Raw genomic sequence first — 115,343 nt, 5'->3', positions numbered from 1 at the left:
AGATTGTTGCATTAGCTCAGATAACCAACGTGACGAGTTCTCGTCAGCCAATTGAAGCTGTCATAGAAAAAGCACACAAGATGGATGCGATTGTTGTGGTCGATGGCGCACAGGGCATCGTACACGAGCCCGTTGATGTTGCTGCTTTAGGTGCGGATTTCTACGTATTCTCAGGGCACAAGCTCTACGCCCCTGCGGGTATCGGTGTACTTTACGGCAAGCTTGAATTGCTCGAAGCGATGCCACCTTGGCACGGCGGTGGCAAAATGGTTGAGCGTGTCTCTTTCTCTGGCACTACTTTTTCAGAACTGCCTGGCAAATTCGAAGCGGGCACGCCAAATGTGGCGGGAGCGATAGCATTAAGCACTGCAATAGAATGGTTAAGTGGTTTTGCACAGCAAGATGTCGAAAATCATATCCACCAGCTTCAGCACGAAACCTACCGTGCACTCAGTAAACTGGATGATATTCAGGTTTTGGGGTATCAGCCCAACGCAAGCGTGATTACTTTTGTGATGGAAGGTGTTCACCATCAAGACATTGCGACACTGTTGGATCAGCAAGGGATCGCGGTACGTGCAGGGCATCATTGTGCTCACCCATTGATGGATGCGCTTAATGTAAAAGGAACGGTTCGAATTTCATTTGGTATTTACAACAACATGAATGATGTTGAAAAGCTCGTAGCGGCGATAGAAAAAGCCGTTGATATGCTGTAGCGAGTAGCGAGTAGCGAGTAGCGAGTAGCGAGTAGCGAGTAGCGAGTAGCGAGTAGCGAGTAGCGAGTAGCGAGATTATTTAGGGTTGGCGTTTAGCGTCAACCCTTTTTGTTTCTGTGTATCTAAGAGATATTAAGCACTTAGCTCTTGGATTTGAGCAACAATCGCTTTTAAACCATTACCGCGAGATGGGCTCAAGTGTGTGATTAGACCGATTTTTTCAAAGTAGTCGTCAATATCGAACGCTTGAATCTGCTCTGATGTTTTGCCGTCATACGCAGCCATCACTAATGCAATCAGACCGCGCACGATACGAGCATCAGAATCAGCACAAAAATACCAAACACCGTCGATGTTCTGAGAAACTAGCCAGACTTGGCTTTCACAACCAGAAACTACAACCTGCTCACTCTTCAGCTCATCAGGCATGCTAGGTGATTTCTTACCCCATTGAATCACTTGGCGATAACGGTCTTCCCAACCGCTGAATGTCTGCATTTTTGCGACAATATCATCACTGGTAATTTCAGTACCAAATGGAGAGCTTGGGAATGACATCATTTTAATATCCAATAGATTATGACTAAATGTACAGGTGACAATGGTTTAGTGTTGTTAAGCAAATAATAGAGAACTACTTAGAGTGCTTTAGAATGATCTTTTCTACGATACGAGAAACAGCCACAAAGCCAAAAGTCGCGGTTACAACCGTTGCTGCACCGAAACCCGTCGCACAGTCCATGCGTTTTGGCCCTTCTGCAGTCGCTTTCGCAGCACATACGCTACCGTCAGCTTGAGGGTATTTAAGTTGCTCAGTAGAGAACACACAATCAATACCAAATTTACGATCTGGGTTCTTAGGAAAATTGTGGTGACGACGTAAAGTATCTTTAAGCTTCTTCGCTAGCGGATCTTGAATTGTCTTAGTCAGATCGGCGACTTTAATTTGAGTTGGGTCGACTTGCCCACCCGCGCCACCCGTGGTGATCACTTTGATTTTGTTACTACGACAATATGCCAACAGTGAAGCCTTAGCTTTCATGCTATCAATCGCATCTAACACAAAATCGAACTCTTTCGATAGGTATTCAGCCTGGTTATCAGGACCAATAAAGTCGTCAATCAGGTTCACTTTACACTCAGGGTTAATCAGTTTGACGCGCTCTGCCATCACTTCGATTTTGCTCTTGCCAACCGTACCCGACATAGCGTGGATTTGACGGTTGATGTTAGTTACACACACGTCATCCATATCGATCAACGTCAGCTCACCTAAACCAGTACGAGCAAGCGCTTCAACAGCCCATGAACCTACGCCACCAATACCGATCACGCACACGTGCGCTGCTCTAAGTATGTCGACTTCACTATTGCCATATAGGCGGCGAGTACCACCAAATCGTTGGTCATAGTTTTCTGAAGCTGGTGTGGTCAATTCACGCATTATTGCCGCCAATTTATTTCTGAGAAAAAGAAAAGAGTGCGTTTTATACGCACTCTTGAATTAAAAGTCTAGGGGATTAGCGATTCGCTTTCAATGCCCTATTTTATTGTTGTTTACTCGACCTTTTCTGGAGGCAAAGCCCAAGGCGCTTCGGTTGCACTGCCATCTAAGCCAAGCTTCCATACACGACCAAAATGCTTGTAATGACCCGCTTCAGTTCCCGCTCTTGGCCCCATTCCGTGGTAGAGATCCAAATGGTTCTGCTTAACTGCGCCACCAGTATCCAAAACCAGTAACAGTCTTAGTTGGTGCGCACCGCTCCAAGTACCGTCTACATTCAGTAATGGAACCTCAGCTAGGATTGGCGTCCCCATAGGCAATATAGAGCGATCACCCGCGACTGCCGCCATAGGTAATAGGGGGATGCCCGCGCTACCCATTACTGATAGGTCATCTCTCGCTTCAAAAAACACGAAAGATGGGTTTTGCTCAAGCAGCTCTTTGACTACTTCAGGATCGTTTGCCAATACCCACTCTTTGATTGCTTTCAGTGACATTTTTTCGCGTGGAACTAAGCCTCGCTCGATCAAAACACGGCCAATGCTCACGTAAGCTTTATTGTTCTTACCCGCGTATGCGAAATACTGCAACGTATCGTCATCACCGAAATGCACGAATCCACTGCCCTGCACTTCCATCATAAATGGATCGATGCGGTTCGCCGAGTAACCTAACTCAAGGCCCTGGCCTTCTAATGCACCGTTGTAGATCTCTTCGCGGGTTGGACACTCTTTATCGCACTTTGGAAGTCCATAAACAGGGAAACGGTATTCTTCACTCGCTTCGTGGCGTAGCTCCATTACGGGAGAAAAGTACCCCGTGAACAAAACGTTGCCTTGCTTATCACCACCACCCAATTGAGCAGTTTGAACGCCAAAGTTAGCGAGCTCGCTTGGATCTCCACTTTGCATCGCCCACTCATTGAGTTGCTGATAAAGCGGCTCATAGATTTTAGCCATCGAAGGGGATTTAGAAACCACCATTTCAGCTTGCTCTGCAAATGCGGTGTAATCTCTTGGTTTATTGGATTCAACCTGATCGACCTTATTTAAGGTGCGGGGAAATTCGTCATCAAGGTGTTGTTGAGCAAGATCAGTCGGTTGAGCACAGCCAAATAAGAAAGAGGCAGCGACAAGGGGAAGCCATTTTTTAATCACAAGAGTCATCCTAAAAATTCTATGCATCGAGGATGACAAAAACAGTCAGATAACACAATCGTAGATTGTAAGAGTTTACAATAAGATAACCTATCGGACTGAGTTCTCGATATGACCTTTAAGGCGGAAGACGGGATTGTAGTGATTATCAGAATCGAGCACCATTTCTGTGTTGTCAGAATTGGTCATGCGGAAGCGATAGGTTTTATCACCCGCTTTATATTCGAAGTAGTGACCATCAAAGTCAAAACTCGTCGAAACAACAGACCCACGCACTGACACGCCATTAGCGTTTAGTCGAAACTCGTCCGTCGCATAATGTGCAACGTCCTGCTCTACCCAAGTACCGTATATCAGATTGTCGGGCGTCGCCGCATCTTGTACTCGGGAAAGCACATCACCGAACAAGGAAACCACAGCAAACGATCCCACCAAAGCTAAAACCATTAAACAGCGTTCAATAATCTTACGCTTCAACTTAGATTGATTACGTTGCTCAGCTTCACTGTAGAGGCCTTGGGTAATCTCATCGATCTTGTTCTTTGTTGCTGGAGCTTGTTGCATTCGGTTACGACTCATAAAGATGCTATGTGCATTCTACACTGAGACAGTTTATATAATGAACCCTAGATGAGAATAGTTTGCGCTTTATTCCAAAAAAGGTGTTGTTTACACTTGAATTTAAATGCTAAATTAACGAATAAATAAACATAAATGGACTTGTTCTGTGAAATTAAGAAGTACAGCGCTAGTAAAAGGTTTCAGACAATCAACCCCTTACGTGAATGCTCACCGTGGCAAAACCATGGTTATTATGCTTGGTGGCGAAGCCGTTGCCGATAGAAACTTTGGCAACATAATTAGCGATATAGCCTTACTCCACAGCCTTGGGGTAAAGATTGTTCTCGTTCACGGAGCAAGACCACAGATCAACCAACTATTAGCAAGGCAAGATTGCCACACGCCTTACCATAAGAATATTAGAGTTACTGACGAATATTCTTTAGGTGTCGCGATGCAGGCTGCTGGTCAACTACAACTAGCCATAACAGCTCGACTTTCAATGAGCCTAAACAACACCCCGATGGCAGGCACTCAACTCAATGTGATGAGTGGTAACTTCATTACCGCTCAGCCGCTAGGTGTCGATGATGGTACGGATTATTGCCACAGCGGACGTATTCGTCGAATAGACATCGAAGGGATTAATCGCACACTTGACCAAGGTTCCATCGTTCTTCTTGGGCCTATTGCTAGCTCCGTGACTGGCGAAAGCTTTAACCTGCTTTCTGAAGAGGTCGCAACCCAAGTTGCTATTCGTTTAAAGGCCGACAAGCTGATTGGTTTTTGCTCAGAGCAAGGGGTAACCGATGAAAGCGGTAACGTGCTCGCTGAACTCTTCCCTAAAGACGCTAAACAAATTCTAGAACGCTTAACGGAATCTCAGAACCCTAAAGAAGATATGAGCACTGGTACATTACGCTTCTTAAAAGGTGCTATCTCTGCTTGTCGTGCTGGAGTGCCTCGTTGTCATCTAATCAGCTACAAAGTGGATGGCGCATTAATCCAAGAGCTATTCTCTTTTGATGGTATTGGCACCCAAGTGGTCATGGCAAGTGCCGAGCAAGTAAGACAAGCTCAGATTGATGATATCGGTGGCATCTTTGACCTCATTCGTCCACTGGAAGAACAAGGCATCTTAGTCCGCCGTTCAAGAGAGCAGTTAGAGCAAGAGATCCATCGCTTTACCATTATCGAAAAAGACGGCCTAATTATTGGTTGCGCTGCGCTATACGCGTATCCAGAAGACCACATGGCAGAGATGGCCTGTGTTGCTATCCACCCAGACTATCGCGATGGAAACCGTGGCCAGTTACTGCTGGATTACATGCGCCACCAATCAAAATCTCGTGATATCGACCAGATCTTTGTCCTTACTACGCACAGCCTTCACTGGTTCCGTGAGCAGGGGTTTTACGAGATAGGCGTGGACGAGTTACCGATGGAAAAACAAGGGCTATACAACTATCAGAGAAACTCAAAAATCTTAGCGCTAAACGTATAAATAAAGTTTTGGAGCGGAATCTCAATTTGATAGAAAAATAATTGCAAATGTAATCGTTTACTATATGAGATTTATCAAATATGCACTTTCACTCACACGAATAATTGTATAGAATTTAGGCGCTTTATAATATTAACAAAAGTTTTTATTGGAATTGCCATCTCGATAGTCATATCGAACTCATTGGGATGGTCACTGCACGGATTGCTATACCCGTTGACGGTCAGCACGCTAGAAGCCGTTCTGACCGTTGATATAAACAGCAAAAAGAGCAACATTGATATGAGAACCATTGTTTGTAACTCGCTGCAAAGTTTTTGGGATATGGCTGATAACCAATTCTTAGAAGGGCTAGACGTACACTGCGTGTTCCCTGTTAGCGAGAATCTAAAAGAGTTTATTTTGAATTGCCAAGCAAAGTACAAGATAAACCATATATCGTTTACTCGAGCGTTTTTAAGCAAAGAGTCTTAATAACGTTCAAAGCAACCAGGGATGGTTGCTTTGTGTTTATCTAGCTCTAAGTTCAAGCCCTTTTCTAGCGGCCATTAACGACTAATTCGTTAAGCGACTGCCTAAACCACTCACTCGCTCTGTTTTCACCTTAATCCCACGCTTCAACACATTTGTGTCGCTGAACATCATCAGTCGTTTCTTAGCACGCGTAACCCCTGTATAGATAAGCTCGCGCGTTAAAATGGGGCTGAAATCTGGCGGTAAGATCATTAAGATCAAATCAAATTCACTGCCTTGAGATTTGTGTATCGTCATCGCATAAGCGGTCTCATGATCGGGGACTCGGCTTGGAAGCACGGCTTTCACACTGCCATCGGGCAACTCAAAATACACCTTCAGTCTAGGTGTGGAATTCGCACTATTTGACTCTAAAGTCGTTGAATCGGCTTCGAGCATACAGATACCAATATCACCATTGTACAAACCTAAACCATGATCATTACGCGTCACCATGACTGGTCGCCCGTGATACCACAATTCATCGTTGTGCGGATTCACCAAACGTCTTGCGGCAAGCGCCCTTTCGATTCTGTGGTTGAGGCCTTTAACACCAAAATCCCCTTCACGAATAGAACACAGTAATCGGCACTGGCTAAACAGGTCGAGAACCGATTTTGCGCGTGATTCTTGAGTCTCTAGCTCTTCAAGCGATACATTCATTCTATTGAGATATCCACCATATTCATTGACCAACGTTCGCAGCATCAAGTTATAGCTGTCACTCGACAGGGGATGGTTTTCGATATCCTCAAATCCTTTGGCAAACACTTGGTCGACCTGATTTGCAGAGCCGTTATTGATTGCTTTTGCCAATTGCCCGATACCAGAACGCGCATCGAAACGATAACTCTTCTGCAGCATACACAAGCTATCCGCAATCGCAGGCGGATTCACCGCTCTAGCTTTGTCTTGTCTTGGTTTAGCTATCGCATCAAAGCCTGTCATCTCCGCAATCAAATTGCCTTGTGCTGTGCTGTAGCCTGTTGAATTAAACGAGCAGATATCACCCAACACGGCACCAGCTTCTACTGAAGCGAGTTGGTCTTTATCACCCAATAAGATAAGCCTTGCGTGCTCAGGAAGCGCATCCACCAGCTTATACATCATAGATAGATCGACCATCGATGCCTCATCCACCACCAAGATATCAAGGTGAAGTGGATTACGTCGGTTATGTCTAAATTCCGCTCGATTAGGAATCGCGCCGAGTAACCTATGTAAAGTACTGGATTCAGTCGGTATGTTGGCCTTTACTTCAGGCGCTAAAGGCAATTGCTCAATCGCTTTACCAATCGACTCAGTTAAGCGTGCCGCCGCTTTACCTGTCGGTGCCACTAGCTTGATCGTCGGTGTTTTACCTTGACTTAACGATTGCTCGACCATAGCCGACAGTAATTTGGTTACCGTGGTCGTTTTACCAGTACCCGGCCCACCAGAAATCACAGCAAAACGACGACTTAACGCCACCGCTGCCGCCACTTTTTGCCAGTTCAAACATGCAGATAACGGCACCAAACCGTCTAGAACATCTAAGTCCGTTACCTGCTTAGCTTGGACAATCGCTTGGTCGATTGCACCCCAATTCAGAGATTGCTCATCGACGATATCAAGATGATCACACACCAGCTGTTGGCGTAATACCTGAGACGTTTGTTGGTTTGCTTCAGCCTTGGCTAAGGCATTAAACAGAAAATGGTAACTGCGTGCGAATAACTGATTCAACGTTTCGGTTAGCGCTTTTTTCTGTTCAATATTGAACTCTACCGGCTTACTTAAACGGTTTAACGTTTCAGCCAACACAACTTCGTAGTTCCAATAGCGCTGTAAGTAGACACGCTGTCCATCAAACATCAGCGGCTTAACGCAATCATTAGTTGTGCCAACTAGGTTAGATGATTGCAGAACAGTCGCCCAATCAATACCTAACAATTTCTGGTTCAGTTGCAGTGCCGTTTCACCATACAAACCAAGCAACTGAGCAAGGTCTGCCGTTTGCTCAAGGTCTACCGCATGTAGCTGTATAAGCTGAGTACAGATATGCCCCTTGCCTAATTCATGACTCACCACCCCGGCTAGAAAGCCGAGCTCTTGAGAGTGATTCGTGGCTTGCTGAGCAATAAAACGGGCAAATTGATAATCCAACTGACGAATCGAGCCCTTATCCGCAAGAAACTTGAGTACATCCATAAGTTGCTCAGGAATAAGTGAAACTGGCTTTACAGTATTTGCAGCCTCTATGCTGCTATTAGTGGTCGTTGTCATTATAGAAGCCCCATCTGTCCAGTTTCATTGTCATTCAATTGTGCTGAACGTCTGTCTATCACTTTACCGTCAATCAATTGATCCATTTCATCGAGCAAAGCCAGTGTTGGTTTCGCCGAGAAAATACCTTGTTGAGATTGGCCGTCCATTCCTCTTAAGAACAAGTAATAAACCCCACCAAAATGTTGTTCGTAGCTGTAATCCGCAACGCGGCTACGTAGGAAGCGATGTAAGGCCAATGCATAGATTTGATATTGCAGATCGTAGCGGTGGTCTGCCATCGCCGATTTCAATGCTTCACCATGGTAGACGGCAACGTCATCACCTAGATGGTTCGATTTCCAGTCGAGTACATAGTATTTACCTTGATGCTCAAACACTAAATCGATGAAGCCTTTCAGCATGCCTTGTACTGTTTGGAAGCCTAGATCACCCGCTTTTGCCGATAAGGGATCATGATACTGAATGGTTTGATTGAGCTCCGACGCGGCCAACACTTCGATCGGCAACAAGAACTCCATTTCGACCAATCGTTGTGTTGAGTCTTTCTCACTGAGCTTTAGGTTTTTACCATCTAATGCGGTGTTAAGCACCGTATCGACAAGCTGTTGAAGCACAGGTAACCACTCTAGTTCGTATTGCTCCGACTCTAATAAGTGAGTGATTACTTGCGTGTTATGTTCGCTGGTTGCTGGCTCAGTAAACTCAACATCCTCAAACAAGGTGTGCAAGAAGGTACCTGGACGAGCACCACGAGGGAACGTGAATATAGAACGTTCAGGTTCAATCAGTTCAGACTCATCGTGTTCATCAGCCGAATCAATATCGAATCCAGATACCTCGATGGTAGCGTCATGGCTCGCGCCGTGACTGCCTTGTTTTACAAGCCCCGAGTAACTGGTGATTCGCCAAGCTCGGTCAATTGAAGCCTTCAATTCACTAGCATGTAAGTCTTCACTCACTTGCTCCGTTTGTACAAACACTTGCTCATGAGCGGTTGGTGTTTGGGCTAACAGCACACTTGAATTTTTGCCTTCAATTGCCGCTAGAGCTTGATGCAATTCGGCAATACCCTGCTCTTGTCCGTTTTGAACCAAATAGCCCATGGCACTTAAGTGAACACCGGTCGGCTCTTTGGTTGAGCGGCCTTTGCGCAGTGGCGCCATGCCAATGAAACAACCGTAAACGGCACGAGTCAGCGCTACATAAATCAAGCGTAAGTCTTCCGCCAGTCGCTCTTTATCCGCTTGTGCTAAAGCACTATCACTACCCGTAATATCAAGTACCGTGGTATCTGAATCGTGATCGTAGAACTTACCTTCACTCGCTTCACGATAGCTTGCAACGAACGGCAGGAATACTAGATCATATTCCAAGCCTTTCGATTTATGAATAGTGACGATTTGAACTAAGTTTCTTTCTGATTCAAGGCGTTGAATGTCGTCTTCACTGCCACCTAAACCATTTTGTGCGTCTGATATCGCTTCTGCTAACCAGCGCAGCAAGCCATAATCACTGTCGAGTTCCTGCCTTGCTTGTTGTAGCAATTCGCCAATGTGCATCAAATCAGTGAGTGAGCGCTCACCATTTTCTTCTTCCAGTAAACGTTCCGCGAGATGTCGTTTACTGATCACGCTGCGAAGCATTGGTAGCACGCCACGTTGCAACCACAACTTACGATATTCTCGAAATTCGTTAACGACATTTTCCCAAACCACTTCATCGTTGTTGAGTTCATCCAATGAGGCGGCATCCAGAGCAAACAACTCCGACGCTAAACTCGCACGCAATGCACGGTCATTTTCTGGCGTCAGCACCGCTTGCAGTAAGCGTTGAATATCTTGGGCGACCAAACTGGTGAACACGCTATCTCGGTTAGATAAGTACACGCTCGCAATGCCTTGCTCAGACAGCGCATTCTTAATCAGACGACCTTCACTACCGGTTCGAACCAAGACAGCAATATCACCCGCATTCACGGCATGTTGTTTTTTGCCGTTATCAAAATAGGCTTGTTCGTTTTGAGAAGCCGTCAGAATAGTTTGAACTTGACTCGCCGTCGCCTCGGCCATGGCTTTGTGATATTCGCCTTTTGGTAAGGGCTTATCTTCAGCATCTTGCAGCCAAAAGGTAAGTGCGTGCTGAGTTTCTCCGTTCATTACCCATTGGCGTTTATCAGCCGATGGGCTGGCTGCGACAGGCAAAAATGGAATGTCTTGGTCGTAGATAAACGGGCTATCCGAATTCATAAACACTTGGTTTACCGCGCTGACCATATCAGCACTCGAACGCCAGTTAGTCCCTAAAGTGTAGTGAGCACTAACTTGGTTTCTCGCCTTGATATAGGTAAAGATATCCGCGCCACGGAAGCCATAAATAGCCTGCTTCGGGTCACCGATCATAAACAGACCACACTGCGGGTTATCGAGATAAATTCGGCTGAAAATACTGTACTGCAGCGGATCGGTATCTTGGAATTCATCGATCATCGCCACTGGGTATAAGGTACGAATTCTTTCCACCAGCAGTGATTGCTCATCCACATCAATCGATGCAGATAACTGAGTCAGCAAGTCATCAAACGATAGCCACTGTTTCTGCTGTTTAGCCTTGGCTAACATGGTTCGACAATGAGTAATCGCATGTGCCAACAATGGGGCTTTCAGATCTGCTGGAGAATTTAAGAAGTCCTCAATCGCTTCGAAAACTGCGTGCTGAGGTGCAGTACCTTTCGGCGTTTTTTCAATTAGAGTGGCTTGTGAGAACTTCTCTAGTTTATCTGGAAACTGGTAATCATGAGTGTCGCTCTGCGCCCATGCTGTGACGGCTTCTAACCAAGTAGGCAGAGACTTCTTGGTGTAGCTGCGTTTGTTCACATCTGAACCTGAAATCAAAGCCAAAAAGTCCGCTTCGGATTCGCACCACAACGTCTTAAGTTGCTTCACTTTATCTAGGTTTTGGTTGTGTAGCGTTTGTAAGTCGCCCGACATCGCATCTACGGTCAACTTCAGCGGAGATCCTGTCAGGTAGCGATTTACGTCAGCCAATAACGAAGCGGGAGAGCCCCAAATATTTCGCACTTCACCAGCCAGTTGAATTGGCTGCGGGTAGAACTGCTTACGCCAATAGTCGGCAACCACTTGTGCTTTCAGATGGCTTTCATCGGTCACAAATTCATTATCAAAACGGCTTCCAGACTCGAAGGCATTCTGAGTCAACATTCTCTGACAGAAACCGTGAATGGTGTAAACCGCAGCCTCATCCATTTGCCTTTCAGCATTGAGCAGAGTTTTCGCAGCGCCAGCATGATCATCGATAGCTTGTAATAAAGGAGCAATCACTGGGTCGTCACTTTGTCCACGAGCAAACGCAATACGTGCATCATGGATTCGAGCGCGGATACGATCGCGTAGCTCTGCCGTTGCGGCTTCAGTAAAGGTCACCACCAGAATTTGGTCTACAGTAAGCTCCTCATGGTGTCGAGTAGCTTCAGTCAGATCACCTTGCGGCGCAGCGGTACCGTGCCCAAGCAGTAGGCGCAAATACAAGCCAGCGATGGTAAATGTTTTACCCGTACCCGCTGATGCTTCAATTAAACGCGCGCCATGAAGTGGAAACGTCATGGTATCAAGTGTTTGTGGAACGATTACCTGAGCACTGCTTGTGGTCGTCATGCCTTACTGCCTTCTGATAAATTAGTCTGTTACAAATGTGACCTAGCGTAGAAAACGTCATGCAATTTACGTCCTACGCCAATTTGTTAATAGTTAGTGCGATCTCTCTCACGGATCAATTCAGATCGCCTCGCTACTATGCGCCCACGAGTTCAGGAGCGCCTACGAGTTTTATACTCATGCGTTACTTTGAACCACTGAATAATGGTCCCTCTGACCTGTGGCCGTACAGCGAACGCCCTACACTAATAATGATTTACTGGCGGCCACTTTATTTCCTGTACCCTGACTTTCCGCAAATCACTATCTATCGCTTTTACTAAGCTTATACCTCGATTACCTCTAACCTTTTGATAAGCCCTGCACTCCAAATTTACATCTAACTCTTTATTTTCCATGCCTTTATTCAAACGCATCTCTTTGACGTTAGTATCGTTGGCGATCTTGCTGATCACTGCTGATTATTCCTGATCTTCAAGATCGGCAGCGGCAAGTCTTGCGGCCTGTAACACAAGCGTTGAATACATACGCGACTCAGCAGCCAGTTCATCATCCCACTTAGGCCAAATTCGTGAGATATAGGTGTCTCTGCCCTCGCCCGTAAAGGCGAAGCTGTCATTAAAAGTATCGGCCATTTTCTTAAGTGACTTTTCTTCGTCATCGACCCATTTACCACGGCTAAAGCCAGCCTCAACGCCAGCCAATGCGGTTTTCGGGAAGTAAGGCAGTGGTGCTGTCATGCCTTGATAAAACAGTCGTACTAACTCAGCCAGCAAACTCTTCGCCTGAAGCGCATCGCCGATAGGTTGTAGCGTTTGGTGAACAACGCCCTCTTTTCTGTCGTAGCCAATAATATGGGTCGTTTTTCCGTGCCCCATAACAGCGCAAGATAGATGATCAATCCACGCAGCCAAGTAATCTTGAGAGCGTATTTTTCCACTACGAAAACGAACTAGCCCTGATTGATAGTTTTGAGTTAACCAGCCCATCAAGCGAACAGGCTTACCTTCGCCCAACACATCAAATTCGATATTCACTTCGAGATCTTGTTGCGGTGATCCGCTCACAAATCGAATCTCTTTGGCTAAGTCTTCCGCTTGAACACGGTTGGTTTCAAATTCGATATCACCAAAGGCGCCAACCGGTAATCGGCCCTGTGCTTTTTGCTCAGAGACAAACAATCGAACCGCCTCGTCTGCGCCTTCAGGGTGGTCCAGTAACACTTGCAGCAAAGCATCTTTAAGCTGGAAACTCTCTAGTCCATTGAGTACGAACGGCTCATCGTCTTCCATCACAGGAAGTGGCGGTTCAAACACCACTTTTAGGCGACGATTAAAGAAGTACTGTACTGGTAAACGCCAGAAACGTTGCAGTTCAACCAGATCCAACTCCAACGGGTACGTTGCACCCAACAAATAGTCATCCAAAGCACGATTGAATTCACCACTACGTTCACCGGAACGGTTAGCCGCAGGAAGCCATTCTTTGGCGTAACTCAGTACATGGCTTGCGTCACCTTGAGTAAAGGCTGCAGGGCTGAACGGTGTCATGGTGTGTTCAAAGCTGATCGCTTGAGTCAGGTTGATGCCTGAATCATCACTTGGTAGCGCTTGGTCTTCGCTTAAACAGTAGTTCTGTTGGCAGTACTCTATCAGCTCTGAAACGAGCACCGATGGCACTCGCTCAGTATTATCTTGAATCGAACGGCCGACATAACTGATGTATAAACATTCTTGCGCCGACAACATCGCCTCTAAGAATAGATAGCGGTCATCATCACGACGAGAACGGTCTCCTGGACGAGTGCGTCCGTTCATTAAATCAAAACCTTCTGGCGGCATTGAGCGAGGGTAAACACCATCATTCATGCCTAACAAACAGACGGTTTTGAACGGAATAGAACGCATCGGCATCAAGGTACAAAAGTTAACTTGGCCAGCTAAGAAACGTTGGCTAATACGAGCGCCAGATAGCTTATTATTGAGGTACTGGTAGATAATGCTTGGCGACAGTTCTTGTTCATATAAAGCATCATCAAGCTGTTCATTCAGTTGCGAAAGCGCATCACGAATCGACTTAAGCACCACCTCGCCTTCCAGCTCGACCGCAAAGAAATCATCAATCATTTGCAGCAAGGTTTCACGCCACATATCGATAGATTGTGTTTCAGTTAAACGCTGGCGGTAATGGGCAATACGATCGATAAAGTGCGCTAACTTACCAGCAAGTTCGGCGTTAATACCTTGAACTTCGTTATAAGCGGCAATCGGAGAGTGTTCAGTTTCAAATAAACCCGCAGAGTCCGACATCGCATAGCCTAAGAGCATGCGCTGAATACCGAATAGCCAAGTATTTTGCTCGGTCGCAGGTAGATCAAATTCTGTTGCAGTAGAAGAATCAACGCCCCAACGGATACCCGCTTCTTCAACCCATTGCTTGGCTTGCTCAAATTGAAACTCATCAATACCAAAGCGTGCCATCATCGCTGGGATTTCTAACAGCTCTAGTAACTCAGAGGCCAAGCAACGCGTATTCGGTAGCGCGACCAACTGCATGAAGGCGGTCAGAATTGGGCTTTCTTGGTCTGCGGTTCTATCAGAGATCGAGTAAGGGATATAACGCTCACCCGGCGCATTACCAAATACCGCCTGAATGGCTGGGCTATAAGCATTAATGTCAGACACCATCACGATGATATCGCGTGGTTTTAATGTCGGATTGGCATCAAACATCGCCAACAGCTGATCATGAAGGACTTCAACCTCACGCATTGGGCTGTGACACGCATGTACGGTCAGAGATCGGTCGCCCAGTTCAACCACCTGTTTATGGTTACTGGAATCTAAGATGTGGTCGTCTTGATGCTCTTCTAACTGGAGAATATCGGCTTGCAGTTGATGCAGCAGGTTATCCCTCTCAACATCAATAAAGAACTCGTGCTCTTCGCTATCTGACTGAGACAGTAAGAGCAGGTTATCTCGGCCTAATTTTCCCATAGACGCAAGCAGGCTGTTACCTACGGCTTGGCTGATATGCAGTTCATCTTCAACATTGGCTTCAATGCCATCTTTCAATGGTGAAGCTTCGCCCTCTAATTGAGGTAAGCCATCGACCAGAGCAAACTGCTTACGGCGCTGGGCCTCGACTCTCGCCAAATATTTACGGTCACGAATATCACCCCAGTAATGCTGACAAGGGTTGGTAAACATTAAGTGAACATCAATCTGCTCACCGAGTGCTTTCAACGCATCCATGTAACGAGGTGGCAGCGACGAAATACCAAATACAAATAAGCGTTTCGGCAGATGCTGCAGTCGACCTTGTTGATTGGCTAACGCTTCAATGAAGTCGTGATACAAGTTGCCACGGTGGTATTTTGATTGGCCTTGAGACAGGGTCTGGTCATAAAGTGCTTGCCACAAAATTGGCTGCCAAGGGTGATCTTGTTGTCCTTCATCATCGACTAATTCAGCAACGGGTTCTCCTGCTTCCCACATCGCCATCCATTCAGGTCGATACACCAAGTATCCATCGAAGATATCGGCAATTTTCTCTGCCAATTGATACAGCTTCGAATCATCTTCGTCGTTTTCAAGATAGCGTTGCAAGGGTAAGAAATCAGGGTGGTCAAGCTTAGCAGGTAGCAAACTCATCAACTTCCACGTCATCGCTTCTTTGTTAAAAGCACTGCGTTTAGGTACATCAGGAAGCACTTGGGTAAACATATCCCAAATGAAGGTTGCAGGAAGGGGAAAGTCTATATTTGCTGCTACACCAAACTCTTTGGCGAGTTCCATCTTAAGCCATTGAGACATACCTGGGCTCTGAACCAAGATCTGCTCTTTTTCGAAAGGATTGGCTAAAGGATCACTTTTGATTAAGTGAACGAGAAGGATTTTTAAAGTATCGACTTTATTGGAATGGTAAACAGTAAACAAAGTGCACTCACGCTAATCTTGCCACAATATAAAGCCAGATTAGCATAAGTGCCGAGTTTGGATTAGGAATATAAGCTTATGAAATACTGAAAACTTAAGGTCCGTTTATCTTTTGAACTATTGCTTCTTACAATCTACTGCCTACCGCGCTTAGTACACGATGAGGTTTGTAATTCATGTAATAACGAACCGCAACATAACCCACTACAAACGTTGCCACAATCAATTCTAGATACGCTAGGTTGAAGACTTGATCCACATAGTGAGTTTCCACACCAACAGTTTGCATCCAAGCCGCCAATTTAAATAACGCCGTTGCACCAATCACGATTGGGAAGGTAAACGCCGCATAACCTGGGCTAAATGGCAGACGAAGTAGTTTGAAAAACGCAATGTAGATAATAAAGGTCATTAACACTGCAATGCCAAAGAGTAACCCAATGATCACTGGCGAAGGGTTTGCCGTCACCGTTAGGTAGCCTGCTAAAGATAAACTGGCTGGTGCCGCCATAATCGCAATCGTTGGTTTTGCTGCGTCAGGCACTTCATGAGAGAAGATCAAACGGTAGATCATGAGAGGTAGCATTACAGCATAAACCAATAAGCCAAAGACTAAAGTCGCGTGAGCAACGGGTTCTAAGATCGGGTTACCTGAAAAAGAAACGTCTGCCACGATAATACCGATTGGTGGTACAAACCAGCTTGGCACCATATGGTGGATCTCAAAGTTTTTAGCTCTGTGGTATAAGAAGCTCACCAAGAACACGACATGTAACGCTACCGAAGCCAACCACATTGCTTCTTGAAGAAACGGAGATATTGGAGCCAACGAAGCAGACACCACCATACAACCCATCGCGAATGTGGGTACAACACTGCCGACAACAGGGTGAGCAAGGTCTTCACGTAATAAGTGGCCGTGAATCAAAAATTTCACAGCTAAAACAAGAAGTAATACCGCCGCAATACCCGCACTGATCCACTGCACCAAACCCGGAGTGTGTAAAGTACCTTGTGCGACTAAAACACCATCCCAACACCAGCCTAAGCTTGCAATTGCGAGTGCTAACCCTGCCATGGGTGTTGGAGCTCCTGTTAATCTATATTTAATACGTTGAATCATGTCAGCCTCTCTTAAACTTAATTCACTAAACTTGTGAACTCATCAGCTTGTTGAAGCCATAATACGCTTGCGCTTCGTTAAACAATATCCAATTATATATAACAAGTGTTCATTAATACTGAACGATAACTTTCCACCAGCAGCGTAAAACTAGGAACCTGATGGCTAATATTTCAATCAAACAACTCAAAGTGTTTGTCACCATTACCCAACATTCGACGCTTACCGCCGCATCGGAAGCACTGTTTTTGTCTAAGGCTGCTGTCAGCATGGCGCTGGGCGAAATGGAGAAACAATTGGGCCACTCTCTATTTGACCGGGTCAACAACCGATTAATTCTCAATCAAGAAGGACAAAAGCTACTTCCTTTGGCTGACGAGATTCTTCACAGAGCCGCAGGCATCGATGTTTTGTTCCACAATGACCAACCATTAAGTGGCAATTTAAAGGTTGGCGCGAGTGACACGATTGGTAATCAGGTCGCACCGTTTATTCTGTCTGGCTTTAGAGAGCGTACTCAGCATCAAGATCAGAGCTTGTTTATTTCAAACAGTGCGCTGATATGCCAAAAGTTGGTGGATTATGAACTGGATATCGCGTTAATTGAAGGAAAAACACTCCATCCGGAGTTGATCTCTAGCCAGTTCAGTAGCGATGAAATGTGTATTATCGTTAGTAATCAACACCCTCTCCTTTCTCAAGACAAAGTTGCATTGCAAGATTTAGAAGGCAGCCATTGGATACTGAGAGAGTCAGGTTCAGGAACTCGCGAGTTTTTCCTGCGTGCTGTCGCACCTCGTATTGAGCATTGGTATGAGTCCTTTGAACTCAACACCACCGAGGCCATCATCAATTCAGTTTCTGCAGGGCTTGGGCTCGCTTGTTTATCGAGGTTAGCCGCACAACGAGCGATTGATTCCGGCCGAGTAAAAGCACTCGATGTCCCGCTCGACATGAAACGCCGATTCTGGATGCTGGTGCACAAAGACAAATATCAGAGCCCGCTGCTGAAATCTTTCATGGGTTATTGTGAAGACTGGGCTACACATCAAGATTGAGGCCGCATAGTTAGGTCATCAACTGGACTTTTTGCATCAGAAACTGTATAAAAAGCCAGTAAAATTTATCAAACTTAGAGGATTAACCATGGCTGTTATCGTCAAGTACGTGGTCGAACGCAACGGAGAAGAGAAAATGACTTTTACCTCTAAAGCCGAAGCTGACGCATACGACAAAATGCTGGATATGGCTGATGAGCTTTTTGAACTGTTAAGCAAAAGTGATTTAGTTGAAGATGAAGGCAAGCAAGAAGAACTTGCAATGTACCTAGCGAAGAATAAAGAAGAAGTTCTTTACGCACTAGGTGCTAAGCGCAAACCAGCTCCGAAAAAAGAAAAGAAACTTGAAGCTGTTGAAGACGCAGAAGAAGATGCAGCATAACTAGCTGATACCTTTCTAAAAAACGTCAATAATGCCTCTAATAAGAGTCCGTTATTGGCGTTTTTTTATACTTATTGAAATATAATGAAGCTTGTTTATAGTCGAAATTGCTCTAAACATTCGCTTGCACAAAAGTGTGATAAAGATCTAATCTATAGTCATCAGGTGATGGGGTTCCACCTAAGCTTTTGCTTCAACCGCCCGTTCTTTTCGAACAGTGCTAATGACTCCTACAGAATCGAAAACAGGTAATACTGTTGGATGTATCGCTATTCCTCCATTTTGAAATGGACTTAGTCTATTAAGACCGAGCTTCATGACACCTTTGGATTACCGATACTCAAGATCTGTAGTGAATTAGCCGCACCTCTTCCAACACGTCCTGTTTTCTCAACGCCCTAGGTCTTAAATGGCTCTAACAGTGAGAAAACATTATGCACTACTCTTCAGAAATTCAATCAATGTGCCCTATTCAAAGGGGTGATCTGCACACTTCAGCGCCAATTCCAGTTGAAGGCGCTATGGTTAGCCCAAAAGATGTCATCGCTATTTCTGGCTTAAGCCATGGCGTAGGCACTTGTGCACCACAACAAGGTGCTGCCAAACTGACACTAAACGTAAAAAACGGCATCATCGAAGAAGCACTAATCGAAACGATTGGTTGTTCAGGCATGACTCAATCAGCCGCGATGGCAGCCGAAATCCTCACAGGAAGAACCATTCTTGAAGCTCTGAATACTGACTTGGTGTGTGACGCTATTAACGTAGCCATGCGTGAAATCTTCCTGCAATTTGTTTACGGTCGAACTCAGTCTGCATTCTCTGAAGGCGGCTTAGAAATTGGCGCTGCATTAGAAGATTTAGGTCAAACACAGCGCAGCCAAGTGGGTACTAGCTACTCAACCGCAGCAAAAGGTGTTCGTTACCTGGAGCTTGCAGAAGGTTACGTGACCAAGCTTGCACTTGATGACCATAGCGAAGTAATTGGCTACGAATATCTCAACCTCGGCAAAATGATGAAGGCGATTAATCAAGGTATGTCAGCCAATGAAGCAGCAGACCTTGCTATGGGAACCTACGGTCGCTTCGATGAAGCCGTCACCACCATTAATCCACGCCAACAATAATTTTTGCCAATTTAGAGGAAAGATATGATGAACACTCAATTTAATGAATCAGTAACTCGCGTATTGGCAGAAATGAACTTCGACTCTTTAGAGCAAGCGAACCAATACTGTCTATCACACAATGTCGACCCAAAAGCGTTAGTGATGGATACCCAACCTATTGCTTTTGAAAGCGCTGCCGATGCTTATATCCTTGGTTCAGCACTATCGCTATTCCGCAAAGCAAGCAACGCTGAACAAGCTGCGAATATCATTGGCGAAGGCCTTCAAGCATTCACCAAACCTGGCAGTGTTGCTGAGCAACGTCAAGTAGGGATCGGCCACGGTGCGCTAGCTGCGCGTCTTCTAAATGAAGAAAGCCACTGCTTTGCTTTCCTTGCGGGCCATGAATCTTTTGCTGCTGCAGAAGGTGCGATTAAAATCGCACTCAACGTCAACAAATCACGTCACAACCCATTAAAGGTAATACTCAATGGTCTAGGTAAAGATGCAGCTTACTTAATTTCTCGCATCAATGGTTTTACCTATGTTCGCACTCAATACGATTACCAAACAGGCGAGCTTGTTGAAACAGAACGTCGCCGCTTCTCACAAGGCCCTCGCGGAGAGATCTTGTGTTACGGCGCTGATGATGTACGTGAAGGCGTGGCAATCATGCACAGAGAAGAAGTGGACGTAAGTATTACAGGTAACTCGACTAACCCTACTCGTTTTCAGCACCCAGTTGCGGGTATCTACAAAGCGGAACGTACTCGTCAAAGTCTACCTTACTTCTCAGTGGCTTCAGGCGGCGGTACTGGCCGAACATTGCATCCAGATAACGTGGCAGCAGGCCCTGCGTCTTACGGCATGACTGATACCATGGGCAGAATGCACGCTGACGCTCAGTTCGCAGGTAGCTCTTCCGTTCCAGCACACGTCGCAATGATGGGCTTTATAGGTATGGGCAACAACCCTATGGTCGGCGCGACTGTGGCACTAGCGGTTGCCGTTAGCGAATCTCAAAACGCCTAACAGTAGAGCGGCGTGAGTCGAACGTGAGGAACCAAAAGAAATCCGTTAATTAAGAAACCGACAATAACGTACGAATGAATCTTTACACCTACTACTAAAACTAAACAGCCAGTATTAACCTGGCTGTTTTTTATCCATATTTGCTCTACGATCTATTCCTAATAGTTATTTATCTATAAGATTAAATACACCAGTCGCTAAGTATTTAACCCTATATTTTTAAAGGAATAATATGAAAGAGTTGATCATTCATACCATCACCGTGTTCATGGGCTTTTTTGCCATAATGAATCCCATCGCCAATACGCCGATCTTTTTAGGTTTAACGGCTGATAGCAATAGAGAGATGGTTAAGTCGATCGCTTTTCGCTCAGTGCTCATCGCCTTTATCATCGTGAGTACCTTTGCAATTTCCGGCAAGCTCATCTTTGATCTGTTTGGCATCACGCTTTACGCACTGCGCATAACCGGCGGTATTCTTGTATTTCTTATTGGTTTTCACATGCTGCAAGGTGACTCGACACACGCCAAAGCAAAAGAGAAGGTCAATTCAGACGCGCAGCAAGATGCAGCATTGAGTATCGCGGTATCACCTTTAGCCATGCCAATACTGGCTGGCCCGGGCACCATTGCCACTGCGATGAATTTTGCCAGTACTGAAGGGATTTACGAGACCATCATTACCATTGTGGCATTTGGCCTCCTCTGCACCCTAACCTACGTCTTGTTTGTATTCGGTGAACGCTTCGTTAAAGCGGTTGGACCAAGTGCACTAAACGTGATTACTCGAATGATGGGTCTAATACTCGCAGTTATCGGTATGCAGATGTTGATTGAAGGGATTGAACAGGCTTACAAGGCGCTGTTTATTTAACGTCTAATTCCACTAAGTTTTATACAAATATAGCCAGCAACTTGCTGGCTATATTTATTTTATTGTTAATCTATGACCTTGTATTTGAAGGCTTTCATTAACAATACATGACGCTCCTATAAGAGCGTATCAATACTATTTATATTCCATCGTTGTTGTTTCAAATCCTAGTGGCTCTAATACTTTCTTATGCTCAGCCCAAGAAATAAATGATTCGGCATCAGTATTACATACGTCACCTGAGCTTTCCGCACATGGTTTAGTACCACCATCATAGTTGACGCTATATTTCTCGGTACTTCCATCGTATGTCAGGTTATTAACTTTGTAAGTTTTAAAACCATTGCCTGAAATGACAATGTCTTGACGATCTGTTGATGTTAATTGAGCATCGCCTAATACATTCCAACCATCACTACCACTTGCATTATAGTTATTAACGATAACAGTGTAGTTATCAACATCGTTCATTGTCGTCCACACTGGATTGTCTTCTGTTCCAGTATTTACCTCAAGAGCCGTCACTGTGCCAGATACACCTTTCACATCTTCTGTAAACGTGTAACGCATGCCCGAGACGTACGGAAACTTACCAGCATGAGCACCTTCCGCAAGCGTAGGCTCAATTGTGCTGTCGATTAGATTTCGAATCACTTCGCCTTTAACGGTTAAAATCGACAAGTAGTTCGAGAATGGTAATAATTCTAATGTCGCATTGCCTTCCCTGAAATCACCTGACGCAATATCCGTTCGAACACCACCAGCTCCCACCAAACCAATCTGAACATTTTTACCGGTAACCGCTGTTACCGACGGTTGATTTGCCCAATAAATCATACCTTGAGCAATCATCGGAGCAACATCTGAACCGTGCTTATCAGTTCCAGCATCACCAGGACGGCGCTCATGACCGATTTCAGTCGGTGCAGCTGCAACAACATCACCATACGCAGCATCGAGAGCTGGCTTATAAGTTGCGTCGATACGGGTTCTTAAATCAATATCTTCATCTTTTATCGTGATTTTTTCATTATTATCAATAAACGACGTTACATCATCTTTATCAGTGCTAATCATTTGATGTTCTCGATGAGAATCATGATAGAACTCATCATTTGATAATAAAGTATTGTTCCCAACGCATGACATGAGATTGCCATTTATGTCAAATGATACATCAACGTCTCCAATAGCTTCCGCATATTGGCCTGCTTGAACCACACAAGTATTTTGTGTTTTGTCTTTTTGTGGAATCATTTCGGCGTAAATACCATTATTACCTTGATCAAGATCGGTAAAATCACCAAGTAAAGTATGAGAATGACCGCCAACAATGATATCGATACCCGTTGTATTGGCAGCAAGCTCCTTATCGGCAGCATTACCTATGTGTGATAGAACGATGATTTTATTCACACCCTTGGTTTTTAAATCATTTATAGTGGCTTGAGTTGCTGTAATTTGGTCACTAAATGTCACATCACCAGTGCCGGTAGCAATCGTTGGCATATCCCCCAAAACAACACCGATTACGGCAACAACTTTCTCATCATCACTTGCATCAGAAACAGAGGTAATTGCTCTTTTTTCTGAGCCTTCAAATGCAAATAGTTGATACGGATATAAATTATCTACATTACTTAAAGACTGATCTTTTGATGCATCCATATTATTTGCTAATACAGGAAAACTAACTGTATTGATGAACGATGCGAGCTTGTCGGTATCTAAGTCGAATTCATGGTTCCCAAGTACCATTGCATCTAACCCCATCTGGGACAATAAGTCTGCGTTTGCAGCACCTTCATTTAGCTTAAAGTAAGCGGTACCTTGCCATGCATCACCACCATGCAAGAATAACAAAGGTTCTTTGTCTGCTTTAGCCCCCGCTTTGATATCGTCAGCGGCTTTCAATAGGCGAGGATAACCGCCAAATTCGTTATAAACCTTCTTGCCATCAGCACCCATAGTAAAACTGGATTTTACAGGATCAAAATTTGAGTGGGTGTCATTCACATGTGCTATGCGCAATGTCATATCGGGGGCAATAATATTGTCGTCATTGTCCGAGCCACAACCAACCATCGCTACGCCGATAGAGAGCACCAGTAAAGACTTAGTAAAATTCATAGAAGATCCTTTATTAATCGTTTTAATGTCGTTATGGCAGGCAATATACTGACATCTTGCAGGGTTTTAGTGATCGTTCTCTTAATTACACGTCTGGGAAATTGAGTATTTACCCTAACTGTAGGCACAAGCGATTAATCAACAGAAGTCGAATAATTCTGATAATAAACATTAATTTATAAAGAAAGTGTGACTCACTCTATTGATACTGCTAACAAGAGGATGGGCTAAAGATAAGTGTCAGGTGTGGAAATGAAATGGCACCGCGCTACTTAAGTAAGCACGCCCATATTTAAGAGCGAGGTATAATATCCGGATAATGAAAACTATCGCTAAAAAGACAAGCAATATCATTTTACAGACTTTATCCCGATACGCCCTTTCATAACGAGGGCGCTCTCTTTATGATGAACGCAATTAAATTAACTTTGCTAACGGCAGCACTCATTATTCGAGTCACTGCTATGAATAGCAAAATCAAGACTCAACACATGGAGATTCAACATGGCTTACTTTTCACTAGCCTTCGGTACGGCAACCAAAAACCGCGACAATAAAATCATTGAAGCGTTCTTCCCTAACCCACTTCTAAACCCAAGCGACGTTCTTGTAGCAGCTGTGGCTGAAGTGTCAGATTACGCTGAAGGCAACCAAGCTATAGAAATCTCTGCTGCACAAAGCGCAGAACTAGCGAAAGCATTCGCAGCAAACGACGATGCAGCAAACGCATCTTTCGCAGAAAAAGCGGCAGCGTCTGAACAGCCACTTGTTCTTGTTGTTCTTGCAACTGACGAGAAGCCAGCATCTGTTGCTGAAGGCTTCCTAAAGCTACAACTTATCTCTAACCGCCTAGTACAACCACATGGTACGGTACTAGACGGTATCTTCGGTCTACTGCACAACATCGCATGGACAAACGAAGGTCCTATCGACCTTCCTGAACTAGCTGAGCGTCAAATCGAAGCTCGCCTTGCGGGTCGTGCTCTGTCTGTAGATTGCGTAGACAAGTTCCCTAAAATGGTAGATTACGTAGTACCAACAGGTATTCGTATTGCTGACACTTCTCGTGTTCGTCTTGGTGCACACGTAGGCGAAGGCACAACAGTAATGCACGAAGGTTTCATCAACTTCAATGCAGGTACTACTGGCGTAAGCATGGTTGAAGGTCGTATCTCTGCGGGTGTTGTTGTGGGTAACGGTTCTGATATCGGCGGCGGCGCTTCTATTATGGGCACTCTGTCTGGTGGCGGTACGATGGTTATCTCTATCGGCGAAAACTGTCTACTAGGTGCAAACGCAGGTCTTGGTTTCCCAATGGGCGACCGTTGTACGGTTGAGTCTGGTCTTTACGTGACTGCGGGTACTAAGGTTCGCATGTTAGATAAAGAAGGTAACGAAGTAGAAATCATCAAAGCTCGCGACCTAGCTGGCGTTTCTGATCTTCTGTTCCGTCGCAACTCGATCACAGGTCAAATTGAATGTCTAGCGAACAAGTCTGCTGTTGAACTAAACAGCGAGCTACACAGCAACAACTAATCTAAGCGCTAGATGCTAAATTACTAGATATTAAAAAATACGAAGCCGCTGGGGTTAAATCCAGCGGCTTTTCTTTTTATAGCGGTAAAGCTGAGAAGATTATGCTTTTTCTGCTGCTAACTGCTCAAGGGCTTGAATTGAAGTTTCTGAAACAAGCGCTCCATCCATGTAGTAACTAACTTTGTCGCCATCACGAACACCCATCAGTACAGCTTTTTGGCCATCATTGTAGGTAATGTCCATGCGTATGGTGTTTTCATCGATTTGTTGCATTTCGCCTTGTTCGATATGGCGATTGTTGAAGCCAAGTGGGGCTTCTTTCAATGAATCATCTAGGCTGTCGTTCACATCAATCATGGTATCGACTTTGCTATCAAAGATGTGAGGCGCGCCAGTGAGTGGGTTTTTACCTGCCCAGAATTCGATCGAGTTAAATACGATGTAATCGGCTGCGAATGTTAAAGCGTAAACTGGAGCAAGCAAGAAGTTGACCCCAGCACGAGCGTAACGGTTATCTACAACTTCAACGTTGAACTTCATTAATTTACCAGTAACGGCATTACTACCGACACACCCTGCTAACGACATGACAATCGCTGCCACTGCAACTGCTTTTGTGATTGTTGTTTTCATAGATCCCTCTTATGCCACGATGATTGATTCAGTTTTTGAACGGCCAAATTGAATTGTTCTTGTGTGAATACAAGAAATGATGGCCTAACAAATTGATTCCATAACATTTAGCGTAGTGGAGATTTTTAGAACAGCAAACTGCAAACCTAATTTGTTTCGCGTTGGTTCCTAAAATTTGTGTAATAAAAAAGCGCAGACCTTTCGATCTGCGCTTTTAGCTTTTAGTTTTTAGTTAATCCAATCTAGATTAACGCAGCATGTAGGTAAGTGATTAACCCACATTCTTACGTGCGTTTTGGAACATACGCATCCAAGCACCATTCTCGCCCCAACCTTCTGGAGACCAAGAGTTAGCAACCGTACGGAATACACGCTCTGGGTGCGGCATCATGATAGTCACGCGGCCATCTGTAGTCGTTAAACCAGTGATAGCGTTTGGTGAACCATTCGGGTTGTTCGGGTATTGCTGCGTTTGGTTACCGTTGTTATCAACGTAACGTAGAGCAACTGTACCTGAGTTTTCAATCGCGTTTAGGTGGTCGTTATCACGCACTTCTACGCGGCCTTCACCGTGAGAAACAGCAATTGGCATACGAGAACCTTCCATGCCGTTGAAGAATACAGAATCAGACTTCTGAACTTCAACTAGGCTGAAACGAGCTTCAAAACGTTCTGATTCGTTACGAACGAAACGTGGCCAGTACTCTGCGCCCGGGATAAGTTCACGCAGGTTAGACAACATCTGACAACCGTTACACACACCTAGAGAGAAAGTATCTTCACGCTTGAAGAAGTTTTCAAATTGGTCGCGAGTAGAATCATTAAACAGAACTGATTTAGCCCAACCTTCACCAGCGCCCAATACATCACCGTAAGAGAAGCCACCACATGCCACAAGGCCGTTGTACTCTTCTAGTACCGCTTGACCCGTTAGGATGTCGCTCATGTGAATATCAGTCGCTTCAAAGCCTGCGCGGTCAAATGCTGCTGCCATTTCAACGTGAGAGTTAACACCCTGCTCACGTAGAATCGCCATCTTAGGTTTAGCGCCCGTGTTGATGTAAGGAGCTGCAATGTCTTCATTTACGTCGAAGCTTAGTTTCACGTTCAGACCTGGGTCTGAGTTGTCTTTCTTCGCTTCGTGCTCTTGGTCTGCACACACTGGGTTATCACGCAGACCTTGCATCTTGTGCGTGGTTTCAGCCCAGATAGTACGTAGTTCAGTACGGTTACGTTGGATTACAACGTCTGCGCCTGACTTAATCACTACTTCGTCTGATGCTTCAACAGAACCAATTATGTGTGAACACGCTTCTAGGCCATTTGCTGCAAGAGTAGAAAGCACTGCGTCTAGGTCATCGTTACGAACTTGGATTACCGCACCTAGCTCTTCGTTAAAGAGTGCTGCTAGCGTGTCTTCGCCTAGCGCTGCAATATCAGCATTCACACCACAGTGACCTGCGAACGCCATTTCAGCTAGCGTTACGAATAGACCGCCATCGCCTTTATCGTGGTAAGCCACAACTTGGTCGTTTGCTACAAGTGCTTGAACGCCTTCGTAGAAGCCTTTTAGCTGTGCCGCGTTGTCTACGTCTGCTGGCTTATCACCAAGCTGCTTGTAAACCTGAGCAAGTGCTGTTGCGCCCATGCGGTTTTGGCCGTTACCAAGGTCGATAAGAACTAGGCTTGTATTACCCTTGTCAGTACGAAGCTGAGGAGTAATCGTCTTACGAACATCTTCAACACGTGCAAACGCAGTGATAACAAGAGATAACGGAGATGTGACTTCTTTCTGCTCACCGTTCTCTTCCCACTTGGTCTTCATAGACATTGAGTCTTTACCTACCGGGATAGTAAGACCCAGTGCCGGACATAGTTCTTCACCCACGGCTTTAACCGCTTCGTAAAGACCAGCATCTTCACCTGGGTGACCCGCTGGAGACATCCAGTTAGCTGACAATTTAATGTGTTTGATATCGCCGATGTTGGTCGCTGCGATGTTAGTGATTGCTTCACCAACCGCTAGACGAGCTGACGCACCAAAGTCTAGAAGTGCCACTGGCGTACGTTCACCAAGAGACATTGCCTCACCGTGGTAAGAGTCGTAACTTGCAGCTGTTACTGCGCAGTTAGCAACAGGAACCTGCCATGGGCCAACCATTTGGTCACGAGCTACAAGGCCTGTAACTGAGCGGTCACCGATAGTAATAAGGAATGTTTTCTCTGCCACTGTTGGTAGACGAAGAATACGGTCAACCGCTTCGTTTAGTTCGATACCAGAACGGTCAATCGCAGGGTTGTTCGCTTTTAGCGTCTTCGCGTCACGGTGCATCTTAGGCGTTTTACCTAATAGGATGTCCATTGGCATGTCGATTGGCGTGTTGTCGAAGTGAGAATCTTCTAATTTAAGATCACGCTCTTCTGTTGCTTTACCAACTACCGCGTATGGAGCACGCTCACGCTTACAAATCGCGTCGAATGTTGCCATGTCTTTATCAGCAACCGCCATTACGTAACGCTCTTGAGATTCGTTACACCAGATCTCAAGTGGGCTCATGCCCGGCTCATCGTTTGGCACGTCACGTAAGTTAAAGATACCGCCACGCTCGCCATCGTCTACTAGCTCAGGAAGTGCATTCGAGATACCGCCCGCGCCCACATCGTGGATGAATGCGATTGGGTTCGCATCACCAAGCTGCCAACAACGGTCGATCACTTCCTGACAACGACGTTCCATCTCTGGGTTTTCACGTTGTACAGATGCAAAATCTAAGTCTTCAGAAGAAGAACCCGAATCCATTGAAGATGCAGCACCGCCACCAAGGCCGATGTTCATTGCTGGACCGCCAAGAACGATTAGGCTTGCACCTACTGGGATCTCTTTCTTCTGAACATGATCATCACGAATGTTACCTAGACCACCAGCCAGCATGATTGGCTTGTGGTAACCACGTACTTCTTCACCTGCGTGAGAGTTTACTTTCTCTTCGTAAGTACGGAAGTAACCTAGTAGGTTTGGACGACCAAATTCGTTGTTGAATGCTGCGCCACCAAGAGGGCCTTCAAGCATGATATCAAGCGCAGTCACGATACGGCTTGGCTTACCAAAGTCCGTTTCCCACGGTTGAACAAAATTAGGAATTTTTAAGTTAGATACAGAGAAAGCAACCAGACCCGCTTTTGGCTTACCACCAATACCTGTCGCGCCTTCATCGCGGATTTCGCCGCCTGAACCTGTTGACGCGCCCGGCCATGGAGAGATTGCCGTTGGGTGGTTGTGCGTTTCAACTTTCATCAAGATGTGTGTTTTCTCTTGGTGATAGTTGTACTGACGAGTTTCTGGATCTGGGAAGAAACGACCGACTTCAGAACCTGTCATTACCGCTGCGTTATCTTTATAAGCAGACAGAACGTGTTCTGGTGTCGTTTCAAAGGTGTTCTTAATCATCTTGAACAATGATTTTTCTTGCTTAACGCCATCGATAGTCCAATCAGCGTTAAAGATCTTGTGACGACAGTGCTCTGAGTTCGCTTGTGCAAACATCATTAGCTCGATGTCAGTCGGGTTACGACCTAGCTTCTCAGTGAAGCTTTCAAGAAGGTAATCAATCTCATCTTCTGCAAGAGCTAGACCTAGGGTAACGTTTGCTTTTTCAAGCGCTTTACGTCCGCCAGTTAGTAGGTCAACTTCCGCATAAGGAGCAGGCTCAGCAACAGTGAACAGTGCCGCTGCTGATTCGAAGTCAGTGAAAACCACTTCCATCATACGGTCGTGCAGAATTGCTTTCAGCTCAACAAGTTGAAGCTCAGAAAGTTCAGAAGAGGTTTCAATGTAGAAAGCAGTACCGCGCTCTAGACGTGACACTTTAGCCAGTCCGCAGTTGTGTGCGATATCTGTTGATTTTGAAGACCAAGGCGAGATAGTGCCTGGACGTGGCGTTGCAAGCAGCAATAAACCTTCAGGTTCATGCTCTTCAATCGTTGGACCGTAAGTCAGTAGCTTTTCTAGCTTCTCAACTTCAGACTCATCTAGGTCTGCCGTTAGATCAGCAAAGTGGGCAAACTCAGCGTAAATACCTGTTACAGGTAAGCTTAATTCACGACAAAGCTCTAAAAGCTTGTTAACACGAAACTCAGATAGAGCTGGGGAGCCACGCAAAATTCTCATGTGCTTACGTCTCTTATGCAGTTGATTAAGGTAGTATTGGAATAAATTCAGTGGGTTATAGGAACAACCTAACTGTTTTCTTCGAAGCTATTCCCGAAGGTTGCCAAACCTATGCCGATTCCACCTCTTCAATGCGAGCGCATTATAAAGCATTTCTTTTTGTGACGTAACACCAAAAGCAACCGTTTGCGTTATTTTTTTTATCTTTCTGTGTAAATGGTACTTTTGCTGCATTTATCACCACTTTTACAACTGTTTAAATAAACCTGCTTTGCCAGCCTTGCGGGGTTTGGTATAAAGGGGCTTCCACTTTTCGAGATTTCATTTTGATGCCTAAATTTACGCTCATCTTTTCGTCTAAGTTTCTTCTGCTCGCTATTGCCCTATTTGGGTTGGCTGGATGCCAGATTGAATCTGAACCTAAAAGTGTCCTTGAGCAGATACGAGAGCGTGGCGTTCTTCGTGTCGGCACCCTGAATAACCAACTCTCTTATTACATCGGTCCAGATGGTCCTGCTGGCTTGGATTACGAGTTAGCTCGCGAGTTTGCAGAAGAACTTGGTGTAAAGCTTGAGGTTAAACCCGCTTACCGTCTATCCGGCCTATTTCCGGCGTTAAAGAAAGGCGAGATCGATCTTATCGCAACGGGGTTAACACAAAACAGCAACCTGACACGTGCCTATCGCGCTGCGCCTGCTTATTACTATGTAAGCCAACAAGTCGTGTACAAAAAAGGTCAGTGGCGACCAAGAAACCTTGAGCAACTGATCAGGTTTGAGAATGAGCGTCAGGCTGATTTCGTAAAAGCACAAACTGAACCAGAAGAGGTAGCGTCTACTGACACATTGACGCCATCTTTGGTTGTAGTGAAAGACTCACACTTTGAGCCAACACTCAAACAACTACAGAGCACTCACGATGACTTTATCTACGATGCGATCGGCAATGCTGACATCAACGACCTGCTAAAAGAAGTCTCTACAGGGGAACGCTTGTTTACTGTGGCGGATTCGATTGAGCTGTCACTCGCACAACGTTTATACCCAGACGTGGCTTTGGCTTTTGAACTTACAGAAGACCAACCGATCTCTTGGTATTTACAGAAGTCTGAAGATGAAAGCCTTTATGCGCTGCTGATTGAGTTTTTCGGTAACCTAAAGCAGTCTGGTGAGCTCGCTTCACTGGAAGAGAAATATATTGGCCATATCGGCACCTTCGATTATGTCGATACTCGTGCCTTTATCCGCGCTCTAGACAGCAAGCTACCAAAATGGTCGCCACTATTTCAGAAATACTCGCAAGAATTTGATTGGCGCTTAATCGCAGCTTTGGCATACCAAGAGTCACACTGGAACCCAGTCGCGCGTTCTCCTACAGGTGTTCGTGGCATGATGATGTTGACGTTGCCAACCGCGAAGAGCGTAGGTGTAACCAATCGTCTTGACCCAAAACAGTCGGTACAAGGTGGCGTGGAATATTTACGTCGTATCGTGAATCGAGTTCCTGACTCAATTACTCAACATGAAAAGATCTGGTTTGCCCTCGCCTCATATAACGTAGGTTACGGTCACATGATGGATGCACGTCGCTTAACCAAAGCACAGGGCGGCAACCCTGACGCTTGGGGTGATGTAAAAGATCGACTTCCTCTATTGAAACAAAAGAAGTACTACAGCCAAACTCGATACGGCTATGCGCGTGGTGATGAAGCAAGGAATTACGTTGAGAATATTCGCCGTTATTACCAAAGCATTATTGGTCATGTGAACAAGCGAAATAAAGAAGAAGAAGCGAGCCTCGAAGGTTTGGTGGTTATCCCACCTTTAGAGATCTCGGGCGCTGAATCGACAATCAGTGCGGCTGAATCCGCTGTCGACGAAGCTGAGTCTTCCAAATAAATAAAAAGAGCAATGCTATATAGCGTTGCTCTTTTTTTTATACATGAGCCACTGGTTCGTATTGGCTAGTTCGCATTGAGAAACTAAACCAACAAAGTGACCGTTAAATTTTAGGTGTCATATTGCAGTAACAATCGAACTTTATAACGACACACCATAAGCGCCATGATGTTCTGTTGTATTCAGACACTGACAATCGCGATGGTTACTCAAAAAGTATCGCTAAGTTCGCGGCAGAGATCATAAACAAGTAACCACTATAATTAAAACTGAAGTCATAATTACAAAGCCAGACGACAAATAGGAAATCGTTGAAATGATGAAGAGTAAACTGAAATCGAAGCGCCTTGATAAGACCGTTGCTGCAAACCGTCGTAAGCGTATGCTTTCAAATAATAAGAAGAAAATCATTTGGCGCAACCGTGCTTTCATGCAGATACTTTCTGAGTAAATATACCGAGTAAGTTTTCTGCGGCACTCTTGCGATAGAGAGTGCCGAAAGCTTGCTGCTATTTTTTGTTACAGACCTTGTTCTTGTTACTGACCTTATTCTTATTACTTGCCTTGTCAGATTCTAAACACTGCTCTTCCAACAGACGGTCTTGCTTCCGTTTTTCTTTTATCTCTTTTCTACGACGCTTGAAAAACGCCTGCAACTGCTCACGACATTCTGCTTCTAATAAGCCATGCTCAACATCGGCATAGTGGTATGAGGCTTGGCTTTCAAAGAGATTCAATACCGTACCCGCAGCACCCGCTTTTAAGTCAGGTGCACCAAAGACAATCCGCTTCACTCGGCTGTGTAACAAGGCACCAGCACACATTGGGCAAGGCTCAAGCGTGACGTATAAGGTGGTATCAAGTAAGCGATAGTTTTCCAAGGCTTGGCCAGCTTTACGCAAGGTTTCGATTTCTGCGTGTGCCGTGGCATCGTGGCTGCCAATCGAACGGTTCCAACCTTCAGAAATAATCTCCCCCTCTTTCACCAACACAGCACCAACGGGAACCTCTCCCTCTTTCTCTGCTTGCTTAGCAACCTCAATGGCGCGTCGCATGAAGATTTCATCTTGAGGGGTGAATTGATGGTCTGACAAAGGGAACTCCAGAAAACAAAGGATAAGAACAAAAAAAGGTATGCGGAGAAGCATACCTAATCTTAGTAATAATGAACAATAAAGAGATAATGAACAACAAGCGTTGGCTTGTTCGTTTAATCTCTCGCTAGCGGCTTATCTAATTAACATCATCGCCTAGCTCATTGACTAATCTTGTCGCTTTAACACTCACGATACGGTTGTTCTCAACCGAGATGATTTCAAACTGCCATTGCTGACACTGAACCACTTCTCCCGTATCGGGTAAACGCCCAATCAGCCAAGTGACAAGGCCATTCAATGTTTGGAAGCCTTCGCTTTCCCCTTCTAACTCTGACAGCTCTAAGCGGTTCTTGAGCTCACTGATAGGGATTAATCCATCCACCAGCAATCCGTCTTCCACTTGTTCTGTCCATAGGTCATTGGGGTTATTGGATAACTCACCTGCAATCGCTTCAAGAATATCATAATGAGTCACAAGGCCTTGCACATCGCCATACTCGTCGACAATGAATGCCATCTCGGTACCCGACTCTTTAAAGTAGCCAAGTAGCCGCAGTGCCTTCATCGATTCTGGAACATAGATCGGCGACTTAGACAGCCCCATGATGACTTGAATACTTAAATTGCCTGCCTGATTCAGCAAGGCTTTGGACGACACCGTACCGACCACTTTATTGAGGTGATCTTGGCACAATGGAAATACACTGTGCTTTGAAGAGCGCAGTTTCTTAAATATCTGCTCTACAGGTTGCTCAATATCTAGAAAGTCGACATCTCGACGTGGCGTCATCAAAGAGCTTACAAGGCGATCATCAAGCTGCAAGATATTACGAATCATCTCTTGCTCGCCGCGCTCAATCACTCCAGATTCTGAGCCCTCTTTCACCAGTGCATGGATATCGTCTTCAGTGACACTATCTTCTTCACCGCCACGCCCCATCAGCTTTAAGATGCCTTCGGTTGACGCAGACAACGCAAACACAAACGGCGTTGCGATTTTAGATAACCAGAAGATTGGTAGCGCGACTAACACAGCAATGTTTTCAGCTTGAGACTGAGCAAAACGCTTTGGTACCAACTCACCCACAACAATCGCGAAGTAAGTAATACCGACAACGACTACCGCAGTAGACAAAATATTCGCTTGTGTTGGGTCGAATCCCCACAGTTCAAGTTGAACCGCAAGTGGAGCTGATAGCGTAGCCTCGCCCACGATACCGCTGAGTAGGCCGATTACCGTAATACCGATTTGAATGGTTGAAAGGAAGCGGGTTGGGTTTTCTTTGAGCTCAAGAGCAATCTGAGCGGAGCGATGTTTTTCGGCCAAGCGTTTCAACCGACTATTTTTTGCTGCTACCAGTGCAATCTCAGACATGGCAAACAGACCATTTAAAACAATTAACCCTACTAAAAGCAGAATCTTCATGTGGCTTGGATTTCCTAATTTTACCGGCCAACAATTAGCCGTAATCCGGAGTATAAGCTGAGTGCGTTTCTTTTGGATATAGAAAGTCTTAGCTATAAACATCTTGGATAAAAAAAACGGAAAAAAATAACGAAAAAAAGCCCGTACATTTCGGTGCGGGCTTCGATGATTTTATCTTACTAACTTTTGCTTTTATTACTTAGCGTTACTTATCTTACATTGTGTAAGTGTAAGGAGCTTGGATACCTAGTGGGATACCAAGAGCCCAGTAAGCTAGCAAGAAGATTGACCAACCGATTAGCATAGCAATCGAGAATGGCATCATTAGAGAAGCTAGAGTACCGATACCTGTCGACTTAACGTAACGTTGACAGTAAACAACAACCAATGGGAAGAACACCATCAGTGGAGAGATGATGTTAGAAACTGAATCACCTACACGGTAAGCCGCTTGAGATAGCTCTGGAGAGATACCCACAACCATCAGCATAGGAACTAGGATAGGACCAATCAGTGCCCACTTAGCTGAAGCAGAACCTACAAGAAGGTTAACTGCAGCCGTTAGTAGAATCATACCAACAACCGTTGCTTCACCAGGAAGATCCATCGCTTTCAAGCCTTCAGCACCGTAAAGCGCCAGCATAGTACCGATGTTTGATTGAGCGAATGCAGAAAGGAACTGAGCACAGAAGAACGACATTACAATGTATGCGCCCATCGTTGCCATTGTCTCAGACATCGCTTTGATAACATCGTTGCTATTCTTAAATGTACCCGCTACACGGCCGTAGACGATACCCGGAATGATAAACAGGATGAAGATCAGAGGAACAATAGACTTCATTACTGGCGCTGAGAACGCTGTTAGCTCACCTTCAGGCGAACGAAGTGCTGAGTTTTCAGGAACTAAAGCTGCGATAAGCAGACCAATACCCGCAACCATTGCCCAACCAGCAAATTTGAATGCTTTAGATTCAATCGCCGTGAACGTACCTAGATCCGGTGCTTGTTCAGCATCTTCATCTACAGGTGTTTTTGCAAGACGAGGTTCAATGATCTTCTCTGTCACATACCAACCGATACCAACAATGAGAACTGAAGACAAACCAGTAAAGAAAATGTTCGCTAGAGGGTTAACCACGTATGCAGGGTCAAGAACGTTTGCCGCTGTTTGAGTGAAGCCTGCTAGTAGCGGGTCAATACCTGAAGGAATGAAGTTCGCTGAGAAACCACCTGATACACCAGCAAACGCTGCTGCAATACCCGCTAGAGGGTGACGACCCGCTGCGTGGAAGATAATACCGCCAAGAGGGATGACTAGAACGTAACCTGCATCTGCTGCTGTGTGAGACACGATAGCAACAAGGATTAGCATTGGCGTTAATAGCTTAGCTGGCGTGAAGTTCAGCATCTTCTTAAGGCCAGTCGTAATGAAGCCTGAAGAGTCAGCAACGCCAACACCTAACATAGCAACAAGTACGATGCCTAACGGTGCGAAGCCTGTGAATGTGGTTACCATATTCGCTAGGAAGCTAGCAAGCGCTTCACCAGTAAGTAGGTTGTTAACTTCTAGAGCAGCACCCGTTTGAGGGTTGATTAGGTCGAATGAAAGGTTCGACAAAAGTGCAGATGCTACCCATACGATAACTAGAGCCCAGAAGAACAGAATTGCTGGGTCTGGAATTTTGTTGCCGGCGCGTTCAATGAAGTTTAGAAAGCGGTCCATCCCACTGATCTTCTCAGTCGATGGTGCTTTTTTTACAGCTTGGTTACTCATTGTAACTCCATATGTGATGTTGTTTGTTTAGGCCTAATAAAAGTTTTGACCATGGCCTATTGGTACAGCACATATTCTATTAAAGTCGCTGTTAAAAAGCACAAGGTTCCACATCATTTTCCATAAATGGAGACATATTTTGCAAAAATACTGTACAACAGCAACAATATAAAAACACAAAAAACACCATTCCATATACAGAGTTTTAACTGGCACGCAAACAATGTCCGAGGAGTGAAAACTATCAGTAAAGGGGATTCGTAGGCCTTGGCATGCAGTAAACGTTTGCTTAATAGATCAATCAAACTCACTGTATTTGGAAATCATAGTATGTAATTCGATAACTCGATTACTACCAAACCGGTCTTCCCATGAACTTGTTATCTGAACGGTCTTCAGCGCTCCAGATAAACTATTCGTCACTGTCCAATCAAGTTGATATTTAACATGCGAGTGATCCATACCATCAACAATATCCGTAGCAAAATCCGCAGGCGTTATACTCGATAAAGCGGCAGATGCACCACGAGTTCTAAACCATTCCAGCTTATTTTCAGCCAAATGCAGAGCTTCTACACTATGAATAGCAAAGTCAGATTTTTGCTCAACATACGTTTGTAATTTAATTAGCCCTAGAGAACCAACACCGATCAACAAAAACGAAATAAGCACTTCGATTAGGCTAAAACCTTCCTGTTTACAAATCATTCCATGAACCTTTTTGCCATTGAATTTGCATAAATTCTTTTCTTGAATTATCTATCACATCTTTATTAAATCTAAAATCCAGTGAATCAAAGAACACAGCGGCTTGGTTCGGTGCATCAAAGTACTGTCCGCCAGATACCGTAAATGCACCGTGTTGATAGTAAGAGGTGATAGTTCGATAGCTTTCTTCAATAACACTCGGGACATGATTCAGATGATTATTGGCATCATAAGACGCCCAATCGGCAGGTGTAGGTGAATAATCAACATTAAGGTGAAATAGTACACCTTTAAGATGATTTGAAGTCGCCCCTGTAGAAGGTTTTCCCATAAAAGACATCAGCCCATCATGAATTAAAATTGTAACTCCATTAGTTGAGGCTGTAGCATTAACTAAATCATTGTATTGCTCTTTAGTGATTTCACAGCCTCCTTCAACCCATAAATGATGATTACCTGCATTAATCAGTGTTGCCAGAACTTGCCCACAATTAGCTAGTATTTTGGGTGTCCCACTCCCATTGATCACAGAAAATGTCCCTTCATCTCTTATATCGTTATGCTTTTCAACCGGAACACCGAAAAAAGACTCAAAAGGTTGTACGCTTGAATCTAAGACAAAATCATTGCCATCCCCATTAGACAAATGATTATTACCTGTAACATTAGAGCAATCAGCCCCTGATGGATTTTGAAAAGCGGCATATGGAGGTACACCATGTACCACCCCTTTATTATCGATAGATGAATAGTGATAGCGGTTACGATATCGTAGCGCAACACACTCCCAACCATCACTACTTAAAACACCAGGATCTGGTGTTGAAAATGTGGTACTTGAATGAAAATAAACATCGGCACTCGACTGTATAGCACCAGAACTAAGTGAACCTCCAAATACGATATTTTTCTTCAAATGAGAATGCCCACTCGCAGACGATATTTGATAACCTGTTAGAGTAACATTAAAAACAGGGGTGATTTGATTCTTCATTGAGCACACTGAAATTGTAGGAGGAAGATTCCCTTCATTTTTAAACTGAGTAAACCCACACTCTAGACCACCTTCAGCCTCCCATTGCTGCTTACGTGCTTCGACCTCATTTTGAGATCTTTTTATTTGATAAAAAACTGAACGATAACTACCAAAAGTCAACATTAACGCCGTAACTAGTAATACACTTGTTGTAAGTAAAACAACCGCACCTTGTTGATTTTTATTCATCGCCAATTCCTATTTTTTACAATCACGCTTGATGAATAATTAACGGACGTATCTCCTACTAATTCAGCCGAAATCGTAATGGTTGCCATGCCTGAACTAACACCTTGAGCTTCAATGCTTGATTGATTGACATTGAAATCAATCACTCGTATTTGGTTCGGCTCAAAAATTGAAGAACATCCACTAGTAGCCGCTGATACCGTTTTTACGATACTGGAGGGACTATCACAAACTTTGACTAAGCCGGAATCAAATACAAAAGCAACATTTCGAATCTCTGATTGATGAGCATATGCAAATGCGACAATTTTGGAGTCTGGTGAGATATATAAGGTATTTGTGGCTCCTGATAATTTTAGAGACACACCTGTCCCTCCATCGTAGCCTGCTCGCTGGATATCCTCTTTAAAGTATTGAAGAGTGCCTGAAACTTGTTGTAATAATAGTAATTCTTTACTTCTCTCGGATGCGATGTTTTGTCCCGATATAAATACCGACCCCACACTTCCAATAACTACAATTCCCAAAATAGAAGAGATCATTAATTCGACTAATGTTGCACCGAATTGCTGCCTCTTAAGTGCAGGTCTGATAACCATAAAAGTCTCCTCCCACACCACAGATTCTCATTCTTCCAGAAGTACTATATGTTATAAGCTTTAAAGGCTTAGAGTTCATATCAAATAAGAGATGCCCATCTTTAGCTTTACCGTTTACTCCACTAAATTTAATTTGTTCAGAACTGTAGTTAACGGTGAAATCTATGTTTCGAAATGAAACTCCTTCCATTGTAAGGATTGCGGTACCGGTATTCGGAACATCGAATTCAGTCAATTCAATTTTCCAATCACCGGTGTCATTTGAGTTACCATTCATTAGAAAATGAGCCCAAAGATCGGTATTTCTCATAACTGCCTCAGATTTCGCCTGCATCATAAAACCATTCAGCTCGGTAGCTAGCCGTTGCATTTTCACTGTTTCCGAGACCGAACTAAAACTTGGAGCGGCAACTGCCAATAATATAGAGAGCACTGATATGGTTATGAGTAGCTCTAAGAAGGTAAACCCGCGAGACATTTCCCAAATTCCTATGTAAACCGATACGTAACCGTATTTAATCTTGCAAGGATGCTACCACCGAAGAAAAATAGGCTGAATATAGAGAAGGAACTACTCGTGATGATTCGAAAAAATAAATGTAACAACAACAACTTAAGTAACAAAGGGATGACATTGATCGAACTATTGATCGCAGTGGCTCTTATTGGAGTGCTAACCGCTATTGCCTACCCAAGCTATACCGAGCATGTAATAAAATCCCATAGAACAGCAGCATTAGCTGATATGGCAAAAATACAACTCACGCTTGAGCAGTCTTACAATGGTGTATATAGCTGGGGAAGTATTGTTTCAGGAGGGGCTTGTACTATGTGTGAATCACCAAGTGATCGCTATGTATTTTCTGTCGCAAGTTCAAGCAGCATGGCATATATAATAACTGCCACGGCACAGTCAACTAAGGGGCAAAGTGGTGACTCTTGCTTAGGCACTCCCAAAACAATGACGCTAAAATCTTCAGGTGAAGAATCCCCTGTAGATTGCTGGAACCAGTAGAAATTAATGCCCTTGGTTTGATTAAAGAATGACTAAGCATATACATGGCCGCATTTTTTAACTAAACGAGATGATCAAAAAAGCCTGCACACTGGCAGGCTTTAAGATTTTCAAATCACTATCAATTACTTAGTTAGGTCATCGAAGAAGTTTTTAACGCCGCTGAAGAAACCTTCAGACTTTGGCTTGTGCTTGCTTGCCGCTTCACCACAACATGTCTCTTCGAATTCACGTAATAGTTCTTTCTGACGAGAGCTTAGCTTAACCGGAGTTTCAACTACTAGCTTAACGATTAGGTCACCCACACCGCCGCCACGAACGCCTTTCACGCCTTTGCCACGCATACGGAACATACGGCCCGTTTGTGTTTCTTCTGGCACTTTAAGGTTTACACGACCATCGAGTGTTGGAACTTCAACTTCACCACCTAAAGCTGCCATAGAGAAGCTTACTGGCACTTCACAGTAAAGGTTGTTGCCGTCACGCTCAAAGATGTTGTGCTCTTTTACGTGTACTTGTACGTACAAGTCGCCAGCTGGAGCGCCGTGCTCTCCTGCTTCGCCTTCGCCAGATAGACGAATGCGATCACCAGTATCAACACCTGCAGGGATCTTAACGTTAAGCGTTTTCGTCTTCTGTTTGCGACCTTGACCATGACATGAGTTACATGGGTCTTTGATGATCTTGCCTTTACCGTTACAAGTAGGACAAGTCTGTTGAACCGCAAAGAAACCTTGGCGCATTTGTACCTGGCCGTGGCCATGACAAGTACCACACGTTTGTGCAGAAGAACCCGCTTTAGCGCCACTACCATCACAAATGTCACACTCTACAAGAGTTGGTACTTCAATCTCTTTAGATACACCACGAACGGCTTCTTCTAGAGAAAGCTCCATGTTGTAACGTAAATCAGAACCACGTTGTGCACGCGCTTGACCGCCGCCACGACGACCGCCGCCAAAGATATCGCCAAACACATCACCGAAGATATCGCCAAAGTCACCTTGGCCACCGCCGCCGTAACCGCCGCCGCCACCCATGCCACCTTGTTCAAAAGCTGCGTGGCCGTATTGGTCGTAAGCTGCTTTCTTTTGAGCATCGGTTAGGATCTCATACGCTACTTTTACTTCTTTAAATTTGTCTGCTGCGCTGTCATCACCCTGATTACGGTCCGGGTGGAATTTCATCGCTAAGCGTTTGTACGCTTTTTTAATATCGCGCTCTGATGCATCGCGGCTTACGCCTAATACTTCGTAAAAATCACGTTTTGACATGTTCTAGGTCACCAAATAATTGCTACTACCGAATGATCACTTCAGTAGTCTATGTATCAATCTAGATAAAAGTTCTGCCGGCTGAAACGCCGAATAAAGCTATTATCTAGATCGACAAGTCTAAATACAAATTTACGGGCGTGAGAGTTACCTCTGACGCCCGTATCTTTAGAAATCGAAAAACGACTTTTTCTAAGCTAAAACACGTTAGTTCAAGGAGAAGGCACGGAGCTTACAAGTGTAAGTGAGTACCTTCGACGCAGAAATCACGTGTTATAGCGACGAAAAATTATTTTTTGTCTTCTTTAACTTCTTCAAACTCTGCATCAACAACGTCGTCATCTTGCTTAGGTTGTTCACCAGCGTCAGCACCAGCTTGTTCAGCTTGAGCTTTCTGTTGAGCAATTTCCATTAGCTTTTGAGCTGCTTGCATAAGTTCTTGAACTTTAGCGTCGATAGCTTCTTTGTCATCACCAGACTTAACTGATTCTAGAGCTTCGATAGCTGCTTCGATTTTAGCTTTCTCGTCTGCAGGTAGAGCTTCACCAGCTTCTTCTACTTGCTTCTTAGTGCCGTGAATCATTTGGTCAGCTTGGTTACGTGCAGTTACTAGCTCTTCGAACTTCTTGTCAGCTTCTTTGTTAGCTTCTGCTTCTTGAACCATTGCTTCGATCTCTTCCTCAGACAAACCGCCTGATGCTTGGATAGTGATCTTCTGCTCTTTACCCGTTGCTTTATCTTTAGCAGATACGTTCAGGATACCATCAGCATCTAGGTCGAATGTTACTTCAACTTGTGGCATGCCACGTGGTGCTGGTTGGATACCTTCTAGGTTGAACTGACCAAGAGACTTGTTGTAAGTCGCTTGCTTACGTTCACCTTGAAGAACGTGGATAGTTACTGCGCTTTGGTTGTCTTCAGCTGTAGAGAACACTTGATCCGCTTTAGTAGGGATAGTTGTGTTTTTCTCGATAAGCTTAGTCATTACGCCACCCATCGTTTCGATACCGAAAGATAGAGGAGTAACGTCTAGAAGAAGAACGTCTTTAACTTCACCAGCTAGTACACCACCTTGAACAGCAGCACCCATTGCAACAGCTTCGTCAGGGTTCACGTCTTTACGTGGCTCTTTACCGAAGAATTCAGTTACTTTAGCTTGAACCATAGGCATACGAGTTTGACCACCAACTAGGATAACGTCAGTGATTTCGCCTACAGATAGATCAGCATCTGCTAGAGCAACTTTTAGTGGCTCAAGAGAACGTTGAACTAGGTCTTCAACTAGAGACTCAAGCTTCGCACGAGTCACTTTGATGTTCATGTGCTTAGGACCAGTCGCATCAGCAGTAACGTAAGGTAGGTTTACGTCAGTTTGAGTAGTAGAAGAAAGCTCGATTTTCGCTTTTTCTGCTGCTTCTTTAACACGCTGCATTGCTAGTGGATCAGATTTAAGGTTGATACCTTGCTCTTTCTTGAACTCATCTACTAGGTAGTTGATCATGCGGTTATCGAAATCTTCACCACCAAGGTGAGTGTCACCGTTAGTTGAAAGAACTTCGAAAGTCTTCTCGCCTTCTACTTCATCGATCTCGATGATAGAGATATCGAATGTACCACCACCAAGATCGTATACAGCGATAGTGCGATCACCACCTTGCTTGTCTAGGCCGTAAGCCAGAGCAGCAGCAGTTGGTTCGTTGATGATACGTTTAACATCTAGACCAGCGATACGGCCAGCATCTTTCGTTGCTTGACGTTGAGCATCGTTGAAGTAAGCAGGAACAGTAACAACTGCGCCAGTTACTTCTTCGCCTAGGAAGTCTTCAGCTGTTTTCTTCATTTTCTTAAGAACTTCAGCAGATACTTGAGGAGCAGCCATTTTTTGGCCTTGCGCTTCAACCCATGCATCACCGTTATCAGCTTTAACAATGTTAAAAGGCATGATTTCGATATCGCGTTGAACTTCTTCATCTTCAAAACGACGACCGATTAGACGCTTAATCGCGTATAGCGTGTTTTGAGGGTTAGTAACTGCTTGACGTTTCGCAGGTTGACCAACTAGCGTCTCGCCTTCAGTGTATGCGATTACCGATGCTGTTGTGCGTTCGCCTTCAGCATTTTCTAATACGCGTGGTTTGTCACCGTCAAGAACAGCAACACAAGAGTTAGTAGTACCTAAATCAATACCAATGATTCGACCCATCAGGCTTTCTCCGAATAAATTCTATTTAGTTTTTTGCTATACCCACTATGTGGGGGGTAGTAATCAGGGATTCAACCCTAATACACAAAATTTAAATGCAAATGTATTTTGCTTTCGTATGCACCATAGATAAGGGCTGCAAACTAATTTTCAAGGGAAATAGGTAAAAAAAATCTGTTTTTCCCTCTATCTTTCTACTTAAAGGTAAAAAGTGGCTTACCCCTTACTGCTTAAGGCTCGAAAGTTGACATATTCACGTGTTCATCTTCATAAATAAAATGTCTCCCTATTCTATCTCGCATAAAAAAAGACCTTCATATGGAAGGTCTTTTTTCAACTAACAGCGCGTCGAACCGTTATTGATTCGGCAATATTTTTGATTAGGCAATATTATTGATTAAGAACTAACTGGTAGAAGCTTGCTTGGGTGTAGTCACCCGCTTCCATACCACGCCACTCACAGGCGGAACTCGACTTCTTAGTATTACACTGGTTATACGCACCCGCTTTGAAGTACATCCAATCTTGACCATAGCCAAGATCGATATCGTGCCCCTGATATTTACCCTTTGCCAAGTCAACATCATACGTCTTCACAATAGGGTCGGCTGAGTTTGGATTTTTAATAAAGGTTAAATGCATGATGTTATCTTTGATATTCACATCATATGAGAACACTTCACCTAACTTGATACCATCAGTAGGATCAGAGCTGCCTTTTTTCAGGTTGTATTGGCCAAATACATCATGACGAATGTCTTTACGAAGCTTCTTACCATTTTCATCCTTCGCATTTTTCATCTCTGTTGGCGGATTTAATTCATAGTTCCACGTTAACGAACCATGCTCGTGCTCTGGCAATTTACGGTAAACAATTTTCAGAGGTTCATTATCCGAGCCGTGGATTTGACCAATAACCACAGAGAATGCACCAGTTTTCTTATAGTTACCGCTGGTACTCACCTGATCAACAGAAAGTGTCGCCGTCATCTGCCCACCGATAGAACCAAACTCTTCAGCGTTCTCGTGGCTTGAAATAGCGAAATTGTTACTCGGCGCAGAGTAGCTATCCGCTAGCATCGCTCTTAGCTCACTACGCGTGTTTTTACTGTTTGGCGTCGTTGGTGCTGTATTCGGAGCCACAAACACCATCGCACCAGACTCGGCATCCGTGTAAAACCATTTAGGGTGAACGTAAGGCGTGTCTACATTCGACAGTTCCTTTGTACCAATCTCCAGCGTTTTACCTTTTCTAGACCCTTCAGTCGTCAGCTCCGGTAAGTTAATTTTCCATTTAGATAAATCGAAGTTTTGTGCTGGTGCTTTTGCAGGGTCAAGATTGAACTGTTGACCAATATCGTGATTAGAAGCAAGAGCGGGAGCGGCTAAAAGGCTGGCAGTCAGTAGGCTAAGGTAAGACAGCTTCATTATTGGGTTTCCTTTATGTCGTCATAATGTAGGTTGCCAGAACAATAAAATAATATTGTATTATTATATGTGATCTATATTAAAGATTGAAAACTGATGGCCAATTCGGCACGAGTAAAAAGAAAAAATGAGACTTAGCACCAACCAACGATTTTTTGACCAAGTAATCAGATAACCCAAAGCACTTATCATCAGAAACAAAAAAGCCCCGCTCTCATTGAGCGGGGCTTCTAGTTATCGAATCTTAATTAAGAATTATGCTTCTGCTTTCTTTAGCTCAGCTTCTTCGTTAGCTTCAACGCCGATTTCGTTTTCAGATTTCGCTACGATAGTGTTAACCGCAGTATCACCAACAACGTTAGAAGAAGTACAGAACATGTCACAGATACGGTCAACAGCAGCAACAATCGCTAGACCTTCTGGTGGCAAACCTAGTTGGTGCAATAGAACACCGACCATAACCACACCGCCACCAGGAACACCACCAGCACCGATAGACAGTAGCAAGATAGTTAGACCTAGAGTAAAGATATCAGCAGTGTTGATTGGCTGACCGAATGCGTTTGCTACGAACATAGTTGCTAGTGCGATGTAGATAGACACACCAGACATGTTCATTGTTGCACCTAGTGGTACACCGAAACCTGCCACTGACTTAGATACGTTCAGTTTGTCCGTCAGAGTACGCATTGTTACTGGAATCGTCGCGTTCGAACTTGCAGTCGATAGTGAGAAAAGGATTTGCTCACGAGTTGCACGTAAGAACTGCTTTGGAGAAATACCAGTGAATGAACCAACCATCATTGGGTAGAAGAAGAAGATCCAGAACACAAGCATTGCTACAACAAGCGCTACATAGCCAGCAACTGACATTAGCGTGTTTGCATCAAGTGTTGCACCTAATTGAATCATCAGAGCAAATACACCGTATGGCGCAAGGCTCATTACTAGGCCGATAAGCTTCATCATGATTTCGTTAGCCATCTTGAATGTCTTGATAGCTGGGCCACCACGAGAATCAAGAGCTTGGATAGCAAGACCAGTCAGAATAGCCATGAAGATGATTTGTAGCATGTCGCCACTTGCAAACGCTTCTACAGGGTTGCTAGGAACGATGTTTACAACAAGAGAGAAGATATCTGGCGTTTCAGTTGTTGTAAGCGCAATTGTCTCAGAAACTGTACCCGCTAGATTCGCACCAGCACCCGGTTGGAAAATAAGACCAATCGTTAGCGCTGCAGAAATCGCGATGATGGTGTTAATAATGTAAAGACCAAAGGTTTTACCACCAAGACGACCGAATGAACGAATATCTTTTAGCTCAACGATACCGCAAACAATAGATACGTATACAAGAGGTACTACAAGCAACTTGATAAGTGATACGAACATACCACCAGCACCTTCAGCAGCGCCGAGTAGGTACGTATCAAAAATAGCAATGCCGCTGAATAGGTACTGAATAGCAGTACCAATAATAAGGCCGGCAAACAAGCCTACAAAAATCTTACTTGAGAGCGATTTGTCCATCGTTCTTCTCCAGTTTGTTGTGTTTAAAAATTGTACTTTTATAGTTATATATGCGACCCAAATCGCTATATTGCAGTGGATTTTACATACAAAGGTAACAATTAAAAGCATTTATTTACAAAAACATTACAAGTGTGACATCAAAACATTTCTTCATTAACAACCAGTTTCATAATATAAAACTCTAAATCACTGTTCTGGATAAAATAAAAAGAACGACATTCTTAATGCGATTTTGGTGACTATTCACGTGGACTCTCAAGTTACAGGCATAAAAAAAGAGAGGCATATGCCTCTCTTTTCATTTCACGTTAACCAGTGAATTGTTTTGTCGCCGCTATTGTCTTACTTCACTACTGCAATAATCAACTGCTTAGCAAGCGGCTACTCAATTACTTAGCAACCATTACCATTGCAGGGCGAATAACACGGCCGTTAAGCTCGTAGCCTTTCTGCATAACAAACATCACAGTGTTTGACTCGTGGTCTGGGCTTTCTTGAATCGACATTGCTTGGTGGAATTCAGGGTTGAATGCTTCACCTTCAGGGTTGATCTCTGTAAGACCAAATTTAGCCACTGTATCTACGAACGTTTTGTGAGTTAGCTCAACACCTTCAAGAATCGGCTTAACCGCTTCGTTCTCAGCATCTGCAGCTTGTACTGCACGCTCTAGGTTATCGATAACAGGTAGTAGGCCTTCAGCGAATTTGTTTAGCGCGTATTTACGTGCTTTATCCACTTCTTGCTCAGTACGACGACGCATATTCTCAACTTCAGCCTTTGCGCGAAGAACAGAATCTTGCTGCTCTTTCACTTTAGACTCACTAGAAAGCAGTGCGGCTTCTAGTTGAGCAATTTTTGATTCCTGCTCATCAGCCGCGTCTTCATTCAGTTCAGCTTCTTCAACTTTCTCAGCTTCAGCAATGATCTGATCTAGCTCTTCTTCGGTTACTTTGTTTTCTTCGTTGCTCATGATATCTCCAGAATTCGTTTTCAATGCCAGTGACAGGCGTGTTTGCGCCTCAAATTGATATAAAACACTCGCATAGACGTTCAACTTGCCTTTATTATGGGGATGAAGAATTTTGATTCAAGCCTAATTCGTTTGGAAACGTTATGAAAAAGCCATTTGAAGTCATCGCAATTATTGGTAAACCTCGAGATCAGCAAGCAATTCAGACTCATAGAGAGCTCTATCAGTGGTTAAGTACTGAGGGTTATCAAGTGTTTGTTGATGATAGGCTCTCCAGCATTTTGGACGATATCCCACAAGAACATTTTTCTAGCCTGATTGAATTGGGTAAACGTGCCGATCTCGCAATTGTTGTGGGTGGTGATGGAAATATGCTCGGTGCGGCTAGAATCTTGTCACGTTTCGACATTTCAGTGATAGGTGTTAACCGAGGTAATCTTGGTTTCCTAACCGATCTCAACCCTGAAAACTTCCAGAGCGCGCTGACTGATGTGCTTAAGGGAGAGTTCATGGAAGAAGAGCGCTTCTTACTTGAAACTGAAATTCATCGTCACGGCCAGATAAAAAGCCACAATGCAGCCCTTAATGAGGCTGTACTGCACCCCGGCCAAGTCGCGCACATGATCGAGTTCGAAGTGTATATCGATGACAGCTTCGCCTTCTCACAGCGCTCTGATGGCTTGATCGTCTCAACCCCGACAGGTTCTACTGCTTATTCGCTTTCTGGCGGCGGCCCTATCCTATCATCAAGCCTAAATGCTATCTCACTAGTGCCAATGTTCCCGCACACCCTTTCAAGCCGCCCACTTGTGGTGGATGGAAAACGTCGTATCAAGTTGATCGTATCGCCTGATAACCGCGGCACTCAGGAAGTCAGCTGCGATGGCCAAATCTCGCTACCGGTTTCTCCTGGCGATGAGATCCACATTTACCAAAGCCCGAATGTACTTAAGTTGATCCATCCTAAAGACTACAACTACTACCATGTTCTACGCAACAAACTAGGCTGGTCGAGTAAGCTGTTCTAAAAGAATAAACGCTCCAGTGGCAACCAAAAATTTGAAAGGCTGACGACATTCGTCAGCCTTTTTTATTGCCAGTAAAAAGCCCGTCGGCTCTAACTTCTCTTCAATTCCTTATACCGTCATTCCCAAGAGGAAGGAACGACTGAGTTGGGAATCTATTGCGGTTTCAGTAATCTACAGACAACCTCAATTCTGATAACGGTCACAAAAAACTTTCACCTGTCGACTTTACTGTATAAAGAAACAGTATATACTGAGCTTATATACAGTATTGTTCAGTTATACAGGTAAATAAAAATGCTGGCTCATCTAAGTGTTAATAATTTCGCTATTGTTAAGTCTTTACAGCTAGAACTCTCTAAAGGCATGACAACAATCACCGGTGAAACTGGTGCGGGTAAATCTATCGCTATCGATGCTTTAAGCTTATGTCTTGGAGGAAGATCAGATGCGGGAATGGTTCGACAAGGTGAAGAAAAAACCGAAGTCAGTGCTGCTTTTTTACTTGAGAACAATCTACACGCTACCCGCTGGTTAGAAGACAACGAGCTGCTTGATGGCGGTGAATGCATATTACGTAGAACCATCTCTAAAGAAGGTCGTTCTCGCGCATTCATTAACGGTAGTCCTGTCCCTCTTTCACAATTGAAATCGCTTGGGCAGCTGTTGATCAACATTCACGGTCAACACGCGCACCATCAATTGATGAAGAGCGATTACCAAATGGCCATGCTTGATCAATACGCAGGCCACTTGAACCTGTTGAAATCGACACGTAATGCTTACCAAGCCTGGCGACAAGCCGATAACTACTTAAAAGAGTTACGTGAAAATAGCCAGCAAAACCAAGCTCAAAAACAACTTCTTGAATACCAAATCAAAGAGTTAAATGAGCTGTCTATTGGGGAGGAAGAATATGAAGACCTCGAACAAGAGCATAAGCGCCTCTCCAATAGCGGAGAACTGGCCACAACCTGCCAACAAGCTATCGAGCTTATTTATGAAGGCGAAGAAGTTAATGCGCTTGGTATTCTGCAATCGGCCAATAACTCCCTGATTCAGTTAGCTGAGCTTGATGAAAGATTGGCTGAATTGCCGAGCTTACTGTCTGAAGCCATTATTCAGATTGAAGAGACCAATAACGAATTAAGAACCTACCTAGACAGCATTGATGTCGATCCAGGTCGTATGGCTTACGTTGAAGAGCGTTTCTCTAAAGTGATGTCGATGTCTCGTAAGCACCACGTATTACCAAAAGAGCTTTATAAGCACCATCAAGACTTATTACAACAAGTTGAAGCGCTGGATTGCTCTGATGAAAAATTGGAAGAATTAGCAAACGAGGTAGAAAACCAATACCAATCGTTCGTTGCTAAATCAGAGAAGCTTCATAAATCTCGAACTCGTTACGCAAAAGAACTCAACAAGCTGATCACGCAAAGCATGCACGAACTGAGCATGGAAAAAGCGCAGTTTGCCATTGAAGTGAACAACACCAACACACACCCTTCTCCATTGGGTATGGATAACGTAACCTTCATTGTTTCGACCAACCCAGGCCAACCAATGCAGCCAATTGCTAAAGTAGCCTCTGGTGGTGAGTTATCACGAATCTCACTGGCGATTCAGGTGATCACAGCGCAAAAAGTGGATACACCAAGCCTGATTTTCGATGAAGTCGATGTGGGTATCAGTGGGCCAACCGCTGCGGTTGTCGGAAAAATGCTGCGTAAGCTGGGCGAATCTACGCAGGTAATGTGTGTAACTCACTTACCTCAAGTTGCCGGTTGCGGTCACCAACAGCTGTTTGTTGCGAAGAACACGAAATCAGGTAAAACCGAGACTCAAATGCACACGCTTGATGAACAACAACGCGTTTCAGAGCTTGCTCGACTGCTTGGTGGCAGCCAAATTACCGAATCGACACTTGCCAATGCAAAAGAGTTATTAATCGCAGCTTAGGTTACATATTTGGCAACTTTCTGATAATTTACCGAAAATTCTTGGCAATTTTGCAACTTAATTCAAAATTGCCAGTCATAACAAGCTCAAAGCGCAAGGAGCTTTTTACTTCTTGCTGGAGCTTGTTTATTATCAGGCAGTATTTTAGCGAAGAAAGATCTCAAACTATGCGAATTAAAAAGTGGTTAGTTGCAGTTCCACTTGCACTAACAATGTTGACCGGTTGCTCTCTACTAGAGAAGTTGGTTTATCGAATTGACATCAATCAGGGTAACTATGTTGAACAAGAAGCTGTCGATCAGCTCAAGTTTGGCATGACAAAAACACAAGTTCGTTACGTTATGGGCTCACCAATGCTTATCGAAAACGGCTACCCAGATACGTGGTATTACATTTACCACCACCAAAAAGGCCATGAAGACCCTATTCAGAAAAACCTAGTCGTTAACTTTGATGCCACAGGTACTCTAGTAACGATCAACGGTGATTTTGAAGCCAGTGATGAGTTCTTCGAAAGCCTTCGCTAGCTTTCAACCAACGAAGCTTTCCCGTCGACAAAGCTATCAGCCGATAAAGCTCTCGGTCGACAAAACTATCAGTCGACAAAGTATGAATCGCAAAAGCCTGCTAACACGAGCAGGCTTTTTAATATCTGCTAACAAATTAGCTGCGTTGTCTAACCAACAAGCACAAAAAAGCTCGCCAACATAGCGAGCTCTCTTCTTAGTCAAACTTGTTTGGCATTACGATTTAGCAGCGGCCGCTTTTGCTTGTTCAGCACGCTTACGGCGAATCTCTTTTGGATCGGCTAACAGTGCTCGGTAGATTTCGATACGGTCTTTATCACGAACCGTCGCATCTAGTTTAACGTTGCGGCTGAATACGCCAACCTTATTTTTCGCTAAGTCGATTTCTGGATACAGTTCCAAAACACCAGACTGCGCAATAATCTCTTCCACAGTCGCGTTTTTGTTCACCACCAAGGTAAACACACGCTGCTCGTGCGGAAGCGCAAACACAACCTCTACGTGGATCATATCCGATTCAATAGTCATGGCTTAATAAACCTGTTTCGCGCGTTGAGTAAAAGCACTGACCATATTGCTCGTCAGCTCATTGAAAACCTTACCAAATGCCATTTCGATCATTCGGCTAGAGAATTCAAACTCTAACTTAAGCTCAACCTTACACGCTTGCTCATCGAGCGGAGTAAAGTACCAACCACCCTGCAGCTTTTTGAATGGGCCGTCCACCAGTTCCATCAAGATCTCAGCACCGTCCGCTAAGCGGTTCGATGTGGTAAATGTTTTGCTGATACCAGCTTTAGAGACATCAACCGAAGCCACCATAGTTGAATCTGAAGATTCGATCACACGTGAACCAGAACACCCTGGCAAAAACTCGTGATAACGAGCAACATCATTGACCAAGCTGAACATCTGGTCGGCACTAAACGACACTAATGCTGAACGAGTAACCTTTGGCATATAGACTCCTGTTAAAGACAGCGTTACATTAACACAAACTGCAATTTTAATTGTATTGGGCCAGAGCGCAAATAAAAAGGATTCCCCAATTAGGGTGCAATCCGTATAATGAGGCCATTATGGCAAAGAATAAATCAAAATCAAAAGCCGGTAGCAATACCATTGCGCTTAATAAGAAAGCTCGCCACGAATATTTCATCGATGATGAGATAGAAGCGGGGCTTGAGCTACAAGGCTGGGAAGTAAAATCCCTACGTGAAGGCAAAACCAATATCGCAGAAAGCTACGTCTACATCAGAGACGGCGAAGCATTCATCAGTGGTATGACGATCACTCCGCTAACTCAAGCGAGTACTCATATCGTGGCGAACCCAACACGTATCCGTAAACTACTAATGTCGAGAAAAGAACTCGACAACCTTATCGGTCGTATTAACCGTGAAGGCATGACACTTGTCGCAACCGCGCTTTATTGGTCTCGCTCTTGGGCGAAGATTAAAGTTGGCGTAGCGAAAGGTAAAAAGCTGCACGATAAACGTACTGATATGAAAGAAAAAGATTGGGCGAGAGATAAAGCACGAATTATGAAGAGTAATTTGCGTTAATTTTAAGCACTTAAACGCACAGTGCTAGACAGGCAAAGCTTTTCTGGTACTATGCAAATAACACTTGGGGCTGATTTAGGATTCGACAGGAATTTTGAAGTCTGAGGTGCATGCCGTGGGGCGGTTGGCCACGTTAAAAGCCGCAAAAAAATAGTCGCAAACGACGAAAACTACGCACTAGCAGCTTAATAACCTGCTCAGAGCTCTCTTACCCTAGCTTCCGCTCGTAAGACGGGGACCAATAAGAGATCAAACCCAAACTAGCTAGCGCGGATTCTCCCACCTGAGAGGAAAAGCGCGAATAACAATTCAGGTTAGCCTTTAACTAGCGTGTCGGTTCGCAGGTTGCTGGTGAAATTAAAGATCGACTAAGCATGTAGTACCAATGATGAATGATTTTTGGACGCGGGTTCAACTCCCGCCAGCTCCACCAAACGTTTGGAAAGGGCCAACTCGAAAGAGTTGGCCCTTTTTTTATCTTTATTTTACTAGCCATAACAAGGAAAGTTTCTTTTTAACAATGATTTACCTTTAGCTCGTCAACAATAAAACCAGACACTCAATAAAAAACCACACATCCCGTTGCTGAAATGTGTGGCTGTTTAAAACTGTTCTCTTACGAACTTAAATAAGTTTAGGTGTTACTCCATATCGCCCAGCAAGTAATCTTCATCACTGCTCACTACTGCGCCGTGTTTCAGGAAGTTCTTACCTAGGATCATGCTGTATTCAAAGCGAGAGCGATCTTGAAGGTTTACCCTCACCTCTTTCTCTAAGTCACCTAACTTCACCTTCATTTCGACGACAGGACGAATGTTCACCTTCTCGCCTTTCTTGGCTTTGATGCGCATAACATCAATCACTGGCTTAGTGAAGTCTTGCTTATCGCCTTGGTTGTTTTGATAGGTAAAACTCACCATGTCTTGGCCGTCTTTCTTAAATCGTTTGATGTTGACTGCATTCATTGAGCTCACATCCGCACCGGTGTCGAGCTTGGCCGGGAACTTCATACCGTTCACTTCAACAACTTCGATGTGCCCTACTTTAAACAGCGGCTCAGCTTTTAAAAGGTAGTCAGATCGAGTGTTCACATACACACCGTCTTTTGCCATCTTCTTGCCTAAAATAAAGTACGCTTCTTTCTCATTCGTATTGAGCACATCGATGGCAAACTCTTGCGTACGAACGTTTCCAGAGACCGCAAACTCACCACTCACTACCGGACGAGTATCATCACCGACTTTAAGCTTCTTAATAATTGGCTTGGTCACCTTCTGCTTCTCACCGTTTACATCCGTAAGGTAAAATTCAACGTAGGCATCTTTGCCTTTACCTGTCATTTCAAAACTGTCGACCTTCAACAGAGGCGTGTTGACAGTGAAAGAGGCAACGGCCTTGAGTGGGAAGTCATCAAGGGTGATGTCCTCTTCTGGAGAAATAACCAAAGGTTCACTCTTTTTAGCGACATCACTAAAGCTTTCTGAACCTTCAGAAAGAATATTTTCTGCATTGGTATCAATCATGAAAAGTTCACTGGCGGTACTGGTACCAAATCTCAACTGCGACTCACTACTCGAGCGCTCACGTAGGTACACCAGAACGTCTTTAGTTGTGTTTTCATCGAGTTGAACCGGCACATACACCAAAGGTCTTTTCTTACCACTCACGCTTAACATACGAACTAATGGCAGTGTCATCTCTTTCTGCTTTCCATCGTTGTCGAACATATCAAACGTCACTTCACTGTTCTTCTTATCTACATCGATGTCTTTTGCATGAAGGATGCTGTAGCGATTTTTTAATGAGAAGGTCGCGTTCATCGCCATTCCCGAGATAGACACTACCTCTTTTCGACCTACTACTGTCGCGTTTTCCTGCTCTTGCAAGTAGTCATAGCCCGCAAACACTAAAGCGTTGTCAGCAAGGAAGGTTTTACCAATCAGCACTGGCGCTGAAAAATGGCTTCTGTCGGTCAGGTTAACATCGGTTTTTAGCTCTTGGTCTGCAATGGTGAGCGACATTTTTACGGTAGGACGAAGCAAAGGCGTGCTGCTAGTGCGGCTGCGTATCATACTGACACGCTCTAAAGGCGCTTCGATTAATACCATGTCTCCCGTACGCGGGTTTTGAACCTTAAAAGACACCACAGCTTCATATTTCGCAAAGGTACTGCCATTCCAATCATCGTAATCAACATCGGAATTGTTCAACAGGTCTTCGGTTATTGCTGCCATCAACTCTTTGTCTTTGAGGTTTTTATAGTCGGCATTCGTGCTCTTCACATGAATGTCTTCCGCATGCATAGAGGTAGTTTCTGCACCAGTATCGATTTTACCAATGAAAGGAACGTCTTTTAGCCCTTGAACGCTCGATAGGTACACATTCTCCGTACGGCCTAGTACCGCTTTACCATCGAGTTCGTAAGTCGGGTTTTGAGTGGTGTGTGAAGTGTCTGTAGCCAAAGAATATTGTGAAAAAAGTAGAGTGCTTAAAAGAGTTAGAGCCAAAGGTATCTTTTTCATTAGTTGGTCCGTTGTGATCAGTTCACTAATAATACTGGCGATTCGGCAAAGAGTTCCCCCACCAGCAATGGTTCTCACAAAACGTTAACGCTATGAGTTTTTCAATGACAAACCGATGACTTTGCGCTGCATTCGCTTATCGATTATTGACTAACGGATACCCAATAACCTGTTCAATACTCAGTGTTACATTGGAGAAATGAATACAAAAAAGGCCAACGACAAGCGCTGACCTTAGCTATTCAAAACACACCTGAAGCGAGTTTAACTTGCTAAAACACAAACGGTTCTAGATAAACATAGCACTAAAAAGTCCCGACTGTTTTCTTTGCACAGATAGCTCGAGCTTTTTCTGCGTTCTCACCTTTATTTTTGAGGTAGCACTGTCGATAAGATTCGACGTAGCGCTCAAATAACACTTTGGCTTCAGGTTGTGGTTTAGAGAGCAGTTGGTTAATGAATTTTCTTGATCCGACCTCAAAATGCTGAGTATCGATTGGGGCATTCCAATCCCCTCCCCAGATCATAAATCCGTGATGAGCAAACAGCTCAACCACATCTTCTGCCATGCCTCTGCGTTCAATTTCATCACGAGCACGAAAACGAGTACGGTTCACATAGCGAGTTGCCGATTGCGATGGCTTTACCGTGATTCTTCCGTTGCTATCAAACTCTAGGAAAGGGTTTTGAACTGGGTTGATGTCGATTGCCACACCATAGGCATGTTTCGACCAACCTCCTCCACCTGTAATAGGACGAGCGTTAAACGCGCTACTGTTGTTCGCGTCCATTGAGGCGTTATCGTCACCTCTGAATTCACGCATTAAACGAGCGGAATGAAGAGGAAAATTGCGCTGTTTAAGCTCTGAAAAGATTTGTTCAACAGCAGGCGCAACCACATCAAGTACGATCATATTGCCCTGTTGCGTTTCCCCTTTGAAGTTAATGAAATCGAAATCCACCTTGGATAACCGCTCACAACCAACAGGCGCACCACTGCTCAATACATTGTTCTTTTTCATCATGTCGCATTGCCATTGAGATATAGGGGCAACCTGGGCATAACTCGCAGCACTGAGCACAGTGGCAAGCCAGCCGACAATAAAACGTTTCATATCAAAGACTCAAAAATAGTAAGAGTGAAAAGTAGCAGAAGTTGGAAAATAGCATATTAAGCCAAGTTGAGCGCACGCTTTGTTAGCGCGTTTTGTTCCAATAAACAATCTCTCGAACTCGTCCGTTCTGATCGACATCCGCTTCTCCACCAACATCAGAAAGTTCAGGTAAGGTCGATAATTGCGGAGCGTAATAGGCAACCAACATAAGTACAAAAGCATCGAAAAGATCATCTATCGCGACGTCTTTACGCTTTGTGGTTGAAATGGCCAACGACAAGCCGTCACACCATTGAGGGGCAAGTTGCTGAATAATAGAAAGCCGTTCCTCTTTGCCCTCTTGCGTTCTTTTTGAAAAGGTCAGCGGTTCGCCTTTCAAAGCTGCAAACACCACCTCAGGATGTGATTCCCTGATAGAAAGATTAGGATGAGTTTCAATGAGCTCATCAAGCTCGCGGATTTTGGGCACAATTCCCCAAGTCTGTTTAGAAAACTTCTTATCAAGCTGCTGCACATTGGCATTACACCCCGCAATGTAATCGATTTGGTAAACCGCCTCTCGGCACGGAACGGGAAAAACGGAAGAGCCACGCTTACTGGTGAGAAAGCGCCTTGCTGCTTTATCGCATAATCTATCCGGAGTCTGTGAATCGCTAAAACCAATCGGCATATCGATTAACGTTGTTGCTCCCGTAAGATCGTCAAGCAACTCATCTAGGGTCTTTACCACCTTGAACTCAGGTGGCTCATTGCCAGAGACAATCCAAGCGATCCAACCTGCCTTGCAGCCATCAATTCCGATGTATTTCATTGTTTTCTTGATAGTAAATCGCCTCAATAACTCGTTTATTTGCTGATCAGTTCCACTCACTGATCAGAAGTCGACTTTTTACTCCACGTACTTGCAAGCCCATTGCATCAAACACCTCTTCAAAATCTCGACACTGTGCTGGTATGTTGGGTAAAGAAAGTGCCGCTTCAGAAAAGAACTGCTGTTCAAAATGAGCAGAATCGCTCCACGCCAATTGCCACCATTCGAGAATCCGAGACTTAGACGAACGAAGCTTTTCCGCTGTGGGAACTTTATCACTTTTACTTAGGTTCTCTTTGCTCGTAGTTGGAAAGAGGTTCCACTTATCGTTGTTTGGCCAGTAAGCAAAAGGCAAACAGTGATCAACGTGATACTCATTTTTCAATGACTTTCCACTCCAGACGCTGACAATGTCGGCACGATTAGATCTAAGTTGCTCGACACGTTTACGCACATCGCGAGTGTCGTGGTTTTGATCGATCCATACCAAGCAATCGTGATAAGTCTGTAGTGAGATACTTCGCTGTCGGTTCAACTCGAAACGCTGCATCTCCATGACCCATTGATTCACCACCAGCGGTTCAATCCAAGAGTGGTAGATTCTAAAGCACTCCCACAGGCTTTCATCGAGAGTGAAATAGCCAAAGCTTTCTAGGAACTCACTATCCATGACCAATGATTCTCGGCTCTTCCGTCGTTTTTGAGGAGGGTATATATCGAATAGTCGGTTGTCTTTCGAACCTTGATAAATAAAAGTCACAGGTCCTGATTTAATAGTGCTGATCGTCTGTGAAAACAACTTCTGCAATGCCTTAGCTTCATCGCCGAAAAACATAGCGCCTATCGCTAGGTCATCAGCACTTAGGTGTTTGAGTTTGTTCCAGCCATCCTCTTTTACAAACCCAAGTCCCTTCGTTGTGTTGCTATTTTGCTGAATCCCAGTGCCTTCTATGTCGATATCAATCAGTCGCTTAAACTGCCTAACCCAATACAAAGCAACCAAGCCCACTGGTAGAGAAATTTTCCCATCAGTTCGATCAATCACAGCGCCTGAATGAGCATCCGCAATTCGCAGTAATGTTCTCAACAAAGCCAACTTGTATGTCGCCGACTTGTTGTCATTCACAATAATGTGGCGCACCTTGTTCAAGTCGCCAGAACCATCATCTGGTAATGTCATCACAACGGTTTGCCACCACACTTCACTGCGGTTCAATGTATCTTGGCTATCATCGACATGACGAACCAACAAGGCGCTGTTTTTTGATAAACGCTCAAGCTCTTCAACCGAGACTTGATACCCTTGCCGACTGTCTTGAAACTCTCCATGACGTAGAGTGATCACCAGCTTGCCATTTGGAGCTAGCAAGTTAGACAACTTTCTAAATGCACGCTCTCGATGAGACGGAGCGAGATGCATCCAAACAGCACTCACCAATATCAAGTCAAAACGCATTCCGAGGTTTTCAGTGCGGCTAAGCGAGGGAAGTGAATCATCAATCCAGGTGACACTTGGCCCGGTATATTCAGAGCCTTGTTGGCGTAATGAGTCACTGGGTTCTATCGCAATAACATCGGCTCCGGCTTTGTACATCCATAGCGCATCACGACCACTTCCTGCACCGACATCTAGTACTTTATCGCCCTCTAAAGGCCAATAAGCCTTCCAGCTTTTATGTACCGTTTCGAAGGTTACTGAGTTGTACTGTTCACAAAGTGTGTGAGCATTTTTATCGTAAAAAGAAATCGATGAGGACATATGCGCAATTAGAGTAAGGAGCCTATCTCAATAGTAATGGGGAGCTTGGGTGATTGCTAGCAGCACATGTAAGTTCAGCAACACCAATCGACATTAATCGTTAGTGACTGTTTTATATCAACATCTAACTAATGAGCTCTTCAGGCGAGTCACATCTCGAACCATTATCGTCAGGAAAGTCATACAAACAACGTGCAAGGACAAGTCCGAACAGGGATAATTGTTTTGATAATTAAACCAACCTCAAGCACCCAGCCGATAAAAAACTAATGACCACATACTCACACATAGACACCCCATTCAACCTGCGCCACACCTGTTGGTTTTGTGGTGAACCTTCCAATGATGTTGTTGAATTCCCTAAGACTGCACAGGCTATTGCAAAGATAGACTATTCACCGATTGCACTGCCAGCTTGTAAGGAATGCGCGAGTGTTAGGTATGCAAAAGATCTAACTTCGATCTGGGCTGTGCGCGATCAGATAAAACACGCACTCATCGATAAGTACGCAAAACACTTAGGGATTGGTGAAAATTGGACGGAACAAGAGCTTATTGATTCTGATTTTTCAGGTTCGACACTTGGCGGGTTTGGGCGCAGTGCTTGGAAGATGTATCAAATCGCCAAGCAGCGAGTCGACTATAAAGGTTGGCCTTTATCGGTTGATGACATTGTAATAGAGGTCTACGACGAAACCAGTGGCTTTGAATTTGACGGTACTCGCTATGCTTCAATCAATTCATGTATCGATTATTTCACTAAGGCTGCGGGCGTAGACAAAGAGCTGCTATCGCAACTTGTCGACATAGTTTCAACAGACCGTTTTAGCTACGCACTACGAATCGCCAAGCTAAACAAGAATGTCTCTAATACCAAACGCTCAGAGATCATCGAAGAGGTGTTACAGCAAGAGTCTGAGCAAGAAGAGATACAGCTTGAGCAAGCCAATTCACTGTTCAACCCAAATGTCGAAGAAGTCAGCATTTCAGGTTCGACGGCTCCGGTGTTCGCTATTCAATGGGCAATGATGAATAACGTTAAAGATTTAGCTCACCTTTGTTCACTCGAAGATGATTATTTTGATTATTTCGAACATCTTGGTGGCCCTGCAGCTTTCATGTCTTATAACGGCCTACAACTCTATTTAGAATCGCGTCAAGATCCTGAATGGGTAGAAAAGCTGGATCCCAATAAACAGTATTGGTGAACATGCCTCGCTACTGGTGAACACGTGTAAGCTCGATGATCGTCTCAAACACCCATTGTTAGTCCTTGTTTTATATAAAGATCTAAAAACAGAACCCTATAACAGTTAATTGTTGCAATTCGGTTAAATAGAGTGAAAACTTCAAGCATCTAAAACTATTTAATCACTGCAATCTTGCGGTGAGTAAGGAGTGAATTGTGCTTGCTGTTCTTCGTATAATTTTGGCTACGGTGTTTATTATTTTCACCACCCTCTGTGCTTTTGTTTACTGCTTGTTTAGCCCCAAGAACCCCAAGCATGTGTACGTTTTCTGTCGTTGGTTCAACCAGCTACAAAAGATCGTCGGTGTAAAACTGGTGCAGCGCGGCCTAGACAATGCGCCAACGTCAGAAAAAAGCGTCTACATCTCTAACCACCAAAGCATATTAGACTTTGTGACCGACCCAGGAATGCTAAGGCCTCGCACTGTTTCATTGGGCAAGCGTGATTTGTTGTATGTGCCTTTCTTTGGTCTGCTGTATTGGATCACCGGTAACATCATGATTAACCGCGAAGATAAGTCCAAAGCACGTGATACCATCAAGCAAGTGGCGGAAGCGATTCATCAGCGAGATCTGTCTGTTTGGGTTTATCCCGAAGGAACGCGCAGTAAAGGGCGTGGACTACTGCCATTCAAAACGGGCGCTTTCCGAATGGCGATTGAAGCCGGCGTGCCTATCACTCCGATGTGTACCAGCACCACGCACAATAAGATTGACCTCAACCGAGTTAATAATGGCATTGTGATCACCGAGATGCTTGAGCCTATCGATGTGACTGGGTACAAGCTCAGCGATGCGAGAGAGCTGGCCAATCGCTGTCACGCAATCATGGCAGAGAAAATAGCACAGTTAGATGCCGAAGTGGCTCGTTTAGAGGCGCAACAAAACCCAGAACTGGATTCAGACGGTTCTTCTACGAACTAAGTCGCAACGAACCCACTGAGTCATCGCTCAGTTACTTAAAAAGACACTCAACGATCGCAACTCTCATTGTTCTTGTTTTACATGCCGGCGCTTATCCGCAAAATAAAAACAGGCGTTAATGGCTTTATAGAGCAATGGGAGTAAACGATGGAAGTGATTCACCATGGCGGCAAACATACCGTCACAGGATCTTGTCACGAATTAAGAGATTCAGGCCAAGCGGTACTCATCGATTGTGGCCTTTTTCAAGGTTTAGATCTTCAAGGTAAAAAGCTTCAAGGGGAAGACGCACGCCCTCTTGATATTGAATTTGAAACGTCCCACCTTAACGCTCTGCTGCTGACTCATACTCACATTGATCATATTGGTCGATTACCTTGGTTACTCGCCAGTGGCTTTAACCAACCGATTTATTGCACTCAGGCGACGGCTGAACTCGCTCCTTTAATGATTGAAGACGGCTTAAAACTGCAAGGGCTCAGCCATAAACAATCCAAACTCATCCTTAAAAAAATTCATTCGTTGATTGCTCCCAAGCCTTATGGAGAGTGGTTTCCAATTGTCTCTAAACAGCAAAACGACGGAAGGGTTCATCATAGGCCAAATACTCTGTATGCTCGTTTTCAAACTGCTGGGCATATCTTAGGCTCCGCCTATATTGAGCTTAAGTTACCAAACCAAGAAGTGGTGGTCTTTTCAGGCGACTTGGGCCCAAGTAACACGCCACTGCTGCCGGATCCAAAACCACCACAACAAGCCGATTACCTATTTATTGAATCCACTTATGGCACCAGCACGCACGACGATATTGCAACACGCTCTGAGCGTCTCAAAGCAATTATTGACCGTTCACTACTCAATGGTGGTGTCATCCTGATCCCGGCATTTAGTATCGGAAGAACACAAGAACTGTTGTTTGATATTGAAAACCTGATCTTTGAGCATCAACTCAGCGCCGATATTCCTATCATCCTCGATTCGCCTATGGCAGAGAAAGTAACGCGTTCATACCGACGCTTTAAAGAGTTATGGGGTCAAGAAGCTAAACAGCGCCTAGAGCTGAAACGTCACCCACTCGCTTTTGAGCAATGCATTACCGTTGATGGGCATAGAATGCACAAGAAAATCGTCAATCGTCTTAAGTCGACAGGTGAACCCGCAATTGTGGTCGCAGCTTCTGGAATGTGTCAGGGCGGCAGGATCATGAACTACTTATCGGCTTTGCTTCCAGATAAACGCACCGATTTGATTTTAGCGGGCTATCAAGCACACGGAACGCTCGGGCGCGAGTTGCAACAAGGTAAAACACAGGTTTTTATTGATAACAAAGACGTTGAGGTTAATGCTCAAATTCATGGCATGTCTGGCTACTCGGCTCATGCCGATAAAGAGGATCTCAACCGATTTATAGCAGGAATTTCCGTTCCACCAAAAGAGCTGCATTTGATACATGGCGAACCAAATACTCAGTCTGAGTTCGCTCAAGAACTACAGGCGCGAGGGTTTGTGGTTGTTTGAAACACGCATCAAACTAGCCACTTTTACTCAGTAAACATTAAGGCCAGAATTATCGAGCCTTCAAAGGCACAGTTTCTTAGACCTGCGAGATCACTCGATGAAGGTGATATATTCCAATCAAATCCATCTCGCCACTCATATATCAGCCGTTCATGCTAATCGGTTTTCACCGCTGTTTTTCTCGATTTTGTCTCTTCTGCATGGCTCAAATTTCCATTTTTGTATTAATCACTATTTATTCACTCTGCAAAACGCCAGAAAATACATACAGTTGCATATGAAGTTAAATGGAACGATTATCGAATTAGAACTAAGCGTTAACAAACCTCCTCTGTAACTTGCTTTATGTCACAGTAATCCTAATGCGCAGTTAAATAATTTAACACTTGGGTTACAAGTGAAGTATTGTGTTGTTCGAAAAACAATCATAAGTAAAACTAACAGGGAAAATACTCATGCAGTCATTCGTTGATTTTTTGAATGGAATAATCTGGAGCCCAGTACTTATCTACCTATGTTTAGGTGCAGGTTTGTTCTACTCCATCATGACTCGATTTGTTCAAATCCGTCACTTCTTTGAAATGTGGCGCTTGCTACTATCAGGTAAAAGCTCTACAAAAGGCATCTCGTCTTTCCAAGCTCTTGCCGTTTCGCTATCTGGCCGTGTAGGTACAGGTAACATTGCCGGTGTTGCTGCCGCTATCGGTTTCGGTGGCCCAGGTGCAGTATTCTGGATGTGGGTTGTAGCCTTCTTTGGCGCCGCGACTGCTTACGCAGAATCTACGCTAGCGCAAATCTACAAAGAAGAAGACGAAGGCCAGTTCCGTGGTGGTCCGGCTTACTACATTGAAAAAGCGATGGGCCAGAAGTGGTACGCATGGATCTTCGCTATCTCAACTATTTTTGCATGTGGTATTTTGCTTCCAGGTGTTCAGTCAAACAGTATTGGTAATGCTGTAGAAGCTGCATTTGGTTCAGGCGACATGATTGAAACAGCTATCGGTACATTCAGTTTCGCTAAAATTTTCACTGGTACTGTTGTTGCTATCATCCTTGCTTTCATCATCTTTGGTGGTGTTAAACGTATTGCGAACTTCACACAAATTGTTGTTCCATTCATGGCATTGGCTTACATCATTATCGCGTTCGTTATCATCTTGCTAAACATCGGCCAAGTGCCAGCTGTTTTCGGAATGATTCTTGGCGATGCATTCACACCTATGGCGGGCTTTGGTGCTGCAATTGGTTGGGGCGTTAAGCGTGGTGTTTACTCAAACGAAGCGGGTCAAGGTACTGGTCCTCACGCAGCGGCAGCGGCAAATGTCGATCACCCAGCTCAGCAAGGTTTGGTACAAGCGTTCTCTATCTACATCGATACTCTTCTAGTATGTTCTGCTACAGCGTTCATGATCATCATCACTGGTGCTTACAACGTTCACGGCGGCGCTGAAGGCGTGTTCCTTGTTCAGAACCTAGCAGCAAACATTGGCGCGAATGGTCCTGTATTTACACAGCTTGCTATTGAAAGTGCACTACCAGGCATTGGTAAGCCATTCATCGCATTTGCTCTGTTCTTCTTCGCATTTACAACGATTCTTGCTTACTACTACATCGCAGAAACGAATATTGCTTACCTACGTCGTACCATCAAAATCCCTGGCATGATGTTCGTACTTAAGCTTGTTCTTATCACTGCGGTTTTCTATGGCACAGTCAAAACAGCTAACCTTGCATGGGCAATGGGTGATGTTGGTGTTGGCTTGATGGCATGGTTAAACATCGTAGGTATTCTGATCATCTTCTTCATGTCTAAGCCAGCGCTTAAAGCACTTGCTGATTATGAAGAGCAACAGAAACAAGGCGTAACTGAGTACACATTTAATCCTGTAAAACTAGGCATCAAAGGTGCTACTTACTGGGAAGAGAAGTACAAGCGTAAAACAGGTAAGTCTCCTGAAGCAGAAGCTGCAGACACTAAACCTGTAGAGCAACCTTCAGCTTAAGATTGCCTTAGCAAATAGATTGCTTTAACAAATAGATCGCTTTAACTGGCTCTATTAATAACGCATAAAAAAGGGGTTAGCCATTTCGGCTAACCCCTTTTGTTTTATTCATAACCAATAAACGGCTTATAACAAACTAACTGTTCCCGAGTTAGAGTATTAAGCAGCGATTTCTTGTGTTGCCATTTGAGGTGCTTTCTTCTCACCGATAGGCAGTACTGTGCGGCCGTATTCGTTGTTGATTACTTGTGCCATTGCAAAGTAGATAGCTGAAGCGCCACAGAAAATACCTTCAAAACCAGCGATAGTGCCGATTAGTTCACTGCCAGTGAAATCACGAGCTGCAAGTAGGAAGAACAGGATCGTTAGTGAACCGAATACTACTTGCTTCGCAACTGGGTAACATAGAGAACCGATGAACATGAAGCCTGTGAAGATGCCCCATAGTAGTAGGTACCAACCCATGAATGCAGCAGGGCTTGCTGGAAGACCCATGTAAGGCATCACGATCAAACCAACTAGAGATAACCAAAATAGGCCGTATGAAGTAAATGCTGTCGTACCGAACGTGTCACCACGTTTGAAACACATAGTGCCCACGATAACTTGGCTCAAACCACCGTAAAAAATACCCATTGCAAGAATCATAGAATCGATTGGGAAGAAACCTGCGTTGTGGATATTAAGAAGAATAGTGGTCATACCGAAACCCATTAAGCCTAGTGGCGCTGGGTTAGCTAGTTTGGTGGACATTGCGAATTTACCTTATTAAAGTGGTTGATTAAAAAAAAACGATAAAAATTATCAGAAAATTTTAATCTATAAACCGTACAACTAGGTAATCCAGTTATCGCAAACTAAGATTGTACAAATGATCTTATGGAAGATTAGTTTCATAAGCAGCTTGTTTGATTCACCGAAACTATCAATAAACAGATTCCCTATCACGCTATAAAAAAGATGCGAGTAACGAGATACGAGATGCGAAAAAGTCTTTAGATTCGATTAAGCGGGATACGAAGAGCGTGTTTAGATTGAGTAAGCGAGAAACTAAATAGCAAACACGAGTAATAATAAGACGAGCTTTTCGTTACTCGTTTACTCGCATCCCGTATCTACTCATTAGAGCGTCATTCCAGAATCGAGGAACGAGATATCTGGAATCTGCCTTTCAATATATACACCAACAGTAAACGCGAGAGATTCCCTACTACGCTCATACCTCGCTATAGGGAATGACGGATAGAGTAAGGAATATGAGGTATAAAGTGACGAACGATAGGGAGCGAACTTTTCGCTACTCGTTTACTCGCATCCCGTATCTAGTCTCTCATTTGTAATCTTAAATTACGCTTGTTGTGGTTTAGATTCAGACACTTGAGATTGAACTTCTGAAGAAGCGTTTTTACTTGCATCGCGCTTAGCTAACAGAGTCACAAGGATAAGCTGAGCAACAAGCGCACCTAGAACCACCCATGCACTTCCAGTAAAGCCTGCCACGACAAAACTAACCAAAGCGATAGAGCCGTTCATCAATGCATAAGGTAGCTGCGTCTTAAAGTGTTCAAACTGGTCACACCCTGCCCCTGTTGAAGAAAGAATCGTTGTTTCAGAGATCGGTGAGCAATGGTCACCAAACAAACCACCAGACAACACAGCGCCAATTGCGACGAGTAGCGGTGCATCAATCGCAATCGCGGTTGGAATAACCAATGGCATCATTATCGCGAAGGTTCCCCACGACGATCCCGTTGCGAATGAAATAATCGCCGACAACAAAAAAGCGACCGCTGGTACTAACCAGTATGGAAAGCCGCTCTGTGCTTGCTCGGCGATATAGGCCGCTGCACCTAGCTCTTTACCGACTGTGCTTAACGCCCATGCCAATACTAAGATGATCGCTACGGGCATCATGTTTCCCATGCCTTTTAAATACACTGCAACACCATCAGACAGCTTTCTTACACCGTAGTAAGCCATTAGCGAGATCAAGGTAATCGCCGCAAAGAAATAAGCCGATGATAAAGCCGCTCTGAACGATGAACCCGCGACCTTTTGAAACGGGAAGCCTTGTGGAACTAACATGGCACACAACACCACCAGCATCACTAACAATGGAGCCCAAACAAAAGATGCCTTTGCATTTTTATGCGAGAACGGATTCAGTGAGTCGCTATTCACGCCAGTATCGATTCCCGCTTGGCAATCACGCTCGGCTTTTGCCATTGGCCCAAAGTCTAAACCTTTAACGGACACTAACGGGACGATGAAAATCGCTAGGAATGCGTAGAACTGAAAAGGAATCGCACCGATGAAGGCATCCCAATCAGACATGTTGACATTCAACGCCGTGAATTCTTTTTGAATCAGACTCATGATGTAAACGCCCCATCCAATGAAAGGGATAAGAATAGCAACGGGCGACGAGGTTGAGTCGATGATGAATGCTAGCTTCTGTCTTGAGAGTTTCAGTTTATCGAAAAGGGGACGAAAAACAGGGCCAACAATTAAAGGGGTGCCTAAGTCTGAGAAAAATATAACGATTCCACCAAACCATGCTGAGATTTGAGCTTGGCATTTGTTGCTTACCCATTGAGTAACACGCTTGGCAAATGCAACGCCACCACCTGATTTCTCCATCAGAGCAACAAAGCCACCGATGAACACCAACAGCATGATCACACCTGCGTTGTAGCTGTCGGTAAGTTGAGGGACTAGGTAACCTTTAACCATAGTACCAAACGTATCAAGCGGGTTAAGTTCGCTAAACATACCAGTAAGCATCGCAACGCCACTGAGTACACCAGCAAAAAGGCCTATCACCACATTCCTTGTCGCCAACGACAACACCAAAGTAATCACAATGGGGATGAGTGACGTGATATCTGTCTGTTCCATAGGTACACCTTAACCCTAAAATAAAAAGAATAAATATAAATTAAATTTGAATATAAATTCACAATCACCATTTGTACAGAACTTTATCCTCTAACTGGATAATTAGTCTTTAAATGCGCTTCAACATAGCCAAATAGACCAATAGCCCTGCTTAGATAGCCAAGTTCGAAACGAAAAAAAGCCGAAAGTAGAAACTTTCGGCTTTTGACTATTTATATCATTATGGTCGTACTACTGAACTCGTCGGTTAGACCGCTTTTCAGTATTCAGACGATCAATTACAGCTAATTTCATCCCAGAACCAATTCGACTGAACCGGGCTTTCCCATACACCCGGGCCGTTTTTAGCCACGAAACACTTGCCGTTATGCGTCACTTTATCACCGTTACTCACTTGGCTAACGCCCGCTTGCCATGTGATAAACACTGATGGATCAACGACGACAGGCGGCTCGGTAACAGGCGGTTCTGTGATTGGTGGGTCAACTGGTGTTGGGTCTACCGGAGCAGGATCGACAGGTGCAGGGTCAACTGGCGATGGATCTGTCACGGGTAGAGTTGGCTCTCCAGTAACCAATTTCCAAGGGCCACCATTGGCAGGGTCATCCCCTTGTGTCCACCATTTCGCTTCGTAGGTTGCACCGTTGTGAGTAACTTGGTCACCCGCGTTGTAAACCTTGGTCGCACTCCAACCGTTACCACCGGGATCAGTACCTGGGTCTACCGGATCAAGCTTATCGACCACTTTCACTTCAGGCCAGCTCGCATGAGAACCATAAAAATTCGTCACACACTTCTCGTAATCGCCAGCCACTAGCGCTGAATATGCCGTTTGGAATCCAACCAACTCACATTCAAATGAGTAGCCTTCTGGGCGGTCTGCGTAGTATTTCCAGTTGCCATCCCAGTTGGTGTACAACACATCGGTCGCGCCGTTGAGATTCAAGCTTCCGTAAGGCGTTTGCTGCCAACAAGTATTGGCTTCATCCACTTCTACCGGAATTTCATAGTGCGCCGCTAACCCTTCCCAGTAACGAATACGGTTAACGGGTTGGCCTTTGTCTTTGTTCTGCTCACCACATTCAATACCACCATTAATCACGTTGATCGTGGTCCCAAAGCCATAACCAATGCCCGCATCTAATTCGCGTTGAGAGGGAGTCCAAGTGCGGTCAATAACGTGCAGCATTGCTGGTTTAGGAGCTTGAGGTGTAAGGAAGAACCAGATAGCAGAAGCCAAGTTCAACCATGAATCAGCAACCAAGCCTGGATTATTCAATAGAACCGTCGCATCACCATCAAACATCACTTCCGAGAACGCGCCGTAGTTAAAATGGTAAGAAAGCTGTTTAGCACCACGTCCGAAGTAACCCTGCCCCGCGGCACATGGCCAACGTGCATTCTGCCAATCGTTCTGACCACAACCCGTGGTATAACCTTCTTGGCCTTCAGACCAACCCATTTCACGAACATGTACCAGCGCTTGCTGCCATTCTTCGAGAGCTAATGGATTATCAGAGGTGTTGTCTATCGCGATGTGACCGCCCGTCTCTTGTGAGAAATGAGCAAAGGCCGTAATGATGGATTTTTTACAAATGGCGTCGGAGTCACGGCCGTCAGTGTACTCTCCGCAGAAGGCTGGGAATTTACCAATCGCACGTAAGAAACGAGTGTAGGTGTATTCTGGTGCAGCCATTTGAGTGAGGAAGTCCCATTCAGATTGAGGGAATACACGCTCGACTCGTTTCACGTTTTCAGGATTCGAGGCTAAACCCGGTTCTATCGCTTCAACAATACTATTGGGACGAGTTTGTAATGCTTGTGACCAAATCGCATACATAGGATCGGATGTTTTCGCTTGTTCAGCAGCTTGTAATGCCGACTTTTCAACAAGGTAGCCATTCGGGTTTTGCGGATCAGGTTGAATGTTCAAAGACGCGTAACTGTGTGCTGCTAAAGTGCAGCAAACTATTGTCGCCAAATATTTGATTTTTAACATGATGGATTCTCTTATCTGTCCTTAATAAGTCCATCAAAGAGTATGTGGCACACGGGGAATAGCCTAGCTGTTGCGGTATGAATTTATAAAAAGTGCGAGTGATAGTTTTATGTATAGTTAAACGTAACAATGCGTCTCATACTTTCTTGAGCTGATATCTAACTTCCAACTCATTTGGTTTCTAGAGGTTAGATATGGCTCTTTAATACCCTGAATCAGAAAGAAAAAAGCCCCGAACTGAGTTCGAGGCTTTTAATAATTAAGTCAAATAATAGCTAAATCAACGCTGGTTAAATCTCTAAGAGATTATTCCCATTCGATAGTTGCTGGTGGCTTACCAGAAATATCGTAAACAACACGCGAAATGCCGTTAACTTCGTTGATAATACGGTTAGAAACCTTACCTAGGAAGTCGTATGGTAGGTGTGCCCAGTGAGCAGTCATGAAGTCGATAGTTTCTACAGCACGTAGAGATACAACCCAATCGTACTTACGGCCATCGCCCATTACGCCAACTGAACGTACTGGCAGGAATACCGTGAATGCTTGAGATACTTTGTGGTAAAGGTCAGCAGCATGAAGCTCTTCAATGAAGATAGCATCAGCACGACGCAGTAAATCACAGTACTCTTTCTTAACTTCACCAAGTACACGAACACCTAGACCAGGTCCCGGGAATGGGTGGCGGTAAAGCATGTTGTATGGAAGACCAAGCTCTAGGCCGATCTTACGTACTTCATCTTTAAACAGCTCACGTAGAGGCTCAACAAGGCCCATTTCCATATCATCAGGAAGGCCACCAACGTTGTGGTGAGATTTGATTACGTGTGCTTTGCCAGTCTTAGATGCAGCAGACTCGATTACGTCTGGGTAGATAGTACCCTGAGCAAGCCATTTTGCATTTTTCAGTTTCTTAGATTCTTCATCGAAGATATCTACGAATACGTGACCAATGATCTTACGCTTAGCTTCTGGTTCAGCTTCGCCTTCCAGAGCGTTAAGGAAACGATCTTCAGCATCAACTTTAATGATGTTAAGGCCGAATTTGTCACCAAACATGTCCATAACCTGCTCGCCTTCGTTTAAACGAAGAAGACCGTTATCAACAAATACACATGTTAGTTTGTCGCCGATAGCGCGGTGAGCAAGCATCGCAACTACAGATGAATCAACACCACCAGAAAGACCAAGGATGACTTCGTCGTCACCTACTTGCTCTTTAATACGTGCAACTGCATCTTCAATGATAGACGCTGAAGTCCACAGACCTTCACAACCACACGCGTTAAGAACGAAGTTCTCAAGCATTTTTAGGCCGTTTTTAGTGTGCGTTACTTCTGGGTGGAATTGAACACCGTAGTATTTCTTATCTTCGTTTGCCATTGCTGCGTATGGGCAAGTGTCTGTCTCTGCGATTTTTGTAAAATCAGCAGGGATTTCAACCACTTTGTCACCGTGGCTCATCCAAACATCTTGAGTTGTCTCAAGGTCAGCGAAAAGTGCCGATTCACCTGTCACTTGTACCGCTGCGTAGCCGAATTCGCGCTCAGTAGACGTTGCTACTTTACCGCCAAGTTGCTCAGCCATCGTTTGCATGCCGTAGCAGATACCGAAGACAGGAACACCTGAATCAAATACGTACTGAGGTGCACGTGGAGAATTCTCTTCCGTTACACTTTCAGGGCCACCAGATAGGATGATACCGTCTGGATTGAATTCACGAATATCCGCTTCTTCTACGTCCCAGCTCCAAAGTTCACAGTAAACACCGATCTCACGAATACGACGAGCTACTAGCTGTGTGTATTGAGAACCGAAGTCCAGAATTAGAATACGTTGGTCATGAATATTTTTAGTCATTGTAAGCAGTCTTATTGGCTATGTGATAAAACGGAGGCGAGTTTACTCACCTCTGATTAACTCTTCAAGAAATAAAGCAAACGTTTTCGTTAGATATCTTTAACCACGTGTTTTGAGAAAATCGGACTTTTAACAAAACAGACGGTAGATAAAATAATGTGCCGACTAAATCAGCACATTATTCAAACGTTTGGACGTATTATTAACCTAAACGGTAGTTAGGTGCTTCTTTCGTGATTTGAACATCGTGTACGTGAGATTCTTTCATGCCCGCACCTGAGATACGAACAAACTCAGCTTTAGTACGCATATCTTCAACAGTTGCAGAACCCGTTAGGCCCATGCTTGAGCGTAGACCGCCCATCTGTTGGTGAACGATCTCTTTTAGACGACCTTTGTATGCGATACGACCTTCAATACCTTCTGGAACAAGCTTGTCTGCAGCGTTGTCAGATTGGAAGTAACGGTCAGAAGAACCTTGAGACATAGCGCCAAGAGAACCCATACCACGGTAAGACTTGTAAGAACGACCGTTGTAAAGGATAACTTCACCCGGTGCTTCTTCAGTACCCGCGAACATTGAACCAACCATCACACAAGATGCGCCAGCAACGATAGCTTTACAGATATCGCCAGAGAAGCGAATGCCGCCATCTGCGATTACTGGAATACCGTATTCGTTAGCCACTTCAGCTGCGTCTGCGATTGCTGTTACTTGAGGAACACCAACACCAGTAACGATACGAGTCGTACAGATTGAACCCGGGCCGATACCTACTTTAACCGCACTAACACCCGCTTCGATAAGAGCACGAGCGCCAGCGCCAGTTGCTACGTTACCACCGATGATTTGTAGATCAGGGTATGCAGCACGCGTATCACGGATACGGTTAAGTACGCCTTCAGAGTGACCGTGTGAAGAGTCGATAAGTAGAACGTCTACGCCAGCTTCAACAAGAGCGGCAACGCGCTCTTCGTTACCAGCACCAGCACCAACAGCTGCACCTACACGTAGGCTGCCGCGCTCATCTTTACAAGCGTTTGGTTTACGTTCTGCTTTATGGAAATCTTTTGCAGTGATCATTCCCGTTAGTTGGAAGTCATCATTTACAACAAGAACTTTTTCAACACGCGCTTCGTGCATTTTCTCTTGAACTTCTTCACGAGTTGCACCTTCTTTAACAGAGGCAAGGCGAGCTTTAGGCGTCATTACTACGTCAACTTTCTTAGAAAGGTCAGTCACAAAGCGAACGTCACGGCCAGTAATAATACCAACAAGTTCGTTTGTTTCAGTAACAACAGGGAAACCGGCGAAGCCGTGTTTTTGAGTAAGGGCTACAACATCAGCGATTGTCGCGTCAGGGTTTACAGTCACAGGGTGAGAAACCACACCTGCTTCGTAAATTTTAACCTGGCGAACCATTTCAGCTTGCTGTTCAATAGACATGTTCTTATGAATGAAGCCGATTCCGCCTTCTTGTGCCAGTGCAATCGCTAGGCGAGCTTCTGTCACAGTATCCATAGATGCAGAGATCATTGGGATGTTTAGGGAAATATTCTTCGTCAGCTGAGTGCGAAGATCAGCTGTATTAGGGAGAACGGTGGAGTGTGCTGGCACTAGCAGTACGTCGTCGAATGTCAGCGCTTCTTTGGCAATTCTTAGCATTTGCAATATCTCACAATAATAGGAGTAAAAAGAAACAATCCAATCTCATCGTTTCGCCTAATGAGGGCAGCCAATTAAGGAAAATCAAACTGCATTTGGATTAGATATTGCGGACGGATTATACGGCCAACGAAATCGCTTGGCTACACATTTTTGTATTTTTAATTTGCATTTACCCCCTTGCTATGTATTATATTGCCGCTATCTTCCATACTCACGCCCTGTGAGATTCCAAGAAAGACCTTCCTTCAAGGAAAGATAGTGCTTCTATGACTAATCCAAACATCTTTACTGTTTCTCGCCTCAACTCAGAGGTTCGTCTCCTATTAGAAAACGAAATGGGAATAGTCTGGCTCGTTGGTGAAATCTCAAATTTCTCTGCACCTGTCTCTGGTCACTGGTACCTCACGCTTAAAGACTCTCGCGCTCAAGTTAAGTGCGCCATGTTTCGTGGCAATAACCGCCGTGTGACTTTTAAGCCTCAGAACGGTAATCAAGTTCTAGTCAAAGCTCGTCTTTCTCTTTATGAGCCACGTGGTGACTATCAACTGATCATTGAAAGCATGCAGCCAGAAGGTGACGGCAAGCTTCAGCAAGAGTTTGAAAAACTTAAGATGAACTTGGCGGCGGAAGGCTTATTTGCTCAGTCCAGTAAACAAATTCTTCCAGAACACCCTAAATGCGTTGGTGTCATCACCTCTAAAACAGGCGCTGCGTTGTTTGATATTCTAGACGTACTGAAAAGGCGCGATCCTTCATTGCCAGTCATCGTCTATCCGACCATGGTACAAGGTGAAGGAGCTTCGATTCAGATCGCTCAAGCGATTGGACGTGCCAATGAGCGCAACGAATGTGATGTATTGATCGTGGGTCGTGGCGGCGGTTCATTAGAAGACTTATGGTGTTTCAATAACGAGATCGTAGCTCGCACAATTGCAGCAAGCCAGATCCCGATTATCAGCGCCGTTGGCCACGAAGTTGACGTCACTATCGCCGATTTCGTCGCAGACATGCGTGCTCCAACGCCATCAGCAGCCGCTGAATTGGTTAGCCGTGACAACAGTCATAAAGAGCAAGCTTATGCCTCTAAACGTGCTCGTTTAGTCAGTGCGATTCGTCATGTGTTAATCAAACAAGCACAATCAACTCAAACGTTGAAATACCGCTTAGAGAAGCAACATCCGAGCTACCAACTGCAAAAGCAGAGTCAGCAGCTTGATGACCTAGATATGCGCTTGCGTCGTGGTATGACTCAATACCTAAAGCAGCATGCACAGCGTGTTGAGCGCAAACAGCACCAGCTTCAATTGAACTCGCCAGTGAAGCGCCTTGGCGAACAAAAACTGCATCTGCAACGTTCAGAGCAAAAGCTATTAGATGCGATGGATAAGACATTACTAACCACTCGCCACCAGCTCGCTATGGCTGCAGAGAAGTTAGAAACCGTTAGTCCGCTGGCAACGCTAAAGCGCGGCTACAGCATTACTCATTCAGCATCGAGCAAGACGGTATCATCGATTAACGATGTCGAAGTAGGCGAAGTGATCACCACTCAAGTTGAAGATGGTGTAATTGAATCGCAAGTAACAACAAGAATCGCTAAGAGCGAGCTTTAGCTTCGATTAGAACGTTAGAAATCATTTAAAATCAGAAAGCCCTATCGATAATCGACAGGGCTTTTTTGTATCTACTGGCTTCAAAAGAAACGACCTGATTCAAATCCTACTCAGTCGTAGAAGGCTCCTTCATGGTTAGCATCCCTTCTGTCACAATAAAGTTGATGATGAAGTCTAAGCCTTGGCTCTCTTTTAGGTTGGTGAACACATATGGCTTGGTTGGTCGCATGCGCTGCGTGTCTTGCTCCATCACCTCAAGTGACGCTCCAACATACGGTGCTAAATCGATCTTGTTGATGACTAGCAGATCAGAGCGTGTAATACCCGGACCTCCTTTACGTGGGATCTTCTCCCCTTCAGCAACATCAATCACGTAGATAGTAAGGTCGGCTAACTCAGGGCTGAACGTCGCACTCAAGTTATCACCACCACTTTCGACGAATACAACATCGAGGTTCTTATGCAGCTTGGCAAGCTCTTCCACTGCCGCGAGGTTCATCGAGGCATCTTCACGGATCGCCGTATGTGGGCAACCGCCCGTTTCCACGCCAATAATACGATCAGGTTCCAGAGCCTCTGCTCGCGTAAGTATCTTGGCGTCTTCTTGGGTGTAGATATCATTTGTTACCACGGCGATATTAAGCTTGTCGCGAATCGCTTTACATAGCACTTCTAATAGCGCTGTTTTACCAGACCCTACCGGGCCACCAATACCAATTCGAAGGGGTTGCTTATAACTTTCCATTGTCTACTTCCTTATATTCTTTTTACTACACCGTTCTAGCTGGCCGCTACGAACGAAATAGTCGTGTGTATTGTGTTTCGTGCAGTGAGCTCGCTAATGCCATCGAAGGCGAAAAGCTCCCTATCATCCAATCTTCTATCGTGCGTGCTTTCTCAATGATCTCGGGAAACGTGTTGGTGATATTAATCAATGCCAACTGCCCATCGGTTTGTCCCAAAGGCACCAGTTTCACGCCTGCGGTAACGATATTTTCAAGCCAGCTCCATAAGTAACCTTGCTTGAGACTTTCTAAATCAATGCTCCAATGCTGAGCCGCCATACACATGCCCAACAATTGGTTTGGATGACTATCAACAGAATCCACCAGCGAAATATCGATATCTAAGCGCTTCAACAAGGTGTTCAATGCATGCCCGCGCTGCTTTTCTTCCGCTCGTAATTCACTGGTTTCGCGGCTTGAGTATAAATAGTTACACCAATGCTCAATCTCATCGATTTCACCCTTTTCTAGAGCATGATAAAGACGCTCTAAGATAGGTAATTCCAAGGTCGCAACACTGGAACTGACAATGGTATTAAGCCACTGTTCCATGCTATCGCGATTGGTCACCCACCCCGCTTCAACCGCTAACTCGAGACCTTGCGAATAAGTGAAACCACCAATCGGCAACGATGGACTGATCAATTGAAAGAGACGATAAATGGCGACATTTTCTGTTGTGGTCATACTCTTGCTCTCTGTCTTCTAGAATCAAAAAGTTCGAGAGCTTACGCGCCTAACAGCAATAGTGCGCTTGCTGAAGCCACACCGACCGACATCCATTTAGAGTAAACCGCGCGGCCAACAAAAGTACCAATAACAATCAGAGCCAAAGCACTGATACTCATGCCTGTTGCGAACTGAGTCAGGTTGCTCGCGGCTTCAACGCCGTGTGCGTAACCATGGAAGAACAACATAGCAATCGAAGCAACTAATACGCTGTTTACACGCTTGGTTGATGGTGAGAATACATGCCATAAACATAAGCTGACGACAAACAGAGAAGCGATAATGGCAGGCTCAACAATCACAGAGAAACCTAGGGCTTGGCCTGCGATAAGCCCTACCACCAAAGACACCAATCCACCGCCAATCAGAGCGGCTTTTGTCTTGATGGAAAATGACAGTGCGCCAATTAATAAACCGAAAGCGATCAGCATGATCAGATGATCCATGCCAGTCACAGGGTGAGTTAAGCCAGACATAAACGAGTGAGACTCATGAACTGAATGCGCCCCATGTCCTGGGTGAGCGAAAGCCATCGTTGATGTTGTTAGAGAAGCTATTGTGAAAGTGCATAAGCCTGCAGCTGTTTTAAAGTTCATCGCGAGTTCCTTGCTTTATACCAATCGTAGTAAATAATTGCTCACCCTAGCTTGCTAAAATGCTCGATAACTGCGTTATAATTTTTGATTGTAGAATAACTACTTATCGAAAAATTATGCCTTGTTCTCAAGCCTTTTTTCTGCGCTATTGTTGATCACTTACTTACTGTGATTGGTATTATTGTTATTAATATCGTGGTTGTATCTATAAATGGGTGAGTCATCAATGACTCGATTAATGATGGTGATGATGTCCACCAGAGCGACCGCCATAAGCACCGCCTTCTGGTTCAAACGGTTGTTTCTCGGTGGTCACTTTCGCGCCCAAACCTTCGACCATTTCATCCAAAACATGGTCGTGTTGATAACGAACCCAGCCCGCTTCCACTTGCAGTGGAACATGACGGTTACCAAGGTGGTACGCCACTCGTGTTAACAGGAGCAAGTCTTCACAGTAAACAGTCGAAACTGTTTCTGGTGCCGCTTTCACTTCCACTACCAAGCCACATTCACTCGACAGTTGTTCGCCACCACGCAAGATATGACCTCGCGGTAGAAACAGTCCGGCATTGCGCCCGTCATCGAGCATCACCTTAAGACGGCTCTTAATGCGGCTATCGATCGGCAGGCTTAAGTAGCCGTCCGGTGCATTTTGTATTTGAGTATTCAGTTGAGTCAGTTCAATCATGCTATTACCTCAATCTCCTTGTGAGATTTATAACGTTTAAATTAGGAGCCTTCAGCCTAAAAGCCCTTAGCTAAGAGCTAGAACAAGAGCCTTCAGCTCAGCGCTAAAATAAAAGCCTTCAGCCGAGCTCTTAAAATAGAAAATACCGCTGTGCCATTGGTAGTTCTTCAGCAGGTTCACAAGTTAGCAATTCACCATCGGCGCGTACTTGATACGTCTGAGAATCCACCTCAATCTTCGGCATCCAATCATTGAGCTTCATGTCGGCTTTGCTAATGTTTCGGCAGTTACTTACTACGCCAATCAAACTCTGCAGACCCAACTGTTTATCAATGTTCTGCGCTTTGGCTTCCTTAGAGACAAACAGCATTGATGTGTTTTGACATGCCTTGCCGTAGCTACCAAACATAGATCGGTAGTGAACTGGCTGAGGGGTTGGGATTGAAGCGTTTGGGTCACCCATCGGCGCCATGGCGATCATGCCGCCTTTCAAAATCACACTCGGTTTCACACCAAAGAAAGCGGGCTTCCACAACACTAAATCCGCCAGCTTTCCTGCTTCAATAGAGCCGATTTCATGAGACATACCATGAGTGATCGCTGGGTTGATGGTGTACTTAGCGACATAGCGTCTTAATCGGAAGTTATCGCTGTAGTCTGAATCTTCTTTTAGGCTGCCGCGCTGAACTTTCATCTTGTGCGCGGTTTGCCAAGTTCGAGTTATTACTTCACCCACTCGCCCCATAGCTTGTGAATCCGAAGCGATCATCGAGAACGCGCCTAAGTCATGAAGAATGTCTTCTGCGGCAATGGTTTCACGGCGAATACGCGATTCGGCGAACGCGACATCTTCAGCAATCGATGGTGAAAGGTGATGACACACCATCAACATATCCAAATGCTCATCGACGGTATTGATGGTGTAAGGTCGTGTTGGGTTAGTCGATGAAGGCAGAACGTTAGGTTCGCCTGCCGCACGAATAATATCGGGAGCATGACCACCGCCCGCACCTTCGGTGTGATAGGTATGAATCACGCGATCACCGATTGCGCCAAGTGTCGATTCAACAAAACCAGATTCATTCAGAGTGTCGGTATGAATCGCAACTTGTACGTCCATCTCGTCAGCCACATTTAAGCAGGTATCGATTGAAGCGGGAGTGGTTCCCCAGTCCTCATGCAACTTCAAACCCACTGCACCTGCCGCTACTTGTTCGCGTAGAGCTTCTGGCTGGCTGGCATTGCCTTTGCCTAACAAACCAAAGTTCATTGGGAATTGATCGAGCGATTCCAACATACGGTGCATGTTCCAAGGCCCCGGAGTACATGTGGTTGCGTTAGTGCCGGTGTTTGGCCCAGTACCACCGCCGATCATGGTTGTCACACCCGACGCCAGTGCTTCTTCAATCTGTTGTGGGCAAATAAAGTGGATGTGTGAATCAATACCACCAGCAGTCAAGATTGAACCTTCGCCCGCTAAAATCTCCGTGCCCGGGCCGATCACAATATCAACGCCCGGTTGAACATCTGGATTGCCCGCTTTGCCCAATGCCTGAACTCGGCCATCTTTAATTGCGACATCGGCTTTCACGATGCCCCAGTAGTCTAATACGATGGCGTTGGTAATCACCAAATCCGGTGTCTCAGCACTTGGACGTTGGCTTTGCCCTTGTCCATCACGGATAACTTTACCGCCGCCGAACTTCACTTCGTCGCCGTATACGGTGTAATCCTTTTCAACTTCTAGCCATAAATCAGTGTCAGCAAGACGCACTCGGTCTCCAACTGTTGGCCCGAACATTTCGGCGTAAGCCTGTCTGGATATCGTCGCCATGATCAATCCTTTGTTGTTTTAATTATTTCCGTGAAGAGCGCTTAAAGCTTGCCCATCACCTTTCCTTGGAAGCCATAGATCTCTAACTTACCGGCGTAACGCACTAACTCGACGCTGCGCGACTGACCCGGCTCAAAGCGGGTTGCAGTACCAGCAGGAATATTGAGTCGAAAGCCTTTAGTGGCTTCTCGGTCAAAGTTCAGCGAAGGGTTTGCTTCATAGAAGTGGTAATGAGAGCCAATTTGAACAGGACGATCGCCAATGTTTTTCACCTTAACGGACGTCGTGTCGCGGCCTTCATTGAGAATGATGTCACCGGGAGCGGTTTCTACTTTTCCGGGAACGAATCCTGAGTATTGTTTTGTTGAACCAGCCATATTACTTCTCCCTACACGATAGGTTCATGAACGGTCACCAGCTTGGTGCCATCAGGAAAAGTGGCTTCGACTTGTACATCAGGGATCATGGAAGGGATCCCCTCCATAACGTCATCGACGGTAAGCAATGTGCGTCCAAAATCCATCAATTCCGAAACGGTTTTACCCTCGCGGGCACCTTCAAGAATGGCACTGCTGATCAGCGCAATAGATTCTGGGTAGTTGAGTTTTAAGCCTTTTTGTTTGCGCTGCTGTGCCAGCATTCCTGCGCAGAAGATAAGTAGCTTATCTTTTTCTCTTGGTGTTAATTCCATTTAGCCGCCCGCTGTTAGTGTTATTTTCTTAGAGCTCAAAAACGCATGAGCAGTAAGTGGGATTCAAACACAGCAAGCTTTAAAAAATGTACCGAGGGCCGGAAGTCGCCCTCGGTACAAAAAGGGCTAATCGCTAAGTCGCCCAAATCCTTGGTAAATCAGGAGTCGTACCACACAAATGAGAGCGAGTTGCTTGCCATATCTGACCAAAGGCTTGGAGGATGTCTTCACTCCAATACCCCAAGGCTCGCACCACAATCAATCCCTCTATTTGCGTCGCACCCATTATTAATGTGGGCTCATTCGGCATTTCCGATGTAACTGATTGCTGTGAAGCTTGCTGTGTAATAGATAAGAGCAAGCTCTGTACCAACTCTAAATCTTGCTTCTCATTTGAGGTGATATAAAAGGTTCCCATCATTGAATAATCAAGTAACCCCATATTTATCATTAACTTATCTCCACCGTGAAAATTAAAACCTTCAGTCAGAAGCCTTTGATTATCAAGATAGATTTCTGTTTTCCCAACGAGGTGACCATGCTCGAATCCCTCATTCTGTGCAGGGCGTCCAAAACAGTGCATCTCCCAACCCCAAAATTGTGCACCCTTTTCCAGACGAATTTCAGTGTCTAAACGAACGTGTGCATTGGGGAAAAAGATGTTCTCTTGCGGCATCCATTCCAAGCGTGCATCTTTCTTCACTCGTAGGGTCTGCTTCTGCTTGGCGTACTTGTTGTTTGAGCGATAAAACTTGGTCGCACCGGGTGTGGTGATCAACGCATGTGCACCGCTTTCGATGGTCGCTTCAATATTGAGTGTGTCACCACCTACGACTCCGCCGGGGGGATGAAGTAAGTAGGTGTGACACGTTTCCCCATCAGGATACAAGGGGCGTTGCACCGCAAGCGGACCAGACTGCTGACGATTCTTTAAAACGGTTTTATCACCACGGTCAACAAAGGTGAGGTTTAAGCTCGCCTGCCAACCGTCTCGGATATCTTGTTCGATGGTTTCATTCAGAGACAAAGCCTCGGTTAGAGAAGCGTCCCTTTCTTCGCTCAAAGAAAATAAAGCACTCATACGGTCAGGTACTCCTTGATCAAGGACTCATTAAGCCCTTTCATTTCACCTTCTGCCACCTGACGCCCACGGTCGAGAATACAAAAACGGTCACCGACCTTTCTCGCAAATGGTAGCTTTTGCTCGACAAGCAGAACCGTGAGTCCCATCTTCTCGTTGAGCATGCGAATGATGTCGCCAATCTCTTGCACGATATTGGGCTGAATACCTTCTGTCGGTTCATCTAAGATCAATAGCTTAGGGTTAACCACCAATGCACGACCAATCGCGAGTTGTTGTTGCTGACCACCGGATAAGTCGCCACCACGTCGATGCAGCATCTCTTTTAACACTGGGAATATATCGAAGATGAGCTCAGGGATCTTACGGTCGCCCTTTTCTCGAATCGGCAAGCCTACTTCTAGGTTTTCTTGAACCGTGAGCATCGGAAAGATCTGACGACCTTGCGGCACATAACCGATACCTTGGCGTGCACGCTCTTCAGCATCGGTTTTCAGCAGCGACTCACCCGATAATGAGATATCACCGCTTTCGACCTTAACCAATCCCATGATGCATTGCAGCAGAGTCGTTTTTCCGACGCCATTGCGCCCCATTAGCACTGTGCATTTACCTTCCGGGATCTGCATGTCCAAATCCCACAGCGTGTGGCTCTCACCGTAATATTGATTAACTGATTTAACCTCTAACATCCTATTCTCCGAGATAAACTTGTTTAACTTCTGGGTGAGCCTGCACTTGATCCATAGTGCCTTCGGCCAACACATGACCTTGATGAAGCACGGTGACATGGCTTGCAATGGAGCGCACGAAGTCCATATCGTGTTCGACTACCACAACCGAGTGCTTGCCTGCCAGTGAGTTAAGTAACTCAGAGGTACGGTCCATCTCTTGGTGAGTCATGCCTGCAACGGGCTCATCCACCAGCAACAGCTTGGGGTTTTGCATCAATAACATGCCGATCTCTAACCACTGTTTCTGACCGTGAGACAGGTTACCAGCCAAATTCGCCGCTTCGTCTTTTAAGTGAATCAGCTCAAGTACCGAGGTCAGTTTGTCTTTCTGCTCACCAGACATCTCAGCAATGAAAGTTGCCCACACTGAGCGGTCACCGGCCATCGCTAACTCAAGGTTCTGCCACACGGTTAGACATTCAATCACGGTCGGCTTTTGGAACTTGCGTCCAACGCCTGCATTAGCAATTTCAGCTTCGTTCATCTTGAGTAGATTGATGTTCGAACCTAGCCACACTTCACCAGTGTCCGGCTTAGTTTTCCCTGTGATGATGTCCATCATGGTGGTTTTACCTGCGCCATTAGGACCGATGATGCAGCGAAGCTCTCCCTCTTTGATGTAGAGGTTCAGATCGTTTATCGCTTGGAAACCATCGAAGCTTTTGTTAACGCCTTCTACATACAACAGCACGTTATGACGGGTATCGATGGCGGGATGAATATCGGGTTTGAGGTAATCAAAGACTTGGTCTCGACGAGTGAACGCCTGAACCGATTCCTTTACGCTATTAAATGTGGTCATGCGATCACCTCCTTGGCTTTGTGCTGATCATCCTTATCTTTATCTTGGTTTTTCCCATTCGATGCCTTGCGCAGCTGCCGCCACTTTTCACTGACAAAACCAATCACACCTTGTGGGAAGTACATGGTCGAAAGAACGAATAGCCCACCCAGAGCAAATAACCACACCTCTGGGAACTCAACCGTAAACCAGCTCTTGGCGTAGTTGATGATCAGAGCCCCAACAATGGCACCAAACAGAGTGGCACGACCGCCTAATGCAACCCAAACCACAATCTCAATCGAGTTAAGCGGGGCAAATTCTCCCGGGTTAATGATACCAACTTGAGGGACATATAAAGCCCCAGCAATACCCGCGATAACAGCAGAAAGAACGAAGACCCACAGCTTGATGCCATCGACGTCGTAGCCCATAAAACGAGTACGTGATTCCGTATCACGAATCGCTAATGCCACACGACCTAATCGACTGGTCACCACCATACGACAAGCGATGTAGCTGAGAATAAGCGCAATACCAGTCGCGACAAACAGACCTATCTTGACCGCATCACTCTGCAAGCTCAGACCTATGATGTCTTTGAAGTCTGTCAGTCCATTGTTACCACCAAAGCCCATCTCGTTGCGGAAAAATGCCAGCATCAATGCGTAAGTTAACGCCTGAGTCATGATAGAAAGGTAAACCCCTGATACGCGAGAGCGGAAAGCAAGGTAACCAAACAAGTAAGCCAATGCGCCCGGCACCAACACCACCATTAAGCACGCGAACCAGAACTGATCAAAACCCTGCCAGAACCACGGCAACGCCGACCAATCAAGGAACACCATAAAGTCAGGCAGGATTGGATCACCATAAACCCCACGGTCACCAATCTGACGCATTAAGTACATGCCCATCGCATAACCACCAAGCGCAAAGAAAGCACCGTGGCCGAGGCTCAAGATTCCGAGATAGCCCCACACAAGATCGAGCGCCAACGCCAACATTGCGTAGCTCAGGTATTTACCCATCAGCGAGATAGTGAAAGTCTCAACATGGAGCGGGTGCCCACTTGGTAACATGGTGTTAGCCATTGGGATAAGAATGACGGCCGCAAGAATGGCAAGGATGGTCAGTTGGCCACCTTTGTCACCACGCATTGCCGAAAGTACAAATGATTTTGACTGCATGATGTTGTCCTTAACCTTCAGCCGCACGACCACGTTGCGGGAAGAGTCCGCGTGGGCGTTTTTGAATAAATAGAATGATGAAAACCAGTACCAGAATTTTGGCGAGAACCGCACCAGCCCATGGTTCTAAAATCTTATTAAATAAGCCAAGGCTGAGCCCTGCGACTAGTGTGCCCCATAGGTTGCCAACCCCGCCGAATACCACCACCATGAATGAGTCGATGATGTACGCCTGCCCCATATTTGGGCCAACGTTAGTCAGTTGAGAAAGCGCTACACCCGCAACACCTGCGACGCCAGAGCCTAAACCGAAGGTCATCGCATCAACTCGCTCAGAACGAATCCCCATCGCACGAGCCATGCCACGGTTTTGAGAAACCGCACGAACCTGAAGGCCTAACGGTGTCTTTTTCAGAACCATCAATAAGCCCATAAACACCAAACCACAGAACAGGATGATATAAAGTCGGTTATAAGTCAGAGACAGCATTGGGTTTAATTGAAGTGCGCCAGACATCCATTCAGGCGTGCTTACTGAGCGGTTCAATGGAGAGAAAATCGAGCGAACGGCTTGCTGCAAGATCAAGCTGATACCAAAGGTCGCGAGTAAGGTTTCCAATGGGCGACCATAAAGATGACGAATCACACTTCGCTCGATCACAATGCCCACCAAACCAGAAACAATAAACGCAGCAGGGATAGAGAGTATCAGTGCCAAACCAATATGATTGGGCATCAACAATTGCATGACATAGGTGGTGTAAGCGCCAATCATGATTAGCTCGCCATGAGCCATGTTGATAACGCCCATTACACCAAAGGTAATCGCCAAGCCAATGCCCGCCAGCACCAATACCGAACCTAAGCTCAAACCAAAGAATACCGTTTCAACCCCCGAATAGAGTGCTTGGCTCTGTTGATAACCGTCCATCGCACGCTCTGCCGCTGCCAAGACTTTTGGGTCTTGCTCACTGCTCAGTAGTTGATTCAGTGTTTTCAGAACAACCGAGTGTTTGAAGTCACCGACTCGCTCAATCGACGTGACTCGATCTTCAATGGTGGCACTGTTATTAAGAGAGATGGCAATCGCTAACGACAAATCCATTAGCTCAACTACTTTGCCATCTGATTCATTGGCTCTGAGTTCAGCTATGCGTTCAATGATGTCAGCGTCTTTGGTCCCTAGTAGATCTAAAACAGCTTTATAACGCACCTCTGTATTACTGCTGTTCAGTCCAATAGAAGCAATTTCCCCGCGTAAGATGCCGCGAAGTTTGTTATTCACACGAACTTTTTTAAACTGTCTAGCATTCTCGATATTAAGCGTTGAATCAGTCCATACTGACTGAGCTGACGTTGCCGCTTTGATGTTTTGAATGAGGTAGAGCTGTTTGTACTGCTCGCTCTGTTTCTCATTGAAGTAGTAAAGGTTTCCGTTTAACCAGCCATCTAAAATAGGTTTCGACACATCTTCCGTTTGCGTCTCAATCACCCAATCGATAGCTAATTCTTTATCCGATGTTTTCTTACCAACTAGCGCCTTGGTAAAGCTAGCTTCATCCGTTATTCCCGCAAAAGCCAACTGAGCACTGACTGCTATGAGCAACAGCGCCTTAAATACGTTTAATACGTTTTTCATCCCTGCTTCCTTAACCAACCAAGTTAGATATTGTTATTTTTACTTGGAGGATGTGTGGATAGTGGTTGTTACCTGAAACGATGAGCCTTCCATTCGCTTCGCCCGTTAAACAGACGCGTTCTTCCCAAACCGGAAGGCTCAATATTCCTGAATTGACGCTCTAGTTACCGCCAGAACACTTCTTCGTTTCTACGTTAAACGCACCGCATGAGAATGGCTTCGACCAACTAGAGAACAGTTTTGCCGATTCAGGTAAGTAACTCGACCAAGCATCACCCGCCACTAGTCCAGTGGTTTCCCAAACAATGTCGAATTGACCATCGTCTTGGATTTCACCGATCAGGACTGGTTTAGTAATGTGGTGGTTTGGCAGCATGGTAGAGTAGCCGCCAGAAAGGTTAGGAACAGACACGCCAATCAAGGCATCTTGCACAGATTCAGGATCGGTTGTGCCCGCATTAGTGACCGCTTGAGCCCACATGTTGAAGCCAACATAGTGCGCTTCCATTGGGTCATTGGTGACACGCTTTTCACTCTTGATGAACGACTGCCACGTTTCAACGAACTCTTCATTGGCTTCGGTATCAACACTCATGAAGTAGTTCCATGCCGCTAGGTGACCAACCAGTGGTTCTGTATCCATACCTGACAGTTCTTCTTCACCAACAGAGAATGCAATAACTGGGATGTCTTCAGATGAAATGCCTTGAGCACCAAGCTCTTTATAAAAAGGTACGTTCGCATCGCCATTCACAGTAGAAACCACAGCGGTTTTCTTGCCTGCTTCGCCGAACTTTTTGATGTCTGAAACGATAGATTGCCAATCAGAGTGACCAAATGGCGTGTAGTTGATCATGATGTCTTCTTCTGCGACACCTTTATCTTTTAGGTAGGCTTCAAGGATCTTATTGGTGGTACGTGGATAAACGTAATCGGTACCTGCAAGTACCCAGCGCTCAACTTCAAGCTCTTCCATCAAGTAATCCACTGCAGGGATCGCTTGTTGGTTTGGCGCGGCACCGGTGTAGAAAACGTTTTTAGAAGACTCTTCGCCTTCATACTGTACTGGGTAGAAAAGGATGCTGTTAAGTTCTTCAAAAACAGGCAGCATGGATTTACGTGATACCGATGTCCAACCACCGAACACCACATCCACTTTCTCTTTTTCGATAAGCTCACGTGCTTTTTCTGCAAATAGCGGCCAGTTTGACGCAGGGTCAACAACCACAGGCTCTAGCTTCTTGCCAAGCAAACCGCCCTTTTTGTTCTGCTCTTCGATAAGCATTAGCACGGTATCTTTTAGCGTGGTTTCACTGATCGCCATAGTGCCAGAGAGTGAGTGTAGAACACCGACCTTGATGGTCTCATCAGCAGCAAGCACTGTTGCAGAAGAAAATGAAAGTGTTGTACACAGTGCAGCTAGCGATAAATTGAACACCTTGTTCATGATATTACTCCATAATTGTATTTTTGTTATTCAATTACAGAGTTACAAGAAGAGTGCCAAACTTATAAACCAACAAAATTATTTATAAGTAATTGTATTTATGGAAGTTAAAAGAAACTCACACCAATGGAGTGCATAGCGATCATGTCACTATGTTTCATGCTGGTGCAGTGGCGATGAGAATGAACCAAGATGACACATTCCTGTTCATCAGATACAAAAAAGACCCAACACTTTGGTATTGGGTCTTTGATAAAGCATCAACGATAATCGTTCAAACCATGTAGCTTAAGGCTATTCCGCTGGTTGGAATTCGAATTTTACTCTCGACTTAGACTTCAATTCGTTGCAATCGGCATTACAAAAATAGCTCGCCGCACCACAGGCTTGAAGCTTCTCAAGTTGGCTGCTGCACTCAGGGCAAAACCCAACTTTAGTAAAGTGAGCCTGACAACTTTCACAGTGATACTTGCCATCCCAAGTTAGCTCAGACTGGCACTTAGGGCAGATATTTTCACTCATTAGCATTTCCTAATTCACTACTATTTTTACAATCTACTACCGCTGAGACTTGGCTTGCTTGATTTGATACATGTTCTTATCAGCTTGTGCGATCAACTGGTCTAATCCTTGAGGATCTTTCTCACAAGACAACCCAACACTCACTGAGAACTGCACATCATTGATATAAAGCGCTTGTTGCAGTGCTTTCTCTAAGTCGTGGTAGAAGCTAACAACGCTTTCTTGATCATCAAAGCAAGAGAACACCACAAACTCATCGCCACCGTAACGCCCTATCTTGGCACATGCTGTGGTAGCCTCATCGAGGACTTTTGCAACCGCCAACAGCACATCATCACCAAAACTATGACCATAAGTATCGTTAATCGATTTGAACTTATCGACATCAACAAACAGACACGCCATAACCTTGTCACCAAAACATCGCTTAGCCAACACTTTCTCAGCTTCATTAAACAATGCGCGACGATTCAAGCAATGGGTAAGAGAATCACGATTGGCAAAAAAGTTAAGCTGATTCTCCAGTTCAAACTTTTCTAATGCGACCGAATATAGGGAGGCCAATAGCTCTAAGATCTCAAGCTCAAATTCATGCGGCTCAGATATGTACTGGCTATAAATGGCGAAGGTACCCAGTACATGACCGTGCGATGAGATGATAGGTACCGACCAACAGGCATGTAAATTGGCTTGATTGGTTAAGGCTAAGAAAGGTGCCCAGTTTGGGTGTGTATTTATATTGGAGACCATCACTGCTTTCTTGAGTGCAGCCGCCTCGCCACAAGAACCAATCCCTGCACCAATCCCAACCCCTTCTATCTGCTGATTGTAAAAATCAGGCAGGTTTGGGGCATATTCAAGGTGTAAAGTCTTTGACTCAGAGTTGAGCAGTAAAATTGAAGCCATGCGCTGCCCAAAAATCTGCTCGGTAAGCTGAATGATCTTATGGTTTAAATCTTTGCGATCCATCCCTAGAGCAAGCTTGCGCAGCAAACTGTTGACGGCTCGATGGCCTTCTAATAAAAATTGTTGTTCCATTCACTAAAGCTTTCAATTGTGTAATAGGGTACAGCTTGTTCTTATGCAAGCTTGCTATTGGTTAATAATAACACACTAAATAAGCCGTACACACAATCGAAGATCATAGGTTGATCTTTCGCTTTATCTATTTTGATCAGCGATCTACCCCAAAAAGAATATTTATATCACCACACACCGAAAGCATAAGTTACATGTGCTGCATTTCAATTTTAAATAGTGATTTATATTAAAAGTTACATATAAAAATAAAATAAACAGCACAAGCCATTTCGATCTGTAGTCTAAATCATCGTATTACATGCGTCAGCATTTCAATATGCTGGTCATCTAACTGGGTTAACTTAACCGATAAAGACTTAAGCTCTGACGTATTCTCGATGTGAGTACCACCACAAGGAATAGACACTAAAGTGTCGCTATCCAACTGCCATTCCCAATAGCGAGAGTCTGTTAATGCCTCACCTTCCAGTCTCATTGCTACTGGCGTCGAGTCTGCGAGCCAACCTTTAATCATCTGATTGATGTCGGCTTCGATACCATCAAGATTGGTTAGCATGTCTGCAACATTCAAACCGCGCTTCTTCAGGGTTTTTCCCAAACGATATTTATCGGTACACAACTCGGGAGTCACAAAGCTAGTCACTTGCGCGTAGCTATTGAAGTCATAACTGCCAAGCGGATCTTTTCTATCTGCATCTTTACGCCAGTAGCTCTCAGCCAATACTTTATTCAAGGCTAGGAAAGCGATGTGGCCAGCGCTGTGACCACGGCTCAAACTAGCTTGATACTCTTTATCAACCGTCAACATGACTTCGTCGCTAACCTTAATCATAGAAGCAGATACAGGTAGCTGGTGGACAACCACAAACGTCCACCCTTCCGTATCACGCTTAACAGGGATATCTGCTGCGATATGAAGCTTGCCAGTAGATTGTTCTATTGCACCAACAAGACAGTCTTCAACGGGATATTGCACGTCACCAACATTAACAAAGCCTTGGTCTGCAGGGTGATCTGGCCAAATATGACTCACTGGGTGGAAAGGTGTCATGTCGGTGATCAGGTAGGTTTTGCTGTCATCGTTTTCAACGTACAACGCCTTTGCTTTGATCTGCCAAGCCTGATGACAAAATTGAGTGATGGTTGGTGTGATAACTATTATTGGTTTCATGGATGTCGCTGGTGTCATGGAATCGCTAGTGGTCATATCGTTCTTCTTTTGAAATTGAGTCTAATTCGTTAACCCATCACGATATGGAGATATGAGGTTATGGCTTAACGTGAATTTTGCTTAAAAAAATACCCGAGACAGGCTCGGGTATCAAATCTATTGGAAAGGTTTACTTACGACCTTTAACCATGCTCATCATACGCTTACGTTTACGTTCTTGAGAAATTGTCAGCTTGGTTGTCTTAGCTTCAAATGGGTTCTCGCTGTTCTGGAATTGAATGCGAATAGGTGTACCCATAATCTCTAGTGAACGACGGTAGTAGTTCATCAAGAATCGTTTGTATGAATCTGGCAAGTTACGTACTTGGTTACCGTGGATAACGATAATCGGTGGGTTGTAGCCACCAGCGTGCGCGTATTTCAATTTAACACGACGGCCACGAACCATAGGCGGTTGGTGATCATCAGTCGCCATCTTCATGATACGAGTTAGCACAGAAGTACCAACACGAGTCGTCGCTGACTTGTAAGCTTCTTGAACAGATTCAAACAAGTGACCAACACCTGTACCGTGAAGTGCAGAGATAAAGTGAATACGTGCGAAATCAACGAAACCTAAACGACGGTCTAGTTCTTTCTTAACGCGATCTTTAACATCGCTGTCTAGACCATCCCACTTGTTTACTGCAATAACAATTGAACGACCAGCATTCAACGCAAAGCCTAACAAGCTTAAATCTTGATCAGAGATGTTGTCTCGAGCATCAATAAGCAGCAATACAACGTTAGCATCTTCAATTGCTTTCAGTGTTTTAACCACTGAGAACTTCTCTACTGTTTCGTTGATATTTTTACGACGACGAACACCTGCAGTATCAATCAGAACATATTCACGCTCATCACGCTGCATTGGAATGTAGATAGAGTCACGAGTTGTGCCTGGCATATCGTAAACAACAACACGTTCTTCACCAAGGATACGGTTAGTTAGTGTTGATTTACCAACGTTAGGACGGCCAATGATCGCTAGCTTAATTGGTTGATCTTGAAGGCGCTTGAATTCTTCTTCCGCTTCTTCTTCAGTGAAATCAACTTGTTCTTCTTCTTCGTCTTCAAACTCAGTTAAATCGCTTACTTCGCCATTCTCAGCTTTTAACGCTTCTGCGAACGGGTTAAGAGCAAGATCAATCAACGCTGTTACGCCACGACCGTGCGCTGCAGCGATTTGGTACATGTCTTCTACGCCTAGTTGCCAAAAATCAGCACTTGCAGCATCAGGGTCGATACCATCAACCTTGTTTACGACTAGCATTGAAGGCTTTTCTAGTTGACGAAGGTGCTTAGCAATAGCCACGTCTGAAGGTGTTAGACCCGCACGGCCATCTACCATAAATAGAACGACATCAGCTTCATCAATCGCCGCTAGCGACTGTTCAGCCATTTTAGTTTCAACACCTTCTTCGGTACCGTCGATACCACCAGTGTCAATAACAATAAAGTCATGCTCGCTAAAATGAGCATGACCGTATTTACGGTCACGCGTTAAGCCAGGGAAATCCGCAACCAATGCATCACGAGTTCGAGTCAATCGGTTAAATAACGTAGATTTACCTACGTTCGGACGCCCTACTAGAGCAACAACAGGTACCATAACAACCTCTACAATTTCTTCTCTAAATGTAGTTATAGGTAAGCACTTGATCGCAAGTTTAAACTCTTACCTATAACCACACGGTTTATTAATTTATAACAACAAAACGGCTCCTAGCTGTTACCAACCAGGAGCCGACTGTGAATTGTATCACGCTTTTATTGGCTAATCGTTAGTTTCTTTACATCGCCATTGCGAGTCGTCACTAAGTAGCCTTCAGGCATTTCAATTGGCGCAACCGCAAAGCCGCTATCATCGACGAGCTGTTGAGCAACAAACTCACCCGATGAACGATCTAACCAGTGCAGATAACCTTCTGTATCACCCACAACTACATAACCATTAATAATAGCAGGTGCTGTCAGTAAGCGGTTTTCTAACAATGGAGTGCTCCAAAGTTCAGTACCACTACGCGCATCAACCGCAACCACATGATCTTTGTCGGTAACGACAAACAAACGGCTACCATCACTCGCTAAGTCAATCGCTGACGAGTAGTTACGCTTCCAAATTGGCTTACCAGAACGAAGATCGATAGCGATTAGCTGACCATTGATACCTACTGTATACAGTGTGCCGCCAAGAACAATCGGTGATGCATCAACATCAACCAAGCGATCTATTTCTGTTGCACCTTTTGGTGTGCCTACTGGCTGTTGCCAAATAAGCTGACCACGGTCAACAATAGCGGCTGCTAAACGACCATTTGCAGTCCCCCAGAATACACCGCCAGAAACAGCAACAGGCGAGCTATCGCCACGAAGTGTTAGGCTTGGAACTTCAGTGCTAATCGTCCATTTCTGTTCGCCGCTTTCTTGATCTAACGCGATCAACATACCGCGACTGGTATGAACAATAACCATGTTGCTTTCAGTTGCTGGGGATGCAAGCACCTCACCATTCACTGATACACGCCACAGCTCTTCACCGGTTGATTCATCCATCGCGATCACTTCGCCATTTTCAGAACCAACAAATATTTTGCCGTAAGCCGCCGTTAAGCCACCCGATAAACGAGCCAGTACTTCTTTTTCAAGATCGACTTTCCACAGCTCTTTACCTGTTTCAGGGTCAAGCGCTTTAACCATACCTTCACGGCTCGCAACAAACACTTTGTCGTAAGCCAATTCTGGCGTTAGTTTTGAAAAGTAGTGGCCAACACCATCACCAACCGACGTAGACCATTCTTGGCTAGGAGTGAACTCGCTATTTACTGTTGGTACTGGCGCCATGATTACGGTGTCTTCTTCACCCGCACAGCCAGCCAATAGGCCAAGAGCAATCGCACACAACGCCGCTTTTGGAAACATCTTCTTCATTCAAAGCGCCTTATTTAGCTAGGTCGTCAAGTTTGATTTGAAGCGTTTGGCTCGCATCAGCTGCTTGTTGTGCTTCAGAATAAGCACTGTAAGCCGCATCTGTATCGCCTTTACGAAGTGAGATATCACCACGCAGTTCAGCAACACGGCCAGTCCAAGATTCGTCAGTCATCGCTTCAAGATCAGTCAATGCTGCGTCAAATTCACCTTGCTCAGCTTTGATACGTGCAGCACGGTAAGTCAGTAGTGGCGTAAGAGCCGCATCCTTAGTTGCCGATTTTGCCCACTCAAGCTGTTCAAGTGCTGCTGCAAGCTCACCCGCTTGAACTTGCGCTTTTGCTAGTTGCATAGCAGCAAGTACAGAGTATTCAGCGTCTTTGTTAGCGTCGATAAAAGCTTGAATATCAGATTGAGCATCAACGCCCTTAGCATCAAGAGCTGAAATTACAGAGGTGTAGCCTTCTGAAGCGACTTCACGCGCTTCAACGACTGAATCTTGGTAATAGCGCCAGCCAAATAGACCGCCTAAACCAATAACTGCACCAAAGATTACGGCTTTACCGTTCTCTTTCCACCAATCTTTAATGGCTTCAACTTGTTGCTCTTCGCTATCGTAAAGTTCCACTTCCTGTCCTCTTTAATTCTTTAAACGCCAGCATAGTGCTGACGTTGATATTCATAATGAGCGTTTGCTCAATGGCTAATTAGATTAGCGCAGCAACTTTCTCTGCAACTTCCGTTTGAGACACGGTTTCTTGCTCTCCGCCAACCAGATCTTTTAGCACAACTGTATTGTCAGCAACTTCGTTCTCACCAAGTACCAGTGCTACAACAGCACCTACTTTGTCAGCACGCTTGAATTGCTTTTTGAAGTTACCACCACCGAAGTGGTTCATTACGCGTACGCCTTCAACGGTATCGCGTAATTGATTCGCTAACTGCATGCCTGCGATCATAGTACCTTCGCCAGCAGCAACCACATATATGTCAACGCTACGGCGAACTTCTGTTAGCTCTAGCGTTTCCATCATAAGAACCAGACGCTCTAGACCCATTGCGAAGCCAACAGCATTGGTTGCTTTGCCGCCTAGTTGCTCAACAAGACCATCGTAACGACCGCCGCCACAAACTGTGCCTTGAGCACCAAGGCTATCAGTGATCCACTCAAATACGGTGCGGTTGTAGTAATCTAGGCCACGTACTAGACGCTCATTAACTTGGTATTCGATACCAACAGCGTCAAGAAGTTCACACAAACCAGCAAAATGTTGCTTCGATTCTTCACCTAAATATTCAGATAGTCGAGGTGCGTCACCTAAGATAGCTTGAACATCCGGGTTCTTAGTATCAAGTACACGTAGAGGGTTAGTGTGCATGCGACGTTTGCAGTCTTCATCTAACACATCAATGTGTTGCTCAAGGAAAGCCACTAACGCTGTACGATAGCTTACTCGATCTTCTTGAGAACCGATTGAGTTCAGCTCGAGGCGAACGTGCTTATCGATGCCTAGTCCACGCCATAGACGTGCTGTCATCATGATAAGTTCTGCGTCAACGTCTGGACCGTCTAGGCCAAACACTTCAACACCACATTGGTGGAATTGACGGTAACGACCTTTTTGAGGACGCTCGTGACGGAACATTGGACCCATGTACCATAGGCGCTGCTCATCACGGTTGATAAGGCTGTTTTGAATACATGAACGTACACAACCTGCTGTGCCTTCTGGACGCAGCGTTAGGCTATCACCATTACGGTCATCAAAGGTGTACATCTCTTTAGAAACAACATCAGTTTCTTCACCAACCGCACGGCTAAATAGGTTCGTTTCTTCAACGATAGGCATACGTACTTCGTTGTAACCGTATGCACTCACCACACTTTTAACTGCGCTTTCTACTTTCTGCCACAGTGGTGATTGAGTTGGTAGGCAGTCGTTCATGCCTCGAATTGCTTGGATATTTTTAGCCACAATATTTATTCCGTAATTTCTCACAACCAGGTGTTAGTGCGAATAGACAAACACACCCCATCGCGTTGTATTAATTTTCTAAGTTTTCTACATCAATGCGATTTGCTTTATCAAGCACTGACGCTTTTGCACGAATCTTAGCTTCAAGTTTATCGACAAGGTCATCGTTGTCGAAGCGCTCTTTCTGACGCTTACCGTCTTCGTAGAAGGCACTCTTACGAGCACTACCCGCAAGGCCTAAGTGAGACACTTCAGCTTCACCTGGGCCGTTAACGACACAACCGATAATAGAGACATCCATTGGAGTCACTATGTCTTCTAAGCGTTCTTCAAGGGCGTTAACGGTGTTGATAACATCGAATTCTTGGCGAGAACAGCTCGGACACGCAATGAAGTTGATGCCACGCGAGCGAATGCGCAAAGATTTAAGAATATCAAAGCCCACTTTGATCTCTTCGATTGGATCGGCTGCTAGCGAGATACGCAGCGTATCGCCGATACCTTCGGACAATAACATGCCCAAACCTACAGCCGATTTCACAGAACCCGCACGTGCTCCACCCGCTTCAGTAATACCTAGGTGAAGTGGTTGATCAATCTGCTTAGCAAGCAAACGGTAAGAACCGACGGCTAGGAATACATCAGAAGCCTTCACGCTGACTTTGAATTGATCAAAGTTCAGACGGTCTAGGATATCGACGTGACGCATTGCAGATTCAACCAGCGCTTCTGCTGTAGGCTCTGTGTATTTCTCTTGGATCTCTTTTTCAAGAGAACCGCCGTTAACACCAATACGAATCGGGATATTCATATCACGAGCACAATCCACAACAGAGCGAATGCGACTTTCGTTACCGATGTTACCTGGGTTGATACGCAGACAGTCAACCCCATACTCTGCCACTTTAAGAGCGATACGGTAGTCGAAGTGAATGTCAGCAACCAAAGGAACAGAGACCTGCTGCTTGATTAGCTTAAAGGCTTCAGCGGCCTCCATAGTCGGTACAGATACGCGAACGATATCTGCCCCCACTTTTTCCAAAGCTCGAATTTGAGCGACGGTCGCGGCGACATCTGTTGTTCTTGTGTTGGTCATGGATTGCACAGCAATTGGTGCACCATCACCGATCGGCACATCACCCACATAAATACGGGTTGATTTGCGACGAATAATAGGAGATTCGTGTTGCATATTAACTCTAAGGTAAGGTTATTCTAGCTACTTTGCCTGAAGTATACCCAGAAAGGTCGACAGGTTCACTTGCAAATGTCATCGATACGCCTTCAGGCGCACCCAGAATCACTTTATATGGTGCAGTTCCAGAAAGATTTAATGTCTGGCCTGCTTTTTTAATGCCAGTAGATAACGTTTTGCCCGAAGCATCTTTCACTTGGATCCAGCAATCAGCAGAAAACTGCATCACTAGCTCGTTAACCACAGCTTCAGGCGCTACAGTCTCTGGTTCCGCAGTAACCGAAGCAACGTCTGCTGCTTCTGGTGCTTCTTCAATGACTTCAACAGGGTCAAGAGTTACTGAATCTTCAGCTGAACTCACTTCAGTAAGCTCATCAGAGTTTTCAGTAACAGGTGATGTCTCTGTGTTTTGTTCTGCTTCAATCACTTCTAATGAAGTCAGCTCAGGATCAAGCGACTCTTCTACCACTAGCTCTTCCGAGCTTTCAGTATTGGCTAAAGATTGAGATAAGGTGTCTTGCTGTTGATTCTGCCACCACCAAAGAGAGGAGATACCCACAATCACAGCAAAGATGCTCCAAGTAAGGAGCATAATACGGCTATTGTGCTTCTCGGTTTTAGTCTTACGAGAGAAGCTCAACATTTCTTGTTCTTGATGTTGGGCATCACCAGAATGATGAAGCGCGTTCAACACGACTTTTTCATCAAGATTGACGTATTTCGCGTATGAACGAATGTAACCACGCATAAAGGTGGCAACCTGATCTGACTCGAATTGGTTTTCTTCAATTTGCTGGATAAGCGTAACGCGTAGCTTCAAGCGATCAGAGATCTGCTTTTGTGTTAAACCAAGAGATTCTCGTTTATTTTTGAGCAGCGTTCCCGCTTCAATTGCTGGAGCGACAGTTTCTTGCGTTTGTGTTTCTTGTTCTGTGTTCATAGAGAGTGAACTTCTAAAGTATTATTGCAGGTTGATGAGAGCATTTTTTATTTTCGTTTAAGCTCAATCTTACAACCTACTATGTGGAATTTTTCCTGTCACCCGGTTCATCAACCCTTAAAGTAGAAAACCACACACTGTTGGTGAGCGACTTTCTCAGGAAGCTAGTTTATCAAGTAGCCAACCTAAATAGACACATTGACGATTATCGGGTAACAAGCGAGCACTTAAATTAATTTAAGATTATTTAATCATAAGCTAATGCCATTACAAGGCAAAAACACTTTCGACAAAATTTACCGTCAGCTCATGGTTTTGTCCAAAATTTAACGAAAAATGTAAGAAAGCGTGGGGAAAAAATCCAATTTTTGGAAATTCACCTTCCAGAAAAGCAACAAGCCAGAAGGAATCCTTCTGGCTTGTTTAGATCTAAATGGTATTTAAACCGCTTTTACTTGAATCACATCACCTGCGATTAAGTTGGCTTCAGAGGCGGCTTTCAGCATTTTAGTACGCTTGGTTCTATCAATAACATCACCAACCAACTGACCACATGCGGCATCAATATCATCGCCACGTGTTTTACGAACCGTTACTGTGTAGTTGTATTCCATCAGCGTTTTTTGGAAGCGATCAATACGAGAGTTGCTTGGCTTCTTGTAAGGCGAACCCGGATAAGGGTTGAATGGAATCAAGTTGATCTTACAAGGCGTATCTTTCATTAGCTCAGCAAGTTCACGAGCGTGGTCCATATCATCATTCACATGATCCAATAGAACGTACTCAACCGTTACTTTACCGCGGTTAGCATTTGAAGAAGCAATGTAACGACGAACCGATGCTAGGAAATCTTGGATATCCCAACGGTCGTTGATTGGCATGATTTGGCTACGTAGTGCATCGTTTGGTGCGTGTAGAGAAATCGCCAGAGCCACATCGATGTTGTCTGTCATCTGATCAAGACCAGAAACAACACCAGATGTTGATACTGTCACACGACGCTTAGACAGTGAGAATCCTAGATCATCAAGCATCAGCTCTAATGATGGAATTAGGTTCTTCATGTTAAGCAGAGGCTCCCCCATACCCATCATTACGACGTTAGTAATTGGACGACGACCCGTATCTTTCTCTAAACCGATTTCACGTGCAGCACGCCAGATTTGACCAACGATCTCTGAAACTTTCAGGTTACGGTTGAAGCCTTGTTGAGCCGTAGAGCAGAATTTACATTCTAGTGCACAACCAACCTGTGAAGATACACATAGCGTCGCACGGTCACCATCTGGGATGTATACCGTCTCAACGTCTTGGTCACCAACGCTCATCGCCCATTTAATGGTGCCATCTGCAGAGTGCTGAGCTTCAGAAACGATAGGTGCAACAATCTCACAGCGATGCAGCAGTTTCTCACGTAATTTTTTGTTGATGTTGTTCATTTGTTCGAAGTCATCGACACCGAAGTGATAAATCCACTTCATCACTTGCTCTGCTCGAAACGCTTTCTCATTCAGTTCTTCTGTGAAAAATTTACGAAGACCTTTACGATCAAAATCGAGTAGATTGACTTTAGCTGTGGTCATGATGCCTCTCAATGACGGAACAATAATTAAGGGCGCGAATTGTACAGGCTTTACGCAACTTCAACAAGCGCTGTAAAACCCTGTGTTTATTAAGACATTCAAAGTTAAGCGATTAAAATTTGAACAATTGTCTTGTTCGGTCTGAGAATAACCAATTTGAAGAAAAGATTACCGATTACGCTCCTCCGTCGCTCTCGGGAATGACGACTAAATAGATTATCGAGAATGCAAAGTCCACATACGAAAAAGGCTTCACCGAAGTGAAGCCTTTATTGATATTTGCTGTTGTCTGCTTATTCAGCTGGACGTGGGCAAATTTCAGATTCTGGGAAGAAGAATTCGATCTCGCGAGCTGCAGACTCAGGGCTGTCACTGCCGTGTACTGAGTTGTAACGCATGCTGATTGCGTAGTCAGCACGGATAGTGCCGCATGCCGCTTCTTCTGGGTTAGTTTTACCCATTAGTTCACGGTAACGAGCGATCGCATTTTCGCCTTCAAGTACTTGAACCATGATAGGACCAGAAGTCATGAACTCTTTTAGTGGTCCAAAGAACTCTTTACCTTCATGTTCTGCATAGAAGCCACTTGCTTGCGCTTCAGTAAGAGAAACCATTTTAGCGGCAATAATCTGTAGGCCTGCTTTTTCAATGCGGTGGTAGATTTCACCAACAAGGTTACGCTTAACTGCATCCGGCTTAACAATTGAGAACGTTCTTTCTAGAGCCATAGGGATTCCTTCACTTCATTTTTTTGTTATTAAATACTGAAATTACTAAGATCATTCGATCTGAGTTGATGAATAAGCGGTATCGAAATACCGCTCACTCTTATTATTATTTTGCTTGGTCGATAAGAAGACGAGCCAGTGTACGAACACCCATACCGGTCGCGCCTGCAGCCCACTTATCACTTGATGACTTACGGTAAGTACCCGCGCAGTCCATGTGAATCCAACCTTTTTTGTAGTCATCTACAAAGTAAGAAAGGAACGCAGCAGCGGTACTTGCACCCGGAGTGTAATCACCAGAGCTGATGTTTGAAAGATCAGCAAAATTTGAAGGCAACATGCCACGGTGGAAATCAGCAAGAGGCAATGGCCATAGGCCTTCTTTCTCTTGGTTTGCCGCCGTTAGTGCTTGGTGAGATAACTCATCATCGAAGCTCAATAGCGCGTGGTAGTCGTTACCCAGTGCGTTTTTAGCCGCGCCGGTTAGCGTTGCACAGTCGATGATCAGCTCAGGGTTTTGTGCACTTGCGTACATCAAACCATCAGCAAGAACCAAGCGACCTTCCGCATCGGTATTCATGATCTCAACCGTCTTACCATTTTTGTAAGTAATGATGTCGCCAAGCTTCAATGCACGACCAGAGATCATGTTCTCTGCACAACATAGAATAAGCTTAATACGCTTGTTCAGGCCGCGTTCAATCGCTAGACCTAAACCACCAGTAATAGTCGCCGCGCCGCCCATGTCAGCCTTCATTGCTGTCATGAATTGACCTGGCTTGATGCTGTAACCGCCTGAGTCGAAAGTGATACCTTTACCAACCAGACAAGCAAATACAGGTGCGTCTTCGTCACCGGTAGGGTTGAAGTCCAGTTGAAGCATTGCAGAAGTACGCTCAGAGCCGCGACCTACCGCGTAGATGCCTTCCCAACCTTCGGTTAGTAGGTCTTTGTCTTTAACGATTTTCGCTTTAACTGTGCCCGCAGGAGCTACTGACTTGATGTATTCCGCAGCCATCGTCGCTAATTGACGAGGTGCCACTTCTTCAGCGGTTTTGTTGATAATGTCACGAGTCCAATCAGTAGAGCGAATGCGAGCTTCTAGCTCAGCTTGATCGGTTTCTGAAAGTGTATCCCATTCCAATGCATTCTTTTTCTTTGGTCCACGGTAGCCTTGGTAAAAAGCCCAAACGCTTTCTAAATCCCACCCTTCACCGCTAAGTGAAACCAATGCGATACCTTGTCCGTCAAGCGTACGACCAGCACGTTGAACCGCCCCTAAGTCGTGGCCTTCACCAATGTGAATTGTCGCTCCCGCTTCAGAAAACGATAAAATAGCTCTTGCTCCCCACTGAGGCTGGGCAGCTTCTTGACTTAAAAATACTGACATCTGTGTAGACATGATTTCTCCTTGTCATGAACCACCTTGAGTGTGTGGTTCTGATTATTTTTTATTAGCGGACTGATGTTAGCATTATGTAGGAGAAAAATGTCATTTTGATAAAAAAACGGACCATAAGGTCCGCTTTTTTTAGTAAGAATTGTTAACTTGGCTGTATTTTATATTGGATAAATTCCAACCAACGGCCAAATTATAGAACAAGAGGGCTAGTCCATCTCATCCATCCAGCACAAAATAATGGCCTCTAGAATTTTCTCATTCGAGTGATTCGGCTCATCATCAAAATCTTCAAGATCTAACACCCATTGATGCAAGTCCGTAAAACGCACGGTTTTAGGATCGGTATCTGGGTATAAATCACATAGTTCAATCGCAATATCTCGCGAATCAATCCATTTCAAGCTCATAACACTTCCTTATATTTATCAGCGACGATTTGTCATCTTCATGATTTATATTCTATGCCAGTTTTACTAACAGTTTTAGCCGAGCTGAGTTCTTAGTGCTCTTCAGAAGCTAGGTTCAATGTGTACTTTGGAATCTCAACAACCAGGTCAGTATCCGCCACTTTAGCTTGGCAACCAAGACGAGATTCCATTTCCAGACCCCATGCTTTATCAAGCATGTCGTCTTCTAGGTCATCACTTTCTTCTAATGAGTCGAAACCTTCACGAATCACAACGTGACATGTAGTACATGCACACGACTTTTCACATGCGTGTTCAATACCAATACCGGCCTTCAGTGCAACATCAAGAACCGTCTCACCAGTTTTTGCTTCTAAAACAGCGCCTTCTGGACATAGATCTTCGTGAGGTAAAACAATAATCTTTGGCATGTTTATCTATTCTCTAACTATTAAATATTATCGACTGACTGACCTGACAGTGCAGCTCGAATTGATTTATCCATACGACGAGAAGCAAAGTCTTGGCTCGCTTTGTCGGTATTCTTAATTTCTAGTTCAATGGCATCAGCATTATCGCCATTACGCACTTCGATCAGTGCTTCAATCGCTTGAACAAGTTGTTGTTTTCCTTGTTCATCAAGCAGCTCGTCACCATCGGCTTGCATTGCAGCAATAAGGCCTTCGATAACACGATCCGCTTCTACGCGTTGCTCAGCCAGAGCGCGCGCTTGCATGTCTTCTTTTGCAAACGTCATCGAATCTTTCAGCATGCTAGCCACTTCGTTGTCACTTAGACCGTAAGAAGGCTTAACTTGGATTTCAGCTTGAACGCCAGTGCTCTTCTCCATCGCGGTAACCGATAACAGGCCATCAGCATCCACTTGGTAAGTGACACGAATATGCGCAGCACCTGCTGTCATTGGCGGAATGCCTTTCAGAGCAAATCGAGCCAGTGAACGACAGTCGTCGACCATTTCACGCTCACCTTGCACGGTGTGCACTGTCATTGCAGTTTGACCGTCTTTGAACGTGGTAAATTCTTGTGCGCGAGCAACAGGGATCGTGGTATTACGTGGAATGATCTTTTCGACCAAGCCACCCATAGTTTCGATACCTAAGGAAAGTGGGATAACATCTAGAAGTAGCATCTCAGAGTCAGGCTTGTTGCCAACTAAGATATCCGCTTGAATCGACGCACCAATCGCAACCACTTCATCAGGGTTAATGCTGGTTAATGGCGTACGACCAAAGAAGCCACCCACCATTTCACGGACAAGTAAGGTACGAGTTGAACCACCAACCATAACCACTTCCAGAACTTCGTCCGCGTCAACTTCAGCATCTTTCAGTGCGCGACGGCACGAAAGTAGCGTTTTCTTAACTAGTGGCTTGATGAGCTCTTCGAACTCTTCACGAGTTAATGAACCAGACCAACCTAGTACATCAACATCAACACTTTCAGCTTCAGATAAGCCAATCTTCGCTTCTGTTGCTGCGTCTAGAAGAATACGGTTCTGTTCTGCCGTTAGCTCTGATAAGCCCATTTGCGCTTGGAAATGTTCTGCAATCAAATGGTCAAAATCGTCGCCGCCTAATGCAGAGTCACCACCGGTTGCTAGAACTTCAAAGACACCTTTAGATAGGCGTAGGATAGAGATATCAAACGTACCACCACCCAAGTCATAAACGGCAATCACGCCTTCTTTACCTGAATCCAGACCGTAAGCAATCGCAGCGGCAGTAGGTTCATTAAGAAGGCGTAACACGTGAAGACCAGCAAGTTGCGCCGCGTCTTTCGTACCTGCACGCTGTGCATCATCAAAGTACGCAGGAACGGTAATCACTGCACCAGATAGCTCGCCACCTAGTGTTGACTCAGCACGTTGACCTAGCGCTCGCAGAATGTCTGCTGATACTTGAATTGGGTTCTTGTTGCCTTGCTCTGTGCGAATCACAGGCAAACCATTATCACTTTCTTCAAACTGATATGGCAGAGACGGGTATCGCTGTTGAATATCTGACAGTGAACGACCGATTAATCGCTTAACTGAGATAATGGTATTTTTAGGATCAGTCTGTGCATTTGCACGCGCTTCATCACCAGTCGTATAAGATTCCGATTGGTAGTGAACAACTGAAGGTAAAATGCTTCGACCTTGTTGATCAACGAGTGTACTCGCCTCGCCACTGCGTACTGCAGCAACCAACGAGTTTGTTGTACCTAAATCAATACCCACAGCAAGCTTATGCTGGTGAGGAGCGGCGCTTTGCCCTGGTTCTGCAATCTGAAGTAGTGCCATGGAGGTGTCCTTGTTATACAAACTAGCCGATCAAACGATCTTCAACTAATTCGATTTCATTCTTTAATTTTGCAATAAACTTAAGCTTTCTTACTCGGTCTGCAGCTTCAAGCCAAGCTTCGCTTTCGAGTTCTTGTTGGATAGCGCTTAATTGTTGTTTATACATTTTGCTAACCTTGCCTTCAAATGCAAATAGCGCATCTTCGGGATCAGAACTGTCTGCGATGTCTTCTAGCTCTTCACGCAATTCCATCTGCTCCATCAGGAACATCGGATCTTGCATGGTCTGTTGTTCGCCACGAATGTCTTCGCCGTGTTGAACCAGCAGGTATTCTGCTCGGCTAATTGGATTCTTCAATACCTGGTACGCATCATTGATTTGTGCTGCTTTTTGCACGGCTAATAAGCGATCTCGCTCAGAAGCTATCGCAAATTTATCAGGATGGAATTGGCGTTGCAGATCTCTAAACTGAGAAGAAAGAAGGCTACCATCCAGTTGAAACTGAAGTGGTAGCCCAAATAATTCGAAATGATTCATGTAAAGGTGGTCCTAAGTTTAGGCTCTTTGTTCAGAGCCTAATTTTATTCTTCGCTTACAACGCTTAACGATTCAAGCGTTTAAACATTGAAGCTCTCACCACAACCACATTCGCCTTTCGCGTTCGGGTTGTTGAATTCAAAACCTTCGTTTAGGCCTTCTTTTACATAATCAAGCTCAGTACCATCTAGGTATACTAGGCTCTTTGGATCAATGATGACCTTAACACCTGAATGCTCAAACACTTCGTCTTCTTCGTTAAGCTCGTCAACGAATTCCAGTACATACGCCATACCCGAACAGCCAGTAGTTTTTACTGCTAAGCGTAATCCGAGACCTTTACCACGGTTATCTAGGAAAGCTTGAACTCGGCTTGCTGCCGTATCTGTCATGGTGATGGCCATACTACAACCTTGTGTTTTATATAAATTGAGAACTCAGGTGGGAGCACAAAGGGTGCTCCCAAATATTACTTATTTTGTCGACGTAATTACGGTATTGAAGCGATTAGTGCTTCTTTTTGTAATCCGCAACAGCTGCTTTGATTGCATCTTCAGCAAGAATTGAACAGTGAACTTTCACTGGTGGCAACTCAAGCTCTTCTGCGATTTCAGAGTTTTTAATAGCAGCTGCTTCATCAATACTTTTACCTTTAACCCACTCTGTAACCAGTGAACTAGAAGCGATTGCGCTACCGCAACCGTAAGTCTTGAATTTTGCGTCTTCAATAATGCCTTCTGCAGATACTTTGATTTGCAGTTTCATTACGTCACCACAAGCCGGTGCGCCAACCATGCCGCTACCTACACTTGGGTCTTCTTTATCAAACGAACCTACGTTACGTGGGTTTTCGTAGTGATCAATTACTTTTTCGCTATATGCCATGATAGTTACCTCGAATCCTCTATTTCCGTGAGATTAGTGATGAGCCCACTCAACAGTGTTCAAATCAATCCCTTCTTTATACATATCCCATAGAGGAGACATGTCGCGTAATTTGTTTACCGCTACACGGATTTGTGCAATCGCGTAGTCGATTTCTTCTTCCGTTGTGAAACGGCCGAATGAGAAACGTACTGAGCTGTGTGCCAGTTCATCGTTTAGACCAAGAGCACGTAGAACGTATGAAGGCTCTAGGCTTGCTGATGTACATGCTGAACCCGATGATACTGCTAGGTCTTTTAGAGACATAAGCAGAGACTCACCTTCAACGAAAGCGAAGCTCACGTTTAGGTTGTGTGGTACACGTTGGTCTAAGTCGCCGTTTACGGTTACTGCTTCTAGATCCTGAACACCTTTCAATAGGCGCTCACGAAGTGCTAGTGCGTGATCGTAATCTTTCTGCATATCTTGTTTAGCGATAGCAAACGCTTCGCCCATACCCACGATTTGGTGAGTAGCAAGAGTACCAGAACGGAAACCACGTTCATGGCCGCCACCGTGCATTTGCGCTTCAAGGCGAATACGTGGCTTACGACGAACGTACAAAGCGCCGATGCCTTTAGGGCCGTATGCTTTGTGTGCAGACATAGAGATAAGATCAACTTTCGTCTCTTTTACGTCTAGTAGGATTTTACCCGCAGACTGCGCCGCATCAACGTGGAAGATGATCTTGCGTGCACGACATAATTCGCCGATTGCACCGATATCTTGGATTACACCAATCTCGTTGTTTACGTGCATGATAGAAACTAGAACAGTATCTTCACGCATTGCAGCTTGTAGCTTGTCTAGATCAATGATGCCGTTTGATTCTGGATCAAGGTATGTAACCTCAAAACCTTCACGCTCTAGTTGGCGACATGGATCAAGAACCGCTTTGTGTTCTGTTTTACACGTGATTACGTGCTTACCTTTCTTCTCGTAAAAGTGCGCTGCACCTTTGATAGCAAGGTTGTCTGACTCTGTAGCACCTGACGTGAAAACAATTTCACGTGGGTCTGCATTTAGTAGATCGGCAATTTGCTCACGAGCATTATCTACTGATTCTTCTGCCTGCCAGCCGTAACGGTGTGAACGAGATGCAGGGTTACCGAAGTTACCGTCCATCGTCATGCACTGAACCATTTTTTCAGCAACACGTGGATCGACTGGGCATGTAGCTGAATAGTCAAAGTAAATAGGCAGTTTCATTTTCTACTCCAATGTAAAAACTGACCGCTAAGAGCGGGCATTAACACCGTGAGGTGCTGCACTAATCGTTGTAGTGCTCGTATTTTTATGTGCAAAACCATTATTAACCGCAAGATCGATATCTTGACGATCAGAAATCTGTAAAACTTCGTTATCTTTCATTAGCTCACCGAGCGTAATGTCGTTTAAGAAGCTGCTGATTCGGGAGCTTAAATCACGCCATAAAGTGTGAGTTAAACAACGACTACCACCTTGGCAGTCTGCTCGACCGTGACACTTAGTTGCGTCCACTGATTCGTCTACTGCAGCAATCACAGTTCCGACAGCGATGTCGCTCGCTTCAGCACCTAAACGGTAACCACCGCCAGGACCACGAACACTAGCAACTAAGCCAGCTTTACGTAACTTAGAAAATAGTTGTTCTAAGTAAGATAACGAGATGCCTTGTCGCTCTGAAATGTCAGCCAGAGGTACTGGGCTCTTTTGCGAATGCAGTGCTACATCTAGCATAGCTGTTACCGCATATCTTCCTTTAGATGTAAGTTTCATATCACACCGTATCCACATTGTTTATGTGGTTGGAATTTTCCCATACCCGACTAAATTGGTCAAGTATTTAGTTGACTATTTTAGTCAGGTATTCATCCCTACAAGCAGAGTGGGTTTTATTTGTCGTTTTTGCTCTTCTCAATTGAAGTCAAAATGCCACGTAGAGTATTGATCTCTTGCAGTTCAGGACGAGCTCGGCTGAACAGACGACGTAGCTTGTTCATCACCTGACCCGGTTTATCCTTAGAGATAAATTGGGTATCAATGATCACTTTTTCAAGGTGTTCATAGAACATTTCTAGTTCTTCGTGACGTGGGTACTCATCTTGTTGCTGTGGCTGATATTGGCTCGCAACCATATCAAGGTGTGCCACGCGAACTTCATAGCTTAGCGTTTGCACAGCCATCGCTAGGTTCAATGAACTGTACTCAGGGTTGGCTGGGATACATACATGGAAGTGGCACTTCTGAAGCTCATCGTTAGTCAAGCCAGTGCGCTCACGGCCGAAGACTAATGCGACTGGGTGCTTTTGACCTTCAACGGCAAACTTTTGTCCGCATTCACGAGGCTCTAGCATTGGCCATTCAAGCGTTCTTGAACGTGCACTTGAACCGACCACCAAACCACAGTCTTTTACTGCTTCATCCAATGTAGACACAATGGTCGCGTTTTCTGCGATGTCACCCGCACCCGCAGCCAGTGCTAAGGTCTGCTCGTCAACTTCACATTGAGGGTCTACAAGAACTAATTGACTCAAACCCATCACTTTCATTGCGCGAGCTGCTGATCCGATATTCCCTGAATGAGACGTACCAACCAGAACGACTTTTACATTGTCTAACATGCTATATGACACCACTTTAAAAATAATCGCGAGATATTAACACATAGCAAAGTAAAATGGTCAGACCCTTCTCGGAATGTGAAACTAAGAGTTCAAAAAATAACCACTTCCCTTTTGGGGAAACTTTGGTATACTCGCCGCCGCTTTAAATTGTTCTTTAACATCTTGTGGGAAAAACCATATGCATCCAATGCTAAACATTGCGATACGCGCTGCGCGTAAAGCTGGCAACCATATTGCTAAATCTCTAGAAACAACTGATAAGATCGAATCGTCTCTAAAAGGTAACAACGATTACGTTACTAACATTGCTCAAGAAGCTGAGTACATGATTATTGAGACAATCAAATCATCTTACCCAGAGCACAGCATTATTTCTGAAGAGTCAGGCCTGACTGAAGGTAAAGATTCTGACGTACAATGGATCGTTGACCCACTAGATGGCACCAACAACTTTGTAAAAGGTTTCCCTCACTTCTCTGTATCTATTGCTGTTCGTATGAACGGTCGTACAGAAGTTGCTTGTGTTTATGACCCAATGCTAAACGAGCTATTCACAGCTCAACGTGGCTCTGGTGCTCAACTTAACAACGCTCGTATGCGTGTTACTCAACTTAAAGACCTTCAAGGTACTGTTCTAGCGACTGGTTTCCCATTCAAGCAAAAACAACACTCTGAATCTTTCATGAAGATCATCTCTGGTCTATTCGTTGATTGTGCAGACTTCCGTCGTACTGGCTCTCCAGCACTTGACCTATGTTACCTAGCGGCTGGCCGTGTTGACGGCTACCTAGAACTAGGCCTTAAGCCATGGGATCTAGCAGCTGGCGATCTAATCGCTCGTGAAGCTGGCGCTATCATGACTGACTTTGCTGGCGGTACTGATTACATGACGTCTGGTAATGTTGTTGCTTCAAGCGCACGTGGTGTTAAGTCTATTCTTAAGCACGTTCGTGAGAACTCTAACGAAGGTATGCTGAAGTAATTCAGACCTACGTTAATGCTCTTTAGTTAAGAGCTGAAGATTTTCAAAGCCTCGCTATTGCGGGGCTTTTTTGTATCTGCGATACGAGATACGAGATACGAGATACGAGATACGAGCAAGATGGCGGTTAGTTAAAGTGAACACCAATCACTTATCCCGTAAGTTGCATTTGAGTCACCACTCAAGCGGCATTTACGGAATGATACATACTGCAAAGCCCCATCGAGAATAGAAGCTTACCTATGAAGTACAGACATAAAAAAACCGCTAGTTGCCTAGCGGTTTTTTTGGTTCAGCGAAAATTGTTAAGCCAAGGCCTAAGGCATCTCGTCAAACTCTTCACCTTCTTTATCCACTTGTGGTGGCATTAGGTGTTCACGCGTAATACCCAACTTCATAGCGAGTGCAGATGCAACGTAGATAGAAGAATAAGTACCAACGGTAATACCCAATAGAAGTGCAGTCGCGAAGCCGTGAATCATAGCACCGCCCTGAGCGAACAGCGCGATAACTACGAACAACGTTGTACCAGAAGTAATCAAGGTACGGCTCAATGTTTGTGTGATTGAGCTGTTCAGTACTTCGGGTGCTTCACCCTTACGCATCTTACGGAAGTTCTCACGAATACGGTCAAATACGACTATGGTATCGTTGAGGGAGTAACCGACGACCGTTAGCAAGGCTGCTACGATGGTAAGATCCACCTCAATTTGCATTAGAGAGAACACACCCAGAGTGATGATAACGTCGTGCGCCAGTGCTAGTACTGCACCTGCTGCCAAACGCCATTCGAATCGCACTGACACATAGATCAAGATACAGATCAGAGAAACAAGGATAGCAAGGCCACCCGCTTCTGTTAGCTCGTCACCCACATTAGGGCCAACGAACTCGATACGACGCATCTCAACTTGCTCACCAGTACCATCTTTAATTGCAGACAGGATCTGGTTACCAAGCGTTTCGCCAGCAACACCGTCACGTGGACGTAAACGAACCATGACCTCACGTGCAGAACCAAAGTTCTGTACCGTTGCATCACCGAAACCTTCCGCTTCTAGTGCACTACGGATATCAGGTAGGTTTGCTGGTTGCTCAAAACCCACTTCAATCAGAGTACCACCGGTAAAATCTAGACCCCAATTCAACGATTTCGTTGTTAAGGTAAAGATGGCAGTACCAATCATCAAGATTGAGAATAAAAAGGCAACCTTTGACCAACGCATAAAGTCGATCATTTTTTCTGCTTTTAGAATCTGAAACATATTAATTCCTAGCCTTAGATCGACAGTTTCTTAACGCGTTTGCCGCCATACATCAGATTCACGATACAACGTGTTCCGACAATAGCTGTAAACATTGAAGTTAAGATACCGATAGACAGCGTTACCGCGAAGCCTTTAATTGCACCTGTACCTACAGCAAATAGAATAATTGCTGTCAGTAGTGTGGTGATATTGGCATCGGCGATGGTGCTAAATGCGTTTGCATAACCTTGGTGAATCGCTTGTTGTGGACTGCGTCCATCTCGAAGTTCTTCACGTATACGCTCAAAGATAAGTACGTTGGCATCGACCGCCATACCAACCGTCAATACGATACCGGCAATACCTGGCAGAGTCATAGTAGCCCCCGGGATCATCGACATCACACCGATAATCAACACCAAGTTAGCCATCAGAGCAACGTTCGCAATCAAACCGAAAGTACGGTAGTAAAGCAGAGTAAACAACATTACTGCAGCCATACCCCAAACCATCGCCATGATACCCATATCGATGTTTTGTTGACCCATAGATGGACCAATCGTACGTTCTTCTACAATCGAGATAGGTGCAATCAATGCACCAGCACGTAGTAAAAGTGCCAAGTTATGAGCTTCAGCCGTTGAGTCGATACCCGTAATACGGAAGTTACGACCTAGCGCAGATTGAATCGTCGCTTGGTTGATCACTTCTTCGTGCTTACTTAAGATCACTCGACCTTCTGGTGTTTTACGACCGCTGTCTTTGTACTCTGCAAATACCGTAGCCATAAGCTTACCGATATTCTGACGAGAGAATGTAGACATCTTGCTACCACCTTCGCTGTCTAGCGAGATGTTAACTTGTGGGCGACCATATTCATCAACACTTGAGCTTGCATCAGTAATACTTGAACCGCCTAGAATAACGCGCTTCTTAAGTACCACAGGGCGACCATCACGATCTTGCTTGATTTCGCTACCCGCAGGGGCACGACCAGAAGCGGCAGCGGCTAAGTCAGCACTACTATCAACTTCACGGAACTCAAGTGTCGCCGTTGCACCAAGAATTTCTTTAGCGCGCGCCGTGTCTTGAACACCAGGCAATTCCACTACGATACGGCTAGCACCTTGACGTTGAACCAAAGGTTCAGCAACACCAAGTTCGTTAACACGGTTACGTAAAATGGTAATGTTTTGCTCTACTGCATAGTTACGGATTTCTTGAAGACGAGCATCTGTAAAACGAGCAACCAAAGAAAAACGACCATTAGATTCTGAATCTACGAACGTCATATCTTGGTGCTTAGATTGCAGTAGCGATTTCGCTTCAGCAAGCTGCTCTTCGTTACGTAGAATCACTTCAACTGCATCTTTACCCGATGGGCGAATAGCACGGTAACGAATTTTTTCTTCACGAAGTTCACTACGGAAGGCTTCTTCTTGTTGGCCAACTAGCTTTTGCATCGCAGCATCCATATCCACTTCCATTAAGAAGTGAACACCACCACGTAGATCAAGACCCAGTTTCATTGGTGCAGCACCAATAGATTCAAGCCAATCAGGAGTTGAAGCCGCAAGGTTTAAAGCAACGATAACATCATCACCTAGTGCTTCTGTGATGATATCACGGGCACTAATTTGCGTATCTGTATCGTTAAAGCGAACAAGAATGGAACCGTTTTCTAGAGCAACGGATTTAGTAGAAAGGTTCTCTGCTTCCAGAGCATTGGTGACAGCATCCAGCGTAGACAGATCTACAGAGGCGCCACGCGCCCCTGTAACTTGAACTGCCGGATCTTCACCGTATATATTCGGAAGTGCGTACAACGCGGCGATAGCGATGGCAAACACCACCATCAAATACTTCCATAACGGATAACGGTTTAGCACAGCGAGGATCCTCTAGCTGTTTATAGTGATTTCAGAGTACCTTTTGGTAGCACTGCTGTAACGAAGTCTTTCTTGATAACAACTTCGTTGTTTGCGTTCAGTTCGATAGCAACGTAGTCGCTGTCTTCTGCAATCTTAGTAATCTTACCGATTAGACCGCCGCTTGTTAGAACTTCATCGCCTTTGCCCATAGAAGACATAAGGCTCTTATGCTCTTTTACGCGCTTAGCTTGTGGACGGTAGATCATGAAGTAGAAGATCACAGCGAACATACCTAGCATGATAAGCATTTCGAAACCGCCGCCTGCTGGTGCACCTTCTACTGCTGCGTGAGCTTGAGAAATAAACATTAAAAACATCCTCTATTATATTTTGGTAATTGTTTGTCTAATTGGGTTGTATCCCTTTATTTTCAAGCCCCATCTCTAGGAATAGAGATGGGGCTCGCAAAAAAAGAAATACTAAGATTCTTTACCTAACGGTGGCACTTCACGCCCCATTCTTGCGTAGAACTCAGCAACGAACTCTTCAAAACGGTCTTCATCAATAGATTGACGAATGTCTGACATAATTCGTTGGTAGAAACGCAGGTTATGAATCGTGTTCAGTCGAGCACCTAGGATTTCGTTACAACGATCCAAATGATGCAAGTACGACTTGCTGTAGTTCTTACAAGTGTAACAGTCACAATCTGAATCTAGTGGTGTTGTATCCGTTTTATGCTTCGCATTACGGATCTTGATCACACCTTCAGTGACAAACAGGTGGCCATTACGTGCATTTCGCGTTGGCATTACACAGTCAAACATGTCGATACCGCGACGAACACCTTCAACCAAGTCTTCAGGTTTGCCTACGCCCATTAGGTAACGTGGCTTATCTTCAGGCAGTTGAGGGCATGTGTGCTCAAGAATACGGTGCATGTCTTCTTTTGGTTCGCCTACTGCTAGGCCGCCAACAGCGTAACCGTCAAAACCAATTTCTGTTAAGCCTTTAACGGATACATCACGAAGGTCTTCGTATACGCCACCTTGAACGATACCGAATAGTGAGTTCGGGTTTTCTTGCTTGTCAAAGTGATTGCGTGAACGCTGAGCCCAACGAAGAGACATCTCCATTGAGTCTTTAGCTTCTTTATGCGTTGCAGGGTAAGGCGTACATTCGTCAAAGATCATTACGATGTCTGAGCCTAGATCCTTTTGGATTTCCATCGACTTTTCAGCGTCCATGAAGATCTTGTCACCGTTTACAGGGTTACGGAAGTGAACACCCTCTTCAGTGATTTTACGCGTCGCACCTAGGCTGAATACTTGGAAACCGCCTGAATCAGTCAGGATAGGTCCTTTCCAGTTCATGAAATCGTGCAAGTCACCGTGCAGTTTCATGATCTCTTGACCAGGGCGTAACCATAGGTGGAACGTATTACCTAGCAAGATTTCAGCACCTGTGTCTTTCACTTCTTCAGGAGTCATGCCTTTAACCGTACCGTAAGTACCTACAGGCATGAATGCTGGTGTTTCAACGCTACCGCGTTCAAACTGAAGTTGACCACGACGTGCGCCGCTGTTTGTTTTTTTAAGTTCGTATTTTAATTTCACGAAGCCTCCAATATGCCAGAGAAACAATCTGACTGATAATTCAGAACCTTAAGCTAAACATAAGTTCAATCTAGCGAGTTCTATGAGGAGCGGTCGCGTATTCCTTGCGAGAGATTAGACAGACACCCTGCCCGACTCCTAGCTTACTGCTAGCACCCGTAAATTCTGCTTATATCGTTTATAACCAGCTAAAATTAGCTCGTTTTCTTATTGATGAACATCGCATCACCGTAGCTGAAGAAACGGTATTCGCTCTTCACTGCGTAATCGTATGCGCCCATCACATTGTCATAACCAGCAAATGCACTCACCAACATGATCAGTGTTGATTCTGGTAAGTGGAAATTGGTAATCAAGCAATCCACCAACTGGTATTCATAACCAGGGAAGATGAAGATTTCTGTGTCACCAAAGAAAGGAACTAACTCAGTGCCATTTTTCAATGCATCTTGAGCCGCACTTTCTAGTGAACGCACAGAGGTTGTACCGACAGCGATAATGCGTCCGCCGCGAGCTTTTGCTGCTGCAACGGCATCAACCACTTCTTGCGGTACTTCAACGTACTCTGCGTGCATGTGGTGATCGTTGATATTATCTACTTTTACCGGCTGGAACGTGCCAGCACCAACGTGAAGCGTCACGTAAGCAAACTCGACACCTTTTTCTTTCATGCCAGCCATGAGCTTGTCATCAAAGTGAAGACCTGCTGTTGGCGCTGCAACCGCACCCGGCTTTTCATTATAGACAGTCTGGTAGCGCTCTTTATCTGCATCTTCATCAGGACGATCGATGTAAGGAGGCAGTGGCATGTGACCAACGCTGTTAAGAATCTCTAGAACGCTTTGATCGGATGTGAAATGGATTTCAAACAACGCATCATGACGCGCTACCATTTCAGCTTCATACTCATCGTTCTCACCAAGGAACAACTTAGTGCCCGGCTTCGGTGATTTAGAGCAACGAACATGCGCAAGAATGCTTTTCTCATCGAGCATACGCTCCACTAGCACTTCAAGCTTACCGCCTGAGGCCTTGCGACCGAATACTCGAGCAGGAATCACGCGAGTGTTATTAAAAACAACAAGATCGCCTGGCTCAACCAAGTCTAAAACGTCTTTAAACGAACCATCAGCTAGGTTACCGCTATTGCCATCTAATTTAAGCAGGCGGCTTGCTGTGCGCTCCTCTTGAGGGTAGCGAGCAATGAGTTCATCTGGTAGGTCAAAGTGAAAATCTGAAACTTGCATGTTTGTAGTCTTGTCTTAGTTGATGAGATTTGTGCTGTTGACGAATAATAAATCATGGTTGCAGATCAATCGTTACGGTAAGTCAATCGTTACCAGAAACACATCACAAACACGACTAAAAATTTCGCAGTGGGCTAGTATAGGCACACGAGCCGCAATAGCAAGGTTTACAGCACTGGATTATTGTAAAGAGGCGTAAAATAATGCTACTGATTCACCTCCTCAAAATAAAGAATTAGTTGCATAAAACTCACCCAAGAATGCGTCAGATCTCAGTTATTTTTTGGATAAAAAACTATAGTAATAGCAACAAATAAAAAAGAAGGAGGTTCGTATGATCAAGGTTGAAGATATGATGACTCGCAACCCTCATACCCTATTGCGCTCACACTCACTGGCCGATGCTAAGCACATGATGGAAGCGCTTGATATCCGCCACATCCCAGTTGTTGATGCCGACAGAAAACTATTAGGCGTCGTCACACAACGAGACGTTCTTGCCGCTCAAGAGTCTAGCCTGCAAAACATCCCACAAGCTCAATCATTTACTCTTGCTACACCGCTCAACGACATCATGCACAAAAGCGTAATGTCTGTAGAACCACGAGCAGGATTGAAAGAATCAGCTGTTTATATGCAGAAACACAAAGTGGGCTGTTTGCCTGTCGTAGATGATCACGAATTAGTAGGTATTATCACCGACAGTGATTTCGTCACGATAGCGATCAACTTACTCGAACTACAAGAAGAAGTAGAACCGGAAGAAGTAGAAGGTTAATCAAGGTTGTTTTACCCGCTAACCCCCTAGAGCCTTTCAATCCAAGGCTCTTTACATGCCCCAACTCTCACATATTCACTGTGAAACTCACCACACCCTTCATTTCTTCTTAGAGACCTGTTCCAAAAAAATGAGCATCTCAACAAACCTATCTGACTTATTGTTCTTACATATGAGAATGTAAGACTCTAATTAGATTTATTGATATATCTATCGTTTGGATAATGTAAAAATTTGTTAACAATAAAAACAAACTGCCTTTCTGGGAATGATACTTATGAGTTTAAAGAAATTGCTGTCCTTGGGTTTTGGCGTGATTCTTGCGCTAATTTTGGTTATTTCAGTCGTTGCTTCATTGCGCTTTTATCAATCTAGTCATGGGTTTAATACCTATCGTTCTCTTGCATTAACCAGTGTATCCACTGGCCGAATCCAAGCCAACATATTGGAAGCTCGTTTATCTGCATTAAAATATATAAAGAACCCTGTTGCATCGCATGCTTCGGAGCTCAATAAGCGCATCACAACATCAATTCAGTTGATTGACGAAGTATTGGACGCTCATATCGACGACCTACATAAAAATGAGTTTTTAGCGATAGAGAAGCAGCTTAAACAATACAGCCAAGGCTTTAACCAGGTTGTACAACTGGTCAATACTAGGAACAACTTAGTTAAAGAAAACTTGGATCCATCAGGTCTTAAGATGCGACAAGCAGTGACTAACTTGATGACGCAAGCTTCTGCTGAAGAAGATTTAGAAGTTGCTGTCAGTTCAGGGCAACTTCAACAACATGTGTTGTTATCACGATTGTATGCTTCTAAATTTTTGACTAGCAACAAAATAGAAGATGCTCAACGAGCTCAAAAAGAGTTTGCATCCGCCACATTTCTCGTAGAAACCATAGAATCTCAATTGATGTCAGCCGAGCAAATTCGTTACTTAGCTGATTTTAATAATGCCTTTAAAACCTACCGAGTCACTTTTTCAGAAGTTGTTAACACGATAAAGGAACGAAACAACATCGTTTCTGGAACCCTTGATATTGCAG

General features: G+C 44.8%; 97 protein-coding genes, 1 other RNA gene and 1 riboswitch (2 of these 99 cut by a window edge). Of the genes, 25 read left to right on the top strand and 73 right to left on the bottom strand.

The genetic code is table 11. The annotated features are described in order from the left end of the window. On the top strand, positions 1 to 719 hold the 3' portion of the coding sequence (gene csdA, locus AC3CH4_RS03245) for a cysteine desulfurase CsdA (protein ID WP_488543288.1). 493 nt of this gene lie to the left of the window's left edge; 719 of the gene's 1,212 nt are visible here — the last part of the coding sequence; its start codon lies off the left edge, out of view; the stop codon is at positions 717 to 719. Between the two features lie 132 nt (positions 720 to 851). Here csdA and csdE read toward each other — a convergent pair whose 3' ends face one another. The 4 genes from csdE to AC3CH4_RS03225 all read right to left on the bottom strand — a co-directional run bounded on the left by csdE (position 852) and on the right by AC3CH4_RS03225 (position 3,944). Next, a complete protein-coding gene (gene csdE / locus AC3CH4_RS03240; protein WP_065206879.1) occupies positions 852 to 1,280 on the bottom strand; it encodes a cysteine desulfurase sulfur acceptor subunit CsdE in 429 nt (142 codons plus the stop codon). A gap of 73 nt (positions 1,281 to 1,353) precedes the next feature. Further along, positions 1,354 to 2,163: a tRNA cyclic N6-threonylcarbamoyladenosine(37) synthase TcdA gene (gene tcdA, locus AC3CH4_RS03235; protein WP_065206880.1), complete on the bottom strand. Its 810-nt coding sequence runs from the start codon at positions 2,161 to 2,163 to the stop codon at positions 1,354 to 1,356. A gap of 113 nt (positions 2,164 to 2,276) precedes the next feature. Continuing rightward, complete coding sequence (mltA, locus tag AC3CH4_RS03230; protein ID WP_488543287.1) at positions 2,277 to 3,389, bottom strand: murein transglycosylase A; 1,113 nt, start codon at positions 3,387 to 3,389, stop codon at positions 2,277 to 2,279. Between the two features lie 81 nt (positions 3,390 to 3,470). Next, positions 3,471 to 3,944, bottom strand: coding sequence for a DUF2850 domain-containing protein (locus AC3CH4_RS03225; protein WP_065206882.1), 474 nt, complete (start codon positions 3,942 to 3,944; stop codon positions 3,471 to 3,473). A 163-nt stretch (positions 3,945 to 4,107) separates the two neighbouring features. Here AC3CH4_RS03225 and argA point away from each other — a divergent pair, with 163 nt between their 5' ends. Together argA and AC3CH4_RS03215 are read left to right on the top strand one after the other, a co-directional pair. Beyond that, the gene (gene argA / locus AC3CH4_RS03220) at positions 4,108 to 5,445 is read left to right on the top strand and encodes an amino-acid N-acetyltransferase (protein ID WP_065206883.1); all 1,338 of its coding nucleotides are present in this window, start codon (positions 4,108 to 4,110) and stop codon (positions 5,443 to 5,445) included. Positions 5,446 to 5,727: 282 nt separating this feature from the next. Next, on the top strand, positions 5,728 to 5,919 hold the full coding sequence (locus AC3CH4_RS03215) for a hypothetical protein (protein ID WP_004735192.1): 192 nt from the start codon (positions 5,728 to 5,730) through the stop codon (positions 5,917 to 5,919). 81 nt (positions 5,920 to 6,000) lie between these two features. Here AC3CH4_RS03215 and recD read toward each other — a convergent pair whose 3' ends face one another. From recD to AC3CH4_RS03195, 4 genes are all read right to left on the bottom strand, one after another. Next, entirely contained in the window at positions 6,001 to 8,226 is a 2,226-nt protein-coding gene (gene recD / locus AC3CH4_RS03210) for an exodeoxyribonuclease V subunit alpha (protein WP_488543614.1), read from the bottom strand. Further along, positions 8,223 to 11,897: an exodeoxyribonuclease V subunit beta gene (recB, locus tag AC3CH4_RS03205; RefSeq protein ID WP_488543286.1), complete on the bottom strand. Its 3,675-nt coding sequence runs from the start codon at positions 11,895 to 11,897 to the stop codon at positions 8,223 to 8,225. The genes recD and recB overlap by 4 nt, the downstream gene beginning before the upstream one ends. Positions 11,898 to 12,358: 461 nt before the next feature. Next, a complete protein-coding gene (recC, locus tag AC3CH4_RS03200) occupies positions 12,359 to 15,835 on the bottom strand; it encodes an exodeoxyribonuclease V subunit gamma (protein ID WP_488543285.1) in 3,477 nt (1,158 codons plus the stop codon). A 127-nt stretch (positions 15,836 to 15,962) separates the two neighbouring features. Further along, on the bottom strand, positions 15,963 to 16,958 hold the full coding sequence (locus AC3CH4_RS03195; protein WP_167853016.1) for a TDT family transporter: 996 nt from the start codon (positions 16,956 to 16,958) through the stop codon (positions 15,963 to 15,965). Positions 16,959 to 17,119: 161 nt separating this feature from the next. On the opposite strand from AC3CH4_RS03195, the gene AC3CH4_RS03190 reads away from it, so the two are divergent. The 5 genes from AC3CH4_RS03190 (at position 17,120) to AC3CH4_RS03170 (ending at position 21,413) form a co-directional block, all read left to right on the top strand. Continuing rightward, positions 17,120 to 18,016: a LysR family transcriptional regulator gene (locus AC3CH4_RS03190; protein WP_488543284.1), complete on the top strand. Its 897-nt coding sequence runs from the start codon at positions 17,120 to 17,122 to the stop codon at positions 18,014 to 18,016. Positions 18,017 to 18,104: 88 nt separating this feature from the next. After that, positions 18,105 to 18,398: a YebG family protein gene (locus tag AC3CH4_RS03185; RefSeq protein WP_004735185.1), complete on the top strand. Its 294-nt coding sequence runs from the start codon at positions 18,105 to 18,107 to the stop codon at positions 18,396 to 18,398. A 155-nt stretch (positions 18,399 to 18,553) separates the two neighbouring features. After that, a riboswitch (Fluoride riboswitch) is annotated at positions 18,554 to 18,638 on the top strand. 194 nt (positions 18,639 to 18,832) lie between these two features. Then, positions 18,833 to 19,525: an iron-sulfur cluster assembly scaffold protein gene (locus tag AC3CH4_RS03180; protein ID WP_017084447.1), complete on the top strand. Its 693-nt coding sequence runs from the start codon at positions 18,833 to 18,835 to the stop codon at positions 19,523 to 19,525. A 24-nt stretch (positions 19,526 to 19,549) separates the two neighbouring features. Beyond that, positions 19,550 to 20,539: a GGGtGRT protein gene (locus AC3CH4_RS03175; RefSeq protein ID WP_488543283.1), complete on the top strand. Its 990-nt coding sequence runs from the start codon at positions 19,550 to 19,552 to the stop codon at positions 20,537 to 20,539. A 232-nt stretch (positions 20,540 to 20,771) separates the two neighbouring features. Then, positions 20,772 to 21,413 (top strand): MarC family protein, encoded by a 642-nt coding sequence (locus AC3CH4_RS03170; protein ID WP_065206891.1) that lies wholly within the window; start codon positions 20,772 to 20,774, stop codon positions 21,411 to 21,413. 135 nt (positions 21,414 to 21,548) lie between these two features. On the opposite strand, the gene AC3CH4_RS03165 is transcribed toward AC3CH4_RS03170, so the two are convergent. Further along, a complete protein-coding gene (locus AC3CH4_RS03165) occupies positions 21,549 to 23,543 on the bottom strand; it encodes a bifunctional metallophosphatase/5'-nucleotidase (RefSeq protein WP_488543282.1) in 1,995 nt (664 codons plus the stop codon). 504 nt (positions 23,544 to 24,047) lie between these two features. Here AC3CH4_RS03165 and dapD point away from each other — a divergent pair. Further along, positions 24,048 to 25,079: a 2,3,4,5-tetrahydropyridine-2,6-dicarboxylate N-succinyltransferase gene (dapD, locus tag AC3CH4_RS03160; protein ID WP_488543281.1), complete on the top strand. Its 1,032-nt coding sequence runs from the start codon at positions 24,048 to 24,050 to the stop codon at positions 25,077 to 25,079. Positions 25,080 to 25,178: 99 nt separating this feature from the next. On the opposite strand, the gene AC3CH4_RS03155 is transcribed toward dapD, so the two are convergent. Together AC3CH4_RS03155 and purL are read right to left on the bottom strand one after the other, a co-directional pair. Then, the gene (locus AC3CH4_RS03155) at positions 25,179 to 25,712 is read right to left on the bottom strand and encodes a DUF3332 domain-containing protein (protein ID WP_017074183.1); all 534 of its coding nucleotides are present in this window, start codon (positions 25,710 to 25,712) and stop codon (positions 25,179 to 25,181) included. A gap of 271 nt (positions 25,713 to 25,983) precedes the next feature. Beyond that, positions 25,984 to 29,880: a phosphoribosylformylglycinamidine synthase gene (gene purL / locus AC3CH4_RS03150; RefSeq protein ID WP_488543280.1), complete on the bottom strand. Its 3,897-nt coding sequence runs from the start codon at positions 29,878 to 29,880 to the stop codon at positions 25,984 to 25,986. 329 nt (positions 29,881 to 30,209) lie between these two features. Between purL and mltF the strand changes: the two genes are divergently transcribed. After that, positions 30,210 to 31,778: a membrane-bound lytic murein transglycosylase MltF gene (gene mltF, locus AC3CH4_RS03145; protein WP_488543279.1), complete on the top strand. Its 1,569-nt coding sequence runs from the start codon at positions 30,210 to 30,212 to the stop codon at positions 31,776 to 31,778. A 316-nt stretch (positions 31,779 to 32,094) separates the two neighbouring features. Continuing rightward, positions 32,095 to 32,229 (top strand): hypothetical protein, encoded by a 135-nt coding sequence (locus AC3CH4_RS03140; protein ID WP_004735176.1) that lies wholly within the window; start codon positions 32,095 to 32,097, stop codon positions 32,227 to 32,229. A gap of 58 nt (positions 32,230 to 32,287) precedes the next feature. Here AC3CH4_RS03140 and tadA read toward each other — a convergent pair whose 3' ends face one another. The 7 genes from tadA to AC3CH4_RS03105 all read right to left on the bottom strand — a co-directional run bounded on the left by tadA (position 32,288) and on the right by AC3CH4_RS03105 (position 39,088). Next, positions 32,288 to 32,926, bottom strand: a complete 639-nt coding sequence (gene tadA / locus AC3CH4_RS03135; protein WP_171329468.1) for a tRNA adenosine(34) deaminase TadA — start codon at positions 32,924 to 32,926, stop codon at positions 32,288 to 32,290. A gap of 85 nt (positions 32,927 to 33,011) precedes the next feature. Further along, positions 33,012 to 34,301, bottom strand: coding sequence for a hemolysin family protein (locus AC3CH4_RS03130; RefSeq protein WP_488543278.1), 1,290 nt, complete (start codon positions 34,299 to 34,301; stop codon positions 33,012 to 33,014). 214 nt (positions 34,302 to 34,515) lie between these two features. Next, the gene (locus tag AC3CH4_RS03125; RefSeq protein WP_065607463.1) at positions 34,516 to 36,078 is read right to left on the bottom strand and encodes an AbgT family transporter; all 1,563 of its coding nucleotides are present in this window, start codon (positions 36,076 to 36,078) and stop codon (positions 34,516 to 34,518) included. 297 nt (positions 36,079 to 36,375) lie between these two features. Beyond that, complete coding sequence (locus AC3CH4_RS03120; protein ID WP_488543277.1) at positions 36,376 to 36,786, bottom strand: type IV pilus modification PilV family protein; 411 nt, start codon at positions 36,784 to 36,786, stop codon at positions 36,376 to 36,378. After that, complete coding sequence (locus tag AC3CH4_RS03115) at positions 36,776 to 38,011, bottom strand: hypothetical protein (RefSeq protein ID WP_065206898.1); 1,236 nt, start codon at positions 38,009 to 38,011, stop codon at positions 36,776 to 36,778. The genes AC3CH4_RS03120 and AC3CH4_RS03115 overlap by 11 nt, the downstream gene beginning before the upstream one ends. After that, on the bottom strand, positions 38,008 to 38,610 hold the full coding sequence (locus AC3CH4_RS03110) for a PilW family protein (RefSeq protein WP_017087725.1): 603 nt from the start codon (positions 38,608 to 38,610) through the stop codon (positions 38,008 to 38,010). The genes AC3CH4_RS03115 and AC3CH4_RS03110 overlap by 4 nt, the downstream gene beginning before the upstream one ends. After that, complete coding sequence (locus AC3CH4_RS03105) at positions 38,588 to 39,088, bottom strand: GspH/FimT family pseudopilin (RefSeq protein WP_017095315.1); 501 nt, start codon at positions 39,086 to 39,088, stop codon at positions 38,588 to 38,590. The genes AC3CH4_RS03110 and AC3CH4_RS03105 overlap by 23 nt, the downstream gene beginning before the upstream one ends. Positions 39,089 to 39,190: 102 nt before the next feature. Here AC3CH4_RS03105 and AC3CH4_RS03100 point away from each other — a divergent pair, with 102 nt between their 5' ends. Continuing rightward, the gene (locus AC3CH4_RS03100) at positions 39,191 to 39,625 is read left to right on the top strand and encodes a type IV pilin protein (RefSeq protein ID WP_488543613.1); all 435 of its coding nucleotides are present in this window, start codon (positions 39,191 to 39,193) and stop codon (positions 39,623 to 39,625) included. 125 nt (positions 39,626 to 39,750) lie between these two features. On the opposite strand, the gene dnaJ is transcribed toward AC3CH4_RS03100, so the two are convergent. From dnaJ to grpE, 5 genes are all read right to left on the bottom strand, one after another. Further along, on the bottom strand, positions 39,751 to 40,899 hold the full coding sequence (gene dnaJ, locus AC3CH4_RS03095) for a molecular chaperone DnaJ (RefSeq protein WP_017087727.1): 1,149 nt from the start codon (positions 40,897 to 40,899) through the stop codon (positions 39,751 to 39,753). A 289-nt stretch (positions 40,900 to 41,188) separates the two neighbouring features. Next, the gene (gene dnaK, locus AC3CH4_RS03090) at positions 41,189 to 43,102 is read right to left on the bottom strand and encodes a molecular chaperone DnaK (protein ID WP_004735165.1); all 1,914 of its coding nucleotides are present in this window, start codon (positions 43,100 to 43,102) and stop codon (positions 41,189 to 41,191) included. Positions 43,103 to 43,492: 390 nt separating this feature from the next. Then, positions 43,493 to 44,530 carry a polysaccharide lyase family 7 protein gene (locus tag AC3CH4_RS03085; protein WP_488543276.1) on the bottom strand — a complete coding sequence of 346 codons (1,038 nt, stop codon included), beginning with the start codon at positions 44,528 to 44,530 and terminating at the stop codon, positions 43,493 to 43,495. Between the two features lie 255 nt (positions 44,531 to 44,785). Beyond that, positions 44,786 to 46,060, bottom strand: coding sequence for a dicarboxylate/amino acid:cation symporter (locus AC3CH4_RS03080; protein ID WP_004735163.1), 1,275 nt, complete (start codon positions 46,058 to 46,060; stop codon positions 44,786 to 44,788). A 392-nt stretch (positions 46,061 to 46,452) separates the two neighbouring features. After that, positions 46,453 to 47,034 carry a nucleotide exchange factor GrpE gene (gene grpE, locus AC3CH4_RS03075; RefSeq protein ID WP_017059864.1) on the bottom strand — a complete coding sequence of 194 codons (582 nt, stop codon included), beginning with the start codon at positions 47,032 to 47,034 and terminating at the stop codon, positions 46,453 to 46,455. A gap of 143 nt (positions 47,035 to 47,177) precedes the next feature. Here grpE and nadK point away from each other — a divergent pair, with 143 nt between their 5' ends. The 3 genes from nadK (at position 47,178) to bamE (ending at position 50,548) form a co-directional block, all read left to right on the top strand. After that, positions 47,178 to 48,062, top strand: a complete 885-nt coding sequence (nadK, locus tag AC3CH4_RS03070) for an NAD(+) kinase (protein ID WP_004735161.1) — start codon at positions 47,178 to 47,180, stop codon at positions 48,060 to 48,062. A gap of 294 nt (positions 48,063 to 48,356) precedes the next feature. Continuing rightward, entirely contained in the window at positions 48,357 to 50,021 is a 1,665-nt protein-coding gene (gene recN / locus AC3CH4_RS03065; RefSeq protein WP_488543275.1) for a DNA repair protein RecN, read from the top strand. A gap of 167 nt (positions 50,022 to 50,188) precedes the next feature. Further along, positions 50,189 to 50,548 carry an outer membrane protein assembly factor BamE gene (gene bamE / locus AC3CH4_RS03060; RefSeq protein ID WP_004735159.1) on the top strand — a complete coding sequence of 120 codons (360 nt, stop codon included), beginning with the start codon at positions 50,189 to 50,191 and terminating at the stop codon, positions 50,546 to 50,548. A gap of 216 nt (positions 50,549 to 50,764) precedes the next feature. Here bamE and AC3CH4_RS03055 read toward each other — a convergent pair whose 3' ends face one another. Next, on the bottom strand, positions 50,765 to 51,076 hold the full coding sequence (locus AC3CH4_RS03055) for an RnfH family protein (RefSeq protein WP_004735158.1): 312 nt from the start codon (positions 51,074 to 51,076) through the stop codon (positions 50,765 to 50,767). A gap of 3 nt (positions 51,077 to 51,079) precedes the next feature. After that, positions 51,080 to 51,508: an SRPBCC family protein gene (locus AC3CH4_RS03050; protein ID WP_004735157.1), complete on the bottom strand. Its 429-nt coding sequence runs from the start codon at positions 51,506 to 51,508 to the stop codon at positions 51,080 to 51,082. A gap of 119 nt (positions 51,509 to 51,627) precedes the next feature. Here AC3CH4_RS03050 and smpB point away from each other — a divergent pair, with 119 nt between their 5' ends. Next, entirely contained in the window at positions 51,628 to 52,113 is a 486-nt protein-coding gene (gene smpB, locus AC3CH4_RS03045) for an SsrA-binding protein SmpB (RefSeq protein ID WP_004735156.1), read from the top strand. A gap of 66 nt (positions 52,114 to 52,179) precedes the next feature. Further along, positions 52,180 to 52,546, top strand: a transfer-messenger RNA (tmRNA) gene (gene ssrA, locus AC3CH4_RS03040). A gap of 208 nt (positions 52,547 to 52,754) precedes the next feature. Here ssrA and AC3CH4_RS03035 read toward each other — a convergent pair. The 4 genes from AC3CH4_RS03035 to AC3CH4_RS03020 form a co-directional block, all read right to left on the bottom strand. Next, positions 52,755 to 54,635 (bottom strand): ATP-dependent zinc protease family protein, encoded by a 1,881-nt coding sequence (locus AC3CH4_RS03035; RefSeq protein ID WP_488543274.1) that lies wholly within the window; start codon positions 54,633 to 54,635, stop codon positions 52,755 to 52,757. A 305-nt stretch (positions 54,636 to 54,940) separates the two neighbouring features. Beyond that, entirely contained in the window at positions 54,941 to 55,750 is an 810-nt protein-coding gene (locus AC3CH4_RS03030; protein ID WP_488543273.1) for a M15 family metallopeptidase, read from the bottom strand. Positions 55,751 to 55,832: 82 nt separating this feature from the next. Continuing rightward, the gene (locus AC3CH4_RS03025; protein ID WP_488543272.1) at positions 55,833 to 56,561 is read right to left on the bottom strand and encodes a DUF429 domain-containing protein; all 729 of its coding nucleotides are present in this window, start codon (positions 56,559 to 56,561) and stop codon (positions 55,833 to 55,835) included. Between the two features lie 46 nt (positions 56,562 to 56,607). Continuing rightward, complete coding sequence (locus tag AC3CH4_RS03020) at positions 56,608 to 58,320, bottom strand: class I SAM-dependent methyltransferase (RefSeq protein ID WP_054548078.1); 1,713 nt, start codon at positions 58,318 to 58,320, stop codon at positions 56,608 to 56,610. A gap of 269 nt (positions 58,321 to 58,589) precedes the next feature. Between AC3CH4_RS03020 and AC3CH4_RS03015 the strand changes: the two genes are divergently transcribed. The 4 genes from AC3CH4_RS03015 to AC3CH4_RS03000 all read left to right on the top strand — a co-directional run bounded on the left by AC3CH4_RS03015 (position 58,590) and on the right by AC3CH4_RS03000 (position 64,014). Next, the gene (locus AC3CH4_RS03015) at positions 58,590 to 59,528 is read left to right on the top strand and encodes a hypothetical protein (RefSeq protein WP_171308773.1); all 939 of its coding nucleotides are present in this window, start codon (positions 58,590 to 58,592) and stop codon (positions 59,526 to 59,528) included. A gap of 197 nt (positions 59,529 to 59,725) precedes the next feature. Then, positions 59,726 to 60,493, top strand: coding sequence for a 1-acylglycerol-3-phosphate O-acyltransferase (locus tag AC3CH4_RS03010; RefSeq protein ID WP_488543271.1), 768 nt, complete (start codon positions 59,726 to 59,728; stop codon positions 60,491 to 60,493). A 147-nt stretch (positions 60,494 to 60,640) separates the two neighbouring features. Then, positions 60,641 to 62,011, top strand: a complete 1,371-nt coding sequence (locus tag AC3CH4_RS03005) for an MBL fold metallo-hydrolase (protein WP_488543270.1) — start codon at positions 60,641 to 60,643, stop codon at positions 62,009 to 62,011. 455 nt (positions 62,012 to 62,466) lie between these two features. Next, positions 62,467 to 64,014: an alanine/glycine:cation symporter family protein gene (locus AC3CH4_RS03000; RefSeq protein ID WP_065206930.1), complete on the top strand. Its 1,548-nt coding sequence runs from the start codon at positions 62,467 to 62,469 to the stop codon at positions 64,012 to 64,014. 159 nt (positions 64,015 to 64,173) lie between these two features. On the opposite strand, the gene AC3CH4_RS02995 is transcribed toward AC3CH4_RS03000, so the two are convergent. The 5 genes from AC3CH4_RS02995 to guaB form a co-directional block, all read right to left on the bottom strand. After that, the gene (locus AC3CH4_RS02995; RefSeq protein WP_010440610.1) at positions 64,174 to 64,767 is read right to left on the bottom strand and encodes an acetate uptake transporter; all 594 of its coding nucleotides are present in this window, start codon (positions 64,765 to 64,767) and stop codon (positions 64,174 to 64,176) included. A 594-nt stretch (positions 64,768 to 65,361) separates the two neighbouring features. After that, entirely contained in the window at positions 65,362 to 66,912 is a 1,551-nt protein-coding gene (locus AC3CH4_RS02990) for a Na+/H+ antiporter NhaC family protein (RefSeq protein WP_237291105.1), read from the bottom strand. A gap of 274 nt (positions 66,913 to 67,186) precedes the next feature. After that, positions 67,187 to 68,911 carry a chitinase gene (locus AC3CH4_RS02985; protein WP_065206932.1) on the bottom strand — a complete coding sequence of 575 codons (1,725 nt, stop codon included), beginning with the start codon at positions 68,909 to 68,911 and terminating at the stop codon, positions 67,187 to 67,189. 306 nt (positions 68,912 to 69,217) lie between these two features. Further along, positions 69,218 to 70,771 (bottom strand): glutamine-hydrolyzing GMP synthase, encoded by a 1,554-nt coding sequence (guaA, locus tag AC3CH4_RS02980; protein ID WP_065206933.1) that lies wholly within the window; start codon positions 70,769 to 70,771, stop codon positions 69,218 to 69,220. A gap of 202 nt (positions 70,772 to 70,973) precedes the next feature. Next, a complete protein-coding gene (gene guaB, locus AC3CH4_RS02975; protein ID WP_004735127.1) occupies positions 70,974 to 72,437 on the bottom strand; it encodes an IMP dehydrogenase in 1,464 nt (487 codons plus the stop codon). Between the two features lie 269 nt (positions 72,438 to 72,706). On the opposite strand from guaB, the gene xseA reads away from it, so the two are divergent. After that, positions 72,707 to 74,053: an exodeoxyribonuclease VII large subunit gene (gene xseA / locus AC3CH4_RS02970; protein ID WP_488543269.1), complete on the top strand. Its 1,347-nt coding sequence runs from the start codon at positions 72,707 to 72,709 to the stop codon at positions 74,051 to 74,053. Between the two features lie 106 nt (positions 74,054 to 74,159). Here xseA and ureG read toward each other — a convergent pair whose 3' ends face one another. The 34 genes from ureG to trmJ form a co-directional block, all read right to left on the bottom strand. Then, a complete protein-coding gene (gene ureG / locus AC3CH4_RS02965) occupies positions 74,160 to 74,798 on the bottom strand; it encodes an urease accessory protein UreG (protein WP_017062498.1) in 639 nt (212 codons plus the stop codon). Between the two features lie 46 nt (positions 74,799 to 74,844). Further along, positions 74,845 to 75,525 carry an urease accessory protein UreF gene (locus AC3CH4_RS02960; protein WP_428784816.1) on the bottom strand — a complete coding sequence of 227 codons (681 nt, stop codon included), beginning with the start codon at positions 75,523 to 75,525 and terminating at the stop codon, positions 74,845 to 74,847. A 41-nt stretch (positions 75,526 to 75,566) separates the two neighbouring features. Beyond that, on the bottom strand, positions 75,567 to 76,163 hold the full coding sequence (locus AC3CH4_RS02955) for a HupE/UreJ family protein (RefSeq protein ID WP_488543268.1): 597 nt from the start codon (positions 76,161 to 76,163) through the stop codon (positions 75,567 to 75,569). A 235-nt stretch (positions 76,164 to 76,398) separates the two neighbouring features. Next, entirely contained in the window at positions 76,399 to 76,851 is a 453-nt protein-coding gene (gene ureE, locus AC3CH4_RS02950) for an urease accessory protein UreE (RefSeq protein ID WP_004735122.1), read from the bottom strand. A gap of 130 nt (positions 76,852 to 76,981) precedes the next feature. Then, positions 76,982 to 78,685, bottom strand: a complete 1,704-nt coding sequence (ureC, locus tag AC3CH4_RS02945) for an urease subunit alpha (protein WP_017095400.1) — start codon at positions 78,683 to 78,685, stop codon at positions 76,982 to 76,984. A gap of 41 nt (positions 78,686 to 78,726) precedes the next feature. Continuing rightward, positions 78,727 to 79,062: an urease subunit beta gene (locus AC3CH4_RS02940; protein WP_488543267.1), complete on the bottom strand. Its 336-nt coding sequence runs from the start codon at positions 79,060 to 79,062 to the stop codon at positions 78,727 to 78,729. Between the two features lie 11 nt (positions 79,063 to 79,073). After that, positions 79,074 to 79,376: an urease subunit gamma gene (gene ureA / locus AC3CH4_RS02935; RefSeq protein WP_004735119.1), complete on the bottom strand. Its 303-nt coding sequence runs from the start codon at positions 79,374 to 79,376 to the stop codon at positions 79,074 to 79,076. A gap of 133 nt (positions 79,377 to 79,509) precedes the next feature. Beyond that, entirely contained in the window at positions 79,510 to 80,457 is a 948-nt protein-coding gene (locus tag AC3CH4_RS02930; RefSeq protein WP_488543266.1) for an urease accessory protein UreD, read from the bottom strand. Next, positions 80,454 to 81,149 (bottom strand): urea ABC transporter ATP-binding subunit UrtE, encoded by a 696-nt coding sequence (urtE, locus tag AC3CH4_RS02925; protein ID WP_171329508.1) that lies wholly within the window; start codon positions 81,147 to 81,149, stop codon positions 80,454 to 80,456. Before urtE ends, AC3CH4_RS02930 begins: the two co-directional genes overlap by 4 nt. Position 81,150: 1 nt before the next feature. Further along, on the bottom strand, positions 81,151 to 81,993 hold the full coding sequence (gene urtD, locus AC3CH4_RS02920; protein WP_488543265.1) for an urea ABC transporter ATP-binding protein UrtD: 843 nt from the start codon (positions 81,991 to 81,993) through the stop codon (positions 81,151 to 81,153). After that, positions 81,990 to 83,162 (bottom strand): urea ABC transporter permease subunit UrtC, encoded by a 1,173-nt coding sequence (gene urtC, locus AC3CH4_RS02915; RefSeq protein WP_488543264.1) that lies wholly within the window; start codon positions 83,160 to 83,162, stop codon positions 81,990 to 81,992. The genes urtD and urtC overlap by 4 nt, the downstream gene beginning before the upstream one ends. Positions 83,163 to 83,172: 10 nt before the next feature. Continuing rightward, complete coding sequence (gene urtB, locus AC3CH4_RS02910) at positions 83,173 to 84,801, bottom strand: urea ABC transporter permease subunit UrtB (protein ID WP_488543263.1); 1,629 nt, start codon at positions 84,799 to 84,801, stop codon at positions 83,173 to 83,175. A 160-nt stretch (positions 84,802 to 84,961) separates the two neighbouring features. Beyond that, a complete protein-coding gene (gene urtA / locus AC3CH4_RS02905; protein WP_076650847.1) occupies positions 84,962 to 86,248 on the bottom strand; it encodes an urea ABC transporter substrate-binding protein in 1,287 nt (428 codons plus the stop codon). A 294-nt stretch (positions 86,249 to 86,542) separates the two neighbouring features. After that, positions 86,543 to 86,770 carry a zinc ribbon domain-containing protein gene (locus tag AC3CH4_RS02900; protein ID WP_114633017.1) on the bottom strand — a complete coding sequence of 76 codons (228 nt, stop codon included), beginning with the start codon at positions 86,768 to 86,770 and terminating at the stop codon, positions 86,543 to 86,545. A 36-nt stretch (positions 86,771 to 86,806) separates the two neighbouring features. Then, entirely contained in the window at positions 86,807 to 87,808 is a 1,002-nt protein-coding gene (locus tag AC3CH4_RS02895) for a sensor domain-containing diguanylate cyclase (protein WP_114633016.1), read from the bottom strand. Between the two features lie 289 nt (positions 87,809 to 88,097). After that, on the bottom strand, positions 88,098 to 89,018 hold the full coding sequence (locus tag AC3CH4_RS02890; RefSeq protein WP_237291094.1) for an alanyl-tRNA editing protein: 921 nt from the start codon (positions 89,016 to 89,018) through the stop codon (positions 88,098 to 88,100). A gap of 133 nt (positions 89,019 to 89,151) precedes the next feature. Beyond that, positions 89,152 to 90,633, bottom strand: coding sequence for a ribosome biogenesis GTPase Der (gene der / locus AC3CH4_RS02885; protein WP_004735108.1), 1,482 nt, complete (start codon positions 90,631 to 90,633; stop codon positions 89,152 to 89,154). 158 nt (positions 90,634 to 90,791) lie between these two features. Next, positions 90,792 to 91,952 carry an outer membrane protein assembly factor BamB gene (gene bamB / locus AC3CH4_RS02880; RefSeq protein WP_004735107.1) on the bottom strand — a complete coding sequence of 387 codons (1,161 nt, stop codon included), beginning with the start codon at positions 91,950 to 91,952 and terminating at the stop codon, positions 90,792 to 90,794. A 10-nt stretch (positions 91,953 to 91,962) separates the two neighbouring features. Beyond that, positions 91,963 to 92,577: a YfgM family protein gene (locus AC3CH4_RS02875; RefSeq protein WP_054548097.1), complete on the bottom strand. Its 615-nt coding sequence runs from the start codon at positions 92,575 to 92,577 to the stop codon at positions 91,963 to 91,965. A 79-nt stretch (positions 92,578 to 92,656) separates the two neighbouring features. Beyond that, entirely contained in the window at positions 92,657 to 93,925 is a 1,269-nt protein-coding gene (hisS, locus tag AC3CH4_RS02870; RefSeq protein ID WP_488543262.1) for a histidine--tRNA ligase, read from the bottom strand. Between the two features lie 70 nt (positions 93,926 to 93,995). Further along, positions 93,996 to 95,117, bottom strand: a complete 1,122-nt coding sequence (ispG, locus tag AC3CH4_RS02865) for a flavodoxin-dependent (E)-4-hydroxy-3-methylbut-2-enyl-diphosphate synthase (protein WP_488543261.1) — start codon at positions 95,115 to 95,117, stop codon at positions 93,996 to 93,998. Between the two features lie 7 nt (positions 95,118 to 95,124). Further along, the gene (gene rodZ / locus AC3CH4_RS02860) at positions 95,125 to 96,060 is read right to left on the bottom strand and encodes a cytoskeleton protein RodZ (RefSeq protein ID WP_017084407.1); all 936 of its coding nucleotides are present in this window, start codon (positions 96,058 to 96,060) and stop codon (positions 95,125 to 95,127) included. 440 nt (positions 96,061 to 96,500) lie between these two features. Then, entirely contained in the window at positions 96,501 to 97,643 is a 1,143-nt protein-coding gene (gene rlmN / locus AC3CH4_RS02855) for a dual-specificity RNA methyltransferase RlmN (RefSeq protein WP_065206949.1), read from the bottom strand. A gap of 293 nt (positions 97,644 to 97,936) precedes the next feature. Then, a complete protein-coding gene (ndk, locus tag AC3CH4_RS02850) occupies positions 97,937 to 98,371 on the bottom strand; it encodes a nucleoside-diphosphate kinase (RefSeq protein WP_004735101.1) in 435 nt (144 codons plus the stop codon). Between the two features lie 106 nt (positions 98,372 to 98,477). Beyond that, positions 98,478 to 99,773, bottom strand: a complete 1,296-nt coding sequence (gene pepB / locus AC3CH4_RS02845; protein ID WP_065606557.1) for an aminopeptidase PepB — start codon at positions 99,771 to 99,773, stop codon at positions 98,478 to 98,480. A gap of 206 nt (positions 99,774 to 99,979) precedes the next feature. Continuing rightward, positions 99,980 to 100,180 carry a Fe-S cluster assembly protein IscX gene (iscX, locus tag AC3CH4_RS02840; protein WP_004735099.1) on the bottom strand — a complete coding sequence of 67 codons (201 nt, stop codon included), beginning with the start codon at positions 100,178 to 100,180 and terminating at the stop codon, positions 99,980 to 99,982. A 92-nt stretch (positions 100,181 to 100,272) separates the two neighbouring features. Continuing rightward, the gene (gene fdx / locus AC3CH4_RS02835) at positions 100,273 to 100,611 is read right to left on the bottom strand and encodes an ISC system 2Fe-2S type ferredoxin (protein ID WP_004735098.1); all 339 of its coding nucleotides are present in this window, start codon (positions 100,609 to 100,611) and stop codon (positions 100,273 to 100,275) included. Positions 100,612 to 100,631: 20 nt separating this feature from the next. Then, positions 100,632 to 102,482 carry a Fe-S protein assembly chaperone HscA gene (gene hscA, locus AC3CH4_RS02830; protein WP_102457601.1) on the bottom strand — a complete coding sequence of 617 codons (1,851 nt, stop codon included), beginning with the start codon at positions 102,480 to 102,482 and terminating at the stop codon, positions 100,632 to 100,634. A gap of 22 nt (positions 102,483 to 102,504) precedes the next feature. Continuing rightward, a complete protein-coding gene (gene hscB, locus AC3CH4_RS02825; protein ID WP_009848288.1) occupies positions 102,505 to 103,020 on the bottom strand; it encodes a co-chaperone HscB in 516 nt (171 codons plus the stop codon). A gap of 80 nt (positions 103,021 to 103,100) precedes the next feature. Beyond that, on the bottom strand, positions 103,101 to 103,424 hold the full coding sequence (iscA, locus tag AC3CH4_RS02820) for an iron-sulfur cluster assembly protein IscA (protein WP_004735095.1): 324 nt from the start codon (positions 103,422 to 103,424) through the stop codon (positions 103,101 to 103,103). Between the two features lie 103 nt (positions 103,425 to 103,527). Next, on the bottom strand, positions 103,528 to 103,905 hold the full coding sequence (iscU, locus tag AC3CH4_RS02815; RefSeq protein WP_004735094.1) for a Fe-S cluster assembly scaffold IscU: 378 nt from the start codon (positions 103,903 to 103,905) through the stop codon (positions 103,528 to 103,530). A gap of 33 nt (positions 103,906 to 103,938) precedes the next feature. After that, positions 103,939 to 105,153 (bottom strand): IscS subfamily cysteine desulfurase, encoded by a 1,215-nt coding sequence (locus AC3CH4_RS02810; RefSeq protein WP_488543260.1) that lies wholly within the window; start codon positions 105,151 to 105,153, stop codon positions 103,939 to 103,941. 27 nt (positions 105,154 to 105,180) lie between these two features. Continuing rightward, positions 105,181 to 105,702, bottom strand: a complete 522-nt coding sequence (gene iscR / locus AC3CH4_RS02805) for a Fe-S cluster assembly transcriptional regulator IscR (RefSeq protein ID WP_017079865.1) — start codon at positions 105,700 to 105,702, stop codon at positions 105,181 to 105,183. Positions 105,703 to 105,818: 116 nt separating this feature from the next. After that, positions 105,819 to 106,547, bottom strand: coding sequence for a tRNA (cytosine(32)/uridine(32)-2'-O)-methyltransferase TrmJ (trmJ, locus tag AC3CH4_RS02800; protein WP_004735091.1), 729 nt, complete (start codon positions 106,545 to 106,547; stop codon positions 105,819 to 105,821). Between the two features lie 181 nt (positions 106,548 to 106,728). On the opposite strand from trmJ, the gene suhB reads away from it, so the two are divergent. Beyond that, positions 106,729 to 107,532: an inositol-1-monophosphatase gene (suhB, locus tag AC3CH4_RS02795; protein ID WP_004735090.1), complete on the top strand. Its 804-nt coding sequence runs from the start codon at positions 106,729 to 106,731 to the stop codon at positions 107,530 to 107,532. A gap of 317 nt (positions 107,533 to 107,849) precedes the next feature. On the opposite strand, the gene secF is transcribed toward suhB, so the two are convergent. The 5 genes from secF to queA all read right to left on the bottom strand — a co-directional run bounded on the left by secF (position 107,850) and on the right by queA (position 113,513). Then, entirely contained in the window at positions 107,850 to 108,797 is a 948-nt protein-coding gene (gene secF / locus AC3CH4_RS02790) for a protein translocase subunit SecF (RefSeq protein ID WP_004735089.1), read from the bottom strand. A gap of 14 nt (positions 108,798 to 108,811) precedes the next feature. Next, positions 108,812 to 110,668, bottom strand: coding sequence for a protein translocase subunit SecD (secD, locus tag AC3CH4_RS02785; RefSeq protein ID WP_004735088.1), 1,857 nt, complete (start codon positions 110,666 to 110,668; stop codon positions 108,812 to 108,814). Between the two features lie 20 nt (positions 110,669 to 110,688). Continuing rightward, entirely contained in the window at positions 110,689 to 111,018 is a 330-nt protein-coding gene (gene yajC / locus AC3CH4_RS02780) for a preprotein translocase subunit YajC (RefSeq protein WP_004735087.1), read from the bottom strand. A 111-nt stretch (positions 111,019 to 111,129) separates the two neighbouring features. Next, on the bottom strand, positions 111,130 to 112,266 hold the full coding sequence (tgt, locus tag AC3CH4_RS02775) for a tRNA guanosine(34) transglycosylase Tgt (RefSeq protein ID WP_004735086.1): 1,137 nt from the start codon (positions 112,264 to 112,266) through the stop codon (positions 111,130 to 111,132). 194 nt (positions 112,267 to 112,460) lie between these two features. Continuing rightward, positions 112,461 to 113,513: a tRNA preQ1(34) S-adenosylmethionine ribosyltransferase-isomerase QueA gene (gene queA / locus AC3CH4_RS02770; protein WP_488543259.1), complete on the bottom strand. Its 1,053-nt coding sequence runs from the start codon at positions 113,511 to 113,513 to the stop codon at positions 112,461 to 112,463. 334 nt (positions 113,514 to 113,847) lie between these two features. Here queA and AC3CH4_RS02765 point away from each other — a divergent pair, with 334 nt between their 5' ends. Together AC3CH4_RS02765 and AC3CH4_RS02760 are read left to right on the top strand one after the other, a co-directional pair. Beyond that, complete coding sequence (locus AC3CH4_RS02765; RefSeq protein ID WP_017074102.1) at positions 113,848 to 114,291, top strand: CBS domain-containing protein; 444 nt, start codon at positions 113,848 to 113,850, stop codon at positions 114,289 to 114,291. A 277-nt stretch (positions 114,292 to 114,568) separates the two neighbouring features. After that, a protein-coding gene (locus AC3CH4_RS02760) for a HAMP domain-containing methyl-accepting chemotaxis protein (RefSeq protein WP_065206953.1) crosses the window boundary here: on the top strand, positions 114,569 to 115,343 show its 5' portion. It continues 1,166 nt past the right edge of the window; 775 of the gene's 1,941 nt are visible here — the first part of the coding sequence; it begins with the start codon at positions 114,569 to 114,571; its stop codon lies beyond the right edge, outside the window.

It is taken from the genome of Vibrio sp. QJM3NY_26, assembly GCF_057786005.1.
The sequence above is the reverse complement of the archived record's forward strand: the minus strand, read 5'-3'. Positions and strand labels throughout refer to the sequence as shown.

Bases quoted from the DNA above. Each gene is read 5' to 3' on its own strand.
- csdE (WP_065206879.1), bottom strand. From the start codon at position 1,280: ATGATGTCATTCCCAAGCTCTCCATTTGGTACTGAAATTACCAGTGAT.
- tcdA (WP_065206880.1), bottom strand. From the start codon at position 2,163: ATGCGTGAATTGACCACACCAGCTTCAGAAAACTATGACCAACGATTT.
- mltA (WP_488543287.1), bottom strand. From the start codon at position 3,389: ATGACTCTTGTGATTAAAAAATGGCTTCCCCTTGTCGCTGCCTCTTTC.
- AC3CH4_RS03225 (WP_065206882.1), bottom strand. From the start codon at position 3,944: ATGCAACAAGCTCCAGCAACAAAGAACAAGATCGATGAGATTACCCAA.
- AC3CH4_RS03215 (WP_004735192.1), top strand. From the start codon at position 5,728: ATGAGAACCATTGTTTGTAACTCGCTGCAAAGTTTTTGGGATATGGCT.
- recB (WP_488543286.1), bottom strand. From the start codon at position 11,897: ATGACGACCACAAGCAGTGCTCAGGTAATCGTTCCACAAACACTTGAT.
- AC3CH4_RS03195 (WP_167853016.1), bottom strand. From the start codon at position 16,958: ATGATTCAACGTATTAAATATAGATTAACAGGAGCTCCAACACCCATG.
- AC3CH4_RS03190 (WP_488543284.1), top strand. From the start codon at position 17,120: ATGGCTAATATTTCAATCAAACAACTCAAAGTGTTTGTCACCATTACC.
- AC3CH4_RS03185 (WP_004735185.1), top strand. From the start codon at position 18,105: ATGGCTGTTATCGTCAAGTACGTGGTCGAACGCAACGGAGAAGAGAAA.
- AC3CH4_RS03180 (WP_017084447.1), top strand. From the start codon at position 18,833: ATGCACTACTCTTCAGAAATTCAATCAATGTGCCCTATTCAAAGGGGT.
- AC3CH4_RS03175 (WP_488543283.1), top strand. From the start codon at position 19,550: ATGATGAACACTCAATTTAATGAATCAGTAACTCGCGTATTGGCAGAA.
- AC3CH4_RS03170 (WP_065206891.1), top strand. From the start codon at position 20,772: ATGAAAGAGTTGATCATTCATACCATCACCGTGTTCATGGGCTTTTTT.
- AC3CH4_RS03165 (WP_488543282.1), bottom strand. From the start codon at position 23,543: ATGAATTTTACTAAGTCTTTACTGGTGCTCTCTATCGGCGTAGCGATG.
- dapD (WP_488543281.1), top strand. From the start codon at position 24,048: ATGGCTTACTTTTCACTAGCCTTCGGTACGGCAACCAAAAACCGCGAC.
- AC3CH4_RS03155 (WP_017074183.1), bottom strand. From the start codon at position 25,712: ATGAAAACAACAATCACAAAAGCAGTTGCAGTGGCAGCGATTGTCATG.
- purL (WP_488543280.1), bottom strand. From the start codon at position 29,880: ATGAGAATTTTGCGTGGCTCCCCAGCTCTATCTGAGTTTCGTGTTAAC.
- mltF (WP_488543279.1), top strand. From the start codon at position 30,210: ATGCCTAAATTTACGCTCATCTTTTCGTCTAAGTTTCTTCTGCTCGCT.
- AC3CH4_RS03140 (WP_004735176.1), top strand. From the start codon at position 32,095: ATGATGAAGAGTAAACTGAAATCGAAGCGCCTTGATAAGACCGTTGCT.
- tadA (WP_171329468.1), bottom strand. From the start codon at position 32,926: ATGCTTCTCCGCATACCTTTTTTTGTTCTTATCCTTTGTTTTCTGGAG.
- AC3CH4_RS03130 (WP_488543278.1), bottom strand. From the start codon at position 34,301: ATGAAGATTCTGCTTTTAGTAGGGTTAATTGTTTTAAATGGTCTGTTT.
- AC3CH4_RS03125 (WP_065607463.1), bottom strand. From the start codon at position 36,078: ATGAGTAACCAAGCTGTAAAAAAAGCACCATCGACTGAGAAGATCAGT.
- AC3CH4_RS03120 (WP_488543277.1), bottom strand. From the start codon at position 36,786: ATGATTTGTAAACAGGAAGGTTTTAGCCTAATCGAAGTGCTTATTTCG.
- AC3CH4_RS03115 (WP_065206898.1), bottom strand. From the start codon at position 38,011: ATGAATAAAAATCAACAAGGTGCGGTTGTTTTACTTACAACAAGTGTA.
- AC3CH4_RS03110 (WP_017087725.1), bottom strand. From the start codon at position 38,610: ATGGTTATCAGACCTGCACTTAAGAGGCAGCAATTCGGTGCAACATTA.
- AC3CH4_RS03105 (WP_017095315.1), bottom strand. From the start codon at position 39,088: ATGTCTCGCGGGTTTACCTTCTTAGAGCTACTCATAACCATATCAGTG.
- AC3CH4_RS03100 (WP_488543613.1), top strand. From the start codon at position 39,191: ATGATTCGAAAAAATAAATGTAACAACAACAACTTAAGTAACAAAGGG.
- dnaJ (WP_017087727.1), bottom strand. From the start codon at position 40,899: ATGTCAAAACGTGATTTTTACGAAGTATTAGGCGTAAGCCGCGATGCA.
- dnaK (WP_004735165.1), bottom strand. From the start codon at position 43,102: ATGGGTCGAATCATTGGTATTGATTTAGGTACTACTAACTCTTGTGTT.
- AC3CH4_RS03085 (WP_488543276.1), bottom strand. From the start codon at position 44,530: ATGAAGCTGTCTTACCTTAGCCTACTGACTGCCAGCCTTTTAGCCGCT.
- AC3CH4_RS03080 (WP_004735163.1), bottom strand. From the start codon at position 46,060: ATGGACAAATCGCTCTCAAGTAAGATTTTTGTAGGCTTGTTTGCCGGC.
- grpE (WP_017059864.1), bottom strand. From the start codon at position 47,034: ATGAGCAACGAAGAAAACAAAGTAACCGAAGAAGAGCTAGATCAGATC.
- nadK (WP_004735161.1), top strand. From the start codon at position 47,178: ATGAAAAAGCCATTTGAAGTCATCGCAATTATTGGTAAACCTCGAGAT.
- recN (WP_488543275.1), top strand. From the start codon at position 48,357: ATGCTGGCTCATCTAAGTGTTAATAATTTCGCTATTGTTAAGTCTTTA.
- bamE (WP_004735159.1), top strand. From the start codon at position 50,189: ATGCGAATTAAAAAGTGGTTAGTTGCAGTTCCACTTGCACTAACAATG.
- AC3CH4_RS03055 (WP_004735158.1), bottom strand. From the start codon at position 51,076: ATGACTATTGAATCGGATATGATCCACGTAGAGGTTGTGTTTGCGCTT.
- AC3CH4_RS03050 (WP_004735157.1), bottom strand. From the start codon at position 51,508: ATGCCAAAGGTTACTCGTTCAGCATTAGTGTCGTTTAGTGCCGACCAG.
- smpB (WP_004735156.1), top strand. From the start codon at position 51,628: ATGGCAAAGAATAAATCAAAATCAAAAGCCGGTAGCAATACCATTGCG.
- AC3CH4_RS03035 (WP_488543274.1), bottom strand. From the start codon at position 54,635: ATGAAAAAGATACCTTTGGCTCTAACTCTTTTAAGCACTCTACTTTTT.
- AC3CH4_RS03030 (WP_488543273.1), bottom strand. From the start codon at position 55,750: ATGAAACGTTTTATTGTCGGCTGGCTTGCCACTGTGCTCAGTGCTGCG.
- AC3CH4_RS03025 (WP_488543272.1), bottom strand. From the start codon at position 56,561: ATGAAATACATCGGAATTGATGGCTGCAAGGCAGGTTGGATCGCTTGG.
- AC3CH4_RS03020 (WP_054548078.1), bottom strand. From the start codon at position 58,320: ATGTCCTCATCGATTTCTTTTTACGATAAAAATGCTCACACACTTTGT.
- AC3CH4_RS03015 (WP_171308773.1), top strand. From the start codon at position 58,590: ATGACCACATACTCACACATAGACACCCCATTCAACCTGCGCCACACC.
- AC3CH4_RS03005 (WP_488543270.1), top strand. From the start codon at position 60,641: ATGGAAGTGATTCACCATGGCGGCAAACATACCGTCACAGGATCTTGT.
- AC3CH4_RS03000 (WP_065206930.1), top strand. From the start codon at position 62,467: ATGCAGTCATTCGTTGATTTTTTGAATGGAATAATCTGGAGCCCAGTA.
- AC3CH4_RS02995 (WP_010440610.1), bottom strand. From the start codon at position 64,767: ATGTCCACCAAACTAGCTAACCCAGCGCCACTAGGCTTAATGGGTTTC.
- AC3CH4_RS02990 (WP_237291105.1), bottom strand. From the start codon at position 66,912: ATGGAACAGACAGATATCACGTCACTCATCCCCATTGTGATTACTTTG.
- AC3CH4_RS02985 (WP_065206932.1), bottom strand. From the start codon at position 68,911: ATGTTAAAAATCAAATATTTGGCGACAATAGTTTGCTGCACTTTAGCA.
- guaA (WP_065206933.1), bottom strand. From the start codon at position 70,771: ATGACTAAAAATATTCATGACCAACGTATTCTAATTCTGGACTTCGGT.
- guaB (WP_004735127.1), bottom strand. From the start codon at position 72,437: ATGCTAAGAATTGCCAAAGAAGCGCTGACATTCGACGACGTACTGCTA.
- xseA (WP_488543269.1), top strand. From the start codon at position 72,707: ATGACTAATCCAAACATCTTTACTGTTTCTCGCCTCAACTCAGAGGTT.
- ureG (WP_017062498.1), bottom strand. From the start codon at position 74,798: ATGGAAAGTTATAAGCAACCCCTTCGAATTGGTATTGGTGGCCCGGTA.
- AC3CH4_RS02960 (WP_428784816.1), bottom strand. From the start codon at position 75,525: ATGACCACAACAGAAAATGTCGCCATTTATCGTCTCTTTCAATTGATC.
- AC3CH4_RS02955 (WP_488543268.1), bottom strand. From the start codon at position 76,163: ATGAACTTTAAAACAGCTGCAGGCTTATGCACTTTCACAATAGCTTCT.
- ureE (WP_004735122.1), bottom strand. From the start codon at position 76,851: ATGATTGAACTGACTCAACTGAATACTCAAATACAAAATGCACCGGAC.
- ureC (WP_017095400.1), bottom strand. From the start codon at position 78,685: ATGGCGACGATATCCAGACAGGCTTACGCCGAAATGTTCGGGCCAACA.
- AC3CH4_RS02940 (WP_488543267.1), bottom strand. From the start codon at position 79,062: ATGGCTGGTTCAACAAAACAATACTCAGGATTCGTTCCCGGAAAAGTA.
- ureA (WP_004735119.1), bottom strand. From the start codon at position 79,376: ATGGAATTAACACCAAGAGAAAAAGATAAGCTACTTATCTTCTGCGCA.
- AC3CH4_RS02930 (WP_488543266.1), bottom strand. From the start codon at position 80,457: ATGAGTGCTTTATTTTCTTTGAGCGAAGAAAGGGACGCTTCTCTAACC.
- urtE (WP_171329508.1), bottom strand. From the start codon at position 81,149: ATGTTAGAGGTTAAATCAGTTAATCAATATTACGGTGAGAGCCACACG.
- urtD (WP_488543265.1), bottom strand. From the start codon at position 81,993: ATGACCACATTTAATAGCGTAAAGGAATCGGTTCAGGCGTTCACTCGT.
- urtC (WP_488543264.1), bottom strand. From the start codon at position 83,162: ATGCAGTCAAAATCATTTGTACTTTCGGCAATGCGTGGTGACAAAGGT.
- urtB (WP_488543263.1), bottom strand. From the start codon at position 84,801: ATGAAAAACGTATTAAACGTATTTAAGGCGCTGTTGCTCATAGCAGTC.
- urtA (WP_076650847.1), bottom strand. From the start codon at position 86,248: ATGAACAAGGTGTTCAATTTATCGCTAGCTGCACTGTGTACAACACTT.
- AC3CH4_RS02900 (WP_114633017.1), bottom strand. From the start codon at position 86,770: ATGAGTGAAAATATCTGCCCTAAGTGCCAGTCTGAGCTAACTTGGGAT.
- AC3CH4_RS02895 (WP_114633016.1), bottom strand. From the start codon at position 87,808: ATGGAACAACAATTTTTATTAGAAGGCCATCGAGCCGTCAACAGTTTG.
- AC3CH4_RS02890 (WP_237291094.1), bottom strand. From the start codon at position 89,018: ATGACCACTAGCGATTCCATGACACCAGCGACATCCATGAAACCAATA.
- der (WP_004735108.1), bottom strand. From the start codon at position 90,633: ATGGTACCTGTTGTTGCTCTAGTAGGGCGTCCGAACGTAGGTAAATCT.
- bamB (WP_004735107.1), bottom strand. From the start codon at position 91,952: ATGAAGAAGATGTTTCCAAAAGCGGCGTTGTGTGCGATTGCTCTTGGC.
- ispG (WP_488543261.1), bottom strand. From the start codon at position 95,117: ATGCAACACGAATCTCCTATTATTCGTCGCAAATCAACCCGTATTTAT.
- rodZ (WP_017084407.1), bottom strand. From the start codon at position 96,060: ATGAACACAGAACAAGAAACACAAACGCAAGAAACTGTCGCTCCAGCA.
- rlmN (WP_065206949.1), bottom strand. From the start codon at position 97,643: ATGACCACAGCTAAAGTCAATCTACTCGATTTTGATCGTAAAGGTCTT.
- ndk (WP_004735101.1), bottom strand. From the start codon at position 98,371: ATGGCTCTAGAAAGAACGTTCTCAATTGTTAAGCCGGATGCAGTTAAG.
- pepB (WP_065606557.1), bottom strand. From the start codon at position 99,773: ATGTCTACACAGATGTCAGTATTTTTAAGTCAAGAAGCTGCCCAGCCT.
- iscX (WP_004735099.1), bottom strand. From the start codon at position 100,180: ATGAGCTTGAAATGGATTGATTCGCGAGATATTGCGATTGAACTATGT.
- fdx (WP_004735098.1), bottom strand. From the start codon at position 100,611: ATGCCAAAGATTATTGTTTTACCTCACGAAGATCTATGTCCAGAAGGC.
- hscA (WP_102457601.1), bottom strand. From the start codon at position 102,482: ATGGCACTACTTCAGATTGCAGAACCAGGGCAAAGCGCCGCTCCTCAC.
- hscB (WP_009848288.1), bottom strand. From the start codon at position 103,020: ATGAATCATTTCGAATTATTTGGGCTACCACTTCAGTTTCAACTGGAT.
- iscA (WP_004735095.1), bottom strand. From the start codon at position 103,424: ATGGCCATCACCATGACAGATACGGCAGCAAGCCGAGTTCAAGCTTTC.
- iscU (WP_004735094.1), bottom strand. From the start codon at position 103,905: ATGGCATATAGCGAAAAAGTAATTGATCACTACGAAAACCCACGTAAC.
- AC3CH4_RS02810 (WP_488543260.1), bottom strand. From the start codon at position 105,153: ATGAAACTGCCTATTTACTTTGACTATTCAGCTACATGCCCAGTCGAT.
- iscR (WP_017079865.1), bottom strand. From the start codon at position 105,702: ATGAAACTTACATCTAAAGGAAGATATGCGGTAACAGCTATGCTAGAT.
- trmJ (WP_004735091.1), bottom strand. From the start codon at position 106,547: ATGTTAGACAATGTAAAAGTCGTTCTGGTTGGTACGTCTCATTCAGGG.
- suhB (WP_004735090.1), top strand. From the start codon at position 106,729: ATGCATCCAATGCTAAACATTGCGATACGCGCTGCGCGTAAAGCTGGC.
- secF (WP_004735089.1), bottom strand. From the start codon at position 108,797: ATGTTTCAGATTCTAAAAGCAGAAAAAATGATCGACTTTATGCGTTGG.
- yajC (WP_004735087.1), bottom strand. From the start codon at position 111,018: ATGTTTATTTCTCAAGCTCACGCAGCAGTAGAAGGTGCACCAGCAGGC.
- queA (WP_488543259.1), bottom strand. From the start codon at position 113,513: ATGCAAGTTTCAGATTTTCACTTTGACCTACCAGATGAACTCATTGCT.
- AC3CH4_RS02765 (WP_017074102.1), top strand. From the start codon at position 113,848: ATGATCAAGGTTGAAGATATGATGACTCGCAACCCTCATACCCTATTG.